Source organism: Methylobacterium brachiatum (assembly GCF_020523825.1).
Taxonomy (GTDB): Bacteria; Pseudomonadota; Alphaproteobacteria; order Rhizobiales; family Beijerinckiaceae; genus Methylobacterium; species Methylobacterium brachiatum.
Map to the genome: position 1 here is coordinate 166,552 of NZ_JAJALK010000002.1, position 109,886 is coordinate 276,437.

Consider the following 109,886-nt stretch of genomic DNA (forward strand, 5'->3'; position numbering starts at 1 on the left):
ACCTGCTCGACCTGATCCGGCTCTCGGGCTTCGGCGACCGCTATCCGTCGCAGCTCTCGGGCGGCCAGCGCCAGCGGGTGGCGCTCGCCCGGGCGCTCGCGGTCGAGCCCCGCGTCCTGCTGCTGGACGAGCCCTTCGGCGCTCTCGACGCGCAGGTGCGCAAGGACCTGCGCCGCTGGCTGCGCGAGATCCACGACCGCACTGGCCAGACCACGATCTTCGTCACCCACGACCAGGACGAGGCCCTGGAGCTGTCGGACCGCGTCGCGGTGCTCGACCGCGGCCGCCTCGAGCAGGTCGGCACCCCGGACGAGGTCCAGGAGCACCCGGCCTCCGCGACCGTGATGAAGTTCCTCGGCGACCACGTCGAGGTCGAGGCGCTGGCCGAGGGCGGCCGCGTGCTGGTGCGCGGCCGGGAGACCCCGGTGGCGGCGCCCGCCGGGATCATCGGCCCGGTCAAGCTCTATGTCCGGCCGTGGCAATTGCAGCTCGCCGAGCCCGAGGCGGCGCATCTCTCCGGCACCGTGCGCAGCTCCTACCGCAGCCAGGGCCGCCAGCGCATCGAGGTGGCCGACGACCAGGGCCGCGTGCTCGCGGTGGAGGATTTCGACGGCGTCCGCTACCCGGCCGGCCATCCGGTCGGCCTGCGGATCAACGGCGGGCATGTGTTCGGGTGAAGCTCGTCAGACACCGCACATCCGCCTAGGCTCCAGCTCATGACGATCCCGAATCGCACCGCCCATCCCGACGTTCTCTCGGCAATCGGCCAGACACCGCTGATCCGCCTGCGCCGGGCCTCCGAGGCGACCGGCTGCGAGATCTTCGGGAAGGCCGAGTTCCTCAATCCCGGCCTGTCGGTGAAGGACCGGGCGGCGCTCGCCATCGTGCAGGATGCCGAGGCGAAGGGCCTGATCCGGCCGGGCGGGACCATCGTGGAGGGCACGGCCGGCAATACCGGTATCGGCCTCGCCCTGGTGGCCTCCGTGCGCGGCTACCGGACGCTGATCGTCATCCCGGTCACCCAGTCCGAGGAGAAGAAGCAGACCCTGCGGCTCGCGGGCGCGCGCCTCGTCGAGGTGCCGGCGGTGCCGTTCGCCAACCCGAACAACTACGTCCACGTCGCCCGGCGGCTGGCCGAAAAACTCGCGGCTACGGAGCCGGCGGGCGCGTTCTTCGCCGATCAGTTCGACAACGTCGCGAACCGTCAGGCGCATGTGGACGGGACCGGCCCGGAGATCTGGGCGCAGACCGGCGGCCGGGTCGACGGCTTCGTCTGCGCGGCCGGGACCGGCGGGACGCTGGCCGGCACCGCGGCGGCCTTGCGGGCCCGGAAGCCGGGCCTGCGCATTGCACTCGCCGACCCGGAGGGCTCGGCTCTCTACGCCCACTACACAAGCGGCACCCTGAAGGCGGAGGGCTCCTCGATCACCGAGGGGATCGGCCAGGGCCGCATCACCCGGAACCTCGACGGCTTCACCCCGGACCACGCCTTCCGGATCCCCGACCGCGAGGCGCTGGACATCGTCTTCGGGCTGATGCGGGAGGAGGGCCTGTCGCTGGGCGGCTCGTCCGGCATCAACGTCGCCGGGGCGATCCGGCTGGCCCGGGAGCTCGGTCCCGGCCACACGGTGGTGACGATCCTGTGCGACGGGGCGGCGCGCTACGCCTCGAAGTTGTTCAATCCGGCCTTCCTGACCGAACGGAACCTGCCGGTCCCGGGCTGGCTGGAGGCGCCGCAGGATGTGTTGCCGGATTGGCACGCCTGAGAACTACCGCCTCATCCGGGCAATATCCTCACAAAAGCGTGGCCCTGTGTTGAACGGAACGGATTGTCGCAGCGTTTGAACGGTCACGCTCGCAACAGCGCGACCGTCCGGAGAGCCCGTTCTATGTCCCTCGTTACCATTCTCCTCATCATCCTGATCATCCTGGCCTTCGGCGGCGGCGGCTTCCTGGGCGGCGGCGCCTATCGCGGCCCGGGCTTCGGCCTCGGCGGCATTCTGCTGATCGTGCTGATCGTCCTGCTGGTCACCGGCCGGCTCTAAGCACCGCACACCCTCTCGGACGCAGGGCCCGCCGGACCGGATTCGGTCCGGCGGGATCGTCCGTGACGGCCGCACCCTACCGGCAGGCGATCGCGACCAGTGCGGGGGCCAGAGCGCCGGGCCCGCCATCCGGGCGTGGCTTCGCTTCGGCGATACCCTGAGCCGCCAGGAAGGCCGCGACCGCCTGGGCCGGCACCAGGGCCAGGCGCGCGGGCGGAACGATCCCGGCGACCCGCCGCGGGGCCGTCGGATAGCGGGCGACGAGCCCGACGAGACGGCCCGACCGGTCGAGAACCGGCGCGCCACCCGCACCCGGCTGCAGCGGCGCGATCACGCCGCCCGTCACCGCGTTGGCTGGCGCCGCCGATCCCCCGTCCGGCCCCGCCGCCAGGGCGATCAGAGCCTCGTCGGCCGCGGGCGCATCCGCCCGCACGGACAGGCGCGCCGGGGCCGGAATGCCCGACGCCTCGAGCAGCGCGAGGCCGGCCGGATCGGTGGCCAGCACCCGAGCCGATGACGGGCCGATGCGGGGCGCGGCGCAGCCCTCCAGCACCGCGGATGCGGTGAGCACACGCCCTGGCGCGACCACGAGCCCGGTTCCGGCTCCCTCGGCGGTTGAAGTGAGCGCCCGTGGCGGCGGCGCCGCGGGGGCCGCGGACAATCCGCTCGCGGCGGGCTTCGGGGGTGCCGACGCGCCGGCCGCCGGGAACGGCTCGAAGGCGTTGGCCACGGCGATCACCAGGCGGCCGACCTCCGCGGCCAGGGCCCGGTCGTAGCCGATCAGGAAGCCGCGCACGCCCTGCGGCCCGGCATCGTAGCGGATGTAGGACAGGCCGGGCCCGGCCTCGGCGGTGACCACCAGCGATTCCGGCCGCCGCAGCTTGTAGGTGACCTTGCGGTTGGGAAGCGGCGCGGTGGCCTGGTCGAACAGGCTGTCCAGGGTCTCGGTCCCGGGCGGGAAGGCCCGGGTCTCCAGGGTCACGCGCCCGTCCGCGCTCTGCCAGCGGGTACCGGATGGCAGGGCGGTGCGCTTCGACAGCAGGCGCTCGGGCACGCCGATCATCGCGCCGCTGGCGGGATCCGCGGCGATCCGGAAGCGGGCCGCGGCCTTGGCCGACTCGCCGGCCGCCAGCAGCGCCGCCCGGCAGCGAGGGTCGAGGGGATCGGCGCCGCCCGTCCGGGTCCGGTAGGCGCTCAGCGCGTCGAAGGTCCGGCGGCCGAACGCCCCCGAGACCACGGCGTTGAAGTCGCCGGTCCAGACCAGCGCGTCCTGGATTGCCTTGCGCTCCGCCTCGGGCAGCGCCTCGAACGCGGCCTTCGTCGCCTCGAAGGCCGGATCGGGCGCAGCGGGCCGGGCAGGGGACGCCGCCCTCGGCGCGGGCTGAACCGGCCGGGCCGGGACCGGACGGTCCTGGGCGAGGGCCGGACCAGGGGCCGTCAGACACCCCAGCAGCAGCGCCGCCAGGAGCGGATGCGTCCGCCGGCCACGCGGCGCAGTCTCACGATCCGGTTCTTGCCCTGCTCGATGCGAATCCATCGCCGTCCCCGACGCTCAACGCGGCAACCTTGGCAGAGGCCTCGGCTGCGCGCCAGATCGAAGGCCCGCGGCCGGTAACGCGCACGGAAATCTGCTCGTCCTGGCGCCGCTCTCCCGTGCACGCGGCCGCGCGATGCGCTAGAGGGCAGGGGTCCGGCCTCGCGGGCCGGCCCGGATATCCGAATCGGGACTCGACTCGGACCTCCTGCCGGCCGCGCGCCGCCGCCATGGTCCGACGCGGAGCCCGGCATGAGCGAGACCAGCAACACCTTCAAGAAGGCGCCGAAGCGCAAGCCCACCAAGGGCAAGAGCGTCAGCGTCTCCCCCGAGATGCGGCAGGCCTATGCCGACCTGATCCGGGAACGCGCCGAGAAGCAGGAGACCTACGGGCGTCACCTGCCGCAGGAAGAGACCAAGCGCCGGTAGAAGAACGGGGTTTCCACAAGGGCTGAGCCCTTCGGCGGGCCATCGGGGCGAGAGCCCCGATGGCATCGCGCTTCGTTCAACCCAGGGCTCTGCCCTGGACCCGCAAAAGGTCCCGGACCTTTTGAAACCCTGAAGTCCTACCGCTTGCGCACGAATTCCGTGCGCAGGACGAGGCCCTTGATGGTGTCGTGGCGGCAATCGATCTCTTCGGGATCGTCCGTGAGCCGGATCGACCGGATGACCGTGCCCTGTTTCAGGGTCTGGTTCGCGCCCTTGACCTTCAGGTCCTTGATCAGGGTGACCGAATCGCCGTCGGCCAGGACGTTGCCGGCCGAATCGCGCACCTCCGCCCGTCCGGGCGCTGCCGCGGCCGCCTGACCGGGCGGAAGCCACTCGCCCGTCGCCTCGTCGTACACGTAAGATTCGTCGTCGCCCGCCAAGACCATACCCCCGGTACCGGGTCCGGGCGCTGCGCCCGTCACCCCGCTTGCCCGCGCCCGTCACGCCGAATCGGTCATCGCCCCGGCTCGGATGCTGGAACAAGCGCGGCCGTTCTCGCTCCCGGCCGGGCCGGGGGCAAGGGGCAGCCTTCAGGATCGCCGATCCGGCCCCCGCACGCGGCGGAGGCCGGGGGCGGCGTCAGCGCTTGAGCGGGCCGGCCTCGATCACGTCCTCGACGGTGCGCAGGCCGGCCCGCGGGGAATTGACCAGGCAGGCCATGTTGCCCGGCGGGTGCTGGTTCCTCCACATCTTGGTGTGAGCCTGGGGGATCTTGTCCCAGGGGAACACCTCGCTCATGCACGGGTCGACCCGGCGGTCCATCACGAACTGGTTCGCCGCCGAGGCCTGCTTGAGATGGGCAAAGTGCGAGCCCTGGATCCGCTTCTGGCGCATCCAGACGTAGCGGGCGTCGAAGGTGATGTTGAAGCCGGTGGTGCCGGCGCAGAACACCACCATGCCGCCGCGCTTCACCACCAGGGCCGAGACCGGGAAGGTCGCCTCGCCCGGATGCTCGAAGACGATGTCGACATCCTGCTTGCCGGTGATGTCCCAGATCGCCTTGCCGAATTTCCGCGCCTCCTTGGTCCAGGCGTGGAACTCAGGCGAGTTCACCGTGGGAAGCTGCCCCCAGCAGTTGAAGTCCTTGCGGTTGATCACACCCTTGGCGCCGAGGCTCATGACGTAGTCGCGCTTCGAATCGTCCGAGATCACCGCGATCGCGTTGGCGCCCGAAGCCGCGCAGAGCTGCACGCCGAACACGCCGAGGCCGCCGGAGGCGCCCCAGATCAGCACGTTCTGGCCCGGCCGGACCGTGTGCGGCGCGTGGCCGAACAGCATGCGGTAGGCGGTGGCCAGCGTCAGCGTGTAGCAGGCGGCCTCCTCCCAGGTGAGGTGCTTGGGCCGGTGCATCAGCTGGCGGGACTGCACCCGGCAGAACTGCGCGAAGGAGCCGTCCCCCGTCTCGTAGCCCCAGATCCGCTGGCTCGGCGAGAACATCGGGTCGCCGCCGTTGCACTCCTCGTCGTCGCCGTCATCCTGGTTGCAGTGGACGATGACCTCGTCGCCGACCTTCCAGCGCTTCACCTTGGCGCCGACCTTCCAGACGATGCCGGAGGCGTCCGAGCCGGCGATATGGTATTCGCCCTTGTGCACGTCGAAGGGCGAGATCGGCTCGCCGAGGCCGGCCCAGACGCCGTTGTAGTTGACGCCCGCGGCCATGACGTAGACCAGCACCTCGTCGTCGCCGATCTCCCAGACCGGCAGCACTTCGAGCTGGTGGGACTGCTCCGGGGGCCCGTGGCGCTCGCGCCGGATCGCCCAGGCGTACATCTTGGCCGGCACGTGACCCAGCGGCGGGATCTCGCCCATCTCGTAGAGGTCCTTGACCTCGCCGCCTGCCGGACTGACCGCAGCGCTCGCCGCCATCTCGCTCTCCTCTCGTCCCGCGTGGTTCTCGAAGGCCGCGGTTCTCATCGCGCTATAGCGGCGATATCCGAAGCGTCCAAGTGGGCCGAAAGTCGAAACCCAAGGGTTTCAGATGTGAAAAAGGCGCCGGCTCAAGGCCGGCGCCTCCGTATTCAAATTCGCCTTTCCGGCAGACCAAGTATTATTCGGCGGCAGCCTGCCGGGTGTCGATCCCGAGACCTTCCGCAACCCCGCGGCCGAAATCCGGGTGGACTTTATACCAGTGGGCGATCATCCGCTCCTGGATGTGACGCGGGGAATCGCCCATCGAGGTGACGATGTTCTTGACGAGCCGTTCGCGCTCCCCGTCGTTCAGCACCTTCGACCAGAGCTGGCGCGGCTGGCCGTAGAGGTCCTCGTCATCGTTCGGCCAGCCGTAGCGCGCCGCATCGCCCCGGATGCGCAGGGGCGGCTCGGCGAAGGCCGGATCCTCCACGGGACCGCCGAAGGAGTTCGGCTGGTAGTCCACCTGAGCGCCGTGGTTGCCGTCGGTCCGCATCGCCCCGTCCCGATGGTAGGTCTGCACCTTGGCGTTCCTGGCCTGGTTCACCGGGATCTGGTGGTAGTTCACGCCGAGCCGGTACCGGTGCGCGTCCGAGTACGACAGGATGCGGTTCTGCAGCATCTTGTCCGGCGAGAAGCCGATGCCCGGCACCACGTTGGACGGCTCGAAGGCCGATTGCTCGATCTCGGCGAAGTAGTTCTCCGGGTTCCGGTTCAGCTCCATCTCGCCGATCTCGATCAGCGGGTAGTCGCCGTGCGGCCAGACCTTGGTCAGGTCGAACGGGTTGATCCGGTAGGTGTCGGCATCGAGCTCCGGCATGATCTGGACGGAGACCTTCCACTTCGGGAAGTCGCCCTGCTCGATCGCCGAGGACAGGTCGGCGGCGGAGTAGTCCGGATCCGTGCCGGCGATCCGATCGGCCTCCTCGGCGGAAAAATTCTGGATGCCCTGCTTCGTGTGGAAGTGGAACTTCACCCAGTGCCGCTCGCCCCGCTCGTTCCACAGCGAGAAGGTGTGCGAGCCGTATCCGTTCATGAACCGGGCCGATTTCGGCGTGCCGCGGTCGCTGTACAGGATCATCACCTGGTGGATCGCCTCGGGCGAGAGGCTCCAGAAGTCCCAGCGGCGCCAATGCGGCTTCAGGTGCGTGCGCGGATCGCGCTTCTGGGTCCGGATGAAGTCGGAGAACTTGATCGCGTCGCGCACGAAGAAGATCGGCGTGTTGTTGCCGACGAGGTCCCAGTTGCCCTCCTCGGTGTAGAACTTCAGCGCGAAGCCGCGGGGATCGCGGGCGGTGTCGGCCGAGCCGGATTCCCCGCCCACCGTGGAGAACCGGGCGACCATCGGCACCTCCTTGCCGACCTCGGTCAGCACCTTGGCGCGGGTGTAGGCGCTGAGCGACTTGGTCAGCCGGAACGTGCCGTAGGCCCCGTAGCCCTTGGCGTGGACCACCCGCTCCGGAATCCGCTCCCGGTTGAAATGGGCCATCTTCTCGATGAGGTGGTAGTCCTGCATCAGCACGGGCCCGCGGGGACCCGCGGTGATCGAATTCTGATTGTCGGAGATGGGGTTGCCGAACGCGGTGGTCAGGCGCGGGCTCTGGTCGGCCATCGCTGTCGCTCCTTGGAGGCGCTCCCCGCCGGCCGATCCATCCGGTCCGGCACGGGAGAGCGCGGTGAGTCACGGATCTGGAATCGGGGGCGACACCGGTCGCGCCCGACTTGGCGGCCGCACGCGTGCGAAACGGTGCCGGTGCGATCGCCGGCGGTCCAACGCACCGGTTCCCGTTTGGAGCCGTTAAATTCTGGCTCGCGCGCGGGCTTGTGAAGGGGGCTTGTGAAGGGGCCTGGACCGGCCCTCAAATCCGGCTGTCCGCTCGGGCAAGTTTTTTAAAGGCCGCCCAAGCAGTACTGGCGCGCGTTGCACTTCTGTCGCGGATGACGCGCCCGGCCGCCTTCGCTACGGTGCGGCCAAGACTGCGCCCCGAGCGCGGATAGTGAAGAAGACCATACGGAGGCCAGGATGGGCGCGCGCGTCGCGGAGACCGGGGGCGACAAGACGCCCCGCGATAAACCCTGGATCATCCGCACCTATGCGGGCCATTCCAACGCTGCGGAGTCGAACGCGCTCTACCGGGGCAACCTCGCCAAGGGCCAGACCGGCCTGTCGGTGGCCTTCGACCTGCCGACCCAGACCGGCTACGACCCGGACCACGAGCTGTCGCGCGGGGAGGTCGGCAAGGTCGGCGTCTCGATCGCGCATCTCGGCGACATGCGGACCCTGTTCCAGGACATCCCGCTCGCCCAGATGAACACCTCGATGACCATCAACGCCACGGCCCCGTGGCTGCTGGCGCTCTACCTGGCGGTGGCCGAGGAGCAGGGCGCGCCGCTCGACGCCCTCCAGGGCACCACCCAGAACGACATCATCAAGGAATACCTGTCGCGCGGGACCTACGTGTTCCCGCCCGCGCCCTCGCTCCGGCTCACCAAGGACGTGATCCTGTTCACGACCAAGAACGTGCCGAAGTGGAACCCGATGAATGTCTGCTCCTACCACCTGCAGGAGGCGGGGGCGACGCCGGTCCAGGAGCTGTCCTACGCGCTGGCCATCGCCATCGCGGTGCTCGACACCGTGCGCGACGACCCCGCATTCGACGCGACGAGCTTCTCCGACGTCTTCGGGCGGATCTCGTTCTTCGTGAATGCCGGGCTGCGCTTCGTCACCGAGATCTGCAAGATGCGGGCGTTTGCCGAGCTCTGGGACGAGATCGCCCAGGAGCGCTACGGCATCGACGACCCGAAGAAGCGGATCTTCCGCTACGGCGTGCAGGTCAACTCGCTCGGCCTGACGGAGCAGCAGCCGGAGAACAACGTCCACCGCATCCTGATCGGGATGCTGGCCGTGACGCTCTCCAAGCGCGCCCGCGCCCGGGCGGTGCAGCTGCCGGCCTGGAACGAGGCGCTCGGCCTGCCGCGGCCCTGGGACCAGCAATGGTCCATGCGCATGCAGCAGATCCTGGCCTTCGAGACCGACCTTTTGGAATATGACGATATCTTCGACGGCTCGACGGTCATCGAGGCCAAGGTCGAGGCGCTGAAGGCCGAGACCCGGGCGGAGCTGGAGCGGATCGGCGGTATCGGCGGCGCGGTCGCCGCGGTGGAGACCGGCGCCCTCAAGCGCGCCCTGGTCGAGTCGAACGCCAAGCGGATCTCGGCGATCGAGGCCGGCGAGCAGATCGTCGTCGGCGTCAACAAGTGGCAGCAGGGCGAGCCCTCGCCGCTCACCGCCGGGGAGGGGGCGATCTTCTCCGTCTCCGAGACGGTGGAGATGGAGGCGCAGGGGCGCATCCGCGACTGGCGCAGCAAGCGCGACGACCGGGCGGTGGGCCAGGCGCTCGACGCCCTGGAGCAGGCCGCGCGCTCGGGCGCCAACATCATGCCGGTCTCGATCGCGGCCGCGAAGGCCGGCGTCACGACCGGCGAGTGGGGCGAGCGCCTGCGGCAGGTCTTCGGCGAGTACCGGGCGCCCACCGGGGTGACGGTCGAGACCGTCTCCTCCGGGGCGGCCGAGGAGGCCAAGCTCCTGATCGCCGATCTCGGCGAGCGGCTCGGCGAGACCCCGCGGCTCGTGGTCGGCAAGCCCGGCCTCGACGGCCACTCGAACGGCGCCGAGCAGATCGCCTTGCGCGCCCGGGATGTCGGCTTCGACGTCACCTATGACGGCATCCGCCAGACGCCGGCCGAGATCGTCGCCAAGGCCAAGGAGACCGGCGCCCACGTGGTCGGCCTGTCGATCCTGTCCGGCAGCCACGTGCCGCTGGTCCGCGAGGTCCGCGCCCAGATGCGCGAGGCCGGGCTCGACCACATCCCCGTCGTGGTCGGCGGCATCATCTCCCCCGAGGACGAGCTGGTCCTGAAGAACATGGGCGTGCGCGCGGTCTACACCCCCAAGGACTACGCCATCGACGCGATCATGATCGGCCTGGCCAAGGTGGTGGAGAAGAGTCTGGACCGGCAGGGCAGCCCGCCGGAGCCGGCGCGGGAGGGCGCGCAGGTCTACTGAGGGGGATCCCACGGGATACGGGCGGCGCGCCTTCCCGAGCGCGCGCGGGATCGCGTAGGACGGCGCCATGCCGTCCGTCCGCGACACGATCCTCCTCCTCGCCGTCCCGCTCGCCGCCGCCCTGTCGGCCGGGCTGATCCTGCGCCTGCGGCCGGTGTTGCAGCGCTACGCCCTGGCCCGGCCGAACGCCCGGTCGAGCCACACGGTGCCGACGCCGCAGGGCGGCGGGATCGCCGTGGTGACGGCGCTGGTGACGATCTCCGGCCTCCTGATCGCGGCGCCGGAGATCGGCGGCCGGCCGGACTGGATCGGGCTCGCGAGCGGCACCCTGGTCCTGGCTTTGCTCGGCGCCGTGGACGACCTTCGGCCGCTGCCCGCCGGGCTGCGGCTCGCCGTGCAGGCGGGCGTCGTCGGCGTGCTGGTCTGGCAGCTCGACGGCCGGCTGCTGCCCGGGGCGCCCCTGTGGCTCGAGCGCGGGCTCGCGCTGCTGGCGGGGGTCTGGTTCGTCAACCTGACGAACTTCATGGACGGGCTCGACTGGATGACGGTGGCCGAGATCGTCCCGGTCTCCGGGGCGCTGCTGCTCCTCGGGCTCACGGGATACCTGCCGGCGCTGCCGGCCCTGGTGGCGGCCTGCCTGCTCGGGGCGATGCTGGGCTTCGCGCCGTTCAACCGGCCGGTGGCGAAGCTTTTCCTCGGGGATGTCGGCTCGCTGCCGATCGGGCTCGTCACCGCTTGGCTGCTCTGCCAGCTCGCCTTGGCGGGGGGGCTCGCCGCCGCCCTGCTGCTGCCGCTGGTCTACCTCGCCGATGCCAGCCTGACGCTCGCCGCCCGGGCGGCACGGCGCGAGCGGGTCTGGGAGGCGCATCGCGGCCATTACTACCAGCGCGCCACCGATCACGGCCTGACCGTCTCGGGCGTCGTGGCGCGGGTGTTTGCGGTCAACCTCGTCCTGGCCGCGCTCGCCGCCGCGACCTTGTTTTGGCCGTCCTGGCCGGTCACGCTCGGGGCTCTCGCGGCCGGGCTCGCCCTGGTCGCCGCCCTGCTCCGCCGCTTCGCCCGCGCCCCCACGCCGGCCCATGCCGAAGGTTCCCCCAGCCCGTGACCGGATTGATCGCGCTCACCGGGGCCACCGGCTTCATCGGCCGCCACCTGCTCGCCGACCTCACCGCCCGCGGCTACAAGGTCCGGGTGCTGCTGCGCCGGCCGACCGCCCTGCCGGAGGGGGCCGCGAGCGCGGTGGTCGGCGACCTGACCCGCCCGATCAACATGGCGGCGGCGCTCAGCGGCGTCGACGCCGTGGTGCATTCGGCGGGCCTGGCGCATGCCATGTCCGGGGCTCCCGAGGACGATTACCGCACCCTCAACACCGAGGCGACGCGCAAGCTCGCGGAGGCTGCCGCCCGGGCGAAGGTGCGCCGCTTCGTGTTCCTGTCCTCGATCCGCGCGCAGGTCGGGGCCAGCGCGCCGGGCGTGATCGGGGAGGGCGACGAACCCCGGCCCACCGACGCCTACGGCCGCTCCAAGCTGGCGGCCGAGCGGGCGCTCGCCGAGACGGGGCTCGACTGGGTCGCGCTCCGCCCCGTCCTGGTCTACGGCGCCGGCGTGAAGGGCAACATGGCCGCGCTCCTGCGGCTCGCCCGCAGCCCCTATCCCCTGCCGCTGGGCGGGCTGGCGGCGCGGCGCTCGCTGATCTCCCTGGAGAGCCTGTCGGGGGCCGTGGACGCGGTGCTGCGGGCGCCGGACCCGATCCGATCCGCCCTGATCGCCGCAGACCCGGACCCGCTCAGCCTGGCCGAGATGCTCACGGCGCTGCGCGCCGGTCTCGGCCGCCAACCCGGGCTCGTCCCGGTGCCGGCCGGCCTCCTCGGGCTAGCCTGCCGGCTGACCGGCCGGGAGGCGCTGTTCGCCCGGGTGGCCGAGGGCCTGGAGGCCCGCGCCGACGGCCTCGCGGCGCTCGGATGGCGGCCGGCCGCACCGACCCGGGACGGGCTCGCCCGGCTGGCACGAGACGAAGCGTGAGTTCAGAGCGGTGATTGGTCTATCCCATCCAACCCCCTCATCCTGAGGTGCCCGCGTCAGCGGGCCTCGAAGGAGTCCTCCAGGAATCGCGCGGCCGGCTGGAGGGCTCCTTCGAGGCCTCCGCTTCGCTCCGTCGCCTCAGGATGAGGGGGTTGGGTGGGACGAAACACGAGGTCGACCCGGGGAGCCGAACGCGTCAGCCGATCGCGGGGCTCGCCGCACCAGCCATCGCCCCTGCCGCGACCGTTGCACCGGCGGAAGCCGGCTCCCGCCCCGCCGGCCGTTGCGCGTGGCGCTCGCGGAAATGCGGCACCGCCGCCTCGAACACGGCTTCCGCGGCGGCCCGGTCGCCCGCCGCGACGGCCGCGCGCAGCTGCGCCACCCAGGCGTCGAGCCGGGCGCGGTCGGCGAAGACCGGGCGGGCCGCCATGACCCCGTCGATGCCCGGCAGGGTGACCCGGGGCTCCTCCCGGGCGAACAGGATTTCGTTGAGCCGCTCGCCGGGCCGGGCGCCGGTATAGGCGATCTCGATCTCAGCCCCCGGCTCGAACCCGGCCAGCCGGATCATCCGCTCGGCGAGTTCGGCGATCCGCACCGGCTGGCCCATCTTGAGCACGTAGACCGCGGCGCGCTCCGCCTCCGGGGCGGTGCGGCCCTCGCCGTCGGCGTGGGAGGCCGCGGTCAGCACGAGGTCGCAGGCCTCGCGCACAGTCATGAAGTAGCGCACCATGTCGGGATGCGTGACGGTGACCGGGCCGCCCCGGGCGATCTGCGCCTTGAACACCGGCACCACCGAGCCAACCGAGCCGAGCACGTTGCCGAAACGCACCGCGATCAGCCGGGTCGGATGGTCCGGCCTGGCCGATTGCTCGGCGTCCAGCGCCTGCGCGACCATCTCGGCGAAGCGCTTGGTGACGCCGAGCTGCGAGACCGGCTCGATCGCCTTGTCGGTGGAGACCATCACCAGCGCCCGGGCGCCCGCCGCCACCGCGGCCTCGGCGACATTGATCGAGCCGAAGACGTTGGTCTTGATGCCCTCCTGCCAGTCGCGCTCCAGATAGGGCACCTGCTTGAGCGCGGCGGCGTGGACCACGCAATCGGGCCGGAACGCCGCGATGACCTGATGGGTCCGGTCCCGGTCGCGGATGTCGGCGAGCACGCCGGTCACCGCCGCCTCCGCGGACAGGATCGCCGGGTGGCTGAGGATGCCGTGCAGGGCCGGCTCGGAGGATTCGAGCACCAGCACCGCGGCGGCCCCGAAGGCCACGGCCCGGAGGCAGATCTCCGAGCCGATCGAGCCGCCGCCGCCGGTCACCACCACCCGGCGGCCGGCCAGGAACGCCTCGAGGCGCGGCCGGTCGATCGCCACGGTGGGGCGCAGGAGCAGGTCCTCGATCTCGAGGGGGGCCAGCTCGGGCCCCTGCGCGCCCTCGCCGAGCCCGACCACCCGGGCCAGCGGCAGGCCCAGCCGACGGGCGCGGGCGATGAGGTCGTCGGGGGCGGCCTCCGGCACCAGGGCGCTGGGGGCGGCCACCAGCCGCCGGACCGGCTCGCCATTCGCCGCCAGCTCCGCCACCACCCGTTCGAGGTCCCGGAAGCCGCCGAGCACCGGCACGCCGCGCATGAACTGCCCGGTCTCGTCCGCCCGGGGCGACAGGATCCCGCGGGGCGCCAGCTTCCTGACCGAGCCGGTCTCGATGGCGCGGATCAGCACGTCGATATCGCCGCCGCGCCCGAGCAACAGCGTCGGCACGGTGGCGGCCCGGGCGCTCGATTGCCGGGAGCGGGTGTCCTTGAGGTACCGGAACGCGAGGCGCGCGCCCCCGAGCAGAAAGATCTGCAGGACCCAGTACAAAAAGATCGCGATCTTGCCGAAGAAGTAGAAGCCGTAGAGGTCGGCCGAGACCAGGACCCAGTCGGTCACCAGCAGGGCAAGGGCCAGGACGCTCGACGCCCGGACGATCCCGGCGAGATCCTGCAGCGAGGCGAAGCGCCACTTGGTCCGGTACAGCCGGAACCGCGCATAGACGAGGCCGGCGAAGAGCAGGAACGGCGGCAGCAGCAGCGGCAGGGCGTGCAGGCGCTCGTCCAGCATGCCGCCCTGGAAGCGGAACAAGAAGGTGAGCACCACGGCGGCGGCGGTCGCCGCGAGGTCGTGGGCCACCATCACCGCGATCTTGTAGAAGCGCTGCTGCATCGGGGGCCGGATGGGGTGCCGCGCGGTATCCGCCGCGGCATTCGCCCTGTCAACGCGGGGCCGGACGCCCCGGGGGCACCCGGCCGGTGGCGTACCCTACTTGACGATCGCGCCGGAGAAGCCGGTCTTAAAATTCTTCTGGTAGGTCCGGCCCTTCAGCGGGTAAATCTTGTCGACGAGCAGGACGCGGACACGCTCGTTGAAGTCTTCCGTCGTTACGGTCTGCGCCTTACCCGTAATCAAAGTCCTGGCCATTATCGTCTCCGCATCGTCGCCCAGGGCACGGGATTGCGCGGAGGGTGAACTCTACATGGGGCACGGGCGACGATTTACAAAGACTTATCTTTCACCGCAGCGCCCGCACGGCCGCCCCGGCCGCGTCGTCCACCCGGTCGATGTCGGGCGCGTCGATGTGCCGGTAGCGGGCCTGGATCAGCCCGAACGCCCCGAAGGCGGCGTGGCCGGCCGCGACCAGCGCGAGCAGGATCCAGCCATAGGGCTGGGCGCGCAGCAGCGCGAAGGCCTCGGCCAGGCCCTTCGCGTCCGACGAGCGCTGATGCCAGGCCGCCGCCACCAGGAAGCCGCCGATGATCAGGAAGGCGATGCCCCGGGCCGCGTAGCCGAAGCGTCCGACCGGCCCGGCCCAGCGGTCGCGGGCCTGGGCATCCAGGGCGAGCCGGTCGGTGACGTCGCCCCGCCAGGCCTTGCCGAGGAACCCGAAGCCGCCGCCGATCACGCCGAGGCCGACGAGCGCCACGAGCCAGCGGCCGAAGGGCTTGGCCAGGAGCCAGGCGGTGCCGTCATGCACGCCGTCGCCGCCGCTCATCCCCAGGCCGAGGCTGAGCGAGGCCGCGCTGACGGCCAGGCCGAGATAGATCACGGCGCTGATGAGATGCGCGCCGCGCACCGCCAGCCCTTTGGCGGACGTGCCCCGGCGGTCGGCATCGGTCACGCCCTCGACCAGGCGCCAGAGCGCGAAGCCGGCGAGCCCCAGGGCGATCAGCCCGACCAGGACCACGCCGAACGGCCCGTTCAGGACGGCGCGCAGAGCATCCTTGCTGTCGCCGGCCCGGCCGCCCTGGCCGATCGCCGCGAGCAGGGCCAGGGCGCCGACCACGACATAGACGACCCCGCGGGCGCCGTAGCCGAAACGGGCGATGCGCTCGATCGTGTTGCGGCCGCCCGGAACGGGCGTCATGCGCGGCACCGGTCGGGGCAGGGGATCAGGTTCGGCACGGGCGGGATCCGATGATGCGGGACCGGTCAACGCCCGGACGCCCGGACCCGATCCGTTGCCAGCTCGATACCGATCGCCCGGATCACATCGGCGTCCGCTCCGAGCGACCGGCCAGGGCGACGTAGAAGCCGAGCCCGTCCTGGGCCGGCAGGGTGTGCAGGCGCTCGATCAGGCCGCGGCGCTTCGCGTCGAGGAGCAGGCGGCCCGCCGGCTGGAACAGGGTCTCGCCGCCGCCCTCCGGGGGCGGGTCCAGGCGGATCGCCACGGTCTTGCCCTTGGCGAAGCGGCTGCGCTCCAGCATGTCCTTGAGGGACGCCTCCGCGGTCGCCCGGTTGGCGCCGCGCAGGTCGAGCACCGATTCCGCGTCCGTCACGCCGAGGGCGCCGCGCAGCTTGGCCGCGTAGAAATCTTCGAAATGGGGCAAGTCGGTTGCCTTGAAGCTCTGCTGGGCCGGGGAGACCGGCGCGTTGCGATCGGGTGCGGGGCTCAGTCGGCGAGGCCGCGGTAGATGTCGGATACCGGCACGGTGCCGTCGAGTTCCGGCAGCGCGACGCTACCGCCGGGGCCCAGCGCCTGCACGGTCCAGTCGGAGGGCCCCCGGCGCCAGACCTCGACCCGCACCTCGTCGGAATAAACGATCAGCAGGACCCTGAGGCTCGGGACCGTGCGGTAGAAGTCGATCTTGCGGCCCCGGTCCAGGCTCATCGTGGACGGCGACAGCACTTCGGCCACCAGCAGCGGGTCCTCCGCGTAGCCGTCCGGCAGCGGCGGTCCGCAGCGCACCACCACGTCGGGGATCGGCACGAAATCGTCCTGCTCGGCGCTGACGATCCCCAGGCCCGGCATGGCGCGGCAGCCCCGCGGCTCGGCGAGGGCATCCAGGCGCCCGGCCAGGTTCATGACGATGCGCTGATGGCGCTCGCGCGGCGGCGACATGAGCACGGGCTCGCCGTCGAGCAACTCCCAGCGCTCCTCGTCCGGGCGATCCTCCGCCCAGCGCCTGAACGCGGCAAATCCCATGCGCGTGTCGCGCTTCGCGGCCAACGCCATCGCCGCCCTCCGATCCGGGCGCGATGGTAGCACCCGCGACGGCGCCCGCAACAGCGCCGGTTCAGAAGGCCACGCGGGCGTAGGCCTCGCCCACCGGCAGGACACCGCCGAGTTCCGGCAGGGCGATAGCCTCGCCCGGCCCGGCAACCCGCATCGTCCACCCGGCATCCCGGCGCCAGACCTCGATCCGGGCCTCGTCCTGATAGACGATCAGCAGGGTCTGGAGGCTCGGGACGGTGGCGTAGAAGGCGAGCTTGCGGCCCCGGTCGTTGGTCATGGTGCCGGGCGAGAGCACCTCGACGATCAGCAGCGGGTCGTCGACGTAGCCGCCGGGCGGCATCGAGCCGCAATGGACCACCACATCCGGATAGGGCGCGTAATCGTCCATCGCGTCGCTGAGGATGGCGAGGCCCGGATAGGCGCCGCAGCCGCGCTCTTTTGCCAACGCATCGAGATGCTGCGCGATGTTGAGGACGATGCGCTGGTGCCGAGCGCTCGGCGGCGCCATCAGCACCGGCTCGCCGTCGAGCAGTTCCCAGCGCTCCTCGTCCGGACGCGGCTCGACCCAGCGCCGGTATTCGGCGACGCTCATGCGGGCGTCGCGCCTCACTGCCAATGCCATGGCGGCCTCCGATCGGAGGCGCCACGATACCATGAGTCTCTGATTCCGGCGACGGCTCAGTCAGTTGCGAGCACCGCCGCGAGATCGCCGCCGGCCTCGAGGAAGCGCTGCGGATCGACCGGCTCGCCGTCGATCCGGGTCTCGTAATGCAGGTGCGCCCCGGTTGAGCGTCCGGTCGAGCCGACGAGGCCGACCACGTCCCCCGCGGCGACGCGCTGGCCGGGCCGGACGAGGATGCGGGCGAGGTGGCCGAATCGGGTGACCACGCCGTGGCCGTGGTCGATCTCGACCATGTTGCCGTAGCCGCCGGCATAATCCGCGGCGCTCACCCGGCCGGGGGCGGTGGCGCGGGCGGGCTCGCCGGATTCGGCCCTGAGGTCGAGGCCGGTATGGAGCGCCAGGCCCCGGGTGAACGGGTCGAGCCGGGTCCCGAACGGGCTCGACACAACCGGCTCGCCGCGGGTCGGCCGCCCGAATGGCAGGGCGGCGACGAGCTGGTGCAGGCGCTCGCCGTCACCGAGCGTCCGACGGGCCAGGTCCAGGTTGCTCGCGAAGCTGTTCGCGATGCCGGCCCCGTCCAGGATGTCGGGACCGAGGGGAACCAGCGGGCCGCCGGTTCCGCCGGCCGCCGCACGGTCGAGGCGGTCGGGGTCGAGGCCGGTACGGCCGATCAGCCCGCGCAGGCGCCGGACGGTGTCGCCGGCCCGCTCGACCACCCGGGCGAGGCGCTCGCCCTGCGCGGCCCGCAGGCCGTCGAGGCGGGCTTCCAGCCGGATCAGACCGGTCTCGGCGTCGATGGCGCTGCGGCGGGGGAGGGCGGGCAAGCGCGACCGCGTGCCCGCCTCGGCCGGGCGCAGGCTGAACCCGTCCGGGTCCGCCTCCGGACGCGGCAGCGCGCCGGTGGTGAGCGGATCGGAGACCTGAGCGCCGAGGGTGGCCAGGGCCGCCTGGCGCCGCTCCAGCTCGGCCTGGCGCTCCAGCGCCGCCGCGACCCGCTCGGCCAGGCTCGTCTCGGCCCCGGCCCGGTCGCGGCCCGCCCGGTCGAGCCGGTCCTGCAGCTCGGCGAGACGGGCCTCGTAGGCGTCCCGCATGGCCCCCTGGCGGGCGACGAACCCGGCCAGCACGTCGTCGTGGAACACGATCAGGTAGGAGGCGCCGAGCGCCCAGATCAGGGCGAGGGCGAAGCCGGCAGCGAGGATTTTCGGAAGCGGCGGGCGATGCATCAAGACGGCCCCGTGGGAGCCGCCATTCAGACCCGCTTAGGGTTAAGGATCCGTCGCGCCGCGCCCGGTCAGGGCAGCGCCCGGGCGGCCTCCAGCACCGCCTCGGCGTGCCCGGGCACCTTCACCTTCGGCCAGATCTTCGCGATGCGCCCCGCGCGATCGACCAGCACGGTGGTGCGCTCCACGCCCATGTACTTGCGCCCGTACATGCTCTTCTCGACCCAGACCCCGTAGGCCTCCAGCACGCCCTTGTCCTCGTCGGAGGCGAGCGGGAAGGCGAGGCCGTACTTGCCGCAGAACTTGTCGTGGCTCTTCACCGGATCCGGCGACAGGCCGATCACTGTTGCGTCGGCCTCCGCGAAGGCCGGCAGCAATCCGTTGAAGTCCTGCGCCTCCAGGGTGCAGCCGCTCGTGTCGTCCTTCGGGTAGAAGTAGAGCACGATCTTGTGACCTTTGAGCGCGGACAGCGCGACCCGTCCTCCGCCCGAGGCGGGGAGGTCGAAATCGGGGGCCGGATCGCCCTCTGACAATGGCATCGTGCCTTCCTTTCGGCCGATTGATGGTGTGCAGTCCCGCCGTGCGCGGCAGCTCCATGAGGTTGCGCCGCGCCGCCCGACCAGAACTCGGAGTCAGGCCCGCTGTAAAGCGCGGCCGCACTTCGATCCACCGGCCGCGGAGTTCCGCGCGCGAAGCACCCGGAACAAGGGTCCCGATGGCGGACGAGACGACCTTGGCAGGCAAGCCTCGGGGGAGGGCACGACGCTGGGGCGGGTTCTGCCTCGTCGGCGCGCTGACCCTGGTGCTGCTCGTCGGCGGCGGGATCGGGCTGGCGGTGCTGCGCCTGTCGAACGGCCCGCTGCAGATCGACGCCCTGTCGCGCCGGGTCGCGGCCGCCGTGGCCGAGCGGATCGGGCCGGGCTGGAGCATCGCGATCCGCGGCAGCAGCCTCGAGCTCGACCGCGAGAACGCCCTGAGCCTGCGCTTCTCCGGCCTCGACATCCGCAACCCGCAGGGCGACCTGGTGGTGCGGGCGCCGCTCGCCCTGGTCAGCCTCGATCCCTGGGGGCTCCTGCATCTCAACCTGCAGCCGCGCTCGATCGAGTTCCGCGAGACCCAGACCACCGCCCTGGTGCACCGGGACGGCTCGATCGCGTTCGCGGCCTCCGAGGCCAACCACCCGGTCGATATCGAGCCGCACACGCTGCCGAGCGTGGACGACGCCCGGGGCAAGGTCTCGCCGCTCTCGGCGACCGTGGCATCGATCTTCGGCGTGGTGCTCGATTCCAGCGGCATCGTCGGCGCCCTCGACCGCGCCCGCCTCACCGATGCGCGCCTGCGGCTGATCGACGATGACGGCCGCGAGCGCGCGGTGTTCGCCCGGGTCAACGGGTTGTTCGGGCGCGATCCGGTGAACGGAACCCGCAACTTCGAGTTGCGGCTCGACGGACCGCACGGCGAGTGGCGCTTCGGTGGCTCCCTGCGGGAGGGCGGGGAGGGGCAAGAGGGCACGGAACACGCGCGCTCGGGCGTGATCACCCTGGACGATTTGCCGGTGCCCGACCTGCTGCTGCTCTCGGGCCAGTCGGGCCTGCCGCTGACCACCGACCTCAAGCTCTCGGCCCGGGCCGACGTGAGCCTGGCGGGCGGGCGCATCAAGACCATGAGCGCCAAGGTCCATACCGGCGACGGCACCTTCCTGATCGAGGAGAAGGACTTCAACCCGGTCACGGTCGAGAGCCTGGACGCCACCCTGAACTGGGACGAGGCCGGCCGGGTCATGTCGCTCACCGGGCTGGATTACCGGGGCGCCGGCAACGCGGTGCACCTGACCGGGGCCTGGACGGGAAGCCCGCCGGACGCCGCCACGGCCTGGACCGCGACGCTGTCGGGCCGCGACGCGACCCTGCGGGGGGCGACCGCGCAGGACGCGCCGGTGAAGATCGACGCGCTGGACGCGCAGCTCACCGGCCGCGACGGCGGCATCGCCATCGACGCGCTCAACGTCTCGGCGCCGGGCGTGCAGGGGGTGATCACCGGCACGATCGGCACGACCGCCGACGAGGGCGGCCTGACCCTGCGCATCCTCGGCCATGACGGCGAGGTCCGGACCGGGCTGCGCCTGTGGCCGGAGCATATCGCGCCGCCGGCCCGCACCTACCTGGTGGACCAGCTGCGCCGAGGCCGGATCGATTCCGTCGACATCCGCGTGAAGATGTCCGGGACGGTGCTGGCCGCCGCGACCAAGGGCGAGCCCGCCCCCGACGACGCGGTGCATATCGATTTCCGGGTCTCGGACGCGGCGCTGGACGTCACCGCGGACGCGCCGCCGGTGGTCAAGGGCAACGTCTCCGGGACCATCACCGGGCGCTCGACCACCGTGCGCAACGTGACCGCCGAGGTCCGCGGCCCGGACGGACGCGGGCTGGCGATCTCGGACGGCAGCTTCGTGATCCCGCAGATCACGCCGGACCGGGTGGTGGCGCAGATCGGCATGCGGCTCTCCGGGGGCGCGGACGGCATGGCCTCCGTGCTCCAGGCGAAGCTGTTCAAGAGCCTGATGAGCGTCGACCTGGACCCGGCCACGATCAAGGGCAACGCCGACCTGCGGGTCGACTTCCCCCTCGACCTCAAGCACGTGCCCGACCTGCCGAACCTGCCCGTGACCCTGTCGGGAACGCTCTCCGACCTCTCGGTCGACAAGGTGATGGGCAAGGACCGCCTGGAATCCGGCAAGTTCTCCCTGCTGTACGACCGCGGCGCCTTCACGCTGAAGGGCGACGGCCGGGTCGCGGGCGCGCCGATCTCGGTGGACCTGCGCCAGCCCAAGGTCGGCCAGCCCGGCGAGGCGGTGGTCAACCTCGCCCTCGACGATGCCTTGCGCGGCAAGAAGGGCCTGCCGACCGCGCCGCAGCTCTCGGGGACGATCCCGGTCCGCGCCGTCGTGCCGATCGGCCGGCCGGGCTCCGGCAAGCCGCCGATCCGGGTCGAGGCGGATCTCGCCAAGGCCGGCATCGACGGGCTGGTGCCTGGGCTGACCAAGCTGGCGGGCAAGCCGGGCCGCGTCAGCTTCACGCTGGTGGATGGCGGCCAGACCTACGAGCTGCGCGACTTCGCCCTCGACGCCGCCCCGGCCGCCGCCCGCGGCAGCCTCACGATCAGCCCCGAGGGCGGCCTCGAGCGCGCCGACCTGACGAGCGTCAAGCTGTCGCCGGGCGACGACATGCGGGTGAGCCTCGACCGCACCGGCAGCGGCTACAAGGTCGTGGTGCGCGGCGCCGTGGTCGATGCCCGGCCGTTCCTCAAGTCGCTGGGCGGCCCGGACGCCAAAGGCGGCAAGGAGACCAAGGATCCCAACCCGAAGGATATCGACGCCGACATCCAGGTGCCGATCGTGGCGGGCTTCAACGACGAGGCCCTGACCAACGCCAACCTGCGGCTGTCGCTGCACGGCCGGACCCTGCGGGCGGCCAACATCACCGGGCGCTTCCGCGCGGCGCCGTTCGCCGCCACGGTCACAAGGGGCGAGCGCGGCGTGCCGATGCTCGCCGTGGAATCGTCCGATGCCGGCGCGACGCTGCGCTTCGTCGACGTCTACCGGCGGATGTATGGCGGCCGCTTAACCGCCGGGATCGGCCTCAATGACGGCCCGCAATCCGGCGTGGTCCAGATTCGCGACTTCTCGCTCCGCAACGAGCCGGCCCTATCGAGCATCATGGCTCAGGGGCCGGAGCCGGCCGAGGCGGAATCGGCCCGCGGCCGCCGCATCGCCCCGGGCCGGGCGGCCGGCGACGTGACCTTCGACCGGATGCGGGCGAATTTCGTGCGCAGCGGCAGCCGGGTCGAGTTCAGCGACGCGGCGATCTCCAACGCCGCCATGGGCTTCACCCTGTCAGGCTGGCTCGATACCGGCCGGGAGCGCACCGACATGAACGGCACCTTCGTGCCGCTCTACGGGCTCAACAACGTCGCCTCGCAGCTGCCGCTGCTCGGGCCGCTGCTGGGCGGCGGGCACAATGAGGGCCTGTTCGCGGTCAATTTCCGCGTCTCCGGCAAGCTCTCCTCCCCGGACGTGAGCGTGAACCCGCTCTCGGCGATCGCCCCCGGCTTCCTGCGCAAGCTGTTCAGCGCCGGCGGCGGCCCCTTCGCGGACGGCGTGCCGGCGGTGCCGCAGGGCGAGCGGTAACGGCATCCCATCACGGGGGCCGTTACCGTGTGCCGCACCGTCATTGCGAACGCCGTCGCGGAAGCACAAAAAAGCCCGGCGCGGCGGACCGCACCGGGCTGAACGCAAAGTCCAGAGCAACTACTTCTCGACGAAGGCCTTCTCGATCACGTAGTGGCCGGCTTCGCCGTGGTTGCCTTCCTCGTAGCCGCCGCTGCTCAGCAGCTCGCGGGTGTCGCGGATCATGTCGGGGCTGCCGCAGAGCATGAAGCGGTCGTTCTCCACCGACATGGCCGGCAGGCCGATATCGGAGAAGAGCTTGCCCGAGACCATCAGGTCGGTGATCCGGCCGCGGTTGCGGAACGGCTCGCGGGTCACGGTCGGGTAGTAGATCAGCTGGCTTGAGATCATCTCGCCCAGGAACTCGTGTTTCGGCAGGGCCTCGGTGATGGTCTCGCCGTAGGCCAGCTCCTGGACCTGGCGGCAGCCATGGACCAGCACGACCTTCTCGAACCGCTCGTAGCTCTCCGGGTCCTTGATGATCGACATGAACGGGGCCAGGCCCGTGCCGGTGCCGAGCAGGTAGAGGTTCCGGCCGGGCAACAGGTTGTCGAGCACCAGGGTGCCGGTGGGCTTCTTGCCGACGATGATCGGGTCGCCGACCTTGAGGTGCTGGAGCTTGGAGGTCAGCGGGCCGTCCTGGACCTTGATGGAGAAGAACTCGAGCTCCTCCTCGTAATTGGCCGAGACCACCGAATAGGCGCGCAGCAGCGGCCGACCCTCGACCTCGAGGCCGATCATGGTGAACTCGCCGTTGCGGAAGCGGAACGCCGGGTCCCGCGTGGTGCGGAACGAGAACAGGTTCTCGGTCCAGTGATGCACCGACAGAACGCGCTCCTCGTAGAACTTGCTCATCGACGGATCAGTCCTCGAATCCTCTGATGCTCGGCCCATGCCCCCGGCGATTCGGGGCGCATGGGGTTCGGCGGATCGTCGCCGTCCCGCGGGGCAGGGTCGGACCCCACGCACACGCGCGCCGGGATCCGGCTGTCAAACCCAAATCGGGTGCTTCTTCTCGGGTGCTTCTTTCGCAGTTGCAGCACGCCCGTCAAGGCGCGCCAGGATCACACCCGCGCAAGAAGTGAATGGCCTGGAATCGTTCGAATATTTTAACCCGCGACGACCGGACGGAGCGGCTTCAACCCCGCCTCGATCTCGGCCCGGCGCGGTTCCAGGAACGGCGGCAGGGCGAGGCGCGCGCCCAGGCTCTCCAGGGGCTCGTCGGCGGTGAAGCCCGGGCCGTCGGTGGCGATCTCGAACAGGATGCCGTTGGGCTCGCGGAAATACAGGCTGCGGAAGTAGTAGCGGTCCACCGGCCCGCTGCTCGGCACCCGGGCGGCCTTCAGCCGGTCGGCCCACGCCTCGTACTCCGCGTCGGGGATGCGGAAGGCGACGTGGTGGACCGCGCCGGCGCCCTGCTGTGCCGGCGCCGCGGCATCGGCCAGGAGCTGGATCTCGGCGGCCGGGCCGCCCGGACCCATGGCGTAGACCGCGACCGGGCCGTCGCCGGTCTCGAAGCTCCGCTCCCGGCGCATGCCGAGCAGATCGGTCAGCACGGCGGCGGTGCGGGCCGGGTCCGGCACGGACAGGCGGATCGGGCCCAGGCCCCGGATCTGGTAGGCCGCCGGCACCGGCGAGGCGTCCCAGGGATGCTCCGGGCCGGTGCCGCCGTCATCGACCAGGGCGAGGCGCTGGCCCTCGGGATCCTCGAAATCGAGGGTGAGGCGGCCGTCGCGCAGGGCGGGCTCGGCCAGCACGATCCCAGCCTCTTGGCCGGCCTCGCGCAGGCGGGCGTGCCACCAGGCCACCGCGCTCTCGCCGGGCACGCGCAGATGGGTGCGGGTGATGCTGTTCGACCCGCGCCGCTCCCGGGGCGCCGGCCAGTCGAAGAAGGTGATGTCGCTGCCGGGGCTCGCCAGCCCGTCCGCGTAGAACAGGTGATAGGCCGAGACATCGTCCTGGTTCACGGTCTTCTTCACCAGCCGCAGGCCGAGCGTGCCGGTGTAGAACACGACGTTCTCGGCCGCGCGGGCGGTCACCGCGGTGAGGTGATGGATGCCGGTGAGCTGCATGGTTTTCCGTGTGGGTCCCCGCTCCGATCCGCGTCACGTGGGGTTCGGGCGACGGCGTTGCGAGCGCACGGCTGGAATGCAGTGGGCGTAAGGGGATTTGAGAGGCTTCATTCCTAGCCCCCCTGAAGCCGTATCATCGACAGATACAAAGCTCTTGACTTGATGTATCTCTCGTTGATACATCGAAGTCAGAGGCGGAGCGATGGCGTGGCGATTCAGAGCTTCGCGGACGACGCGACGGAAGCGGTGTTCCGCGGACGCCATCCCAGAGGCATCCCCTTCGCGATCCTCAAGGTCGCACGGCGCAAACTACGCCAGATCCATGCGGCGGCGTCCCTGAACGATCTGAAGGTGCCGCCGGGCAACAGGCTTCACCCACTGACGCACGATCGCGCTGGGCAGCATGCCATCTGGATCAACGATCAATTCCGGATCTGCCTGCGCTGGACAGAGACAGGTCCGGCCGAGGTCGAGATCGTCGATTACCATTGACCAGGGGCATCGCCCCACTCCGACGGACGGGAGATCCCCGATGGCCATCGCGTACGAGACCGACACCGTCTTGCCGCCGCTGCATCCCGGCGAGGTGCTGCGCGAGGACTTCCTGATTCCCCTCGGCTTGTCGGCCGGCACGGTGGCGCGGGCCTGCCGCGTCCCGCGGACCCGGATCGAGCGGATCGCCTCCGAGCAGATCGGGGTCTCGACCGACACGGCCCTGCGCCTCGGCCGCTATTTCGGCACGAGCGCGGAATTCTGGCTCAACCTCCAGCGCCAGTACGAGGTGGAGACGCTGACGCGCACCCTCGGGCCGGAGATCGAACGGATCGCCCCGCTCGCCCCCGCGGCAGCCTGAGCGTCAGAGCCCGACCGGACGGCCGGCGGCGACCACCAGCATCCGGCCATCCGCGAAGGTCCGGGCGGCGGCCCGGCGGATATCGGCCTGGGTTACGGCCGAGACCAGGGCGTTGCGGCGGGCGATGTAGTCCATGCCCAGTTCCTCGAAGGCGATCTGCACCAGCTGGTGGGCGATCTTGGTCGAGGTGTCGAAACCGAGCGCGTAGGAGCCAGTGAGGTAGTCCTTGGCCTTCTGCAGCTCGTCGTCGTCCGGGCCGTCGGCGATCAGCCGGCCGATCTCGTCGCCGATCACCGACAGGGCCTCGCCGACGCGCTCGTTCTTGGTGGCGGTGTAGCCCCAGGTCATCGCGGCCGAGCGGTGGCTGACCAGCGAGGTGCCGACCGAGTAGGCCAGCCCGCGCTTCTCGCGCACCTCCTGGAACAGGCGCGACGTGAAGGCGCCGCCGCCCAGGATGTGGTTGAGCACGTAGGCCGGGATGAAGTCCGGGTCGCGCCAGGGCACGCCGGCCATGCCGAAGCGAATCACCGATTGCGGCACGTCGAGATCGACCACGATGCGCCGGCCGAGATCCTGCACCTCGGTGCGCGGCACCGCCTTGAGTTCTCCGGCCTCCGGCAGGGAGCCGAAGGCACGGTTCAGGCCCTCGGCCAGTTGCTCGGCCCCGATGGCGCCCACCGCCGCGACCTTCACCCGGCCGCGCCCGATGATGCGGGCATGCATCGCCAGGAGGTCGTCCCGGGTGATCGTGGCGACGCTCTCCACCGTGCCCGAGGAGGGCCGGGCATAGGCGTGGCCGGCGAAGGCCTCCTTGAAGAACCGGCGCGAGGCGAGCACGCCCGGATCGTTCTGCTGGTAGCGCAGGCCGGCGATCACCTGGCCGCGGACGCGCTCGATCGCGTCCGGATCGAGGCGCGGCTTGGCGAGCGCCAGGGCGAGGAGCGCGATGCCCTCATCGGCATGCTTGACCAGCATCTTGAGCGAGCCGCCGATCGCGTCGGGGCCGGCATGGAAGGACAGCTCGATCGCCCGGGCGGCGAGCTGCTCCTGGAACGCGTCGGAGGTCAGGTCGCCGGCGCCCTCGTCGAGGAGCCGGGCCAGCATCTGCGCGCAGCCGGCCTTGCCGGCCGGGTCCTGGGCGGCGCCGCCCTCGAAGGTGAAGGCCAGCGCGATCATCGGCACGACCGGGGATTCGACGTGCCACGCCTCGATGCCGGCGGCGGTCGTCACCGGCAGGGCCGTCGTGGGCGAGCTGGCGGGGGCGGCGGTGTCGACCAAGTTCTCGGCGACGCTCATGGGAACCTCTTCTTATTTCGTCACGGGCGGCGGCGGAGTGGTCTCGCGGCCTGATGCAGGTCCCGACGGGGGTGAAACCGCCCGCCGGGACGCGCCCGAAAACCTATTCCGCGGCCATCGCGACCGGGGCGTCGGGGTCCTGAGCCTTGGTCAGGTAGCCGGTGACCGAGCGGGACGGCGTCAGCCAGCGCTCGGCGGCGGCCTTGAGGCGCTCCTGCGAGACCGCCTCGATATCGGTCGGCCAGCGGCGGACCTCCTCGATGGTCTCGCCGATCGCGAGCGCCGAACCGTAGATCCGGGCGAGCGAGGACTGGCTGTCGGAGGAGTAGACGGTCTCGGCCACGAGCCGTGTCTTGGCGCGCTCGATCGCCTCGGCGCCGAGCGCCTCCGCGGGGGCGCGGCGCAGGATCTTGTCCACGGCCTCCTCCAGCGTCTCCAGGGAGACGCCCTCGGCCGGCACCGCGTAGACGGAGAACCGGGTCTCGTCGATCGCCGAGCCCATGTACCAGGCGCCGGCATTCACCGCGAGGCCGGTCTCCATGACCAGCTTGCGGTAGAGGTAGGAGGTCGAGCCGCCGCCCAGAACCTCGGCGAGCAGCTCGAGGTCGTGGCAGCCGCCGTCGCGGGCGGTGATGCAGGACGGGGTCAGGTAGAGCCGCTGCAGGGTCGGCTGCTCGACCTTCGGGTCGGCGACCGCGACCCGGCGCAGGGCCTTGGGCTCGGGCTCGCGGGCCCGCAGGCGCTCGGGGCGGGCGCCCTGCGGGGCGACGCGGCCGTAGGTCTCGTCGGCCAGGCGCCGGACCTCGTCCGGGGTCACGTCGCCGGCCACCACCAGGATCGCGTTCTCGGGGGTGTAGAAGCGCTTGTAATAAGCCAGCGCGTGCTCGCGGTTCAGGCCCTCGATCTCGTGCATCCAGCCGATGATCGGGATGCCGTAGGGGTGGTGCACGAACAGCGAGGCGGCCATCGCCTCGGAGAGCTGGGCGGAGGGGTCGGTCTCGACCCGCATGCGCCGCTCCTCCAGCACCACGTCGCGCTCGGGCGCGACCACGGCGTCGTCGAGGACGAGGCCGCTCATGCGGTCGGCCTCGAACGCCATCATGGTGCCGAGATGGTCCCGGGCGACCCGCTGGAAATAGGCGGTGTAGTCGTAGCTGGTGAAGGCGTTCTCCTGGCCGCCGAGGCCCGAGACCGCCTTGGAGAAGGCGCCCACCGGGTGCTTCTCGGTGCCCTTGAACATCAGGTGCTCGAGGAAGTGGGCGATGCCCGACTGGCCCAACGGATCATCGGCCGAGCCGTTGCGATACCAGATCATGTGGGTCGCCACGGGGGCCCGGTGATCGGGCACGACCACCACGTCGAGGCCGTTGTCGAGGGTGAAGGCCGTGACCTCGGGCCCGCCCGCCTCGGAGCGCCCGAACGGCGCGGCCTCGCCTCGGCCGGCGCTGCCGCCATACGGCGAGCCCGGACGCGGCGGGAAGAGGGTGGGCGTCGCCTTCCTGAACAGGTGCATTCCGCTTTCCTTTTGCCGGCCCCGGTGCCGCCGACGCCCGCCTGGGACGCTCGGATGGATCGGGGCCGTCCTCGTCTCCGGCCGGCAAGAGCCGTACCGGGACAGACATGTCATGTTGCCATGCCGGGGCGCCGTTGCAACGACGCCACAGCCGGATGGTTACTGCTGGGCGCGCTGGCGCTGATAGGCCCGGGGATCGGCCTCCTCGCGCTCGCGGCTGGCATTGTTGATCGGGTCCCGGGACGGCGGCTGGGCCAGCTTCTTCGGGGATTGCCGGTAGCCGGTCGGCGGGTCGGTCAGAACGTCCCGGGCCGGCTCGACATCGGAGGGCTCGGCATTGGCGCTCTTGCCCTTCAGCAGGTCGAACGGGCTGAGCAGGCTGTCGTCGCGGTTGGTGTCGCCCGGCTTGCGCTCGGCCTCGGTGGTGACGTTCGCCCCGGCGCGGCGACCGCCGCGGATCTCGTCCACCGAGAGCGTGGCGTTGTTGTCGTCGTAGCGGCCGCGGGCCTGGTTGCCGACCGGGCGGCGCCGTTCGGCCGCCGCGCGCTCGCGCTCGACGATCTCGGGATCCTTCGGCCAGGCGGTGCTGGTGGAGCGGGCCCGGGGCTGGGGCAGGGCCTTGCCGTCGAGCTTGGGCGGCATCACCAGCGGCGGGCGCTCGTGATAATCGATCGGGTCCTGGCGCTTCTCCAGGAGGCCGATGCCGGAGAGCGCGTCGCGCATGAACTCGCCCCGCTCCTGGGCCTGCGCGCCGCAGGCCAGCAGCGGCGACAGCGCGACCGCAACGGCGGGGAGGATGAGACGAAGCCTGCGGTGCCCGGTCATGCTGCCTCACGGGTTCCGGCCGGGAGTCCGGCGCGGGGACGGCCGCCACGCGGCCTGATCCGACGGGTCCCGGCCTGAGACCGGTTTCCGGCGATCGTATGGCGCCTTGACCGCATTGCACCAGAGGCTTGGGGCGGGCAGGGCCGATCTGTTGCGGGAATCACGGGCGCGAGGCCCCTTGCGGCGTACCCCGCCCGGCTGGACTCAGGCTGTCGAGAATCAGGCCGATCACCCCGGCGACGATCGCGGCGTCCGCCACGTTGAACACGTACCAGGACCAGCCGCCGGCATGGAGGTGGACGAAGTCGAACACCGCCCCGTAGGCGGCCCGGTCGATGGCGTTGCCGAGGGCGCCGCCGACGATCAGGCCGAGCGCCACCGCCAGAAGCCGCGAGCCGGCCCTGGTCATCCAGACGCCGAGGCCGAGGGCAGCGGCGAGCGACAGGACGACGAGGAACCAGCGCCCGAACCCGCTCTCCTGCTGGAACAGGCCGTAGGAGACGCCGCGATTCCAGACCACCACGAAGTCGGCGAACGGCGCCAGCCGCCACGGCTGGGTCAGCACGAGGTCGGTTCCGAAATAGAGCCCGAGCTTGGAGGCCTGGTCGAGGACCAGGGTGACGAGCAGGGCCAGCAGGCCGGCGCGGGTGGGGGTCATGGGCGGGGACCCGACACGCGCACGCCTCCCTCCCCCCTCTGCGGGGGAGGGTACCCTGCGCAGCAGGGGGGGAAAGGGGAGCGGCGGTGCACAGCGAGGCTGTGCCCGTCATGCCGGCCCCGCCTCGTCCGGAAACGGCGCTCCCCTCTCCCGACCCCCTTCGGGGGCCACCCTCCCCCGCAGAGGGGGGAGGGTGATGTCGCGGGTACGATCACGCCGCGCTGGCCTCCGGATGGGCCGCGTCCCACTCGCGCAGGGCCTGGGCGTCGCGGGGCGTGACGTCCGGGTATTCCGGGTCGCTGCCGACCGCGGGGCTGACGCGCCAGGAGCGGGCGCATTTGCGGCCCTCGGCCGGATTCGGCACCACGGCGACGCCGCGCACCTCGTCGAGCCGGAACGCCTCCGCGGGCCCCTCGCCGGCCACCACCGTGATCGCGGAGGTGATGCAGGTATCGGCGAAGTCGCAGCCCTCCAGGGCGGCGAGCAGCTCCGGATCCGAGACGTAGACGGTCGGGGCCGCCTCCAGGCTCGCGCCGATGCGCTTGGCCGCGCGCTCGATCTCCAGGGCGCCGGTCACGGCCCGACGCACCTTCCGGATCTTCTGCCAGCGCTCCGCGAGGGTGGGGTCGAGCCAGGCGGCCGGGGTTTCCGGCAGGGTCTGGAGATGGACCGAGCCGTCCGGCGACGGATAGCGGTCGAGCCAGGCCTCTTCCGCCGTGAAGGCCAGCACCGGCGCCAGCCAGACCACCACCCGGCGGAAGGTCTCGTCGATCACCTGCAGGGCCGCCCGGCGGGTCACCGACGAGATCGGGTCGCAGTAGAGCGCGTCCTTGCGCACGTCGAAGTAGAACGACGACAGGTCGCCGGTCATGAAGCCGTTGAGCAGGGCCACGACCCGCTTGGTGTCGTAGGTCGCGTAGGCCTCGCGGATCTCGCCGTCGAGCTCGGCCAGCCGGTGCAGGATCAGCCGCTCCAGCTCCGGCATTTTTTTCGGATCCACATCGTCGCCTTCGACGCGGTGGGCGAGGGAGCCCAGCATCCAGCGGAGCGAATTGCGCAGCTTGCGGTAGGTTTCAGCAAACGTCTTGATGATCTCCGGGCCGATCCGCAGGTCGTCGGTATAGTCCGAGGCCGCGACCCACAGGCGCAGGATGTCGGCGCCCGAATCCTTGATGATGCTCTGCGGCGCGACGACGTTGCCCTTCGACTTCGACATCTTCAGGCCCTTGCCGTCGAGCACGAAGCCGTGGGTCAGGACGATGTCGTAGGGCGCCCGGCCGCGGGTGCCGGAGGATTCGAGCAGCGAGGACTGGAACCAGCCCCGGTGCTGGTCCGAGCCCTCCAGGTACATCACCCGGTCCTGGCCGCCGTCGCGGACGCGCCGCGCCCCGGACAGCGCCGGGAACGCCTCCGGATCGTCCAGCACGAAGGCGTGGGTGGAGCCGGAATCGAACCAGACGTCGAGGACGTCGGTCACCTTCTCGTAGGCGGCCGGGTCGTGGTCCGGCGCCAGGAAGCGCTGCGCCGCGTCGTCCCGGAACCAGGCATCGGCCCCCTCGGCCTTGAAGGCGTCGCGGATCCGGGCGTTGACGGCAGCGTCCTTGAGGATCTCGCCGCTCTCCCGGTGGACGAACACGGTGATCGGCACGCCCCAGGCGCGCTGGCGCGAGACCACCCAATCCGGCCGGTTGCCGACCATGCCGTTGATGCGGTTCTTGCCCTGGGGCGGGACCCACTGGGTCTCCTCAATGCCCTGGAGCGCGACCTCGCGCAGGGACCGGTTGCCCAGGCTGTCCACCGGCCGGTCCATGGCGATGAACCATTGCGGGGTGTTGCGGAAGATCACCGGCTTCTTGGAGCGCCAGGAATGCGGGTACTGGTGGCGCAGAACCCCGCGGGCGACCAGCGCCCCGACCTCGGTGAGCGCGGCGATGACCGCCTTGTTGGCGTCGCCCTTCTCGCCCTTGTCGGTGAGCACCCGGGTGCCCTCGAAGCCCGGCGCGGCCTTGGTCAGGGCGCCGTCGGCGTCCACCGTGTAGGGGATCGCGGTGTCGATGCCGCGCTCCTGCAGCAGCCGGCCGCTGGACATCCAGAGATCGAAATCCTCGCGGCCGTGGCTCGGCGCGGTGTGGACGAAGCCGGTGCCGGATTCGTCGGTGACGTGGTCGCCGTCGAGCATCGGCACCGCGAAGTCGTAGCCGCGGCCCTTGAGCGGGTGCGCCAGGGTCAGGCCGGCCAGCGTCTCGGGACGCACGTCGCCGACGCGCTCGAACGCCTCGACCCGGGCGGCCTTGAACACGGTGGCGGCCAGGCTGTCGGCCAGCACGTAGGTCTGGCCGGGGGTCGCCCAGTTCTCGGCCGGGGCCTGCGTGACCCGGTAGAGCCCGTAGGCGATTTTTTTGGAGTAGGCGACGGCGCGGTTGCCGGGGATCGTCCAAGGTGTGGTCGTCCAGATCACCACCCGGGCATTCTTGAGCGCGTTGTTGTTCGGATCGGTTGGCGCGGGACCTGGGACTATGTCTTCAGCCAGAACTGCGCCGCCCAGATCGCGGATCGGAAACGCACAAAAAATCGTGTCGCTGACATGCTCCTCGTACTCGACCTCGGCCTCGGCCAAAGCGGTCTTCTCGACCACCGACCACATCACCGGCTTGGAGCCGCGATAGAGCTGGCCGCTCATCGAGAACTTCATCAGCTCGTCGGCGATCACCGCCTCGGCCGGATAGGCCATGGTGGCGTAGGGATGGTCCCAGTCGCCGGTGACGCCCAGCCGCTTGAACTCGCCCCGCTGCACGTCGAGCCAGTGGGCCGCGAAGGTCCGGCATTCCTGTCGGAACTCGATCACCGGCACGTCGTCCTTGTTGCGGCCCTTGGCGCGGTACTGCTCCTCGATCTTCCACTCGATCGGCAGGCCGTGGCAGTCCCAGCCGGGGACGTAGTTGGCGTCGAGGCCGAGCGCGCTGGCCGAGCGCACCACCACGTCCTTGAGGATCTTGTTGAGCGCCGTGCCGATATGGATGTTGCCGTTGGCGTAGGGCGGGCCGTCATGCAGCACGAAGCGCGGCCGGCCCGCGGCGGCGGCGCGGATCTTCCCGTAGAGGTCGATCGCGGCCCAGCGCTCCAGCAGCAGCGGCTCCCGGGTCGGCAGACCGGCGCGCATCGGGAACTCGGTGCGCGGCAGGAACAGGGTCTTGGAATAGTCGCGGGCAGCCGCGGTCTCGGGGGTGGTCATCGGATCTCGCATCGGCGGTCGGGCCGGCGGCAAGGGGCCGGCCGGATACAGGAATCTGGGCAGGGCGAGCGGCATCAGGATCCCGGACTTCCGCGCGGCCTCGCCGAAGCGGGCGCTCATCTACGCGAAGGCCGGGCCCATAATTCGAAGCCTGCGGCCCAGGCCGCAAAGAGCATGCGAAGCGAACATGACCCGTTCTCTAGCAGCGGCCCCTTCCCGATGCCAGCGGGCGGCCCCGCGATGCCGGATGAGACCTTTCGGCACCTGAACCGTTGACCGGTACGCCCTCCGCGACCCGCGGGCCGCGGAGCCCATCCCGATCGAAGACCAGGAGTTGACCATGAAGAAGCTGATGATCGCCGCCCTCGCCCTCGCCCCGCTGGCCTTCGCGTCCGGCGCCGAGGCCCAGGGCACGGCCCGGGGCGCCCAGCGCGGCGTCGAGGACGGCTCGGCCGCGGCCGGCCCGGTGGGCGGTGTCGTGGGCGGCGCGGTGGGTGCGGCTACCGGCACCGTCGGCGGCGTGCTCGGCACCGATACGGATCCGGTCCGCCGCGCCCGCGAGGACCGGCGCGAGGAGCGTCTGGACCGCCAGGAGCGCATGGGCCGCTAAGCGAGCCTGAAACCGGCCGGTCGCCTCAGGCGGCCGGCCTGTCCCGCCGGATCGTCTCCTGCGCCAGGAGATAGAGGCCGGAGCCGACCACGATCATGGCGCCGGCGACCGTCCAGCGGCTCGGCACGTCGCCGAACAGCAGGAAGCCCAGCGTCACGGACCACAGCAGCTGCGTATAGATGAACGGCGCCAGCACGTTGGCCGGCGCGCGGGCATGCGCCATGACCAGCAGCCAGTGCCCGATCGTCCCGAACAGCGCGACCGCGATCAGCAGCGCCCAGTGGCCGAGATTGGCCGGGCTGGTCCAGATCCAGGGCAGCAGCGGGGCCATCAGCGCCAGGCCCGCGAGACCGGTATAGAACATGGTCGTGGCGGTGGAATCGTAGGCTGCGAGCTTGCGCGTGATGATCGCGTAGAAGGCGTAGACCACGACGTTGGCCACGCAGAGCAGGGCGGCCGGATGCATCCCGCCGAAGCCCGGCCGCACGATCACCAGAACGCCGATGAAGCCGACGCCGATCGCCACCATCCGGCCCCGCGACGACCATTCGCCGAGCAGCGGCCCCGCCAGCAGCGCCACCGTGAGCGGAGCGGCGAACTGGATCGAGATCGTCTCGGCGAGCTGCAGGTAGCGCAACGCCAGGAAGTTCAGGGCCGTGGATGCGAAGAGCAGCAGCGAGCGCACGATCTGCAGCGTCAGCCGCCGGCTCTTCACCACCCCGGGGGTGCGCACCGGGTTGATGAACAGCGAGATCATCGCGACGCTGGCGGCGTAGCGCATGAAGGTGGTGACCAGCGGGTCGACGCCGCCCCGCGCCAGGGTCTTGGCGCTGGCGTCGAGGCCCGCGAAGAACGCGACGGCGCCGCACATCAGGGCGATGCCGACGATCCGCCTTCGGCGCGCGAGGTCAGGTGACGGGGCCGCCCGGGCGGGGTCCCTGTCTTGGGCGACGGATGTCGCGACCTGCGTGCTCATGCCTGCCAAATCCGATGGAGGCCTGTATTCCTGCCACGCTGACCTGCGCGGCGGCACCCGTCGCGGCGCAGGGGAAGTATGCAGCCGGCACGGTGCGCCGGCTCAGCGCTTGGCCACCACCTTCTCGGCGGCGGCGGTCTTGGTCGCCGCCTTGGCGACCTTGGCCTTGGCCGGGGTCGCGCCGGCGATCAAAGCGGCCAGGTGGCCCTGGTCGAGGCCCGCGGCCGGGGCGGGCACGGCGGCCGGCACGATCGGTGCCGCGCTCACCGGTCGGCGCGGCTCGATGGAGCCGGTCGCGACCGGATCGGGGGTGCTGGCGAAGGCCGCGATCGGACTCGCGGAAGCGGATTCGCGCTGTACGCGCAGGGTCCAATGGGCGGCGGTGGAGATGGCGGCAATCCCGAGGATCGCCTTGATGCCGCCGGTGAGCAGGGCTCTCATGGTCGTCAGGCCCGAAAGAACGCGGTTACGCCGGACCGGATCCCCGGCCTCGTCGTATCATCGCGCCGGAGCGTGAACGAAGCTGCAACCGTGCCCGACCGGGCTGTCCCGGATCGGGGCAGGGCGCCGGATCGGCGCCGCCAGTCCCGGATCGCAGTAATTCTATGTGGGCCTTGCGCCGAGCCCGCGGTTCCTGTTCCCCGCGCTCCCGACACTCCTGCAGCGACTCGGCCCACTGAGCCTCACAGGATTGGCCCAGAGAACTGGTCCGGACCACCCCGTCACTGCCGGCCCCGCTACCATGCAGGCCCGAGCGGGCTCGCGAAACCTTCAGGCGCATCGGCCGCGGGGACCGTCCGTGTAGAGGGTGGCAGCCGAGCCGGCAACAGAGCGGCGGCCGATTCGGCCCACCCGCGGCGATCAGCGCTCCGCGGCGGCCGCGGCGAAGCGTATCAGCGCTTCGATCTCGGGCTCTCCCGTCTCGGCGGCGAGGCGCCCGTAGAGCTCGGCATAGCCCGAGAAGACCTGCCGCCCGGCCGCGTCCGGCCCGAGGAAATCGGCGATCTCACCCATCTCGGGGGCCCAGCGATAAGCCTTGGGCGCCATGTCGGGGAAAGCCTTGGCGAGGCGGGCGAGCAGCACCGGCTCGTTCTCAGCGAGCTCGTCCCGCAGCGCCGCCCCGGCTCCGGCGCGCTCGGCGGCCAGGATCATGATCGCGGCGAGCGCGGTGAGCCCCTTGTTGAGGCCGGCATAGCTCATCTTGAGGCTGGAGGCCGCGCCGACACCGCCGGGGCAGACGCGCAGGTCGAGGCCCAGATCGCGCAGGAGCATCACCGGGCCGGTGTCGTCGCCCGAGACGTAGACGCGCGGCCCCTTGCTGCCGGGCTTGGGCGGCAGACCCAGGATCGCCCCATCGAGGAAGGGAGAGCCCGTTTCAGCGACGATCGCGGCGATCCGCGCGATCGTGCCCGGGCTGACGGCGTTGGCGTCGACATAGACCGGCTTGCGCGGGGCCGCCGCCAGCGCGGGGGCGAGATGCTGGGCCAGGGCCTCCGCGTCGGCGAGCGGCACGATCGACAGCAGGATGTCGGCGGCTGCGAGGTCGTCGAGGCCGGCATCGGCCATGCCGGCCGCCGCGGCCCGCGCCCGACTCGCCGCTCCGCGCCCTTCGAGGACGGTCAGCACCCGCGCGCCGTGCCCGACCAGCCGCGCCCCGATGGCGCTGCCCATGGCCCCGGGGGCGATCACCGCGATGGTGGGCATGGGAGGCTCACGAGAGTTCAGAGATCGGAGGATGGTAGTCACGAACGCGGCCGAGGCCTAGTATGGCGCGCGATCGGACCCGCCATTCCATGCCGCAGATCAGACCCCGGGAAGGACAGTCGAAGGCCCAGCGCTATCGTCAGGCGCCGCGGCGCGACGGTATGAAGCTCCTGCGCATCTGGGTTCCAGACCCGTCGGCGCCGGGCTTCAAGGAGGAGGCGGCTCGGCAGGCCGCCCTCTTGAAGGGCGCACCCGAGGAGGCTGAAGCCCTGGACTTCATCGCGGCGGCTTTCGACTGGCCCGAAAAGTGACGCGCGGTGACATCGTTACTGTCTCACCGCCCGGATCCTACGGCAAGCCGCGTCCTGCCCTCGTCATTCAGTCCGATTGGCTCGTCGAGACCGACAGTATCCTCGTCTGCCTCCTCACCAGCACTTTGCGCGACGCACCGCTCTTCCGGCTGACTGTCGAACCAACGCCGGCAAACGGGTTGCGCAGCATCTCGCAGGTCATGATCGACAAGATCATCGCCATGCCGCGCGCGAAATGCAGCCCGCCCATCGGTCGCCTGGAGCGCGATACGCTCGCCACCCTGAACCGGATGCTCGCCCTGGTCCTCGGGATCGCCGACTGATCCGGCGATTCCGTCCCACGGGTGGTTTACAAACTCCGAAGCACGGCCCCGCCACGGACGAGCCCGTCCAGGGGACCTACCGCAGCGAGCCGCAGAAGCGCTGGATGCGCCGGCAGGCTTCCTCCAGCACGGCGTTCGAGGTCGCGTAGGAGATGCGCAGGTTCGGGCCGAGCCCGAAGGCCGAGCCGTGCACGGCGGCCACGCCCTCGGCCTGGAGCAGCTCGGTGACGAAATCCTCGTCGGTCTCGATGGTCTTGCCGGCCTCGGTCGTCTTGCCGATCAGCGCCGCGCAGGACGGGTAGACGTAGAAGGCGCCTTCCGGGGTCGGGCAGGTCAGGCCGTTGGTCTGGTTGAGCATCGACACGACCAGGTCGCGCCGGCCCTGGAACGCCGCCCGGAACTTCGCGAGGTGGTCCTGCGGGCCGTCGAGGGCGGCCACCGCGGCCCATTGCGCGATGGTGCTCGCCCCGGAGGTCTGCTGGCCCTGGACGAAGTCCATCGCCTTGATCAGCTTCTCCGGCCCGGCCGCGTAGCCGATCCGCCAGCCGGTCATGGCGTAGCCCTTCGAGACGCCGTTCATGGTCAGCGTCCGCTCGATCAGCTGGGGCTCGACCTGGGCCGGGGTGACGAAGGCGAAGTCGCCGTAGGTCAGGTGCTCGTAGATGTCGTCGGTCAGGATGTGCACGTCGGGATAGCGCAGCAGCACATCGGTGAGCGCCTTCATCTCGTCGCGCGTATAGGCGGCCCCGGACGGGTTCGAGGGCGAGTTGAGCACGATCCACTTGGTCTTCGGGGTCAGCACCCGGTCGAGCTCCTCGGCCTGGAGCTTGAAGCCGTGCTCCATGTCGGTGTCGGCGAAGACCGGCGTGCCGCCGCACAGCCCGACCATCTCCGGATACGACACCCAGTAGGGGCGGGGGATCACCACCTCGTCGCCGGGGTTCAGGGTCGCCAGGAAGGCGTTGTAGAGCACCTGCTTGCCGCCGGTGCCCACGATGGTCTGCGAGAGCTTGTAGTCGAGCCCGTTCTCGCGCTTGAACTTGCGCACGATCGCTTCGCGCAGGGGGACGATGCCCGAGACCGGCGGGTAGCGGGTCTCGTTGCGGTGGATCGCCTCGATCGCGGCCTGCTTGATGTGGTCCGGCGTGTCGAAATCCGGCTCGCCCACCGACAGGCTGATGACGTCGACGCCGGACGCCTTCAGGTCCCGGGCCTTCTGGGTCATCACGATGGTCGCGGACGGCTTCACCCGCGAGAGGACGTCGGCGAGGAGAGCCATGGCGTTTCGATCTCCGTGAGGGGCGCGGCGGTCTCGGGCGCCCGCGATGCGGCCGGGACCCTAGGCCGACGGTGCGGTGCGGACAAGGCTGCGCGGCCCGCCCGATTCCATGCTAGTCTCGTGCCGATCCGAAGAGGACGATTGACGAGGGCAATTCATGCCGCCGGCCGAGACGATCAGCGTCACGCTGCCCCCCGAGACGGTCCGCGCCCTGCGCGAGCGCGTGGAGGCCGGCGAATACGCCTCGCTCGGCGACGCCCTGGAGGATGCGGTGCAGGCCTGGCAGAGCCGGCGCCGGGAGGATGCGGAACGCCTCGACGCGATCCGCGCCCGCATCCGCCGCTCTCTGGACGACCCCAGCCCCGATCTGAGTCCCGACGAGGTCGAGGCGCAGATGGAAGTTCTGTTCGCCCAGGCCCGGGACGATCGCCGCCGTGCGTAGGCTGCCCGTCGCGTTCCGGCGTGACGCCAGGATCGATCTCGCGGACATCTTCGGTGTCGTACTTCACGCAAGCCGCGACAACGACATCGCCGAGGGCTTTATCCGTCGGATCATCGCGCGTTGCCGGCGCATCGGCGATGCGCCCCATGGCGGTCGTCCGCGCGATGACCTGGAACCCGGCTTGCGGACGGTGCCGTTCGAGCGATCCGCAATCATCGCCTATCGGGTCCAAGCCGCGCGGGTGATGATCACCAACGTGTTCTACGGCGGCCGGGATTTCGAGGCCCTGTACCGGGGCGACCGGTCGGACGACGAGCCGGCGCCTTGACTGCGCCGAGGCGGATCGTCTTGCCCTCGCACCGGCCCACACGCCTCCCCATCTCCTGTCGATGACACCGCTCTCCGTCCTCGACCTCTCCTTCGTCAGCGCCGATTCGACCCCGGCGCGGGCGCTGCACGACACGCTGGCGCTGGCGCGCCACGTCGACGGTCTCGGCTACCGGCGCTACTGGCTGGCCGAGCACCACGCGCTGCCCAACGTGGCGAGCCCGGCCCCCGAGATCATGATCGGCCAGATCGCCGCCGCGACCCGGTCGATCCGGGTCGGCTCGGGGGGCATCATGCTGCCAAACCACGCGCCGCTCATGGTGGCCGAGCGGTTCCGGGTGCTGGAAGCCCTGTTCCCGGGCCGGATCGATCTCGGCCTCGGGCGCGCGCCCGGCACCGACGGGCTCACCGCCCGGGCGCTGCGCCGCCGGGAGGCGCCCGGCCAGGGCGGCAACGACGATTTCCTCGACCGCCTGCAGGAATTGCTGTTCTGGGACGGCGGCTTCCCGGACGGGCATCCCTTCGCCAAGATCCAGGCGAGCCCCGCCGGGGTGCCGCTGCCGCCGATCTTTCTGCTCGGCTCGTCCGATTACAGCGCCCAGCTCGCCGGCGAGATCGGCTGCGGCTTCGGCTTCGCGCAGCACTTCTCCGGAATGCCGGCCGAGGCGCCGATGCTGGCCTATCGCCGCCTGTTCCGGCCGACCCGCCTGGGCGAGCGGCCCCATGCGATCCTGGCCGTTGCGGCGATCTGCGGCGCCACCGATGCGGAGGCCGAGCGTCTGGCGGCGAGCGCGCGGCTGTCGACACTGCGGCGGGAGCGCGGCGAGTACCGCCCTCTGCCGAGCCTGGAGGAAGCGCTGGCTTATCCGTATTCCGATGCGGAGCAGGCCCAGATCGAGCGCGGCCGCGACAAGCTGCATGTCGGCGGCCCGGAGACCCTGCGGGCGACGCTCACGGATCTCGTCGCGCGGACGCAGGCCGACGAGCTGATGATCGTCACGGCGATCCCCGATCAGGCGGCCCGGCACGACTCCTATACGCGGCTGGCCCAGGCCTGGGGCCTCGGCGCGGTCTCGGAAGCAGCTTAGGGGGATTCCAAAGGGCAAGCCCTCTGGTGGGGTCCGGGGCGAAGCCCCGATGAACCGGGGCTCCGCCCCGGACCCGCACAAGGTCCCGGACCTTGTGGATCCGGGACCTTTTCCCGCCTCAGCGACCGAACAGGCGGCCGAGGCGCCCGAGCAGGCCGGGAGCCTTCTCGCCAGCGGCCGACGCGGCGGCGGCTGCCGGGGCGGCCTCGCCCTTCGGCGCCAGGACCAGCCCGAGGGCGGCCGTGTCGGTAGTCTCCCGGTCGATTAGGATCAGGCTGCCGGTCTCGCGGTTGGCCGCGTAGGCATCCACCGCCACCGGCCGGTCGAGGCGCAGGGCCACGTCGGCGATGTCGTTGGCGGCGAGGCGCTCGGCCGGACCCGGATTGCCGGTCTCGGGATCGATCCGCGAGACGATCCCCTCCACCGTGGCGTTGACCGTGGCGGTGCCGATCTTGGCGAGCAGGCTCGCCCCCGGCGCAAGCTCGGTCTCGGCCGCCCAGAACAGGCGGGCCTCGAACTGCTCCGCCACCCGCAGCGGCGCGCCGGACGCCGCGATCACCTGCCCGCGGGAGGCGTCGATCTGGTCGGCCAGCACGAGGGTCACGGATTCGTCCTCGCCGGCCTCGGGCAGGTCGCCGTCGGCGGTGTAGATCCGCGCCACCGTCGAGGTCCGGCCGGAAGGCTGGATCGTGATCGCATCGCCGGGGCGGACCCGGCCGCTGGCGATCCGCCCGCTATAGCCGCGGAACTCGGAATTCGGCCGGTTGACCCACTGGATCGCCATGCGGAACGGGGCGTTGAGCGCCTCCGCGTGCACCGGCACGGTCTCCAGGTATTCGAGCAGGGTGCCGCCGGTGTGCCAGGGGGCGGCGATGCCCGGCTCCACGACGTTGTCGCCGTTCTTGGCCGAGAGCGGGATCGCCTTCACCTCGGTGAAGTTCAGCCCGCGGGCGAAGTCGGTGAAGCCCGCCCGGATCGCGTCGAACTTGTCCTGCGACCAGCCGACCAGATCCATCTTGTTCACCGCCAGCACCACCCGGCGGATGCCCACCATCGAGACCAGCAGGGCGTGGCGCCGGGTCTGGCGGATCAGGCCCTGGCGGGCATCCACCAGGATCACCGCCACGTCCGCGGTCGAGGCGCCGGTGGCCATGTTGCGGGTGTACTGCTCGTGGCCGGGGGTGTCGGCGACGATGAACGAGCGCTTGTCGGTGGAGAAGAACCGGTAGGCGACGTCGATGGTGATGCCCTGCTCGCGCTCGGCCTGGAGGCCGTCGACCAGCAGCGCCAGGTCCATCTCCTGCCCCTGCGTCCCGTGGCGGCGGGAATCGCGCTGGAGCGCCGAGATCTGGTCGTCGAAGATCTGCTTGGTGTCGTGCAGGAGCCGGCCGATCAGGGTCGACTTGCCGTCATCCACCGAGCCGCAGGCGATGAAGCGCAGCACGGCCTTGTTCTGGTGGGCGGCCAGGAACGCCTGATAGGTGGCGGCACGGTCGCTGAACGCGGTGGGAGCCTGGTGCACCGTCATCAGAAATAGCCTTCCTGCTTCTTGCGCTCCATGGCGCCCGCGCCGTCCTTGTCGATCACCCGGCCCTGGCGCTCCGAGGTGCGCGCCGCCAGCGTCTCGCCGACGATCTCGGGCAACGTGGCCGCGTCGCTCTCCACCGCGCCGGTGAGCGGGTAGCAGCCGAGCGTCCGGAAGCGGACGAGGCGCTGCTGCGGAACCTCCCCGGGCTCCAGCGGCAGGCGGTCGTCGTCGACCATGATCAGCTGGCCGTCGCGCTCCACCACCGGGCGTTCGGCGGCGAAGTAGAGCGGCACGATCGGAATGTTTTCCTGCTCGATGTAGAGCCAGATATCGAGCTCGGTCCAGTTCGACAGCGGGAACACCCGGAGGGACTCGCCGCGCTTCTTCTTCAGGTTGTAGAGGTGCCAGGGCTCGGCGCGCTGGCGCTTGGGATCCCAGCGGTGCTGCGCGGTGCGCAAGGAGACGATCCGCTCCTTGGCGCGGCTCGCCTCCTCGTCCCGGCGGGCGCCGCCGAAGGCCGCGTCGAACTTGTGCTTGTCGAGCGCCTGGCGCAGCGCCTGGGTCTTCATCACGTCGGTATGGACCTCGGAGCCGTGGCTCACCGGCCCGATGCCGCGGGCGAGCCCGTCCGGGTTGGTGTGGACCAGGAGGTCGAGGCCGAGCTCCTTCACCCGGGCGTCGCGGAAGGCGATCATCTCCCGGAACTTCCAGGTCGTGTCGACGTGGAGCAGCGGGAACGGCAGGGTGCCGGGCGCGAAGGCCTTGAGCGCCAGGTGCAGCAGCACCGAGGAATCCTTGCCGATCGAGTAGAGCATCACCGGGTTCTCGGTCTCGGCGACCGTCTCCCGGAAGATGTGGATGCTCTCGGCCTCGAGCCGCTTCAGGTGGCTGAGGCGGTCGGCGGAGGCGGGGGCGCCCGGAGGCACGGGGGCGAGGGCGGCGCTCATCGGGCGAATTCCGGCTGGCGGGTCTTCACGTCTGGATTGCTCTCGAAAATCGCGGGCTCCTGGCCCGGCTGGATCGACGCGGCGGGGCGGCCGACATGCAGGCCGCACTCCTTCTTCTCTTCCTGCTCCCACCACCAGCGCCCGGCGCGTTCCGGCTCGCCGAGCTTCACGGCGCGCGTGCAGGGGGCGCAGCCGATCGACGGGAAGCCGCGATCGTGCAGCACGTTGTAGGGAATGAAGTTCTCGCGCACGAAGCTGTCAACCTGAGCCCGGGACCAGTCGGCCAGGGGGTTGAGCTTGATCAGGCCGCGGGCGGGATCGAACGCGGCGAGCGGCGTCTCGGCGCGGTTGGCCGACTGGCCGGCGCGCAGGCCGGTGAGCCAGCCGCTCGCCCCGTCGAGGGCGCGGCCAAGCGGCTCGACCTTGCGGAAGCCGCAGCAGGCCTGCCGGGCCGCGACCGAGCGCCGGAATCCGTTGATGCCCTCCTGGCGGACGAACGCCTCCACGGCTCCCCGTTCCGGCGCGTAGGCCGCGATCCGGATGCCGTAGGCCGACTCGGTCTCGGCCCAGGTGTCGTAGGCCTCCGGGAACAGCCGGCCGGTATCGAGGGTGACGATCTCCACGCGGCCCTTCGCCAGCCCGGCCATCGCCAGCCCGTGCGTCAGCGCCTGGTCCTCGACGCCGAGGCTCGTGGTGAAGACGAGGCGGCCGGGGATCTCGGCGGCGATCAGGTGGAGCCGGCCTGGCAGGTCGAGCCCGGACAACCTTTCCGCGAGGGAGTCGGCCATCGTTCGGTCCGGACGGGTCATCGCGACATGTCCTGAGGTTGGATCGTGGGAAAGGGCGCAGACCGCGCCGCACCCTGTTGTCGAAGGGTCGAAATGTTCGCTATAACGAACGAAGTCAAGGCGCCGCGGGTTGCTTGTCGGGCATATCCGGGCGCCCTGGCGTGCGGTGGCGCACCCCGTTCCTCCGCACCCGAGACCCCGCACGACAAAAGATTCTTCTCGGCGGCCCTGTAAAACGCCTACACTTCCCGCGCGCGGCCCAGCGTGGATGGATCCCACGGAGACGACTTTGGACGCCATTGATCTGAAGATTCTGGCCCTGCTGCAGGCGGACGCGACCCTCTCCATCGCGGCGATCGGCGAGCGCGTCGGCCTGTCTCAGACCCCGTGCTGGAAGCGCATCCAGAAGCTGGAGGCCGACGGCGTGATCGACCGGCGGGTCGCGGTGCTCGACCCGGTCAAGCTCGGCCTCGGGCTCACGGTGTTCGTCTCGATCGAGACCGCCGACCACTCCCAGGAATGGCTCCAGCGCTTCGCTGCGACCATCTCGGCCATGCCGGAGGTGCTGGAATTCTACCGGATGGCCGGCGACGTGGATTATATGTTGCGCGTCGTGGTTGCCGACATGCAGGCCTATGACAGCTTCTACAAGCAGCTTATCGCGGTGCTGCCGTTGAAGAACGTCACCTCGCGATTCGCCATGGAGAAGGTCAAGTCCACCACAGCCCTGCCGCTTCCGGCCCCACCCAAGACCGGGCGCCATCTCCCCGGCACCGCCCCGGTCCTCGCCGTCGTTGGAGAATGATCTTCTCTTTTATTGCGGCGCAACGAATGCAATATCCTAGTTCAGGCGCGTTCTGCAAAAAGAACGTTTTCGATTGACACCGGCCCCGTAGGCCACGACATGGTCCCCTGATGGCACGCCAGAATCTCCTTCCGCGCACCGCCCCGTTCGGCGACGGCGAGCGCGCCAGCCTCGATGCCGTGCTCGGCAGCGCGACCCCCGTGCAGCGCGCGTGGCTCGCGGGCTTCCTGGCGGGCCTTGACGCCGCCGGGGGCCAGCCGGCCGCCGTCCCGGCCGCCCCGCCCAAGGCCGCCGAGCCGCTGACGATCGTCTATGCCAGCGAATCGGGGAATTCCGAGGCGCTGGCCGGCAACGTCGCCAAGCTGGCGCGCAAGCAGGGCTTCAAGCCGAAGGTCGTGGATTTCTCCGATCTCGACGTCGCGACCCTGCCCAAGGCGGGCAAGCTCGTCGCCATCGCGGCCACCTGGGGCGAGGGCGAGCCGCCGGCCCGGGCCGTGCGCGCCTATGGCGAGCTGATGGGGGAGGGCGCCCCGCGCATCGACGGCGTGGAATTCGCCGTCCTGTCCCTGGGTGACACCTCCTACGCGGAGTTCTGCGCCATCGGGAAGGCGCTCGACGCGCGCTTCGAGGCCCTGGGCGGCAAGCGCGCCGCCGAGCGCGCCGACCTGGATCTCGATTTCGAGAAGCCGGCCGCCGACTGGATCAAGAACACCCTCAAGGCCCTCGCGCCGGCCGAGACGCCCGACAACGTCGTGGCGGTGGATTTCGCCCGCGCCGCCGCGGGCGAGGACGACGATGCCGAGCCGAGCCGCGAGCCGCTGGTGGTCGAGGTCGTCGAGCACGTGAACCTCAACTCTTCGCGCTCGGACAAGGAGACGATCCACCTGGCGCTCGCCTTCGAGGACGGGGCGCCCGCCTACGAGCCCGGCGATTCGCTAGAGATCTTCCCCGAGAACGACCCGCAGCTCGTGGACGAGATCCTGGGCGCCGCGGGCCTGTCGGGCGACGAGGCCCTGCGCAAGGCGCTGCTGGCCGAGCGCGACATCACCACCCTGTCGGCCGCCACGGTCGAGCGCTTCGTCAAGGCGACCGGCCACGCGGACGCGCAGAAGCTGATCGACAGCGGCGAGGCCCGGGCCTGGATCGAGGGGCGGCACCTGATCGACCTGCTCGCGACCTTCCCGGCCACGCTGACGCCTGAGCACCTCAACACCATCACCCGGCCGCTGCCGCCGCGCGCCTACTCGATCGCGTCCTCGCGCAAGGAAGTGGGCGACGAGGTCCACCTCGCCATCGTGGCGGTGCGCTACGAGACCCATGGGCGGGCCCGCTCGGGCGTCGCCTCCGTGCATGTCGCCGACCGGATCCGGGACGGCGCCAAGCTGCGGGTGCGGCTGAAGCCGAACCGGCATTTCCGCCTGCCGCAGGATCCGGCCACCGACATCATCATGGTCGGCCCCGGCACCGGCGTCGCCCCGTTCCGTGCCTTCGTGCAGGAGCGCCGCGCCATCGAGGCGCCCGGCCGCTCGTGGCTGTTCTTCGGCGACCGCCACTTCCTGCACGACTTCCTGTACCAGCTCGAATGGCAGGAGGCCCTGGAGGACGGGTCGCTGACGAAGATCGACGTGGCCTTCTCCCGGGACCAGCCGGAGAAGGTCTACGTGCAGGACCGAATCACCCACAACGCCAAGGAGCTGGTCTCCTGGCTGGAGGGCGGCGCCCATTTCTACGTCTGCGGCGATGCCAAGCACATGGCCAAGGACGTGCGCGCCGCGGTGGTGCGGGCCTACGAGACCGCCAAATCCTTGAGCCCGGCCGATGCCGAGGCGCAGGTTGCGGCTCTGGAGCGCAGCCACCGCTACCAGCAGGACGTTTACTAGACCGTAGGCCGGCGCAGCACGGGTCGGTCCGGGTTTCCAAAGGGCGTGTCGCCCTTTGGCGGGTTGTCAGGGCGGAGCCCCGATGCATCGGGGGGAGCCCGACGGCGGGGCTCGGCCTCGCACCCGCAGACGCTCCCGGACCTTTGAGACCAGGATGTGTGACGATCCCGCCCGCCCAGGGGGCGGGGACGCAGTCAAGACTTTGGAAGTGATCCCATGGACGACCACAGCCCCCGCGACGACGCCCCGGCCCTGGCTCCGACCCCGGCTCCCCGCGTCTACGAGACGCCGCCCAAGGACCGGCCGATCACCGATGCCGAGGCGGCCCGCGCCGCCCAGCTCGCCGCCAACGAGCACATCAAGATCGCCAGCGGCTATCTGCGCGGCGGCCTGGCCGACGGCCTGCTGAAGCACGCCACCGGGGCGATCTCCGAGGATGACGGGCAGCTCGTGAAGTTCCACGGGATGTACATGCAGGACGACCGCGACCTGCGCCCGGAGCGGACCAAGAAGAAGCTCGACAAGGCCTACAGCTTCATGATCCGCCTGCGCATCGCCGGCGGCGTGATCAGCCCCAAGCAGTGGCTGGCGCTCGACGACATCGCGGTCACCTATGCCGGCGGCGCCCTGCGGGCGACCACGCGCCAGACCTTCCAGTATCACGGCGTGATCAAGTCGAACCTCAAGCGCACGATGGCGGCTATCGACGCGGCCCTGCTCGACACGATCGCGGCCTGCGGCGACGTGAACCGCAATGTCATGGCGGCCACCAACCCGGCCCAGGTCGGCGCCCACAAGGCCGCCCACCGGCTCGCCAAGGACATCTCGGACAGCCTGCTGCCGAAGACCAGCGCCTGGCGCGAGATCTGGCTCGACGGCGAGCGCGTGGTCGGCGGCGAGGAGGAAGAGGTCGAGCCGGTCTACGGCCGCACCTACCTGCCGCGGAAGTTCAAGATCGTCGTGGCGGTGCCGCCCTCCAACGAGGTCGACATCTTCGCCCACGATCTCGGCTTCATCGCCATTCTGGACAAGAAGAACCAGGTGACCGGCTGGAACGTCACCGTGGGCGGCGGCATGGGCATGACCCATGGCGAGCCCGACACCTTCCCGCGGACCGCCGACGTGATGGGCTTCGTGGCGCCCGAGGACGCCATCAAGGTCGCCGAGGCGGTGATGACCGTCCAGCGCGACTGGGGCAACCGCAAGAACCGCAAGAACGCCCGGTTGAAGTACACGATCGAGCGCTACGGCTTGGACGCCTTCCGGGCCGAGGTGGAGACCCGGATCGGCAAGACGCTCGGCGCGCCGAAGCCCTTCACCTTCACCAACAACGGCGACCGCTTCGGCTGGACCGAAGGCGATGACGGCCGCCACCACCTGACGCTCTACATCCCCTCCGGCCGGATCAAGGATTACGAGGACGGCCCGCAATTCCTCACCGGCCTGCGCAAGATCGCCGAGGTGCACGAGGGCGATTTCCGCCTCACCGCCAACCAGAACGTGATCATCGCCAACGTCCCCGGGGCCAAGCGCGCCGCGATCGAGGCCCTGGTCGACCAGTACGGCATCACCAAGGGCGCGGGCGCGCTGCGGCGCAACTCCATCGCCTGCGTGGCGCTGCCGACCTGCGGCCTCGCCTTGGCCGAGAGCGAGCGCTACCTGCCGAGCCTGATGACCGAGCTGGAGGAGAGCCTCGCCACGCACGGGCTCGCCGAGGAGGAGATCACGATCCGCTCCACCGGCTGCCCCAACGGCTGCGCCCGCCCGTTCATCGCCGAGATCGGCCTCGTCGGCCGCGGCCCCGAGCGCTATCACCTCTATCTCGGCGCCGCCTTCGACGGCTCGCGCCTGGGCAAGCTCTACAAGGAAGACGTCGCGGCCTCCGACATCCGCGACACGTTGGATCCGCTCTTTGCCGACTTCGCCAAGGGCCGGAAGCCCGGCGAGCATTTCGGCGACTACCTGATCCGGGCCGGCCACGTCGCCCGCACGGTGAACGGGCCGGATTTCCACGACCGGACCGGCGCCCTCAAGCCGGCCGGCCACGCCTGAGCCGACACGGCTCCGGAGCCGGGGCGGCGCCCTCGGCTCCGAACGAGCGGCCTTCTTAAGGTCGGCCGGCCGCTCCGGGGCAGGGGCGGGGTGGTCCCGAGCGACGCCTCGAACCGGACGCCTGCGCTTCATCTGCGTTGACGCGGCGACCGCGAAGCCAGGATTCGGAAACCATATCGGCTCACGGCCGCCTCCTGAGAACGAACGTTCATTGACGTGAGAATGAGCGTTCATTACGACGGAGAGGCAAGCAGGAGTGAGCCATGGCTCTGTCGCTCGAAGGCCGTTGGTCCGATCTGGATGAGGACCGGTTCGATCCGTCCGGGACGGGGGCCACGCGTCTCCTCACCACCCTTCGGGCGTTCTGCACCCCGGCGAACCTCACCTTCGCGGCCGTGCTGGTCCTCGCCTGGATGGCGCTGATCAGCTGGACCGGGGCGGGCCCGAAAGGCTGGCAGGCGCGCCTCTGCGCGGATCTGAGCCAGACGGCCCAGGCCTGCGCCGCCACCGGCTCCGCGAAGGACCAGAGCCGCGTCGCCGCGGTCGCGCAGTTCGCCCCGTGACCGTCACGGCGAGCGCCGAGGCGCGGCGGGAGCACATCCTCGACGCCGCCGAAGCCTGCTTCGTGCGCAACGGCTTCCACCGCGCCACCATGCAGGACCTCGCCCGCGAGGCCGCGATGAGCCCGGGCAACTTCTACCGCTACTTCGAATCCAAGGAGGCCCTGGTCGTCGGCCTGGTCGAGCGCGAATGCGCGCGCGGTGCCGAGCGCGTCGCCGAGATGGAGCGCAGCGGCGACCGGCGCGGCGCCCTGCTCGACATCATCGCGCGGTACTTCGTGTCGGTCACCCGCGAGGCCGCGGTGCTGCGCATGGAGATCTGGTCCGAGGCCACCCGCAACCCGGCCATCGCCGACCTGACCGCGCGGACCGAGGCGGAGACCCGCGACTGGTTCACCGCGACCTTCGCGGCGCTGGCCACCAGCCCGGATTGCGACCCGGACCATCTCTACGCGCTGCTCGCCCCGCTGATGAAGGGGATCCTGGTCAGCCGCGCGATCCTGCCCGATTACGACCCGGCCCCCGCGGTGGCCCAGCTCCACACCCTGCTGGAGACCGGCCTCGACGGCCGCCTGCCGCGCGCCACCCGCGCCGGGCCGCGGATCACCGCGCTCGCCTGAGCGGCCCCGGGCCCGATCGCCCCACCATCGGGCCCGGCCCGGACGCTCCCCGAGATCGCGCGCCCGGACGCGGCGCGCGGTAGGCCGGCCGGCCTGCAATCCCCCCTCATGCAGGCCGGCCGGCTGCATCCAGCCACGGCGGCCAGGACCCGCACCTTCGGTGACAGGCCTTCGGCATTGATTCGAACAGCGCAGCTGTTCCGGAAGATCCCGGATCGCAGTTGCGACCACATCAACGCCTGGATGTGTATTTTCCGCAGATATGCCCGCTAAAGTTGGCAAAACAGGGCGTATTTAAATTTATTCCAATGGGAATGTGTGACGCGGCGGACACGCCCGGTGAGTTACCGCGCCTCTGATCGCACGCTTTGCAATCGACCATTGAAACGGGCCGGCAATCGTACTCAAGGATCAAAGCGCCCCGTGGCGACGATCTTCTTGAGAACGACTAAAAACTATGCCGCAGGGCTACAAAGATCACCTTATCTCCGCAAAAATTGACCGCTTAACCTGGAACAACACGCGGAAGGGACTTGCTCTCAGCGTTTTCCTGGCATCGACGACTGCCATTCATGCGCAATCCGATGCGGCTCCCAACGAAGTTACACTTTCGGAACTGAGCGTCACCGGCAATGGCCCCGCAGTGGAACGGGCCGGCGGCCCGGTCATCGGCTACCGCGCCACGCGCTCGGCGACGGCGACCCGCACCGACACGCCGGTGCGCGACACACCGCAATCGGTCCAGGTCGTGCCCCGGGACGTGCTGGTCGACCAGCAGGATATCCGCCTGACCGATGCCCTGCAGAACGTAAGCAGCGTGCTGCCCGGGGGCACGCTCCAGGGGAGAAGCGACACCTTCATCATCCGCGGCTTCCGGACTCAGATCTACGCCATCGACGGCGTGCTCGTCAGCCCGACGAACACCTTCTCCTCGGTCAGCCGCGACCTGGCCGACGTGGAACGAGTCGAAGTCCTGAAAGGTCCGGCCTCCGTGTTGTACGGCCGCGGCGACCCCGGCGGCTTGATTCACATCGTCACCCGCCAGCCGACGCTCGAACCATCCGGCGATATCAACCTGCAGGCGGGTAGCTTCGGATTCCGCCGGGTCCAGGGCTCGGTCTCGAGTGCGATCGAGGGCGTGGACGGTCTGGCTGGACGCATCAGCTTTGCCGGCCAGTCCGACCCGACCTTCCGCAACCTCGGCGGCCGGGACAATTCCCGTACCTTCGTGGCACCGGCCTTCACATGGAACCCGAGCCCGGACACGCGTGTCTCGTTCCTCGGCGAGTTCTCACGGGCCGACACCCAGTACGACGAGGGGCTGGTCGCCCGGAACGGCCGCGTGCCGCTGGACAACATTGCGCGGTACTACGGAGAGCCCTTCGCCCGCTATAACAGCAACTCGAATTTCAGCTTGCTGCGCGTCGAGCACGACCTCAACGAGAACATCACGCTCCGGCAAGTCCTCAACGTGCAATGGGGCGAATTCGACCTGTTGACGACACGGGCTACCGGGCTGGCCAACCGCAACACACTCGTGAATCGGCGCGAGGCCACGGTCAATTCGACCTATGCAACCGTCGACAGCCAGTCCGAGATGGTGGCGAAGTTCGATCTGCTGGGCTTCAAGCATACCGTTCTCGCCGGGATCGAATACACCAACGGATACCGGCACGCCTACCAGACCGAGAGCCGAAACTACCCACCGGTGAGCTTCCAGAACCCCGCCTTCGGCGCCGGCCTCGTCGGCCTCCAGTTCCAATCCGAGCTCAAGCAGAAGAACGAGCTGAACGGCCTCTACGTGCAGGATCAGATCGACCTCGGCCTCGGCTTTCAGCTGTTGCTGGGCGTCCGCTACGACACCGGGACGCAGTACTATTTCAACCGCCTGCCGGCCTCGCGCACGATCCCGCCGGACCAGCAGCTTTCGGGCACCACGCCACGCGTCGGCTTGATCTACCGGCCGTTCGAGCCGTTGACGCTCTATGCGAGCTACTCGACCTCGTTCAAGCCGCAGATCGCCAACGTTCTCAACGTCGTGAGCCCGGCTCCGGAGACCGGCGACCAATACGAGATCGGCAGCCGGCTCGATCTCACCCCCGACCTGACCCTGTCCGCCGCGGCCTTCCGCATCACCCGCAACAACGTGGCGGCCACGGACCCGAACAACAACACCTACTCAGTGATCACCGGCCAGCAACGCTCCGAAGGCGTCGAGGCCGATCTCGCCGGCCAGATCCTGCCGGGCTGGAAAGTCATCGGCGGGATCAGCTTCATCGATGCGCGGATCACCAAGGATCAGGTCTACCCGGTCGGGAACCGCCTCGTGGGCGTCCCGACCTTCAGCAGCAGCATCTGGTCGACCTACCAGTTCCAGGAGGGCTTTCTGCTCGGCTGGAACATCGGAGCCGGAATCACCTATGTCGGCCGGCGCACCGGCGACCTGAACAACAGCTACTCGGTCGGCGGCTACGCCCGGCTCGATGCCGCCGTGTTCTACGATTTCAACGAGCATGCCCGGTTCTCGATCAATGCCCGCAACCTGACCGACCGGCGCTACATCGAGCAGCCGTTCAACCAGTGGAACAATACCCCCGGCGCACCGCTCTCGATCCTGGCGACGATCACCGCGCGGATGTGAGCCGCGCGGCCGGGCCGGCCAAAGTCGCGGTTCCACAAGGTTTCGGACCTTGTGCGGGTCCAGAGCGGAATCTTGGCATCTCGGGGTCCGCCCCCGAACCCCGCCAAAGGGCTGAGCCCTTTGGGAACCCGGTCTTCCCCGTGCTCCTATCGGCCGGTGCCGCCGACGGGCTCGCGGTGGGGGTTTGCCGCGCGCACGGGCGGCGCGGGGCGGCGCCGCCGGGCGGCGCGGCGGCGCAGGATGTAGAGGGTCAGGCCGGTGGCGGCGAAGCCCGGCAGGGACAGCGCCGCCAGGCAGAACAGCAGCGCGATCAGGCTGCCGAAGAACCGGCCGCGATGCACTTCCAGGACGTTCTCGACGATGCGCCGCCCCAGCGGCGTGTCGGCGGCGTGCTCGGTGGCGAGCAGCGCCCCCGTGGCGGCGTCGTAGCGCGCCTCGTTGCGGGCGCTCAGGGCGTCGACGCCCCGAGGCAGCCACCGGATGCGGATCGCCTTCGTGTCGGCCCCCGGCAGGGTGAGGATCACGAGGCCGGCCTCCTGCCCCTCGCCGGCCCGGAACGCCGCCCAGGCCCGGTCGAGGGCGGGCTCGGACCTGGCCTCCGGCGCCGGGGACACCTCCCAGTTTCCGGCCCTTCGGGTAAGTTTCGTTCGCTCCGGCGTCCCGGCGAGCAGCCAGGTCACCCCGTCCTTGAACGACGGGTAGGACCAGGTCAGGCCGGTCAGCGCGATGACCAGGTAGACCGGCGTCAGCCAGGTCCCGGCCACGGCGTGCAGGGACCACCAGCGCGGCCGGCCGGGCCGCGACAGGCTCGGCTTGAGCCAGATCCGCCAGCGATGGACTTTGGGCCAGCGCAGGTAGAGGCCGGTGGCCAGGAACACGATCAGCGCCAGGGTGCAGGCGCCCGTGATGGTCCGGCCCCAGCCCTTGGACCCGCCGGGGAGCAGCAGCCAGCGGTGCAGGTCCCGCACCGTCGTGAACGCCGCCTCGAGCCGCACCGGCCCGAGCACCGCGCCGTCATAGGGGTCGGCATAGACCGAGGGCGGCCGCGCGCGGGTCTCGGGATCCCGGGCGAAGCGTACGAACACGCTGGCCTGCGGGTCGTCCGACAGGGTGAGGACGTTCACCCGGCGGCCGTCCGCCTGGGCATCGATCCGGGCGGCGAGGGCCGTGGGGGCGAGCGGCACCCGGTCCCCCGCCTCGACCCGCGCCCGGTCGCGGTTGGCGAAGGCGGTGATCGCCTCCTCGTAGCTCATCAGCGCCCCGGTCACGCCCATGAGGGCGAGCACGAAGCCGGCGGTGAGGCCGAGCGCCCAGTGCAGGCGGAAGAGAACGGTCCGGGGGGCGGGAATCGGCAGCGTCATGGCAGTGCCGGATGCCTAGCAGAGTCCGGCCGTGCATGCGACGCCCCGCCGCATGCACCCGGGCTTCAGGTGATCGGCGCCGGGTTGAACAGGGTCAGGTCGTTGAACAGGCCCCAGCGGTCGGACCAGGGCTGCTTGCGCCCGCTCGCCACGTCGAGGATCAGGTGGAACAGCTCCCAGCCGACCTGCTCGATCGTGGCTTGGCCGGTGGCGATGCGGCCGGCATCGAGGTCGATCAGGTCGGACCAGCGCTCGGCGAGCTCCGTGCGGGCCGCGACCTTGATCACCGGGGCCTGACTGAGACCGTAGGGCGTGCCGCGGCCGGTAGAGAACACCTGCAGGGTGATCCCCGAGGCGAGCTGGAGCGTGCCGCAGACGAAGTCGCTCGCCGGGGTCGCGGCGAAGATCAGCCCCTTCTCGCGCACCCGCTCGCCCGGCGCCAGGACGCCCGAGATCGCGCCGGTGCCGGATTTGGCGACCGAGCCCAGGGCCTTCTCGACGATGTTGTTGAGGCCGCCCTTCTTGTTGCCGGGCGACGGATTGGCCCTCCGGTCGGCCTCGCCCTTGGCGAGATAGGCATCGTACCAGGCCATCTCGCGGATCAGGGCCTGGGCGACCTCCGGATTTTTGGCCCGCGGGGTCAGGAGATGGATCGCGTCGCGCACCTCCGTGACCTCGGAGAACAGCACGGTGCCGCCGCAGCGCACCAGGAGGTCGGCCGCGAAGCCGAGCGCCGGGTTGGCGGTGACGCCCGAGAAGGCGTCGCTGCCGCCGCATTGCAGGCCGACCACGAGCTCGGAGGCCGGGCAGGTCTCGCGCCGGCGCCGGTTCAGCACTTCCAGGCGGGCTTCCGCCATGGCCAGGATGCTGTCGAGCATCGCGGAGAAACCCTGGTGGCGCTCGTCCTGGAGGCGGACCACCCCGTCCCCGGCCGCGCCGCCATCGGGCAGCAGCCGCTCCGAGACGAGCTTCTCGCAGCCCAGCCCCACGACCATGACCTCGCCGCCGAAATTCGGGTTCTGGGCCAGGCTCTGCAGGGTCCGGATCGGCACCACCGCCTCGGGGGCGTTGATCGCCACGCCGCAGCCATAGGCGTGGGTGAGGCCGACCACGTCGTCGACGTTGGGAAAGCGCGGCAGCAGCTCCTGCTTGATCCGGCGGATCGCCACGTCGAGGGTGCCGGCGACGCATTGCACGCTGATCGAGATCGCCAGGATGTTCTTGGTGCCCACCGACCCGTCCGGGTTGCGGTAGCCCTCAAAGGTGTAGCCCTCGAGCGGCGCTAAGGGGGCCGGCACCCGGGTGGCGAGCTCCAGCGCGTCGAGGGCGGGGGCGACCGGGGTCGCGACCCGGGATTCCTCGACCCAGGCGCCCCGCGGGATGTCCTGCGTGGCGATGCCGACCACCTCGCCGTAGCGGCGCACTTCCCCACCCTCCGGGATGTCACTGAGCGCCACCTTGTGACCCTGCGGCACGAACTCGGTGAGCCGCAGCCCGTCCGGGAAGGTCGTGCCGGCGGGCAGCCCGAAGGCGTTGACCACGATCGCGACATTGTCGCGCGCGCTCAGCCGGATCGTGCGCGGCACGTCCCCGGCCGGGCGCTCGCGGATCGCGCTGTCGGTCTCGGCCTGCATCGGGGGTTCCTCGCTCAGCCTTCGGTGCGGAAGCGGCCGGCCAGCGCCTCGGCGTTGCGCGCGAGCAGCCCCAGATCCGAGCCGACCGCGGTGAACCGGGTGCCGGCCGCGATATAGCGCTTGGCCAGCTCCTCGCTCGGCGTGAGGATGCCGGCATGCTTGCCGGCCTGCACGATCCGGCCGACCGCGTCCTCGATGGTGCGGACCACCTCGGGATGGCCCTGCTGGCCGAGATAGCCGAGGCTGGTGGAGAGGTCGCCGGGCCCGATGAACACGCCGTCCACGCCCTCGACGGCGGCGATCGCGTCCAGATTGTCGAGCGCGCGGCGCGACTCGACCTGCACGATCACGTAGATCTCGGCCTCGCAGCGCGTGTGGTAGTCCGGGATGCGGCCGAACCGGGCGGCCCGGGGGGCCTGCGAGAAGCCGCGGATGCCGCGGGGCGCGTAGCGCGTCGCCGCCACGACCCGCTCGGCCTGCGCGGCATCGTCGATATTGGGGATCATCAGCGATTGCGCGCCGGCATCCAGGATGCGCTTGATGGTGATCGGATCGTCGCTCGGCACCCGCACCACCGGGTTGGTGGCGTTCTCCATCATCGCCTGAAGCTGGACGTAGATATCCCGCAGGTCGTTGGCCGAGTGCTCCATGTCGAGGAGCAGCCAGTCGAACCCGGCGCCGGCGACGATCTCGGTGGAGATCGGGCTGGCGAGGCTGCACCACAAGCCGATCTGCTGGCGCCCCTCGCCGAGGGCGGCCTTGAAGCGGTTGGTGAGTCTGTCCATCGCGATCCCTCCGGGCGGCTCCGGGCGTCTGCGCGCCGTCTTGCCGTATCAGGCGCAGCCTTTCGGCCGCGCGTCAAAGCCAAAGGCTGGATCGATCGATGCCGGAAGCGCATGGATCAGGGCGCGGGCAGCTCCGCCAGGATCGCGACCAGCCGGGCGATCAGCGGCTCGTCCGCGTCGCGCCGCCAGGCCAGGACGAGCTCGGCGGGGCGGGGGGCGGGCAGCAGCAGCGGCCGGAACACCACGCCCTCGAAGCGCAGCCGCTCGGCCGCCGCCGGCACCAGGGCGATGCCGAGATCGGCCCGGACCAGGGCCAGGATCGAGTGAATCTGGGTGAGCCGCTGCACGATCCGGGGCTCCACCGCGGCCTCGGCGAGCAGGGCCTGAACCAGGTCGTGGAAGTAGCGGGCCTCGTTCGGCGCGTAGGCCACGAGCGGCTCGCCGCCGAGCTCGCCCGGGGTGAGATGCGCGCGCACGGCCAAAGCATTTCCGGCCGGCAGCGCCGCCAGCATGGGCTCGGCCAGCGCGCGGACGGCGATCAGGTCCGGATGGGTGACCGGCGGGCGCACCAGCGCGGCGTCGATACGGCCGGCGAGCAGCTCCTCGAGCTGATCCCGGCTGACCATCTCGCGCAGGGCGAGCGTGACGTCCGGCAAGGCCCGCCGGAGCGCGGTGACGAGGCGGGGCAGGAAGTCGTAGGCCGAGGCCGCGGTGAAGCCGAGCTTCAGCACCCCCGCGCGCCCGGCCGCCACCTGGCGGGTGACGTGGGTCGCGGTCTCGGCCAGCCGCAGGATGCGCTGCGCCTCCGGGAGGAAGCTGCGCCCGGCCGCGGTCAGCCGGACGGAGCGGCTGGTGCGCTCCAGGAGCTGCACGTCGAGGATCCGCTCCAGCACCTGGATCTGCCGCGACAGGGGCGGCTGGGTCATGTTCAGCCGGGCGGCCGCGCGCCCGAAATGCAGCTCCTCCGCCACGGCGGCGAAGCACCGGAGCTGGCTGAAATCGAACATCGGTTCTCCCCTGCGCGTCGCGACGCGGAGCGGGATCATAAGGCCTCGGCGCCCCACGGTCGTTCGACCGATAGAGGTACCCGCCTCCGCCGGATCGACGCACGGGTCCCGGGATTCCAAAGGGCCCGCGGCCCTGTGGCGGGGTTCGGGGCGCGCAGCCCCGAAATTCGCAGGGCAGCGCCCTTACGGCGTCAGCTCGTGGCCGGAATAGTCGATCTTGCCGTCCGGGCCCTTCGTCCAGACGTGCATGACGTAGTCGAGCCGGGTGATGTCGCCCTTCGTGTCGTAGGCGATCGGGCCGATGACGGTCTCCACCGGCTTGCCCTGGTGCAACCAGTCGGCCAGCGCCTTGCCGTCGGCGGAGCCGGTCTCGGCCACCGCCTTGGCCAGCACCTGCACCGCCGCGTAGGCGTAGAGGGTGAAGGCCTCGGGATCGATGTTCTTGGCCTTGAACGCGGCCACCGCCGCCTGGGCGTTCGGGTTCTTGCGCGGGTCGGCCGGGAAGGTCATCAGCGTGCCCTCGGCGGCCGGGCCGGCGATCTGGGCGAATTCCTTGTCGGCCACGGCATCGCCGCCCGCCACGATCGCCTTGAGGCCCTGGTCGTGCATCTGCCGGAGGATCAGCCCGGCCTCGGTGTGGTAGCCGCCGTAATAGACGAGATCGACATTGGCGGATTTCAGCTTGGAGACCAGCGCCGAGTAATCCTTCTCGCCCGGGTTGATGCCCTCGACCATCACGGTCTTGCCGCCCTTGGCCTTGAACGCCTTCTGGGTCTCGTCGGCCAAGCCCTTGCCGTAGGGGGTCTTGTCGTGGACGAAGGCGATGCGCTTGTCCTTGAAGTGATCGGCCAGATACGCGCCGGCGACCGCGCCCTGCTGGTCGTCCCGTCCGCAGGTGCGGAAGGTGTTCCACATCCCGCGGTCGGTGAACTTCACGTTCGTGGAGGCCGGGGTGATCTGGATGATGCCGGCGTCGAGATAGACGTCGGAGGCCGGGATCGACACGCCGGAATTGTAGGTGCCGACCACCATCTTGACCCCGGCGCCGGCGAACTTGTTGGCGACCGAGACGCCCTGCTTCGGGTCGGAGGCGTCGTCGCCGACCACGCTCTCGAAGGTCCGGCCCTTGATGCCGCCGGCCTTGTTGATGTCCTCGATCGCCTGGCTGGCGCCGTTCTTCACCTGCGCCCCGAAGGCCGCGTAGGGGCCGGTCAGCGGTGCGGCGATGCCGATCTTCACCGGGCCGCCCTTGTCCTGCGCCTGCACGGCGCCCGCCGTCAGGAGCCCAAGGAGACAAAACGCCAGGGTTGCTCTCACGATACGCTCCCAGATCGAACAGGGCGCCCCCGGGGCAGGGCGGGGCGGTTACCCGGAACGCGCCGCCGATCCGGCGGCGCGCGCGTCACGGCGCGGCGCCGGTCCTACGGCGCGACCTCGTTGCCGGCGTAGTCGATCCGGCCGTCCGGGCCCTTCTTCCAGGCATAGATGACGTAGTCGGGCCGGGTGAGGTCGCCCTTCTTGTCGTAGGCGATCGGGCCGACCACGGTGTCGATCGTCTGGCCCTGGTGCAGCCAGTCGGCCAGCACCTTGCCCTCGCTCGAGCCGGTCTCGGCCACGGCGCGGGCGAGCACCTGCACGGCCGCGTAGGCGTAGAGCGTGTAGGCGTCGGGATCGATGTTCTTGGCCTTGAACGCGGCGACCGCCGCCTGGGCGTTCGGGTTCTTGCGGGCATCCGGCGAGAAGGTCATCAGCGTGCCCTCGGCGCCGTCGCCGGCGATCTGCACGAATTCCTTCGGGGCGAGGCCGTCACCGCCGACCATCGTCGCCTTCAGGCCCTGGTCGCGCATCTGGCGCAGGATCAGCCCGGCTTCCGTATGGAAGCCGCCGTAATAGACCACGTCGACATTGGCCGATTTCAGCTTGGAGACCAGCGCCGAGTAATCCTTCTCGCCCGGGTTGACGCCCTCGAACAGCACCTCCTTGCCGCCCTTGGACTTGAGCGTCATCTGCGTCTCCTGAGCCAGGCCCTTGCCGTAGGCCGACTTGTCGTGGACGAAGGCGATGCGCTTGTCCTTCAGGTGCGCGGCCAGATACGTGCCGGCCACGACGCCCTGCTGGTCGTCGCGGCCGCAGGTGCGGAAGGTGTTCCACATCCCGCGCTCGGTGAACTTCACGTTCGTGGAGGCCGGGGTGACCTGGACAATGCCGGCATCGAGATAGACGTCGGAGGCTGGGATCGACACGCTCGAGGCGAAGGCGCCGACCACCATCTTGACCCCCTCCGCGGCGAGCTTGTTGGCCACCGAGACGCCCTGCTTCGGGTCGGAGGCGTCGTCGCCGACCACGCTCTCGAAGGTCCGGCCCTTGATGCCGCCGGCCTTGTTGATGTCCTCGATCGCCTGGCTGGCGCCGTTCTTCACCTGCACGCCGAAGGCCGCGTAGGGCCCGGTCACGCCGGCGGAGATACCGATCTTCAGCGGGCCGCTCTTCTCCTGGGCCTGCACGGCACCGATCGTCAGAAGACCAGCAATGGCCATCGACAGTATTGTTCTCACGCCCGCCCCCGCGCTCAAAGATGAAGCCGCGCCTGCAGCCTGAGGCAACAGCGCGACCAGACTCGTGGGTCGCCCACCGATCTGCAGCGACACAGGCTTGAGCTTGTTTTCAACCTGACCCGCCGTCAAGGCCGCAAGCATTCGGGATGCCGCGCGCGGGTTTCATCTGACGCGGTTCCAGGGCCGAAGCCGCGACGCGGGCGGGCCTGGCTCGCGGAATGAGGGTGTGGGGTGGCGAGCACCGCTCGGCGGCGGCACGGCCCGGGAACGCCCCCGAGGCCGGGGTTTCAGCGCGCGAAAACGCCTCCCCGGCACGTGGCGCCGAGGAGGCCCTGTCATGTCCCGTCGTCTGCGAAAGCGAGACCGATCGCGGCCTCAGCCCCGCGTGCCGGCGGTCCGGTCAGCAGCTCAGGCGGCGGCCCTCGCGACGCCCGAAGGTCCGGTAATGCGCCGCGCCGGATTCCATCTGGCCGTTCGACACCGCCCGGCGGACGTCCGGGTTGCAGCGCAGGTACTCGCGCTCGTCGAACCCGCCATAGGCGCGCTCGCCGTAGCCGCGATCCCCCCGATAGCCGCGGTCACGACCCCGGTAATCGTCGTCGCGATCCCGGCCGCCGTAATCCCGATCCCCGTAGCCGTAATCGGGGCCGCGCTGCGCCTGAGCCGGACCGAGTGCGGACATCACGCCGAAGCCGACGGCGACCGCTGCCAAAAACGCTTTCATCGTACCTGTCTCCTATCGGAGGCTTGAAACGCGGTGCGCCGCAGATGGTTCGATCGGCCTCCGGAGCCGTCTCGGGCGCGCCGGATCCGGCCGCGGCGCGGCGCATGAAAAAGGCCCGGCCGCGGTCTCCGCCACGGCCGGGCCTGCGATGGGCGACCCGGGACGCGGCCCGGGCGGCGTCCCGCCTTACATGCGGTGCATCATCTCGCGGCGCATCATGCGGTGACGCATCTCCCGGTGCATCATGCGACGCTCCATGTGCCGGCGCATCATCCGGCGCTCCATGTGGCGACGCTCCATCCGGCGCTCCATGCGGTCCATCTGGACGGTCGAGACGATGTCGGCCGGGGCGGCGACGGCGCCGGGCGCGAGCGGGGCGGCGGAAGCGGGGGTCGCGACGGCGGCGCCGAGGGCGGCCAGCAGGGCCGCGGTGAGGATCGTGGTGCGCAAAGGATGTTTCCTCTCGTGCCGCCATCGGGGGGCGGTGGTTTCTCTAGGAACCGTGAGCGGAGCAAATCCTTCCCGGGTCCAGCCCAGCAAGCCGCAGGCTGCCGAGATGGTTCCGTGGCGGCCCGGACCGGGCGCGACGCCGCGCGCCTGATCGCGAGGTCGTGACGGGCGCGGATCCCCGGCGGCCGCCGGGCCGCGGCCGGAGAGGCGGGTCAGGCCGATCAGGCTTCCAGGCGCGGCACCGCGCCGGGGGTCGGCAGCGGGTGGCTCACGCTCGTCGTACCCAGATCGCCACGGGGCTGGCCGTTCAGCTCCGACGGGGCGGGGCGCGGCAGTTCCAGGGCCGGCAGCGTGATGCTTTTCGAGTCGTTGCGCAGCGTGATCTGCTTGACCGCAACGGCTTGCCGGCCCCGCATCAGCGGGTTTTGGCGCACGTAGCTGATGAATTCCTCGGCCGCCCGCAGCTTAGACTTGTTCTGCTCGGCCTCTTCCGCCCGGATCCGCTCGGCCTCGGCTTCCCGGATCTTGGCCTCCTGGGCCTGGTGCTGCAGTTCGAGCGACGCGAAAGCAAGCCCCGTCGCTGCACGATCGAAGACAGAGCTCACGCGCAATGTCGGGCTGGAGAATAAAAGATAAATGCTGTTGGCGACCAGAAACGTCGTCACCAAAAACACGCCCAGATCGGCCACGTGCCCGCTGACGGTCCAGAAGACCAGCACGACCGCCAACGATAGGACGGAGAGTCCGAGAAGAATATACCGCAACGCTGACATGATCTAGCCTAAGTTCATTTTTTTGAACCGAATTGATGGATTTTATAAAGGTTTCGGCCCTGAAAGGCAAATCTAGCGGTACCTTCTGCGATCCACAGCCTTCGTTCCCGGCCTCGGCTGCGCGCCCTCGCACGCCCCGCTTCGGTGCGCCGCAGCCCTGCAACGGCCGGTCCTCCGGGACCGGGACGCCGCCCCATCCGTCGATGCGGACGGCGTCCCGGTCCGATGGCGCGCCGCGCCCGAGCCAAGCGCGGCTGTTGCCGACGCGCTCTATTCGCCCGGCGATTTCTGTTACATCCGGCTCATAAGCCCGCGCAGGTTCAGTAACCGGCAATGCGCGGGCGTACGATACCGATATCGGGGGATATCCTGTTGGACCATTCAGACGATGTCGTCTCCGAGGCGGCCCTGATCGCGGCGCTCGACGCCTCCGGCGGCGTCGGGTTCTGGATGTGGGACATCGTCAACGACGACGCGCGCGCCGATCCGGTCACGGCGCTGCTGTTCAACATCAGCCCGGCCCGGTCGAGGGCCGGGGTGAGCCTGGCCGAGATCCTGAGGGCGGTCTATCACGAGGACCAGGCGCACATCTCGCAGGTCATCCTGGATTGCGTGCAATCCGGCGGCTCCTACACGGCGGAATACCGGGTGCAGTCCCCGGAAGGCCGCCTGCGCTGGCTCTTCACCCGCGGGCATTTCTACCTGGACGAGGCCGGCCATCCCACGACCGGCCGGGGCGTCGTCGTCGAGATCTCGGACAGCAAGCCCACCAGAACCGCCTTCGCGACCCGGGACGGGCGCACGATCGAGGACGCGCTGAACAAGACCGCCGATTTGTGCCTGTCCCTGCACAACGCCGTATCGGAATTCGGTGACCCGCGCATCGTGGCCCTGACCGAGACCCTGCTGCTCGAGATCGGCAAGCACTTGGCCGACCGGCAGCGCTCCGGGCCGAACCCGTCCCTGCATTGACCGCGACGGGCGCGGGCCGGGGCGGCGCTCAGACCGCGTTACGCTGCTTCAGCCACAAGCCGAATTCCTGGACGACGGCCACGACCTTCTTCAGGCGCAGGCCGTCCTCGGTCAGCGCGTAATCCACCTTGACCGGCGTCGTCGGATACACGGTGCGCTTGATCAGGCCGGCGGCTTCGAGGGCGCGCAGATCCAGGGTGAGCATCCGCTGCGAGATGCCCGGCATGTCGCGCCGGAGCTCGTTGAAGCGCTTCGGCCCGTCGATCAGGTAGGACACCAGGAGCAGCCGCCAGCGGCCGCCGAGCAGGTGCATCGCGTGCTCTACGGAGCAGCCCGTCACGGTCTCCCTCATCGGCCTGGACCCCGGCCGGGCACAGTATAATTCTTGTGCCCAACGCTCAAACTCTTGCGTTCTTCCGCCATTATCTCGTCTGCGCTAGGCATAACTCAGGAAACCACGGTTTCCGACATCGCCGCAACAGCGCGTTTTCCGAGTCTATCCATGAAGCTGTACTACATCCCCGCGAGCTGCTCGCTCGCGCCGCACATCGTCGCCCACGAGCTCGGGCTCGACCTTACCGTCTGCCGCGTCGATCACGCCACGCACAGGACGGAGGCGGGGGAGGATTACGGCGCCATCAACCCGCACGGCTACGTCCCGGCGCTGGCCCTCGACGACGGCTCGGTCCTGCGGGAGGGCCCAGCGATCCTGCAATACCTGGCCGACCTGAAGCCGGAGGCGCGCCTGGCCCCGGAAAACGGGAGCCTCGCCCGCTACCGCCTCCAGGAGATGCTCGGATTCCTCAATTCCGAGATCCACAAGGGCTTCATTCCGCTGCTCTACGCCCGGCTGGCGGGGCGCTGGGTCGAGACCGCCAAGCCCAGGCTCGCGGCGCGCTATGCCTGGATCGACGCCCAGCTCGCCGGGCGGGACTTCCTGATGGGCGGCCCCTTCACGGTCGCCGACGCCGACCTGTTCGCGCTCACCGGCTGGGGCCAGGCCCCGTGGCTGACCTCGTATGACCGGGCCGACATCCAGTTCGACGACCTGCACAACCTCCGGGCCTGGTACGGCCGGGTGCGCGGGCGCCCCGCGGTGCGGCAGGCCCTGCAGGCGGAGGGGCTGCGCTAAGCCCCGGCCGGGCCCTCAGAACGGATAGTAGCGCAGCGAGGCCAACCCGGTGACGAGGTGGGCGGAGGGCTGGGTTCCGGAAGCGCCCCGGAAGGCGTCGCGCTCCGTGTAGGAAGCCTGCGCGCCCGCCACGAGCCGCCCATACGCACCCTTGTACAGGTCGTGCCAGAAGCCCCCGGTGATCTGCCGGATGTCGCGGCTCTCCGCCTGGCAGGTCCCGCTCGCCGCCCCCTCGACGGCGCAGCCCGTGACCACCAGGGTGGGCGCGCCGTAGCCGGTGACGTTGCGGGCCCCGGCCCGCGACGCGTGCTCCCAGCCGGCATAGAGGTAGACGTCGGTGCCGGGCTGGATATGGGCGACCGCGCCGGTCAGCAGCTGGAAGGCCGGGATCGGGGCGATCGACCCGTCGGCCTTGAGGGCGAAGTCCGGCAGCTGCGCGGAGCCGTAGCGGCCGATGCCTTCGCCGACGAGGCCGCTGACCTGGACGTCGAGGACCTTGTCGATCACCGGCAGGGTCGTGGCGCCGCCGATGCCGTAGCCGAGGGCGCTGTCCGAGCGGCCGGGGAGGCGGGTCGCGGCGGTGATGTTCGTCGCGCTCAGGCGGTCGTCGAAGAAGCGCACCAGCCCCTTGACCTCGTAATGGCCGAAGCCCGGCTCGACCGCGAGCTTGCCGACGATGTCGGGGGCGCTGTTGTTCGAGTAGGTGGTCGCGGTGTTGAGCAGGCCGGCACCGTCGCCGGTGTTGTTGAGGTTGACCAGGCCGGGAGCGGCGAACGGGCTCGGCGGCAGGACGCTCTGGGGCGATTCCGCCGACAGGCCGGCCCAGAGCCCCGGCGCCAGATCCTTGACCACCCGCACCTGCGGATTGCGGGTCCAGTTGAAGCCCGGCACGTATTGCGCATCGATCGTGAGTGGGACCTGCTCCTTGAGCGCCGTGATCCCGGCGAGATCCGTGGTGATCAGGCTCCAGGCCTGGCCCGCCAGGACGTGCCAGCCGGAATCCAGGGCGTCGACCGTGGCGAAGATCTGCCGGACCCGCGGCACGTAGCTGTTGCTCTCGCGCGAGTTCGAGGTGGTCCCGGCCGCCAGGAAGTCGATCTCGTAATAGCCCGAGATCTGGAGCGTCGGCTCGACCTTGGCGGTGAACAGGCCGCTCAGCCGGCTCTGCCGGGCGGAGAACCGGAATTCGCTCTCGCGCGATTGCGGGCTGTTGCGGAACGGGATGCCGTTGAAGTCGCTCGCGACGTCCGAGACGAGGTTGGGATTGCGGAACACGCCCGCCAGCTCGACGAAGCCCCCCGGAGTGAAGCAGATCGCCGGCCCGAGCGCGTAGCTGCCGGCGTTGCAGACCAGGTCGTTGGCGAGGATCACCGGCGTATGCTCGGAGGCGGCCGGCCGCGCCCCGCCGGGGCCGCCCACCTGCGCCACCCGCTGCTGACGCTCGGTCCGTGCGGCGAGGCGCTCCTGCTCGTGCGACAGGGCCCGGCGGGCGCGGGTCTCGCCGGCGAGCGCGCTGCGCTGCGCGCCTGCCTGCCGGCGCAGGGCCGCGAGCTCCTGCTGCAGGGCCTGCATCTGCCGCTGCATCGCGTCCATCCGGGCCGCCATCGCGGCGGCGTCCTGGGCGCGGGCGGGGAGGGCGGTGAGGCCGGCGGCGAGGGCCAGGGCCCCGGAAAGACGGACGCGGGACATCGATCGTCACCCCGTGCAGGCGCGGTCCGGCAGGCGGACCGGAGGTGGGTTTCCGGCCTTGTCGGGCTGGTTCTGCGACGCGGGCGTGACGGCACCACCTTTAATCCCCACGCCCGGCCGGAAAGCCATCTTCTGCGCGCGGTGACCGGGTCGCTGTGACCCGGAGGCCACGCGCTCGGCAGGCGCGCCCGGGGCCGCTCGGGGCGGAGGCTGCGACCTTCCGACCGGAACTTGGCCGTGACGCCGCGGCGTTGTCCCCGAGATCGGATCGTCACGATCCACAACCATCGCGAGACAGCAGCATGACCTCTGACATACGCTCGATCTACGTCACGGCCCTCAAGAACACCCATGCCGTCGAGATGCAGGCCCTGCAGATCATGGAGCGGCAGGTCGAGCGCCTGGAGCGCTATCCGGAGATGGAGCAGGCCCTGCGCCGGCACATCCAGGAGACGCACGGCCAGCGCCAGCGCCTCGAGGAAGCCCTGCAGAGCCTGGGCGACGGCCCTTCGGCGCTGAAGGAAGGGTTCTTGGGCTTCGTCGGCAACATGATGGCGCTCGGCCACGCGCCCGCCCAGGACGAGATCCTGAAGAACACCTACGCCAACCACGCCTTCGAGAATTTCGAGATCGCGGCCTACGAGTCGCTGCTCACGATCGCCGACGCGGCCGGCCAGCAGGCCCACCGGACCGGCTTCCAGCAATCGCTGAAGGAGGAGCAGGGCATGGCCGAGGCGGTGCGGTCGCTGATCAAGCCGACCACCGAGCGCTACCTCGCGCTGACCACGGCCGGCGAGAAGGCCGATCGCTGACGCGACCGATCCCGGCCGGCCCGCTCCGGGCCGGCCGCCCATATCCCCCGCAGGAACATCGCCGCCCATGCGCGTGAGCGCGGACGCACGGACCGAGACCGGGTCATCGCCCGACGCGCATGCGGACGACAGCAGAGGATCCGCGGCCGAGCCCCTCGGCCGGTCCTGCATGCATCTCTGCGTCGACATGCAGCGCATGTTCGCCGAGCCCACCGACTGGCAGACCCCGTGGATGGCGCGCGTGCTGCCGCAGGTGCGCCGGCTGGCCGAGGCCCATCCCGACCGGACCGTCTTCACCCGCTTCATCCCGGCCGCCCGGCCCGGCGAGGGGCGCGGCACCTGGGCGACCTATTCGGAGCGGTGGTCGGGCATGACCCGCGCCGAACTCGATCCGGGACTGATCGAACTGGTCCCGGATCTGGCCCGCCTGGTCCCGCCCGCCGCGGTGATCGACAAGACCGTCTACTCGCCCTGGCTCGAATCCGACCTCGACGCGCGCCTCCAGGCGCAGGGCGTCGACACCCTGATCGTCACCGGGGCGGAGACCGATGTCTGCGTGCTGGCCGCCGTGCTCGGCGGCGTCGATTTCGGCTACCGCATCGTGCTGGCCACGGACGGCCTGTGCAGCTCCTGCGACGAGGCCCACGACGCCCTCATGGTGATGTACCGGATGCGCTACGGGCACCAAGTCCTGACCCTCACCACCGACGAGATCCTGGAACGCTGGCCGTAAGCGCGCTGCACTGCACTGTTATAGTCAAGCTCTGACGAGATCAGGCCGGACAGGCCCCGAGGGACGAATACGCGATTCACGCCGCTTGCCGCGCGAAAAACAGTCGCGGACGGCGAACCGAATGGCAGCGTGACCGTTATGTCATCGAACACTATTTCGGAGGGAAGGACATGGCCAAGCACGAGATCCTCGGGTACTTCGAGCACCGCCGCGACGGGGCCTGGGTGTGCGTCCGGCCGTTCACCCTCACCACGCGCGACGCCAGCGTCGATATCCGCCAGGGCATGCGCTTCGATTACGGCAAGCGCGTCGGCGGCCTCGACCTCGCCGAGTACCTGGAGCAGCTCGGCTCCCAGTTCGGCTCGTAGGAAGCGTCCCGCCCGGCCAGGCGCCGGCGGGCCCTCTTCGGACATCCCGTCTCTCGCGAGGGGCGCCGGGTCGACAGACCCGGCGCCCCTCGCCGTTTCAGGCCCCGCCCCACTGCATCGTGAGACCGCCATCGACCACCAGCGTGTGGCCGGTGACGTAATCGGATGCGCCCGAGGCGAGATACAGGATCGCCTTGGCGATCTCCTCCGGCTGGCCGGCGCGATGAAACGGGATCCGCTCCAGGGACTGGTCGAGCACCTCGGTCTTCTCGAAGCGGTCGGCGGTCATGGGCGTCTCGATCAGGCCGGGGGCGACGTTGTTGACGTTGATCCGGTCCTCGGCGAGCTCCCGCGACAGGCTGCGGCACAGGGAGCCGAGCCCGGCCTTGGACATGCCATAGGGCGCGCTCTCGGGCGTCGGCAGGTGCTGGGCCACCGAGGAGACGAACACGATCTTGCCGGCGCCGCCCTGCGACCGGCGCATCCCGATGAACGGGCGCGCGCAGAACAGCGGGCCCATCAGGTTCACGCGCAGGATCCGCTCCAGCACCGTGTCGTCCATCTCGGCGACCGGCATGCCGCTCATCGCCTGGCCGGCATTGGCCACCAGGATGTCGAGCGTGCCCAGCTCGCTGCCGATGCGGTCGTAGGCGGCGTTCACCGCGGCGGGATCGCCGACATCCAGCTGCAGCACCACGGCGCGGCGGCCGGCGGCCTCGACCCGGGCCGCGGTCTCGCGGATGCCGGCCTCGTCGGTGTGGTAGGTGATCGCCACGTCCGCGCCCTCCCGGGCGAACAGCTCCGCGGTCGCCTGCCCGATGCCGGAATCGGCTCCGGTGATCAGGGCTCGTTTGTCCGTCAGCATCATGATGCGCGCCTCGTTCGCTGGCCGCCCTGAAAGCGGCCGGATGCCGGGGCAATGGGTCGGGCCGGGGAGGGTTCCGAACGCGCCGACCCGCCGCAGATAATCGTCAGCCGGGGGTGGCCGGGGGTCTTTGACGCCCGGCGCGCCCGTGCCCTAGTGAGGAGCGTATGTCCCTGGAAGCCCCGACCCCTCTGCTGGCGGAGGAGAGCGCGCCCACCACCCGCTGCCGCATCCTGGCGACGGCGGCGGGCTACTTTCGCGAGATCGGCTACCAGAAGACCACCGTGGCGGACATCGCCCGGACGCTGAAGATGAGCCCGGCCAACGTCTACCGGTTCTTCGATTCGAAGAAGGCGATCAACGAGGCGGTGCTGGAGCGGCTGATCGGCGAGATCGAGGCCCTGGTCTCGGAGATTGCGGCCCGGCCGGGCCTGACCGCCACCGAGCGCCTCGTGGCGGCGATCGACCTCCTGCACCGCGACTGCACGCGGCGCTGCGAGGAATTTCCCCGGCTGCACGAGATGGTCGAGGCGGCCATGGGCGAGAGCTGGGAGGTCTGCCGCCACCACATCGCCCGGATCACCGCCGGGTTCGAGCGCATCGTCCGCGAGGGCGTGGAGCGGGGCGAGTTCGAGGCCGCCGACCCGGCGGAAGCGGCCGCCTGCATCCATGCCGGCATCGTCCGCTACACGCATCCGCTGCTGGTCGGGCAGGCGGCCCTGCAGCCGGTGCCGTCCCTCGAGGCCATGACCGCATTCCTGTTGCGGGGCCTCGCGCAGAGGGGACGATAGTCCGGCACGCGGGCCGCCGACGGAGGGATCTCTTAGATCGCGGGACGCGCCGACCGATCGAACGGCCGTCACCTCACGTCCCGGGCATTCCGTTCGGCGCCTTGACGGCCCCTCGCGCGGCGTGCCGGATCCGGCCGGGATGATCCTCCACCATCCGGATCACGTGGAGGCAATCGGCCTCGTGATCGGTGCCGCCATGATCGCGGGCTAGCAGGGCCTTCAGGGTCGGCGTGTCGAAGCGGCCGGCCCCCGCCCCGATCCACCAATGCAGCCCGGCCTTGCTCTGGACCGCCGTTGCCCAGGACGACCCCTTGCCCCAGGGGCCGACCACCAGGAACCAATCCGTGGCGCCGATGCGGACGCGATGGTCGATGCGGAAATGGTCGCCGATGCGAACATCGCTGCCGATCATGGCCTGCCAGCCGATTGTCGTACCGTCGCCGATGAAGGCGCGGGAGCCGATCCTGGCGCGAACGCCGATCCGCGCGTCGACGCCGATATAGGCGCTGGACCCGATCGTGGCGCCGGTTCCGATATCGGCGTCGTTGCGGACGGTGGCACCGTCGCCGATCCGCGCCCTGTCGCCGATCCGGACGCGGGCCTCGATCTCAGCCTTCTCGCCGATGCCGGCGCAGAAACCCACGACGGCGCCGGACCGGATCCTGGCGCCGTCGCCGATGACCGCCTCGCCCAGGCAGGCCTCGTCGTTCACGATGACGTCGGCCCCGATGACGGCGCCGGGCCACACGGTGGCGCGTGCGTCCAGATAGGCGGTCGGATGAACGCGGGCCGAGCACCCGACGATTGCGCCGGGCGACCCGTCCGGGTTGGGCCGGCGGACGGCGTCGGCCTCGTGAAAGCCACCGAAGCGGTGGCGGAAAGACTCGGGCATGGGGAGCACTGAGGACGATGCGACCGGATCCGGCGGAACACCGGATCGAATCACAGTCCGTCCGGCGCCCGCGACGAGCCGGGCCGGTTACGCGACCGCGGGGCCGCAGCCAAGCCGGCATCGCATGTGGATGTCGACGGCCTGACCAGGCATCTCCTGCACGCGACGTGCCCAGGCAGGCGCGGGCATGCGGCGCACGACCGCGACCCGATCTTCGAGGCCGTCGCCACCGCGCTTCAGGGCCTGTCGATCCCGCACCCGGCCCGTGATGGATAGGCCGCCCCTGAGATGTGAAGCCTATTCCGAGGCCCGCCCGGCCTCCGGCGCCGGCTCGGAGGTGCTCGGCTGCGGGCCGTCATAGCCCTCGATCACCAGGATCTCGGCCTCGACGCCGCCGCGCTGCTTGGCCTTGGCCGCCTGGTAGAGATCCGAGTTCCAGCAGGCGCGGGCGTCGGCGTAGCTCGGGAACTCGATCACCACGTTGCGGGACCGGGGCTGCCCCATCACCGCCTCGAAGGCGCCGCCGCGCACCAGGAAGCGCCCGCCATGCTTGGCGAAGGCGGCGCCGTTGGCGGCCACGTAATCCTTGTAGGCCTCCGCGTCGCGGACATCGACCCGCGCGATCCAGTAGCCCTTCGCCATCCTGCGCCTCATCGGTTGCGGAGGTGAGATGGATTCCGGTTGCCGGAAGGCAATGCCGGGATTCAGGCGAGTTCGGCGACGATCGCCTGCGCGACCGCGCGGGGATCGGCGGCGCCGGTGATCGGGCGCCCGACCACCACGTGGTCGATCCCGACCTTGCGGGCATCCCCGGGGGTCATCACCCGCTTCTGGTCGCCGGCCTCCGCGCCCGCCGGGCGGATGCCCGGGGTGACGATCAGCCGGTCCGGCCCGACGATGCGCCGGACCGAGGCCGCCTCGGCCGCCGAGCAGACCAGGCCGTCGACGCCGATCTCCGCGGCCTGGGCGGCGCGCTTGGCCACCAGCTCGGCCACCGGCAGGCCGTAGCCGGCCTCCGCGGCGTCGGCATCGTCGTAGGAGGTGAGCACCGTCACGGCCAGGATCTTCAGATCCGCCCCCCGCCCGCGCACGGCCGCCCGCATGGTCTGGGGATAGGCGTGCACGGTGAGGAAGGTGGCGCCCAGGCCCGAGGCCGAGCGCACGCCCTCCTCGACGGTGTTGCCGATGTCGTGCAGCTTCAGGTCGAGGAACACCTTGAGGCCGCGCGCCGCCAGCCGCTCGGCGAGCGCCAGGCCGCCCGCATAGCCCAGCCGGTAGCCGATCTTGTAGAAGGTCGCGGCATCCCCGATCCGGTCGATCAGCGCCTCGGCCTCGGCCACGCTCGGGAGATCGAGGGCCACGATCAGGCGGTCGCGGGGGTCTGCACGCACGGTCATCGGGGCGTCCTTCGGGCTGGCGGCACGGATCACGCCGCGGCGATCCCTGTCAATCCGGCCCGGGCGCGTCAGCCGCGCTTGACGGCCCTGGATCGCCGCCTGCCGCGGGCGATCCCCGCGGCCAAAGCCTCGTTCATGCGCGCCTGCCAGCCGGGACCGCCGGCCTTGTAGGCGGCGAGCACGTCGGGATCGACGCTCAAGGTGAGCTGTACGCGCCCGCTCTCAGCCTGCGAGGGGCTCCCCTGGGTCAGCGCGGCGTAGACGGTGGGCGGAAGCACGTCGCGGGCCGGGCGCAGACGCGCAAGTTCCGCATCGGTCAGTTCCTCCGAATCGGGATTGTTGGCGATGGCCGCCTGCAGGAGCGCCTCCTCGGCATCGCTGAGGGGAGGCGCCCTTCGCTTGGTCGTGTCACGCGTCGTCATAGGCCATCCGCTCCTTCCGGCTCGCCGGGCGCAGGCTGATCGCCGAAACCGCCTCGGTTCCGAGCACCGCGAAGGTGAGGGTCACGAGCTGCGAGTCCAGGAAACCGACGGCCTTGAAGCGGCGCCCGCCAGTCTTGCTCGCGTGGGTCTCGCTGACCAGGGCGGTGTCCCATTCGAAACGGGCCTGTGCATCGGCAAAATCCAGGCCATGCCCCTCGGGCGGCGGCCTGAGGTTCCTCTGACGCTTCGGCTCGTCCCAGACCATCCGCACACGATTTTGTAGCGCCCGGATGGCGGCGCCGTCGAGCCTGTTCAACCCCCGCTCCGAGACGTCTCACCGGCCCAGCACCCGCGCCACCTCTGCCTTCAGCACCGGCAGCAGCTCCGCCTCGAACCAGGGCTCGCGCTTGAGCCAGCCGTTGTTGCGCCAGGACGGGTGCGGCAGGGGCAGGACCCGGGGGCGGCGGGGCTCGGCCAGGATCGCGCGCCAGCGCCGCACGGTGCCGGTCAGGCCGTCCTCCATCCGGCCCAGATGCCAGGCCTGCGCGTACTGGCCGATCACCAGGATGAGATCGAGGTTCGGCAGGCCGGAGAACAGCTCCGCCCGCCAGCGCTCGGCGCATTCCCGGCGCGGCGGCCGGTCGCCGCCCTTGGCGTCGAGGCCGGGGAAGCAGGAGCCCATCGGCACGATCGCCACCTGCGCGGGGTCGTAGAACCGCGCCTCGTCGAGGCCGAGCCAGCTCCGCAGCCGTACCCCGGACGGGTCGGTGAAGGGCAGGCCGGTGCGGTGGGCTCGGGTGCCGGGGGCCTGGCTCGCCACGCAGAGCCGCGCGCCGGTGCTGCCCTGCACGATCGGCCGCGGCTCCTGGGGCAGGGGCGGCCCGTAGAGCGGGCTGTCCCGGCACAGGCGGCAGGCGCGCAGGCGGGCGGCAATGTCTTCGAACGGGGCGGGGGACGGCATCCGCCCAAGATGGCGAGCGGCCGCGCGGAAACCAAAAAAACGGCGCCCCCAAAAAAAACGGCGCGGTGTCGCGCCGCGCCGTCGTCAGTCGGGTCTCTTGCCTTGGGGGGAAGGCCCCTCTTTCCTACGCCGGGCCGGACAGGCGCGCCGTGCGATTCGTCACGCGCCCTTCACGCCGGAGAGGTCGAGGGGCAGGGCGCGCAGGCGCCGGCCGGTGGCGGAGAACACCGCGTTGGCGATGGCCGGCGCCAGCACGGGCACGCCCGGCTCGCCGATGCCGGTGGGGGCGGCCTGGCTCGGCACGATATGCACCTCGACCTGCGGCATCTCGCTCATCCGGGTCGGCTCGTAGGCGTCGAAATTGTGCTCCTGCACCTGCCCGTCCTTGAGGGTGATGCGGTTGCGCAGCACCGCCGACAGGGCGAAGCCGACCGCGCCCTCGACCTGGGCGCGGATCACGTCCGGGTTGACCGGGACGCCGACATCCACCGCCGCCACGATCCGGTTCACCCGGATCCCGGCCTCCTGCGCAGAGACGTCGGCCACCATGGCGACGTAGGAGCCGAAGGATTCATGGACCGCGACCCCGAGGCCGCGGCCCTTCTCTTGCGGCTTACCCGTCCAGCCGGCCTTGTCGGCGGCGAGCTTCAGCACGCCGGAGAGGCGCGGCGCCTGCGCGAGCAGCGACAGCCGGTAGGCCACGGGATCGACGGCGGCGGCATGGGCCAGCTCGTCGATCATCACCTCCATCACATGCGCCGTGTGGGTGTGGCCGACCGAGCGCCACCACAGGACCGGCACGCCCTCGCGGCCGTTATGGACGCCGAAGCGGTAGGCCGGCAGCGCGTAGGGCGTGTCGGAGGCGCCCTCGACGGTGGTCGAGTCGATGCCGTTCTTGACGATCATCGCCTCGAAGGGCGAGCCGATCATGATCGACTTGCCGACCATGACGTGGTCCCAGCCGACCACCGCGCCCTTGGCGTCGATGCCGGCCCGGACCTTGTGCAGCACGGTCGGGCGGTAATAGCCGCCGGCCATGTCGTCCTCGCGGGTCCAGACCAGGTGCACGGGCGCCTTCTCGCCGGTGGCCTTGAGCACGGTGGCGGCCTCCGCGAGGTAGTCGGCGGTGGGGGTCGCCCGGCGGCCGAAGGAGCCGCCGGCCCAGTTGCTGTGGAGCCGGACCCGGTCGGGGGTCACCCCGAGGATCGCCGCCATGGTCGCCTGCTCCACGGTCTGGAACTGGAAGCCGGCATAGACGTCGTAGCCGCCGTCGGCCGCCCGCTCGATCGTGGCGTTCAGGGGCTCCATCGCCGCGTGGGCGAGGTACGGGAAGGTGAACTCGGCCTCGATCACCTTGGCGGCGCCCTTAAGCGCGGCCTGCGGGTCGCCGCGCTCCGAGGCGGTGAGGCCGGGGCTCTTGGCCCGCTCCCGGTACTCGGCCAGGATCGCCTCGGACGAGCGGGTCTCGGCGGTGCTGTCGTCCCAGGTGACGGTCAGCGCCTCGCGGCCCTTCATGGCCGCCCAGGTGTCCCGGGCGATCACGGCCACGCCGGTGGGGACCTGAACCACGTCGAGCACGCCGGCGACCTTCCGGGCCGCGGCGGCGTCGAAACCCTTCACGGTGGCGCCGAAGCGCGGCGCGCGGGCGACGACGGCGGTGACCTGGTTCGGGCGGCGGATGTCCAGGGAATAGATCGCCGAGCCGTTGGTCTTGGCCACGGAATCGAGGCGCGGCACCTTCTGGCCGATGAGTTTCCACTCGCTCGGGTCCTTAAGCCGCGGCTCGGACGGCACCGGCAGGGAGGCGGCCGAGGCCGCGAGCTCACCGAACCGGGCCTGCCGGCCCGAGGCGGCGTGGCGCACCACGCCGTCCGCGACGGTGATCTGCGAGACCGGGACCTTCCAGCGGAAGGCCGCCTCGGCCATCAGCATCTCCCGGGCGGCGGCCCCGGCCTTGCGCAGCTGGAACCAGGAATTGGCCACCGCGGTGGAGCCGCCGGTGCCCTGGATCGGGCCCATCAGGCTGTTGTTGTAGAGCGTCGCGTCCGCGGGGGCGAACTCGGTGCGGACCGTCTTCCAGTCGGCGCCGAGCTCGTCGGCCAGGATCGTGGCCAGCCCGGTCGTGTTGCCCTGGCCCATATCCAGGTGCTTAATCACCACCGTGACGGTGTCGTCCGGGGCGATCCGCACGAAGGCGTTGGGCTGGGCCTTGACGCCCGCGAGGTCCGGGCCGGCAGCGGCCCGGGCGGGTTTCGCGTCCAGCCGGAAGGCGACCACGATGGCGCCGGCGCCGGCCAGGAAGCCCCGGCGGCTGGTCCGGACGGGGGGCGGGACTCGGTTCGGTCGACGGGCGTTCAGCATGGCGGCGATGCTCCGGTCAGGACCGCGGGGAGGGGCAGGGACTTCACGCGAGGTCGCGCGCGGCCTCGTGGATCGCGGCGCGGATGCGCTGGTAGGTGCCGCAGCGGCAGATGTTGCCGTCCATGGCGCCGTCGATGTCGCCGTCGCTGGGCTTGGCGTTGCCGGACAGGAGCCCGATCGCCGACATGATCTGCCCGGACTGGCAGTAGCCGCACTGCACGACGTCGAGCTTGCGCCAGGCGGCCTGGACGGCCTCGGCCACGCGGCCCGAGACGCCCTCGATGGTGGTCACCTGGGCGGTGCCGACATCGCCGAGCTTCGTCTGGCAGGACCGCACCGGCTGCCCGTCGAGATGGACCGTGCAGGCGCCGCATTGCGCGATGCCGCAGCCATACTTGGTGCCGGTGGCGTCGAGGCGGTCGCGCAGGACCCAGAGCAGCGGCATGTCCGGGTCGGCGTCGACCTCGTGGGTGACGCCGTTGACGGTGAGCTTCGGCATGGTCGGCGGCCCTCGGTCGACACGCGGAATCCGGCGCGCACCGGATCGCGGCACTCGGCCCGCCACGCGTGTGGTTTACCGTAATCCGCCCCGGCCCGGCAACGATGTGTGGCAGCGCACGGACACCCGGAGCGCCTCGCGCCGGGATGAGCCCGATCCCTAAGATCCGACCGATCTCGGCAGCCGCTTCTTAAGACATCCGCCCCATCCTGGCGCGATCACCACCCCGCCCAGCTGCCTCGCCGCCGCGTTCGAGCCGAGTTTCAAGAGACCCATGTCCGATCTCACCGTCGAGATGGTGCAGCGCGGTCGCGGCCCCTCGACGGAGGAAGCGGCGCGACGCCTCGGTGTCGCCCGCGAGATCCGCTCGGCCCGCGAGAAGCTGACCTCGCAGACCGGCCTGGAGCGGGCCTTCGACCACGAGCTGCTGCGGCATTACGCTCAGTACCGGGCCGGCGCCGGCATCCCCCTCGTCCTGTTCGCCGCGGCGCTGGCCACGGCGGCGACCTTCTGGATCGCGCCCGTCGTCGCCGCCCTCTGGGCGCTCGGCGTGTTCGTGATGATCACGCTCAACACCACGCTGAGCCGGGCCTTCCTGCGGGCCGACGCGGCGACGATCCCGCTCGCCCGCTGGCGCCGCCGGTTCCTGATCGGCGAGGTGCTGCAGAGCCTGTCGTGGTCGGCGATGATCGGGCTGGGCGCCACCGGCGGCTGGACCTTCGCGCTGTTCGGCTTGGTGATCGCGGCGGCCGTCACCACCATGCTGGCCGCCACCGTGCCGGCGGCGGCGGTGACCGCCCTGGTGCCGCTGGGCCTCGCCACCGCGTCGCTGGCCGCCTTCTCCACGGGCATGGACGCGCTGCTGCTGCTGGCGATGGCCGGAGGCGCGCAGATCTTCTTCCTGGGCCTGTCGCGCCGCCTCTACGCCTCGACGGTGGGCGCCCTGCGCTCGCGGGCCGAGAAGGACGCGGTGTTCGGCGAGCTGGAGCAGGCCAAGGCCAATTCCGACGAGGCGCGCCGCCGGGCCGAGGAGGCGAACCTCGCCAAATCCCGCTTCCTCGCCACCATGAGCCACGAGCTGCGCACGCCGCTCAACGCCATCCTCGGCTTCTCGGAGGTGATGAAGAACGAGGTGTTCGGCATCCACACGGCGCCGTCCTACCGCGAGTACTCGAACGACATCCACGACAGCGGGATGCACCTCCTCAACCTGATCAACGAGATCCTCGACCTGTCGCGGATCGAGGCCGGCCGCTACGAGCTCAACGAGGAGGCGGTGCAGCTCGCCCACATCGTGGAGGAGTGCCGCCACATGATGGGCCTGCGCGCCAAGGCGAAGAACCAGACCTTCCACGACCTCGTCGACGGCTCCCTGCCGCGGCTCTGGGCGGACGAGCGGGCCCTGCGCCAGATCGTGCTCAACCTCCTGTCGAACGCCGTGAAGTTCACGCCGCCCGGCGGCGAGATCTGGCTGAAGGTCGGCTGGACCGCCTCGGGCGGGCAATACGTCTCGGTGAAGGACAGCGGCCCCGGCATCCCCGAGGACGAGCTCGGCACCGTGATGTCCTCGTTCGGCCGCGGCTCCCTGGCGATCAAGACCGCCGAGCAGGGCTCGGGCCTCGGCCTGCCGATCGTGAAGGGGCTGGTGGAGCTCCACGGCGGCCAGTTCCAGCTGTCCTCGCGGCCGCGGGAGGGCACCGAGGTGATCGTCACCCTGCCGGCCTCCCGGGTGATGGACACGCTGCCCCCGGTCGATGTCGGCGCCGACGCCTTCATGCCGGCCCGCAACGCCTTCAACCGCGCCGCCTGAGACACCAGGGCTCCGCCCTGGACCCGCAAAAGGTCTCGGACCTTTTGAAACCGGGACCTTACGGGGCCTCGGCCAGGGCGCGGATGCGGTTCCACTCGGCCTCGGTCACAGGCTGCACCGACAGGCGCGAATTGTTCACCAGCACCATGTCGGCGAGCGCCGGATCGGCCTTGATCGCGTCCAGCGTCACCGGCCGGGGCAGGGCCTCGACGGCCTTCACGTCGACCATGCCGAAGCGGCCGGTCTCGTCGGTGTGGTCGGGGTAATAGGGCCGGATCACCTCGACGATGCCGACCACCGCCTTGCCCTCGTTCGAGTGGTAGAAGAAGCCCCGGTCGCCGACCTGCATGGCCATCAGGTGCTTCTTGGCCAGGTGGTTGCGCACGCCGTTCCAGTGCGTCCCGGCCGCGCCGGCCTCGACCTGCTGGTCCCACGACCAGGTCGCGGGCTCGGATTTGAACAGCCAGTACGCCATCACGCCGTCTCTCGAGGGCCGCCCCGTCGCGGCGGCACGGCCCCCATAGCGCAGCTCTCCCCGGGGCGCACAGGCCCCTCCGGCGGCGGTTCACCGCCCGTTGCGGCCGAGCACGAGCCGGCTCGCCCCCGCGAAGGCCCAGGCGCAGAGCCCGCCATAGAGCATCACCCGGTCGAAGCCCCGGACCAGCGCCTGCCGGGCGCCCGATTCGGTGAGATCTGCGACCCCGGCCACCGCGAGGTTGCCGGCGGCGACCGCCTCCGCGAGGGCGTCGAGCGCCGTCCCCTGCAGAAGCGGTTCGAGGCCGGATCGGACGCCCTGGAGCAGGAGGAAGCCCATCAGGGCGATGTTGACGGCGAGCGAAATCATCCGCGCGCTCATATCCATGCCCGAGGCCATCCCGGCGCGCTCCGGGGGCAGGGCGCCCGTGGCGGTGTTGGTGACCGGCGTGTTGGTGAGGCCGAGCCCGATGCCGGCCAGGAGGCAGCCGGGCAGCAGCGTCGGCCAGCCCGCCTGCGTGCCAATGACGGCCAGCCGCATCAGCAGGAAGCCGGCGCCGATGGTGAACAGGCCGAGCGGGATAACCAGGCCCGGGCCGTCGCGCAGGAGAAGCCGCTCTGCCAGGGGCGGCACCACCAGGGTCGGCAGCGTATAGGCCAGGAGCGCGAGGCCGGCGCCCAGGCTGTCGTAGCCCAGCACCGCCTGGAAGTAGATCGGCAGGTAGATGACGAACGGCCAGAAGCTGAAATTCATCGCGCTCGATCCGAGCAGGGCGCCCGCGAAGCGGCGGTTCCGGAAAGCCGCGAAGTCGAACATCGGCCGGGCCGCCCGGGTCTCGACGACGACGAACGCCACGAGGCTCACGGCGCCGGCGAGCGCCAGCAGGCTCGCCGGATCGTCCCAGCGGAGCGGCTGCCCGCGGGTGATCAGGTAGACCAGGCTGAACACCGCGAGCGACAGCGTCGCGATGCCGGCACCGTCGACGCGCCTGGCCTGGGGATCGGAGGATTCGACGATGCCGGCCCGCGCCAGGCCGATTGTCACCAGCGCCAGCAGGACGTGGATCAGGAACACCCATTCCCAGCTCACGGCCGCAACGGTGACGCCGCCGATCAGCGGGCCGAAGCCGAGGCCGAAGCCGAACACGATCCCCCACCAGCCGAAGGCCGTCCCGCGCTCGGGCCCGTCCCGGAACTGGTGCGACAGGACCGCGGTCTGGCAGGCCAGCATCGCGGCGGCGCTCGCCCCCTGGAGGAACCGGGCCGCGATCAGCACCGGGGCGCTCGGCGCCAGGCCGCAGGCCAGGGAGGCCGCCCCGAACGCCGCCACGCCGATCAGGAAGACGCGCCGGCGCCCGAACCGGTCGGCCAGGGTCCCCATGGCCATCAGGCAGGTGGTCATGGCCACCGTGTAGGCGTTCATGATCCACTGGAGCTGCCGGAAATCCGCCCCCAGGACCCGCTCCAGGGTCGGCAGGATCGACGGGATGCTGGAGATCTCCAGCCCCAGCATCAGGGCGGACAGGCATAGGGCCGCCAGCGCCAGGCTGTTTTCGGTCTTGCGATCGACCCGAACGGGATCCGGCCCGGCCCCGCACAGGGAATCGCGAACGTCTTGAAGGTCACTGAGCTTGCTCGTCATGATCCGCACCGTCGCCGGAGATACGAGGACGCGGCGGAGCCTGGCGCGCGGTTGATCACAACACAATCGAATGCCAATCTATTTCAGTGATGACGAAACTGGATGGTTCCGGTGCTCACCCTCGACGTCGACGCGGTCCGGACCTTCGTGACGGTGGCGGACCACAGGAGCTTCACCCGGGCCGCCGAGGCGCTCGGGGTGACGCAGGGCGCGGTCAGCGTGAAGCTGCGGCGGCTGGAGGACCGGCTCGGCCACCGGCTGATCGAGCGCACGCCCCGTCAGGTCCGGCTCTCGGCACAGGGCGAGATCTTCATCGGCGCGGCGCGGGAGTTTTTGGCCGCGCATGAGCGGGCTTTGGCGGGCCTCGCGGAGCCGCGCCGCCGGTTCCGGCTCGGGATCGCCGCCCACGTCATGGGCCCGGAGGTGCCAAGCCTGCTCGCCCGGCTGAAATCCCTCGACCCGGCGCTGGCGATCGAGGTGCTGCTCGACAATGCCCGCCCCCTGCTCGACGGCTTCGAGGCCGGCACGATCGACGCGGCGATCATCCGCAGCGACGACGACCGGCGCGACGGCGAGATCCTGGGGCCGGAGCATTTCGGCTGGTTCGCGGCGCCGCATTTCGAGCACCGGCCCGGCGATGCGTTGCGCCTGGCCGCGACCTCGCCCTGCTGCTCCATCCGGGACGTCGCCACCCAGCTCCTGGACCGGGCCGGCATCCCCTGGACGGAGGTGTTCCTCGGGGGCACCGCGGCGATCAGCGCCGCCCTGTCAGCTGGGCTGGCGGTCTCGGCCTTCCCGCGCCGGCTCGCCCCGGCCGACGCGATCGATGTCGGCGACGCGCTGGGCCTGCCGCCGATCCCCTCCCTCGCCCTCGTGCTGCACTCGTCCCTGACCGACCCGCGCAGCAAGGACGCGCTCCGGGCGATCACGGCGGCGTTCCGGGAGCACCGGAAGGGATAGCGGCCGGAGCCTTCCCGCTTGAGGTGCGCGATCCACCGGACCCTGAGAACCCAGAGCCTTAACCCAATCAGCTTGGCCGTAATGAAGTCTGCGGAGGGTGGATTTGCGACTGTCTGCTTATGAGTAGCGCAAACTCATAAGCAGACGCTGCTCAGGAACTCGCAGTCCGTCAAGCCATACCTGTACGTGTATGCCGGATCGGCAGGCTTGAGCTGCCCCCGATCCTATGGCGACGGTACCGTCAAAACCAATGGACCATTGCGGGTCGCGATAACCGTGTGCTCGTATTGCACGGTTGGTGCTCTAGGCTGGCTATAGAGAGTCCATCCATCGTCACCATCCTCGGCGAAGTTCGCGCCGAGAGACAAGAATGGCTCGACGGTGAAGACGAGCCCGTCCGTCATGACCCGGCGCTCGGAGGCGTCGGGCCAAGTTGCGATCTCAGTTGGCTCCTCATGCAGCGACAAACCGACCCCGTGGCTGGCAAGGTTGCGCACGAGCGTGTAGCCGTTCTGCCGAGCGAAGGTGCCGACCGCTCGACCGATGCCAGCGAACGGCTTGCCGGTGCTGACCTGACGCAACCCAGTCCACATCGCGCGTCGCCCGTCCCGGCAGAGCCGTTCAACCGCACGCGCCACCGGCGGCACAGCGAACGACGCGCCCGTATCCGCGAAGTAGCCGTCCTTCTCAGCAGAGACGTCGATGTTGACGAGGTCGCTTGCCCGGACACGACGATCGCCGGGTATTCCATGCGCGATCTTCTCGTTGACGCTGATGCAGGTCGCGCCCGGGAAGCCGTAGACCAGTTCGGGAGCCGGACGGGCACCGGCCGCACTCAGGTAATCCCTGCCGATTTGATCCAGCTCTCGTTCGGTGATGCCAGGCTCGATGGCTCGGCCCATCACCTCAAGCGTTTCGGCGACAATGCGTCCGATCTTCTTGAGCCCCACGAGGTCATCGTCACTCGATACGGTCATGCGGTATCTCTGTACAGCCCAGAAGAGGCTGTAGCGGAACGAACCTCGAAAGTCTGCGATCTGACACGATGCTGCTGCGCGACCGCCGCGCAGAGCCTACAGAAAGCGCTCATCCTAGATGACCGCTTCGGGGAACCGCTGGCGTCCGTCCACATGGCTGTTGTGGGTCGAAAGCAGCAACCTCATGGTCAAGCTGCGTAAACTCAGACCCTAATCCGTCTCGCCGCGGAGCGGCCGGGCCAGCAGGCCGGCGATCACGTCCTCGACGCCGGCCTGGCCGGCCACGATCGCGGCCACGGCCTGGGCCACCGGCATCTCGATGCCCCGGGCTGCCGCCAAGCCGGCGAGGGCTGCGGCCGTGAAGGCGCCTTCGGCGAGCTTGCCGCCGGCGGCCGCCTCCGGGGTCGCCCCGGCGCCGAGGCGCTGGCCGAAGGCGAAGTTGCGCGATTGCGGCGAGGAGGCGGTGAGCACGAGATCGCCGAGGCCCGACAGGCCCATCAGGGTCTCGGGCCGGCCCCCGAAGGCGCGGGCGAAGCGCATCAGCTCGGCGAAGGCGCGGGCGATCAGCGCCGCCCGGGCGCTCTCGCCCAGCCCCCGGCCGGCCACGATCCCGCAGGCGATGGCCAGCACGTTCTTGCCGGCGCCGCCGATCTCGACGCCGCGCACGTCATCGGTGTGGTAGAGCCGGAAGCTCGGGCCCGAGAGCAGCGTGCTCAAGGCGGCGGCGAGCCCGGGATCGGCCGCCGCCAGGGTCACGGCGGTGGGCAGGCCGCGGGCGACGTCGGCCGCGAAGCTCGGGCCGGACAGGACCGCCACCGGCGTTCCCGGGGGCAGGACCTGCGCGGCCACCGCGCTCAGGAAGCTGTCGGTGCCGCGCTCGATCCCCTTGGCGCAGAGGATCACCGGCCCGGCCGAGGCCAGGGGATCGCGCAAGGCCTCCAGCACGCCGCGCACGGTCTGGGCCGGCACGACCAGCAGGGTCGCCCGGGCGCCGGCGAGCTGTTCGGGGAGCGCCGTCGCGGCGATCCGGGCATGAAGCGGCACCCCCGGCAGGTAGCGCGGGTTCTCCCGCTCGGCCTCGAGCCGGGCGGCGGCCTCCGGGTCGCGCAGCCAGAGGGAGACCGGGTGCCCGGCGGCCGCGGCGGCGTTGGCCAGCGCCGTCCCCCAGGCGCCGCCGCCGACGACGTTGATCGGTGCGCTCATGCCGAAACCCCCGCTTGGTCGAGCCGATAGAGCACGTGGCTGCGCAGCGGCCCCTCGGGCACCCCCGGATGCGCGAACGTTTCCGCCCGCACCATGCCGAGGCGCTCCATCACCGCCTGCGAGCGGCGATTGCCGGACGCGGCATAGGCCACGACCGTCCGGATGCCGCAGCGCCCGGCGAGGTCGGCCAGCGTCAGCCGCGCGGCCCGGGTGGCCAGCCCGTGGCCCCAGGCATCCCGGGCGAGGCGCCAGCCCAGCTCGATCGTCGCGCCGATCCGCTCGCCCCCCGGGAACGGCATGGACCGCATGATCCGGAAGGCGCCGACGAAGCCGACGAACCGCCCGTCCCATTCCAGAGCCCAGGGGCCGAATCCGTCCGCGACGAAGCGCCGGTCATAGCTGCCCGCCTCGGCGGCGCTCTGCGGCTCCGTCCGCAGCCGCGCGAAGAATTCCATCACCACCGGGTCGGCGTTGAGCGCCGCGAAGGGGGCCGTGTCCGCCGGGCGCCAGCGGCGCAGGAGCAGGTCGCCGTCGTCGAAATGGTCCGGCACCGGGGCGGTGGCGATCTTGCCGCGCCAAATCTTGCCGCGCCAAGCCAGGGAGCGGCGGTTGAGCAGGGCGAGGTCGGCGCGGCCGTCGGCCGGCATGTTGGCATGGGCGGGCGCGGCCACGCTGTCGCGCCAGGGGCCGCCGCAGGCATTGTCGAGGAGGATGCGGGCGAAGCAATGGTCGAGATGGACCGGCCAGCCGGGCCGGGCGGCCTCGGGCAGGCGGCGCGCGACGAGATCCCGCCAATGCGCGCGCCGATCCGCGGCCGCGCTCATCCGGCCGGGACCGCGTCCCGGGCCGGGTCGGCGGCGAGCGGCCAGCGGGGGCGGGCCGGGGCGGTCAGGTCGTCCACGAGCCCGAGGCGCAGCCGCTCCAGCCCGGCCCAGGCGATCATGGCGCCGTTGTCGCCGCAGAGCGGCAGGGGCGGGGCGACGAAGCCGAGGCCGGCCTCGCCGGCCAGCGCCGCGAGCGCCCGCCGGATCGCGCCGTTGGCCGAGACGCCGCCCGCCGCCACCAGGGCGGTGGGCCGGCCGGCGACCCCCGAGAAGGCGCGCAGGGCCACCCGGGCGCGGTCCACCACCACGTCGACCACGGCGGCCTGGAAGCTCGCGCACAGGTCGGCGACGTCGCGCTCGGCCAGCGGCGCGATCCGCTCGGCCTCGATCCGCAGGGCGGTCTTGAGGCCCGACAGGGAGAAATCGGCCTCGCGCCGGCCCAGCATCGGCCGGGGCAGGGCGAAGCGCTCGGGATCACCGGATTCGGCCATGCGCTCGACCTCGGGGCCGCCGGGATAGCCGAGGCCCAGCAGCTTGGCCGCCTTGTCGAAGGCCTCGCCGATGGCGTCGTCCACCGTCGAGCCGAGGCGCACGTAATCGCCGACCCCGCGCACGGCGACGAGCTGGGTGTGGCCGCCCGAAGCCAGCAGCAGGAGGTACGGAAAGGGCAGGTTGTCGGTGAGCCGCGCGGTCAGCGCGTGGGCCTCGAGGTGGTTCACGGCGAGCAGCGGCTTGCGGGTCACCAGCGCCAGGGTCTTGGCGGTGACGAGGCCGACCAGCACGCCGCCGATCAGCCCGGGCCCAGCCGCCACCGCGATCCCGTCGAGGCCGGAGAAGCCGATCCCGGCCCGGTCGAGGGCGCGGGCGATCAGCCGGTCGAGCACCTCGACATGGGCGCGGGCGGCGATCTCGGGCACGACGCCGCCATAGGCGGCATGCTCGGCGATCTGGCTCAGGACCTCGTTGGCGCGGATCTGCCCGGCGCCGTCCTCATCGACGGACACCACGGCGGCGGCGGTCTCGTCGCAGGTGGTCTCGATGCCGAGCACGGTCTTCACGGGCCACTCCCTCGATCAACGGACCTGCAGGCCCCCGCCCGGAAGCCTGCCGGGCGGGCGTAATCCGGGCGCCGGGCGGGCGCAATGACCGCCCGGGCGCCGAACGGCCGCTCAGTCGACCGCGATCATCACGTCGGAGGCCTTCACCACCGCGTAGGCCGGGCCGCCGGCCACGAGCTTGAGCGAATCGACCGCCTCGTTGGTGATCGAGGCGGTGATCACCTGGCCGGGGCTGATCTCGATCTTGACGTGGGCGGTGGTCGAGCCCTTGTCGACCGACACCACCGTGCCCTTGATGACGTTGCGCGCGCTGATCTTCATGCTGTGCCGCAAAGCTCCCTGGAAAGCCCCCTGGCCGCACCGGGCGGCGTCCGGGGCGTCTCCTACAACATGGCGCGGGTCGGCGCGACCACCCCGGGGCGGCGGCGCCGGGCCGAGGCCAGCCCGGGGCAAGCCCGCGCCGAGCGGCATCAGCCCTGCAGGGCGGCGGCCTGTGTCTCGAAGCTCGCCAGGTCGAAATAGTCCCGCCATTCCGTGATCGCGCCGCCGACGACGCGCAGGCTGCCCATGGTCGGCAGCGCGATCCGGCCGCCCTGCGCGTCGGTGAACAGATCGAATCGCTCGGTCAGCACGGTATCGCCGTCCTGGGCCAGGCGCAGGAGCCGCCACTCGACCCGGATGCGGCTGCCGATCCCGAAATCCTTATGGAAGCGCCGGGCGTTCTCCCGCCCCCGGATCTCCGGCAGCGGGATGTTGTGGTAGAGGACATCCTCGGCCAGGAGGTCGATCGCCTCGTCGAACCGGTCGGCGTTGATCCGGTCGAAGAAGCGCCGCACCAGGGCGGCTTCGGGCATGTCCGTGGGCATCGGCGGTCTCGTGTCCTGGGTCCGGGATCGGGGGCGGGGGCGGGGGCGGGCGGCCTAGTCCCGGATGAAGGCGAGGATGTCGGGGTTCAGCGTCTCGGCCGCGACGGTCAGCATGCCGTGGCTGAAGCCCGGATAGGTCTTCAGGGTCCCGTTCGGCAGCAGCTTGATCGCCGCGCGGGCGGCGGCGTCGATCGGCACGATCTGGTCGTCCTCGCCGTGCAGGACCAGCGTCGGCACGGTGATCGCCCGGAGGTCCGTGGTCTGGTCGGTCTCCGAGAAGGCCTTGATGCCGTCGTAATGCGCCTTGGCGCTGCCCATCATGGCCTGGCGCCACCAGTTCAGGATCACGCCCTGGTGGATCGTCGCGCCGGCGCGGTTGAAGCCGTAGAACGGGCCGGTCGGCACATCGAGGAAGAACTGCGCCCGGTTGGCCGCGAGCCCCTGGCGGAACCCGTCGAACACCGCGACCGGCAGGCCGCCCGGATTGTCGGCGGTCTGGAGCATGAGCGGCGTCACGGCGCTGACCAGCACGAGCTTGGCGACCCGGCCCTCCGGCTGGCCGTACCGGGCGACGTAGCGCGCCGCTTCGCCGCCGCCGGTGGAATGGCCGATATGGATGGCCGCGCGCAGGTCGAGATGCCGGACGACGGCGGCCGCGTCGGCGGCGTAATCGTCCATCGTGTGGCCCTCGGAGACCTGGGCCGACCGGCCGTGACCCCGCCGGTCATGCGCGACCACGCGGAAGCCCTGCGCCGCGAAGAACAGCATCTGCGCGTCCCAATCGTCGGCGGAGAGCGGCCAGCCGTGGTGGAAGACGATCGGCTGCGCGTCCCGCGGGCCCCAGTCCTTGAAGAAGATCTCGACGCCATCGGGGGTGGATACGAAGGGCATGCGGGTACTCCTTGCCGCTTTCCGGATCGACGCGGGCTGATGACCAGTAGAGCGCCGATCGTTTCAGGACGATGATGCTGCGGGCACCGAGGGCGGGGGATCCACAATCGATGCCGGGATGCCGGGATCAGGCGGATTGGCCGCCATCGACGTTCAGCGTGGCGCCGGTCACGTAACCGGCATCGGGACCGGCCAGGAACGCCACCGCGGCCGCGATGTCCTCCGGCTGGCCGTAGCGGCCGAGCGCGGCGAGCCCCTTCAGCGTCTCGGCGAAGGGCCCGTCCTCCGGGTTCATCTCGGTGTTGATCGCCCCCGGCTGCACGAGGTTGACCGTGATGTTGCGGGGACCGAGATCCCGCGCCCAGCCCCGCGTATAGGCCGCCACGGCGGCCTTGGTGGCGATGTAATCGGCCGCCCCCGCGAACGGGACGTGGTCGGCGCCCGTGGTGCCGATCGAGACGATCCGGCCGCCCGCCGTCATCAGGGGCGCGGCGGCCCGGACCGCGGTGGCGACGCCCGTCACGTTGATGGCGAGCTGCCGGTCGAAGGCGGCGCGGTCGGCGTTCGGGTCGTCGACCAGGCCGGTGACGAAGACGCCGGCCGAGTTGACCAGGATGTCGAGCCGCCCGAACGCGGCGTGAACCTGCCGGACCAAGCCGGCGACCGCGGCGATGTCGGCCTGGTCGGCCTGGATGGCGAGCGCCCGGCGCCCGAGCGCCGCGAGTTCCCCGGCGATCCCGTCGGCCCGCCCCCGCGAGGCGGCGTAGCTGAAGGCCACGTCGGCGCCGTCCCGGGCCAGGCGGCGCACGATGGCGGCGCCGATGCCGCGCGATCCGCCGGTGACCAGGGCCACCTTGCCCGCGAGGGGTCGAGAATCCTGGCCCACGGCGTCACTCCTGCTGCTCCGGTGACGCGGGTATGGCCGATGCATTCCCCCGTGGTGTAGCCGGAATACACTTGGTACACCTTCAACCAACGATTGAAGGTGTCATCGTGGAAACCCTCGCCAACCTGGAATCCTTCATCCGCAGCGCCGAGCACGGCAGCTTCTCGGAGGCCGCCCGGCGCCTGTCGCTGACGCCGGCCGCGGTCAGCCGGAACGTCGCCATGCTGGAGCGGAATCTGGGCGTGCGGCTGTTCCACCGCTCGACGCGAAAGCTCAGCCTGACGGAAGCGGGCGAGACCTTCCGCCTCGCGATCGCCGACAACCTGGAGGGCCTCCAGGCGGCGATCGCCGGGCTCGCCACCCTGGGCGGCGAGCCGGCCGGGACCCTGAAGGTCAGCATGGCGCCGACCTTCGGCACGATGCATCTCCTGCCGCTGCTGCCCGGCTTCCTCGCCCGCCATCCGCGGATCCGCCCGGAATGGCACTTCGAGAACCGGCGGGTCGATCTCGTCACCGAGGGCTACGACGCCGCGATCGGGGCCGGGTTCGACCTGTCCCCTGGCCTCATCGCCCATACCCTGGCCCCGGCCCACGTCATCGCGGTCGCCGCGCCCGCCTACATGGCCGGTCGGGCGCTCCCCGCCGACCCGACCGGGCTTCAGGCGCTGCAGGGCATCGTCATGCGCTCGCTCCGGACCGGCCGCCTCCAGCGCTGGACCATGCGCAACGCCGCGGGCGCGGAGAGGCCGGCGCCGCTGCCGGCCTCGATCATCGTCAACGACCCGGACGCCATGCAGCAGGCCGCCCTGCTCGGGCTCGGCGTCGCCATGGTGGCGGTGCCCGACGTCGTGGAGACGCTCAAGAGCGGCCGCCTGCTCCGGCTCGCGCCGGACTGGTACGCCGATGCGGGGGTGATCTCGCTCTACTACGCCAGCCGGACGCTGCTGCCGGCCAAGACCCGGGCCTTCGTGGACTGGGTCACCGAGGCCTTCCGGGAGCAGCGCCTGGCCGAGCGCTTCTCGGGGCTTTCGGCGTCTTGAGCCGGCCCTGAAAGGTCAGGCCGCCCGGGCCTTGGCGACGAGGTCGTCCAGGATGCCGAGGATCGCGGCCGGCGTGTCGATCGCCGCCATGTCCGCCCCGATCGCCCGCGCCCGCGCGCCGTAGGACGGCTCGGACAGGATCCGCTCGACCGCCGCGCGCAGATCCCCGGCCCCGGGCCGCTGCGCGGGGATCTCGAGCCCCACGCCCGACCAGGCCACCCGCGCGCCGACCTCGGCCTTGTCCTCGGTGCGCCCCGCCGCCACGATCGGCACCCCGGCCCGCAGGGCGAGCTGGACCGTCCCGTAGCCGCCGTTGGTGACCAGCACGTCGACCTTCGGCAGCAGCGCCGCGAAATCGAGGAACTCGGCGAGCCGGGCGTTCTTCGGGATCGGTCCGCGCACGTTCTCGATCGGCCGGCGGCCGGTGGTGACCAGCACCAGCAGGTCGTCGCGCCCGGCCAAAGCCGCGAGGGTCGGCTCGACGAGCTCACTGAGATCGACGTTGGCGACGGTGCCCTGGGTCACGAGCACGACCTTCTTCGATCCGTCGAGCTCGCCCCACCAATCCGGCCGCGCGGCATCCCGCTGCGGCGGGGGCGGGGGCAGGGCGCCCACGAACCGGACATGGCCGGCCAGCGACCCGAAATCGTACTCGAAGGCCGGGACGGTGGTCTGCAGGAACGCGTCGGCCATGAGATGGCGCGAGTGCAGCACCGAGCAGGGCAGCGGCGGCAGCCCCATCGCGGCGAGCTTGGCATCCGCGTAGGCGCGGACCGGCGCACCGAACACGGCCTCGGCGCCGGCCGCCATGGCCGCGTAGGTCTTCCGCGTGGCCGCGTCGCGCGCCGGCGGCAGCCCGATCATGCTCGGGGCGCCGTCCGGCCTGTCCGCCACCATGATCGTGATGCTGCAGGCGACGATCGGTGGCCGGGGCCTCGCGCGATCCAGGAACAGGGGCGTCGTGCCGAAGAACAGATCGTCGACCACGACGAGGTCGGGGCGGTCCGTCGCGATGATCCGGCGCAGCGTCTCGGCCTGCGCCGGCATCGGATCGAGGAAGAGGCGCTCGAAATTGTAGCGCAGCTGCTCCGGCCCCGGGGGCAGGCTGGCGCGCTCGGGCAGCACGTCCTCGATCCGGGTGAGGTCGAGATCCGCGCCGGGATCGAACGGCAGGAAGCGGGCGCCCGAGGCCTCGACGGCGGGCCGGAGATACGTGGCCGTGGCGACCACCGCCTCGTCGCCGCGCGCCAGGACCATGCGCGCGATGGCGAGCAGCGGGTTCAGGTGGCCGGCGACCGGTGTGGCGGCGAACAGGATCTTCATGCGGTACCCGCTGCTGTGACGGAGCGGGCGATGACGAGGCCACGCGTAGCGCCGGCCTGCGCGCGGCGCCGGGCGACCGGTCCCGCTCCTGTCCGGGGTCTGCGCCGCGCAGGCTACGGCAGCGTTTCGCCCGCGTAGGATCCGGTTACAGGCGTAACGCCGGGCTAATCCGGGTCCCCCTCGGGATCGGCCTCGGCCTCCGCCTCCGGGATGGGGGCGGCGCCCCAGGCGATCAGGGCCGCGTTGAGGTCGTCGAGGACGAAGTGCCGGGCGCTGTCGCGGTCGTAGCCCTCGCCCAGGAGCTCGTCGTAATCGGTGAAGACGTGGCGGGCATAGGTCACCAGGGCCAGGCGGGCGGCCGTCTCGGGGGCGGCGCCGCGCAGGCCCGGGCTCGCCAGCGCCCGGTCGAGGGTGGCGTCGGCCTCGAAGGCGGGCAGGCGCGGGGCGATGCGGGCGAGCGCCTCGGCCACGGCCTCGCGGCGGTTCCGGGGCGGGGGCAGGGGGGCGCTCACCGGGCGGCCTCCGGCCCGGGCACCATGATTTCGCCGCCGCGGGCGGCTACAGCGCGCGCCGTCCCAGCGGATGTCGCTTCGGCACGCGCCAGCGCATCACGACAAAGGCTTAGCGCCGCATCCAATTGCAACGCGCTCTGATGCGGCACTAATGTCATCGGCAGTTGAGGCGGGGCAGGCAGACAACCCGCCGTCGGGGAGATCAGGTCCATGGCAACGATCCGTCACGCGGTGATCCTGGGCGTCCTGCTCGGGGCGGCGCCGGCCCTGGCCCAGAGCTCGGCCAATCCGGACGGCGCCCGGGTCGGCCGCCGGATCACCGCGACGGGCCAGACCAAGCCGCCGAGCCCGGCCGTCACGGGCACGTCCCGGCCGGTCAACGAGGTCGCGATGATCAAGGCGCAGAAGGCCGCGGAAGCCCGCTCCAAGGCGTGGGACAGCAAGATGCGCCACACGATGGGGACGATCTGCAACGGCTGCTGAGCCCGCATACGACAAGGGGCCGCCCCTGCGGGCAGCCCCTTTTTGTTCGTCGACGTTCCGAAACACACCCCGCCACCGGCTCGGCGCCGGGGTGTGATCCCAAATATCAGCGGGAGTAGAACTCGATGACGAGGTTCGGCTCCATCTGCACCGGGTAGGGCACCTCGGACAGGCTGGGGATGCGGGTGACGCGGGCGGTCATCTTGGCGTGATCGGCCTCGATGTAGTCCGGCACGTCGCGCTCGGGCAGCTGGGTCGCCACGATGACGATCTCGAGCTGGCGGGACGACTCCTTGACCTCGATGAGGTCGCCGGCCTTCACCTGGTAGCTCGGGATGTTGACCCGGACGCCGTTGACCTTGACGTGGCCGTGGTTGACGAACTGGCGCGCCGCGAACGGGGTCGCCACGAACTTCGCCCGGTACACCACGGCGTCGAGGCGCCGCTCGAGCAGGCCGACCAGGTTCTCGCCGGAATCGCCGCGCAGGCGGATCGCCTCGGCGTAGTAGCGGCGGAACTGCTTCTCGGTGATGTTGCCGTAATAGCCCTTGAGCTTCTGCTTGGCGCGCAGCTGCGTGCCGAAGTCGCTCATCTTGCCCTTGCGGCGCTGGCCGTGCTGGCCGGGACCGTATTCGCGGCGGTTGACGGGGCTCTTCGGGCGGCCCCAGATGTTCTGGCCCATGCGGCGGTCGAGCTTGTGCTTCGCCTGAATCCGCTTCGACATTTCTTCGCGTCCTCTCGAGACCGAGATTGAGGAACGCGCCCTCCTTTTCCCGGACATTCAGGTCGGGGACGACAGGGCGGGAGGATCCCGCCCACGGGTGCGCGTGAAAACGCGACGGGGCCCCGTGCGGAGCCCCATCGACGGCCGGGTCTTTAGGGTAAGGACCGGCCGGGGTCAACCACAGGAGGTTTTTTGCGGGTGGCCGAGACTTTCGGAATTCGGCGCGGGGCGCCAACCGACGCGGCGGCGATCCGGGCGCTGGTGGATGCGGCCTACGCCAAGTGGATCCCGCTGATCGGCCGTCTGCCGACCCCGATGCAGGCCGATTACGCGCAGGCCGTGCGGCACCATCGGTTCGACCTGCTCCGATCCGGCGAAGGGTTGGCGGCGCTGATCGAGACCCTGCGCAGAGACGACGATCTGCTGATCGTCAACGTCGCGGTCCATCCGGATTGTCAGGGCCGCGGCTTCGGCACCGCGCTCCTGACCCACGCCGAGTCGATCGCCGCCGAGGCCGGGCTCCCGCGGCTGCGCCTCTACACGAATAAAAAATACACGGCGAACCTGCGCCTCTACGCGGCCCTCGGCTACCGGGTGGAGCGGGAGGCGCTGTATGCCGGCCCGGGCCGGACGCTGGACGACGACATCACCGTGTACATGGTCAAGGACTTGGCGACAGAGCGCCAAGCCCCCTGAGAGGTCCCGGTCAAGTCACCACGCTCGGCTCGGCCCGGCCGGTGCGGGGCTCGATCTCCGCGAGGGCGCGGGCCGCCGCCACCACCGGGGCCAGCACCTCGGCGACGGGCAGATCGAGCCGGGCCGGATCGGCCTCGTAGCGCTCCAGATAGACCCGGAGCGTCGCCCCGGCGGTGCCGGTGCCCGACAGGCGGAAGACCACGCGGGCATCCTCGGCGAAGCCGATCCGGATGCCCTGGCGCTCGGTGAGCGAGCCGTCCACTGGGTCGCGATAGGCGAACTCGTCCGCCGTCGAGACCGTGAGCTCGCCGAGCCGCGTGCCGGGCAGCCCGGCGAGCTTTTCGCGCAGCGCCTCCATCAGGCCGTTGGCGGCGTCGGACTCGACCTCCTCGTAATCGTGGCGGGCGTAGTAGTCGCGGCCATGGGTCCGCCAATGCGCCCGCACCAGCGCGTCGGCGCGCTCGCCCGTGGCGGCCAGGATATTGAGCCAGAGCAGCACCGCCCAGAGCCCGTCCTTCTCGCGCACGTGGTTCGAGCCGGTGCCGGCGCTCTCCTCACCGCACAGGGTGATCAGCCCGGCATCGAGCAAATTCCCAAAAAATTTCCAGCCGGTCGGCGTTTCGTAGGCCTTGATGCCGAGGGCGGCCGCGACCCGGTCGGCGGCGCGGCTCGTGGGCATCGACCGGGCGATGCCGGCCAGCCCACCCGCATAGCCCGGGGCCCGGTGGGCATGGGCGGCGAGGAGGGCGAGGCTGTCGCTCGGGGTCACGAACAGGCCCGGGGCCACGATCATGTTGCGGTCGCCGTCGCCGTCCGACGCCGCGCCGAAATCGGGGGCGTCCGGCCCCTGCATCAGGTCGAACAGGTCGTGGCAATGGACCGGGTTCGGATCCGGGTGATGGCCGCCGAAATCCTCTTTCGGGATCGCGTTGACCACCGTGCCGGCGGGCGCGCCGAGCATCCCTTCCAAGATCGCGGTGGCGTAGGGGCCGGTGACCGCGCTCATCGCGTCGAAGCGCATGCGGAAGCCCGAGGCGAACAGGCGCGACACCGCGTCGAAATCGATCAGCGTCCGCATCAGTTCGGCGTAATCGGCCACCGGGTCGATGACCGCGACCGTCATGGCGCCGAGCCGGGTCTCGCCCAGGGTGTCGAGGTCGAGATCCGGGGCCTCGACCAGGCTGTAGCGGGTGAGCGCCTTGGCCCGCTCGAAGATCGCGTTGGTCACCGTCTCGGGCGCCGGGCCGCCATTGGCGGCGTTGAACTTGATGCCGAAATCGCCGTCCGGCCCGCCCGGATTGTGGCTCGCCGACAGGACGATGCCGCCGATCGCCCCGGACTTGCGGATCACGCAGGAGGCCGCCGGGGTCGAGAGCAAGCCGCCGCGCCCGACCAGCACCCGGCCGAAGCCGTTGCCGGCGGCGAGCCGGAGGGTCTTCTGCACCACCTCGCGGTTGAGGAACCGTCCGTCGCCGCCCAGAACCAGGGTCGCGCCCGCCTTGTCCGGCAGGGTGTCGAAGATCGCCTGGACGAAATTCTCGACGTAGTTCGGCTGCCGGAACACCGGCACCTTCTTGCGCAGCCCGGAGGTGCCCGGCTTCTGGTCGGGGAAGGGCGTGGTGTCGACGGTCGTCGGAGTCGTCATGGACGGGCGTCTCCCTGAATCTTCCGCCTCAATGCCCGCCCGGGGGCCCGGCGTCACCCGTGCGGCGCGGGATCGGGAGGGCTTTGTCACAGCGGTTTGAGCGGATCGCGCGACGAAACCGGTTCCTCGTGTGTCGATCCGGTTCACCAGCGGTTGCGCCCGCTAGGTCCCGGCGGTTGTATCGCCCGATCCGCCAGATAAGGCGGCCGGGAGGATACATGTCGGACGGACCATCGCAGCCTCGCCCGCGCCAGGGCAGGACACAATTGGAGACCGGATTGCCGCGGCGACAGATGTTCGGAGCGCTCGCCGCGGCGGGCCTCGCCGCGACCCTGCCCCCCTCCGCCGCGACGGCCGCACCGTCCGCGCGGCTGCAGACGGAGGAATTCCGGCTGCCGTGGAGCGAGCCGGGCATCGACATCTACGTGCGCAACAAGCACCCGGCCGGGACAGACCGGTTCCCGGGCGACAGGATCCTGCTGTTCGTGCACGGCTCGACCTACCCGGCCTCCACGGCCTTCGACCTGCCGCTCGGCGGGATGTCGGCGATGGACTACTTCGCCGGCCAGGGTTTCGACGTCTACCTCGTGGACCTGCCGGGCTACGGGCAATCCGGGCGCCCGGCGCCGATGAGCGCGCCGGCCGCCGACAACCCGCCGTTCATGCGCACGCCGGACGCGGCCAAGGTGGTGGGGCAGGTCGTCGACTTCATCCTGAAGCGGCGCAACGTCGACAAGATCGACCTGATGGGCTGGTCCTGGGGGACCTCGACCATGGGGCTCTACACCAGCACCCACAACGACCGGGTCAACCGGCTGGTCCTGTACGCGCCGCAATGGCTGGCGCGTACGCCGTCGCTGATGGGCGGCGGCTCCGGGCCGCTCGGTGCCTATCGCAGCGTCAGCCGCGACAGCGCCAAGGCGCGCTGGCTCACCGGCGTGCCCGAGGAGAAGAAGGCCGACCTGATCCCGCCGGGCTGGTTCGACCAATGGGCCGACGCGACCTTCGCCAGCGATCCGGTCGGCGCCGGGCAAACGCCGCCGGTGCTGCGCGCACCGAACGGCACCGTAGCCGACAAGGATGCGTACTGGGCGGCGGGCAAGCCGCTCTACGATCCGGGCGACATCCGCGTGCCCGTGCTGCTCATCCACGCCGAATGGGACGCGGACCTGCCGAGCTACCAGGCCCAGGAATACTTCACCAGGCTCACGCACGCCCCCTACAAGCGCTTCATCGAGCTCGGGGAGGGCACGCATACGGTGATGATGGAGAAGAACCGCATGCAGTTCCTCCACGCGGTCGCGGCCTTCCTCACGGAGGCAGACCCGCAGGCGTTGAACTGAGCCTAACCCCGTCTCCCCGCCATCGGGGAGACGGAACCCGATCCTACTCTGCCGCCTGGCGCGCCGTGTAGCCCAGCCGCTCGTTCAGCGCGCGGATCAGCTTGACCGCGGCCTCGGCGATCACCGTGCCGGGCGGGAAGATCGCCGAGGCGCCGGCCGCCACCAGGGCGTCGTAGTCGCCCGGCGGGATCACGCCGCCGATGGCGATCATCACGTCGTCGCGGCCCTGCTCGGTGAGCGCGGCCTTCAGCTCCGGCACCAGGGTGAGGTGGCCGGCCGCCAGCGACGAGACGCCGACGATGTGCACGTCGTTCTCCACCGCCTGCCGGGCGGCCTCGGCCGGGGTGGCGAAGAGCGGTCCGATATCCACGTCGAAGCCGAGATCGGCAAACGCCGAGGCGATGACCTTCTGGCCACGGTCGTGCCCGTCCTGGCCCATCTTGGCGACCAGGATGCGCGGCCGGCGGCCATCGTTCTCCTCGAACGCCTCGACCAGCGCCCGGACTTCCTCGACCACTGGCGACATGCCCCCCACCTCGCGCTTGTAGACGCCGGAGATCGAGCGGATCTCGGCGCGGTGCCGGCCCCAGGCCTTCTCCAGGGCCTCGGAAATCTCGCCGACCGTGGCCTTGGCCCGGGCCGCGTCGACGGCCAGCGCCAGCAGGTTCTCGTTCGTGTCGGCGGCCTTGGTCAGCGCCTCGAGCCGCGCCGTGACGGCGGCCTCGTCGCGCTCGGAGCGCAGGCGCTTGAGCTTGTCGATCTGCAGGCGGCGGACATTGCCGTTGTCGACCCGCAGGAGGTCGATGGCCATGTCGTCGTCGGCCTTGAACTTGTTGATGCCCACGATGGTCTGGCGGCCGGAATCGATCCGGGCCTGGGCCCGGGCGGCGGCCTCCTCGATCCGCAGCTTGGGGATGCCGGCCTCGATCGCCTTGGCCATGCCGCCGAGCTGGTCGACCTCGCGGATATGCTCCCAGGCCCGGGCCACGATGTCGGCGGTGAGCTTCTCCACGTAGTAGGAGCCGCCCCACGGGTCGACGATCCGGGTGGTGCCGCTCTCCTGCTGCAGGAACAGCTGGGTGTTGCGGGCGATCCGGGCGGAGAAGTCGGTGGGGAGCGCCAGCGCCTCATCGAGGGCGTTGGTGTGCAGGGATTGCGTGCCGCCCTGCGTCGCCGCCATAGCCTCGATATTGGTGCGGGTGACGTTGTTGAACACGTCCTGGGCGGTGAGCGACCAGCCCGACGTCTGGGAGTGGGTGCGCAGCGCCAGGGACTTGTCGGACTTCGGATCGAACCCCTTCACCAGCTTCGCCCAGATCAGGCGCGCGGCCCGCATCTTGGCGATCTCCATGAAGAAGTTGGTCGAGATCGCCCAGAAGAACGACAGGCGCGGGGCGAACTGGTCGATGGTCAGGCCGGCGGCGAGGCCAGCCTTGATGTACTCGACGCCGTCGGCGAGCGTATAGGCGAGCTCCAGGTCGTTCGTGGCGCCTGCCTCCTGCATATGGTAGCCGGAGATCGAGATCGAGTTGAACTTCGGCATGTTCTTCGACGTATAGGCGAAGATATCGGAAATGATCCGCATCGATCCCTTGGGGGGATAGATGTAGGTGTTGCGGACCATGAACTCCTTGAGAATATCGTTCTGGATCGTGCCGGCGAGCTTCTGCGGCGGCACGCCCTGCTCCTCGGCGGCGACGATGTAGAGGGCGAGGATCGGCAGCACCGCGCCGTTCATCGTCATCGACACGGTCATCTCGTCGAGCGGGATGCCGGAGAACAGCGTCCGCATGTCGTAGATCGAGTCGATCGCCACGCCGGCCATGCCGACATCGCCCGAGACGCGGGGGTGGTCGGAATCGTAGCCGCGGTGGGTGGCGAGGTCGAAGGCCACCGACAGGCCCTTCTGGCCGGCCGCGAGGTTGCGCCGGTAGAAGGCGTTCGAATCCTCGGCCGTGGAGAAGCCGGCATATTGCCGGATCGTCCAGGGCTGGGTGACGTACATGGTCGGGTAGGGGCCGCGCAGGAACGGCGCGATGCCGGGATAGGTGTCGAGGAACTCGATGCCCTCCCGGTCCTCCGGCCCGTAGCGACCCTTCACCGGAATCCCCTCCGGGGTCATCCAGGGCTCGCCGAGGGCCGGCGACGCCACCGCCAGCGGCTCGCCGACCAGAGGGATCTCGGCGAAGTTCGGGATGCGGGTGGTCATGGCGGTGACTCGTTGTGGCGTTTGTCACCTCATTATAGACGGCCCCGGAAACCGGGCTACTCCCCCACAGGTCTAGAGGTCCGGCGGCCGCGCAGGATGATGTAGATCACCGCGCCCGCCAGCATCAGCGCCATCCCGTACCAGGTCAGGGCGTAGACGAGGTGGCTGTTCGGGAAGGCGATCACCGTGAGCCCGCCCACCGGCAGGCCGCCGGGATTGGGCGTCGCGTCGGCATCGACGAAGTAGGGGGCGACGTCGGTCAGGCCCCGGGCGGCCGCGATGGCGGCGACGTCCCGCGAGTACCAGCGCCCGTCCCCGGGGTCGTTCGCCCGCAGGAAGGCGCCGCCGGGCTCGGTCGGCCGCAGGAGGCCGGTCACCCGCGCCTCGCCCGCCACCTGCCCGGCCTGACGGGTCGCGGGATCGCGGTTCGCCCCCGGCACGAAGCCGCGATTGACCAGGACGATCGTGCCGTCGGGCCGGCGGAGCGGCGTCAGCACCCAGAACCCGCCGCCGCGCTCGGTGACGGCCTGCACCAGGGTCTCGCGATCGTGCAGGAAGGTGCCGGACAGCCAGACATGCCGGTAGGCGTCGTCGGGGCCGATGTGCGGCCATTCGGCGGGGCCGGGGGCCGGCACGGCCGGGGCGTGGACCCGGGCATCGACCCGGGCGATCAGGTCGAGCTTCCAGGCCCGGCGCTGGACCTGCCAGGTCCCGAGGCCCAGCAGGACAACGAACACGACGCCCACGGCCACGCCGAACAGGACGCGCCTCAGCAACGAGAGCGGGGCCGGGGAGGGGGCCGATCCCGGCTCAGCCCCCTCTCCCGACCCCGCGGGCCTCATCTCCGGACGCGCGCTCAGCGGGCGTTGTTCATGACGTCGTGGGCATCCATCGGCATCATGTTGTGATTGAGGTGGTACATCACCCACACCGAGCCCGCGAGCATGATCACCACCACCATGATGGTGAAGATCAGCGCCAGGAAGGTCCAGCCGCCCTCCGACTTCGTGTTCATGTGCAGGAAGTAGATGATGTGCACGACCATCTGCACACCGCCCAAGGCCAGGATCACCAGGGTGGTGACGAGGCTGTTGTCGAGCACGTTGCCCATCACCAGCCAGAACGGGATCACCGTCAGGATCACCGACAGGACGAAGCCGGTGATGTAGCTGCCGAAGGAGCCGTGCCCGCCCTCGCTGTGGGCGTGGGCGTCGTGGGTGTCCTGACCGTGACCGGTCAGGTGGTGCGCGTCGGCGCTCATTCGAGCACTCCCATCAGGTAGACGACGGTGAACACCCCGATCCAGATCAGATCGAGGAAGTGCCAGAACATCGACAGGCACATCAGCCGGCGCTTGTTCTCGACGATCAGGCCGTGCTTGCGCAGCTGCACCAGCAGCACGACCAGCCAGAGGATGCCCACCGAGACGTGCAGGCCGTGCGTCGCCACCAGGGTGTAGAACGACGACAGGAAGGCGCTGCGCCAGGGCGGGGCGCCCTCATGGAACAGGTGGACGAATTCCCGGATCTCCAGGGCCACGAAGGCCACGCCGAACAGGCCGGTGATCGCGAGCCAGATCTGGGTCTGCTTGATCCGGTCCCGGTCCATCTCCAGCATGGCGAAGCCGTAGGTGATGGACGAGAACAGCAGCATCGCGGTGTTCACCGCGATGCCCGTCAGGTCGAACAGGTCCTTGGGGGTCGGCCCGGCCGCGTAGCTGCGGCCGAGCACGCCATAGGTCGCGAACAGGGTCGCGAAGATGAGGCAATCGCTCATCAGGTAGAGCCAGAACCCGAGCATCGTCGAGCCCTCGGAATGATGGCCCTCCTCGTCGGTCTGGTAGAAGACCGGCGCCGCGGCGCCGGGGGGTGCAGTTTCCGCGTGCATCATCGGATCACGCCATCTCCAGCTCGCGCGTCCTCTGACCTTCCGTCCGACTGACCGTGTCGGCAGGAATGTAGTAGTCGCGATTGTAATTAAAGGTGTGAAGGATCGCGACGAGGATGATCGCCACGAAGCTGAGCGCCGCCAGCCACCAGACGTACCAGACCATGGCCAGGCCGAAGGTGAAGTTCAGACCGGCCAGGATGGCGCCGGCGGCGGTGTTCTTGGGCATGTGGATCGGCTTGTAGCCGGTCATCGGCCGGGCGAAGCCGCGGTTCTTCATGTCCCACCACGCGTCGGAATCGTGCACCACCGGGGTGAAGGCGAAGTTGTAGTCCGGCGGCGGCGAGGAGGTGGACCATTCCAGGGTCCGGCCGCCCCACGGATCGCCGGTCAGGTCGCGCAGCTTCTCGCGGTTGCGGATCGAGACCACGAACATCACGATCTGCGAGGCGATACCCAGGGCGATGAGCCCCGCGCCGCAGGCCGCGATGACGAACCAGATCTGCAGCGACGGGTCGTCGAAGTGCTGCATGCGCCGGGTCACGCCCATCAGGCCGAGCACGTAGAGCGGCATGAAGGCGACGTAGAACCCGCTCACCCAGAACACGAGGGCCATCTTCCCCCAGAACTCGTCGAGCTTGAACCCGAAGGCCTTGGGGAACCAGAAGGTGACGCCGGCGAACATGCCGAACAGCACGCCGCCGATGATCACGTTGTGGAAGTGCGCGATCAGGAACAGCGAGTTGTGGAGCACGAAGTCGGCCGGGGGCACCGCCAGCAGGACGCCGGTCATGCCGCCGATCACGAAGGTGACGATGAACGCCACCACCCACATCATCGGCACCTCGAACCGGATCCGGCCGCGGTACATCGTGAACATCCAGTTGAAGATCTTCGCGCCCGTGGGGATCGAGATGATCATCGTCGTGATCCCGAAGAACGAGTTCACGTCGGCGCCCGAGCCCATGGTGAAGAAGTGGTGCAACCAGACCAGGTAGGCGAGGATGGTGATCACCACCAGCGCGTAGACCATCGAGGTGTAGCCGAACAACCGCTTGCCGCAGAAGGTCGAGGTGATCTCGGAGAACACCCCGAAGGCCGGCAGGATCAGGATGTAGACCTCCGGGTGACCCCAGATCCAGATCAGGTTGAAGTACAGCATGGCGTTGCCGCCAAGGTCGTTCGTGAAGAAGTGCGTGCCGACGTAGCGGTCGAGCGACAGCATCGCGAGAACGGCCGTCAGGATCGGGAAGGCGGCCACGATCAGGATGTTGGTGCACAGCGACGACCAGACGAAGATCGGCAGCTTCATCATGGTCATGCCGGGCGCGCGCATCTTCACGATGGTCGCGATCAGGTTGATGCCCGAGAGCAAGGTCCCGATACCCGCGATCTGCAGCGCCCAGATGTAGTAGTCGACGCCGACGCCGGGGCTCATCGCGGCTCCGGAGAGCGGCGGGTAGGCGAGCCAGGTGGCGCGCGAGAACTCGCCGACGAACAGCGAGACCATCACGAGGATGCCGCCGGCCACCGTCATCCAGAAGCTGAAGTTGTTCAGGAACGGGAAGGCCACGTCGCGCGCGCCGATCTGCAGCGGCACCGCGAAGTTCATCATGCCCGTGACGAACGGCATCGCCACGAAGAAGATCATGATCATACCGTGGGCGGTGAAGATCTGATCGTAGTGGTGCGGCGGCAGGAAGCCCTGCTCCGAGCCGAACGCGATCGCCTGCTGCGAGCGCATGAGCAGCGCGTCGGCAAAGCCGCGCAGCAGCATGATCAGCGCGAAGATGCAGTACATGATACCGATCTTCTTGTGGTCGATGGACGTGACCCAGTCACGCCACAGCGGCCCCCAGAAGCGGAAATACGTGATCACGCCGAGGACGGCGAGGCCGACCACGGCCACGCCGGCGAAGGTCGCCTGCAGGATGGGCTCGTGATACGGGATCTGCTCGATCGTAAATCGGCCGAGGATCAACTGTTGTAGGTCCAGGTTTGCGAACATGGGATCGGCCCGTTCAATGGGTTCGACGGCGACCGCCGGTTTTGGGTGTGGGGCCCGCGTTCACGCGAGCGGTCTTACTGGTTGAGCTGCTTGGGCGCGATCTGCCCGCCCTCTTTCTGGCCCTGGCTGTCCGGCGCCTTGACCTCGGGCGCCTTCTCCTGCCCGGGCAGCGCGCTCTCGCCCTGACCCCGCGAGTCCGGGTTGCCCATGTCGGGCCGGGGCTTCATGCCCTGCGGCTGCGTCTGCCCGTGCGGGCCGGTCCCGGATGCCGGCCCCGTCGCGCCCGGGGCCTCGTTGCCGCGATCGGCCATGCGGTTGTCATACTGCAGCCGGTCGTAGTTGGCCTGGGCCTCCGCCCCCGAGGCACCGCCCCGGGCGTCGATCTTCACCATCTCGCCGACGCACATCTGCTCCGGCCGCGGGCACATGCCGATGATCCGGTCGAACAGGCCCTTCGCGTAGGACTTGTAGAACCGCGCCGGCTCGGACTCGCTCGGCTTCTCCAGCTCGAGATAGGCTTCCTGGGTCAGCTCGCCGCCCTGGGCCTTGGTCTTGGCGACCCACTGGTCGAAGGCCTGGTCGGTCACGCCGTTGAACTTGAAGAACATGTTCGAGAAGCCGGCGCCGCTGTAATGCGCCGAGCGGCCCTCGTAGGAGCCCTCGCGGTTGATCACCGCGTGGAGCTGGGTCTGCATGCCCGGCATCGCGTAGACCATGCCGGCCAGCGTCGGGACGTAGAACGTGTTCATCACGTCGGTGGCGGTGATCTTGAACTGGATCGGCCGGTCCACCGGGGCGGCGAGCTCGTTCACCGTGGCGATCCCGTATTGCGGGTAGAGGAACAGCCACTTCCAATCCATGGCCACCGCCTCGACCTGGAGCGGCTCGACGCCGGCCGGGATGTCGCGCTTCGCGTCGATCTTGCTGAGCGGCCGGAACGGATCCAGGGTGTGGGTGCCGATCCAGGTGAGCGCGCCCAGCGCGATGATGATCATCAGCGGCGCCGTCCAGATCAGCACCTCGAGCTGGGTCGAGTGGTGCCATTCGGGATCGTAGACCGCGTCCTCGTTGGTGGCGCGGTAGCGCCAGGCGAAGAACAGGGTGAAGAAGATGACCGGGATGATGATCAGGAGCATCAGCCCGGTGGCGGCGAGCACGAGGTTGCGCTGCTGCTCGGCGACGTAGCCGGCCGGGCTCATGACCACGAGGTTGCAGCCGCCCAGCATCGCCAGGACCGGCGGCAGGGCGAGGAGCGGCAAGAGGCGCCGCGCAGGGCCGCCCCGGCTCTTGGCGGGCTCGATCCTGTCCGGGAGAGGGGTCGAAGAGGTCACAGCACTCGTCTCTTTATCCCAAGCCGCAGGCGCGGCGTCCCTGCCGTGCCGCGCGTGACGCGGCAGTCCCGGCAGATTCTGGAAGGAGGCCGCGCAGCCTTCGCCGCGCGGCGGCCGACTACATCTGGCGCATTTCCGAGCGGTCGAAGAACAACGCCGCGAGGGTGCAGGCTGCGCCCGACAGGAGGTAGACCCCGACCATGGCCAGGCCGTAGCGCTGCGACAGGAACAGCGCCACCAGCGGGGCGAAGCCGGCGCCGACCAGCCAGGCGAAGTCGGAGGTCAGCGCGGCGCCGGTGTAGCGGTAGTGGTTGCCGAGCCGGGCGGTGACCGCGCCGGCGGTCTGGCCGTAGGCGAGGCCGAGCAGCATGAAGCCGATCGTCACGTAGATCGTCTGGCCGATCGCGCTCTCGCCGAACAGGAGCGGGGCGATGATGCTGCCGACCGCGAAGAAGGCGATCAGCGAGGCGCTCATGATCAGGCAGTTGCGGCGGCCGATCTGGTCGGCGATCAACCCGGAGGCCGCGATCGCGCCGGCGCAGACGATGGCCCCGGAGAACTGCACGATCAGGAACTCGCCGGGCGAGCGGTGGGTGTTGTTGAGCGCCAGCCAGGCGATCGGGAAGATCGTCACGAGATGGAACAGCGCGAAGCCGGCCAGCGGCACGAAGGCCCCGCGGATCACGTCGCCCGCATGGTGCCGGAACAGCTCCAGCGCCGGGACCGGCCGGAGCCGATCGAGATCCATCATCCGGGCGAACTCGTCGGTGGCCACCAGGCGCAGCCGGGCGAACAGGGCGACGACGTTGATGGTGAAGGCGCAGTAGAACGGGAAGCGCCAGCCCCAGTCGATGAAGTCGGCCTCGTCGAGGTTGACCAGGAAGAACGCGAACAGCGCGCTCGCCACCATGAAGCCCAGGGGCGCACCGAGCTGCGGGATCATCGCGTACCAGCCGCGGCGCTCCCGGGGTGCGTTCATGGCCAGCAGCGAGGCCAGCCCGTCCCAGGCGCCGCCGAGCGCCAGGCCCTGCAGCACCCGCAGCACCGCCAGGATGTAGACGGCCGAGATGCCGATGCTATCGTAGCGCGGCAGGAAGCTGACCGCGGCGGTGGCACCGCCCAGGAGGAACAGCGCGATGGTGAGCTTGACGCTGCGGCCGTGCCGACGGTCGATCGCCATGAAGATCACCGACCCGATCGGGCGGGCGATGAAGGCGAGGGCGAAGATCGAGAAGGCGTAGAGTGTTCCGGTCAGCGGATCGACGAACGGAAAGAACACCTTCGGGAACACCAGCACGCATGCGATGCCGAAGACGAAGAAGTCGAAGTATTCGGACGCGCGGCCGATGACCACGCCGATGGCGATCTCGTTCGGGTGGACCTTGTGGTCTCCCATCGCCTGCTGAGCGTCGCGCTCAAGGACTGTGGCCGAGGCCATTGGGGTGTTCGCACTCATTGTTGACTGCCGCCCTCGCCGTGCGCCCGTTCGGGCGCCATGGCCGGAACCGCCTCATGCGGCATGTCCAGAGGTATCGCAACCGGCTTCCGACGCAAGTTCACCCACTGACGCATGCATGGCACCCCCATGCCAGCCCTGCTGTCGACACATGCGGGGCGGCCTGCCGCGGCGAGCGGACCCCGTCTCGGCGCGGCCGGCCTGGTCCACCTTCCTAGACGCGGTAATGCGCCGAGTTCCGTGACAGGTTGATGTTGTAGTAGGGGTCGGCCCGGAGTTCCGGGCCCCACCGGTCGAGCATGGTCAGCACCTCGCCCTCGAAGCGCTTGCGCTTCTCCGGCGTGTCCTCGGCGCCGCGGCTCTTCGATTCGTGGTGGATCAGCTTGGCGAACGGCGTCCAGATGATGCGGTAGCCGGCCCGGCGGATCTTCAGGCACAGGTCCACGTCGTTGAAGGCCACCTTCAGGGCCTCGGCATCGAAGCCGCCGACCGATTCGAACACGTCGGCGCGCATGGCCAGGCAGGCGCCCGTGACCGCCGAGACCTCGTGGGCGATGACCATGCGGCAGAAATAGCCGGGATCCTCGTCCGGCACGCCGAGATGGCTGTGCCCGGCGACGCCCCCGATCCCCAGCACGATGCCGCCGTGCTGGATCGTGCGGTCGGGATAGAGCAGCTTCGCGCCGACGGCGCCGATCTCGGGCCGCACCGCGTGCCGGACCAGCTCCCCGAGCCAGCCGGGCTCCAGCACCTCGACGTCGTTGTTGAGGAACAGCAGCACCGGGCCAGTGGCGGCGGCGGCCCCGCGATTCGACAGGTCCGAGAAGTTGAAGGCCCCGGGGACCGGCACGACGCGCACCCGCGGGTCGTCGCGATACCGGGCGAACAGGGAAGCGGTCTCGGGCTCCCGGCTGTCGTTGTCGACGATCACCACCTCGATATCCGGGTAGTCGGTGCCGGCGAGGAGACCGTCGAGGGTGACCGACAGGATCTCGGCGCGATCCCGGGTCGGGATGATCGCCGAGACCCGGGGGGCCGGCTCCGGAAGCGGGCGGACCAGGCGGTTGAAGCCCGAGGGGCCGCGCTCGGCCCGGCCGCCCCAGGGCGCCACGACCTCGTCGAGGGCGCGCAGGCGCGCCGCCTCGGCCTTGGCCAGGGCCCGGTCCGAGAAGGTCCCGGAGCCCTGCGCGGCGCGCCAGTGGTAGAGCACCCGCGGGATGTGGCGGATGCGGGCCGGGTCGAGCCCGTCGGTGAGCCGCAGCAGCAGGTCGTGGTCCTGGCTGCCCTCGAAGCCCGGACGCAGGCCGCCGACCGCCCGCAGCGCGTCGGTCCGCACCACGGTCAGGTGGTTGATGTAGTTCTGGGCGTAGAGCAGCTCGCGGTCGAAGCCCGACTTGAAATGCGGGTCGAACCGGCGGCCGCGCCCGTCGATCTTGTCCTCGTCGCTGTAGATCAGCACCAGATCCGGATCGAGGCGGAGCGCGCGGGCGACCTCGTAGAGGGCGTCCTCGGTGAGCACGTCGTCGTGGTCCATGAAGGCGCAGGCGACGCCGCGGGCGAGGCCCAGCGCGTCGTTGGTCGCCCGGGCGATGTGGCCGTTCTCGGACCGGGCGAGCACCCGGATGCGCGGGTCGGCCTCGGCGGCGCGCTGCAGGATCTTCGGGATCGCGGGCCGGGTCGAGGCGTCGTCGACGACGCACAGCTCCCAATGGGGGTAGAGCTGCGCGCGCAGGGAGGCGAGGGCGGCCTGCAGCACCTTCGGATCCGGGTCGTGCACCGGCATCAGCACCGAGATCAGGGGCGGGTCGGCCCAGGCGGCGATCTCGGCGGCGATCCCGTCCCGCTCCGCCCGGCGGTAGCCATGGGCGCGGATCCAGGCCTCGTATCCGGTCACCCGCCGGTGGGCCAGCGCCCGGCCGAGGAAGCCCCGGGCCCGCACCTTCTTGCCGAGGATCCGCCAGTACAGCGCCTGCAGGGCCAGCGCCGGCTCGCGCAGGAGCGCGCGGGGGACGAGGACCGGCCGGTCGAGACGGCGCACCGTGACCCGGCGCAGCCGCGCCGGGATCCGGCCGGCGGGATCGGCCACGCGCAGCGCGACGATTCCCTCGGGGAGGCGGCCGATCCAGGTGAAGGCGCCGCCGCCGGTCGCTTCCTGGGGCAGCAGCGGCCCGGGACGCCCCTCCGGGCCCGCGAAGGCCATGCCCGGGACCGTGTCGAGCCCCTCGGTCGGGTCGTTGGACAGGGTGATCTCGAGCCAGCGACCGGAAAGGCCCGCGAGGTCGATCCGCATCCCGTCCGCCGCCGCCCGCACCGGCAGGGGGCGCCGCTTGCGCCCGGCTCCGGTCAGGTGCGCCGGCGGCAGGCGCGTCCCGGGCGCCCCCGTCTCGCTCGACCGCACCATCAGCTCCAGCTCTTGTCGATCGAGTCCTTCACGGCATCCGACATGGCGACGTCGAAGACCAGCATCTCCTCCACCGCCTTGACCGTGCGCAGGCGCTCGGCCAGCGCCTGGGTCTCGGCCGGGATCGGCGGCGGCACCGGCACCGGGGCGTTGATGCCCAGCTGATCGAACAGGGTCGACGCGAAGGCGTGGTAGCGCGTCCGGTGGCCGACGATGCCGACCCGGGCCAGGATCTCGATCGCGGCGATCGAATTGCCCGGATGCAGGCGATCCTCCGGCATGCGGGTGCCGAGCTGGCGGGTCAGCGGGTTGTAGAGCAGCCGGTAGGCCGGCTCCGGCAGCATGCGGAAGTAGCGCTTCAGGCTCTTCACGTCGGTGAAGTCGTACTCATCCGAGAAGGAAGCGGCCTCGGCGAGCGGCCCGAGCCGCCAGCCGCGCGTGGGGTCCAGGGCGTCGCCGGCGCGCGCCTTCAGCCAGCGCATCCGGGTCGCCATCTCGGTGTAGGGGTCCTGCACCAGGATCGCGGTGATCATCAGGTCCGGCGTCATGAAGTTCTCATAGCGCGGAACCGTCACAGCCCCCGACAGGAAGGCCGAGGGCGCGGCCGGCCCGGTCAGGACGCAGGTCAGGATCTCGTCCGGCAGCTTGTGGACGCCGAAGTAGCAGTGCTGGAAATGCGGGAACAGCGCCGCCTGCAGGGCGGTCTCGGGCTCGATGCTGGTGTTGATGAGCATGGTCCGCAGCCGCACCAGCCCCTCCTGGGGCATGCGGCGGTAGATCAGGACGTTGGTGTCGGCGTCGTAGAGTTCGAGGCGCGGGATGTCGGGCAGCCCCGGCACCTCGGCCGCCGTCAGCACGAAGGTGCATTGGCCGGTGGCGTGCCAGCCGTTGCGCTTGAACGCCTCGTCGATGACGCTGGCCGGAACCTCGGCCACGCGCTGGCCGGCGACGGAGACCATCACCCGGCTGATCGCGAGGGGGTTGTCCGGAACGATCCAGCCGCGGATCGAATCGCCGTGATCGTGATCGATGAAGTAGCGCATGTCCCGAAGCTTGAGGCGGCGGAATGTCGGAACCGCCTCGGCGGCCCGGTCGGATGCCGGCCGGCAGGCCCATAGCGCATTTTCTGCCCCGCGTGCACCATCGCGGCCCCGGACCGTGGGCCGGGCACCGCAACGTTCCGCTTGCGCCCCCGCCAGGCACCGGCTATAGGCCCGGCCCACCGGTGCTCGACCAGCACCGGCCCGGGCGCGTAGCTCAGCGGGAGAGCACTACCTTGACATGGTAGGGGTCACAGGTTCGATCCCTGTCGCGCCCACCATCCTACCTTCTGGGATGGATCGACGAATTCGAGGCCCCGGGAACGGGGCCTTTTTCTTTGGTTCGTAAACCGGGTCGGAAATCCTGTGCGCGACGTGACGGACCCGTTCGAGACGGGGCCTGATTTGGGCGTCGTGGATCGGCCGTCCCAGCCTGCTGCGGGGGTACGAAGCCCCACGGGGTGCGCGCGCGAAACGTACAGGCCCGATTTTTTTCCCACAGCGAACGGCGGACTCGTCACGGCATATGGGATCGCCGGCTCGCATCCCGTGGCGGGGAAGCCGCCGGTCCGTCCGCATCGGCTTGAGGCTTGGGTCATCGGGGATGCTGGGCCACCGGGGATGCGTTGAGGGCCGACCCCGCTCGGCCCGTTATCCCCTGGAAACCGCCGCGCACGTCGCGGATTTTCGTGCAGAGCAGCGCCGGCCATGCGGATCCGGTGACGGGGGTTGGCGATGGCGCAGACGATCGATCGCGGGACGTTGGACCGGCTGATCGCGCTCGGTCGCGCGCGCGGGGAACTCACGGCGGGCGATCTCCAGGCTGCGCTTCCGGTCGACCACATGGATGTCGACGCCCTGGTGCTGGTGATGCTGGAGCTCGAGGCCGCGGGGGTCAGCGTCGAGCCGGAGGCCTTTGGGCCCCCCATCGACCGGCCGCTGCCCGGCGCGCTCACGCTTCCGGAGGCGGGCCCCGGGGCGCCGCCGCCAATCCTGCCCACGGGCGGGACGGGAGCCCCGGCGGTCGCGGCGGAGCGCGGGCCGGGCCCGGCCGCCGCCCCGCCCGAGGGGGATCCGGACGGAAGCCGGGCGGTCACCCGCGCGGTCGTCCTGGCGGGCCTCGCGACGGTGCTCATCCTCGGCGCCGTGCTGTTGATGCTGTGAGACCCGGCCGGAACGCTTCCGCGGCCGGCCCCGTTGGCCCCCGGCCTGACGGACCACGAGGATAGACCCCGAACCATGCGTCAACGAGCCGACGGTACACTGGGCCTGCTGGTCACGGCCCTGCGCGAGAGCGCGGTGCATTTCGGCGCCCTGCTGACGCTGGCGCGGACCGAGATCGACGGCAACCTCCGGGCGATCGTGTCGCTGGTCGCGATCGTCGGCACGATTCCCGTGCTGCTGATCGTCACCTTCTTCCTCGGGCTCGACGCGGTGGTGAAGCTGCTCGCCGTGCCGTTCGGCTCCGAGGCCCCGGCGGCGCTGATCGTCGCGGCGCCGTTCCTGGTCGTGGCCCTCGTGCTCGGCTGGTTCGGCCTGCGCCGGATGGCGCTGTCGAACCTCGAGCCGTGGCGGACCTGGCGGCAGGTGAAGCAGGATGCTCGCGAGGTCGTGCGGCCCCGGGCCTGACGGCCGTGACGCGCGGGGCCGTCTACTGCGTCGGCGTGAGGATCGCGCTGAGGCCGGGCGCGAGCGGGACGTCGAGATAGCAGCGCAGGCCCTCGGCCTCGAAGGCGAGGTCGACGATTCCGTCGAGCTCGCGCCGCACGCCGCCGGAGATCAGCCGTGTCCCGAAACCGGCCCGGGCCGGCGGGTGGACCGGCGGGCCGCCGCTCTCCTGCCAGGTGAGCCGCAGGCGCAGCATGCCGGCCTCCGTCGTGACGAGAGACCACGAGACCCGCACGCGTCCGCCCGGTGCCGAGAGCGCGCCGTATTTGGCGGCGTTCGTGGTCAGTTCGTGGATCGTCATGCCCAAAGCCAGGACATGGCGCGGGGATAGCGCGACGTCCGGCCCGTCGAGGCCGATCTGGTCGCCGCCGGTGCGGTAGGGGCTCAGCTCGCTCTCCAGCACCTCGCTCAGGGAGGCGCCGCTCCAATCCTCGCGGGTCAGGAGGTCGTGGGTCTTCGACAGGGCCAAGATCCGCGCCTCGAGGACGCCTTCGGCGCCGCGGGACTGGCGAGCCAGGGCCTGCACGGTGGCCAGCGTGTTCTTCACCCGGTGGTTCAGCTCGTGCAGCATCGTGACCTGCTGCTCCTGCAGGGCGCGGCCGCGGCGGATCTCGGCATGCAGCTCGTCGGTGTTGCGCTGGAGCGTGGAGGCCATCGTGTCGAGCTTGCGCCCGAGGCGGCCGAACTCCGTCATGCCGCGCAGGCCCGTGCGGGCGGAGAGGTCGCCGTCCTGCCAGGCCGCCGCGACCCGGAGCAGGCGATCGATCGGGCGGCGGATGAACATCCGTCCGGCCAGGAGCGCCGCGGCCAGCGCCAGGACCGCGCCGAGGGCGATCAGCACCAGGCCACGGCGGGTGGCGGCATCGATATCCGCGAAGGCCGCCGCGCTGTCGCGCCCGACCATGAGGCGCACCCCGGCAAGCGCCCCGTCCGGCATCGCGGTGGCGATGATCCGGGTTCGGCCGTCGATATCCTCGGCGATGCGCACCGCGCCGTCCCGGGCCGTCCGCAGCGCGACGCGCTCCGGCGGGATCGGCTTGCCGATCCAGTCCGCTCCGTCCGGGCGGCGCGCGATGATCAGGCCGTCGCGGTCCGTCACCGTGATGGCCGTCTCGGCCTGGTGCAGGGTCTGCTCCAGATGGTCGGACAGCCAGTCGAGATCCACGGCGGCCAGGAGGACCCCGGTGGCGGGGCCGTCGCTCTCGTCCCGGCCGGCCACCACCCGGGCGAAGTGGATCGAGGGCAGCTTCGACACGGTGCCCAGCGCGTAACCGCCGACCGCGAAGCCGCCCGCCTCCAGGGCGCGGCGGTGATAGGCGCGGGCGCCGGTCGAATAGGCCCCCGGCACCGAGCCGGCGCTGTCGCAGATCACGGTGCCGTCGGGATCCGTGAGCGCGAGCA

General features: G+C 70.7%; 107 protein-coding genes and 1 tRNA gene (2 of these 108 only partly in view). 37 read left to right on the forward strand and 71 right to left on the reverse strand.

Features of this window, described 5'->3' with window-relative positions; genetic code table 11:
* The 3 genes from LGR69_RS04500 to LGR69_RS04510 form a co-directional block, all read left to right on the forward strand.
* Positions 1-677: the 3' portion of a sulfate/molybdate ABC transporter ATP-binding protein gene (locus LGR69_RS04500; RefSeq protein ID WP_050733640.1), read on the forward strand. 307 nt of this gene lie to the left of the window's left edge; the window shows 677 of its 984 coding nt (coding positions 308-984); the start codon falls outside the window, past its left edge; its stop codon occupies positions 675-677.
* Between the two features lie 39 nt (positions 678-716).
* The gene (locus tag LGR69_RS04505) at positions 717-1,766 is read left to right on the forward strand and encodes a cysteine synthase A (RefSeq protein ID WP_230365303.1); all 1,050 of its coding nucleotides are present in this window, start codon (positions 717-719) and stop codon (positions 1,764-1,766) included.
* A gap of 123 nt (positions 1,767-1,889) precedes the next feature.
* On the forward strand, positions 1,890-2,045 hold the full coding sequence (locus LGR69_RS04510) for a hypothetical protein (RefSeq protein ID WP_007563230.1): 156 nt from the start codon (positions 1,890-1,892) through the stop codon (positions 2,043-2,045).
* Between the two features lie 76 nt (positions 2,046-2,121).
* On the opposite strand, the gene LGR69_RS04515 is transcribed toward LGR69_RS04510, so the two are convergent.
* On the reverse strand, positions 2,122-3,582 hold the full coding sequence (locus tag LGR69_RS04515; RefSeq protein WP_230365304.1) for a S1 family peptidase: 1,461 nt from the start codon (positions 3,580-3,582) through the stop codon (positions 2,122-2,124).
* 249 nt (positions 3,583-3,831) lie between these two features.
* On the opposite strand from LGR69_RS04515, the gene LGR69_RS04520 reads away from it, so the two are divergent.
* Complete coding sequence (locus LGR69_RS04520) at positions 3,832-4,008, forward strand: hypothetical protein (protein ID WP_007563234.1); 177 nt, start codon at positions 3,832-3,834, stop codon at positions 4,006-4,008.
* A gap of 137 nt (positions 4,009-4,145) precedes the next feature.
* Here the strand turns inward: LGR69_RS04520 and LGR69_RS04525 are convergent, their stop codons facing one another.
* From LGR69_RS04525 to LGR69_RS04535, 3 genes are all read right to left on the reverse strand, one after another.
* Positions 4,146-4,454, reverse strand: a complete 309-nt coding sequence (locus tag LGR69_RS04525; RefSeq protein WP_007563236.1) for an alkylphosphonate utilization protein — start codon at positions 4,452-4,454, stop codon at positions 4,146-4,148.
* Between the two features lie 193 nt (positions 4,455-4,647).
* Positions 4,648-5,934, reverse strand: a complete 1,287-nt coding sequence (ccrA, locus tag LGR69_RS04530) for a crotonyl-CoA carboxylase/reductase (RefSeq protein ID WP_230365305.1) — start codon at positions 5,932-5,934, stop codon at positions 4,648-4,650.
* A gap of 181 nt (positions 5,935-6,115) precedes the next feature.
* Complete coding sequence (locus tag LGR69_RS04535; RefSeq protein ID WP_230365306.1) at positions 6,116-7,588, reverse strand: catalase; 1,473 nt, start codon at positions 7,586-7,588, stop codon at positions 6,116-6,118.
* A 411-nt stretch (positions 7,589-7,999) separates the two neighbouring features.
* Between LGR69_RS04535 and LGR69_RS04540 the strand changes: the two genes are divergently transcribed.
* The 3 genes from LGR69_RS04540 to LGR69_RS04550 all read left to right on the forward strand — a co-directional run bounded on the left by LGR69_RS04540 (position 8,000) and on the right by LGR69_RS04550 (position 12,064).
* Positions 8,000-10,042, forward strand: a complete 2,043-nt coding sequence (locus LGR69_RS04540) for a protein meaA (RefSeq protein WP_230365307.1) — start codon at positions 8,000-8,002, stop codon at positions 10,040-10,042.
* A gap of 67 nt (positions 10,043-10,109) precedes the next feature.
* A complete protein-coding gene (locus tag LGR69_RS04545) occupies positions 10,110-11,147 on the forward strand; it encodes an MraY family glycosyltransferase (protein WP_230365308.1) in 1,038 nt (345 codons plus the stop codon).
* Positions 11,144-12,064, forward strand: coding sequence for an NAD-dependent epimerase/dehydratase family protein (locus LGR69_RS04550; protein ID WP_230365309.1), 921 nt, complete (start codon positions 11,144-11,146; stop codon positions 12,062-12,064). The genes LGR69_RS04545 and LGR69_RS04550 overlap by 4 nt, the downstream gene beginning before the upstream one ends.
* 196 nt (positions 12,065-12,260) lie before the next feature.
* Here the strand turns inward: LGR69_RS04550 and LGR69_RS04555 are convergent, their stop codons facing one another.
* The 8 genes from LGR69_RS04555 to LGR69_RS04590 form a co-directional block, all read right to left on the reverse strand.
* Positions 12,261-14,261: an SDR family NAD(P)-dependent oxidoreductase gene (locus LGR69_RS04555; protein WP_230365310.1), complete on the reverse strand. Its 2,001-nt coding sequence runs from the start codon at positions 14,259-14,261 to the stop codon at positions 12,261-12,263.
* 96 nt (positions 14,262-14,357) lie between these two features.
* On the reverse strand, positions 14,358-14,516 hold the full coding sequence (locus LGR69_RS04560; RefSeq protein ID WP_007563251.1) for a hypothetical protein: 159 nt from the start codon (positions 14,514-14,516) through the stop codon (positions 14,358-14,360).
* A gap of 91 nt (positions 14,517-14,607) precedes the next feature.
* Positions 14,608-15,459, reverse strand: a complete 852-nt coding sequence (locus LGR69_RS04565) for a DUF1206 domain-containing protein (RefSeq protein WP_230365311.1) — start codon at positions 15,457-15,459, stop codon at positions 14,608-14,610.
* Between the two features lie 121 nt (positions 15,460-15,580).
* Positions 15,581-15,922: a hypothetical protein gene (locus tag LGR69_RS04570; protein ID WP_007563255.1), complete on the reverse strand. Its 342-nt coding sequence runs from the start codon at positions 15,920-15,922 to the stop codon at positions 15,581-15,583.
* A 62-nt stretch (positions 15,923-15,984) separates the two neighbouring features.
* A complete protein-coding gene (locus LGR69_RS04575) occupies positions 15,985-16,548 on the reverse strand; it encodes a Uma2 family endonuclease (protein WP_230365312.1) in 564 nt (187 codons plus the stop codon).
* Between the two features lie 61 nt (positions 16,549-16,609).
* Positions 16,610-17,170 carry a Uma2 family endonuclease gene (locus LGR69_RS04580; RefSeq protein WP_091863402.1) on the reverse strand — a complete coding sequence of 187 codons (561 nt, stop codon included), beginning with the start codon at positions 17,168-17,170 and terminating at the stop codon, positions 16,610-16,612.
* A 56-nt stretch (positions 17,171-17,226) separates the two neighbouring features.
* The gene (locus LGR69_RS04585; protein WP_230365313.1) at positions 17,227-18,393 is read right to left on the reverse strand and encodes a M23 family metallopeptidase; all 1,167 of its coding nucleotides are present in this window, start codon (positions 18,391-18,393) and stop codon (positions 17,227-17,229) included.
* Between the two features lie 68 nt (positions 18,394-18,461).
* Positions 18,462-18,929 carry a peroxiredoxin gene (locus LGR69_RS04590; protein WP_007563263.1) on the reverse strand — a complete coding sequence of 156 codons (468 nt, stop codon included), beginning with the start codon at positions 18,927-18,929 and terminating at the stop codon, positions 18,462-18,464.
* 176 nt (positions 18,930-19,105) lie between these two features.
* Between LGR69_RS04590 and LGR69_RS04595 the strand changes: the two genes are divergently transcribed.
* Positions 19,106-22,576, forward strand: a complete 3,471-nt coding sequence (locus LGR69_RS04595; RefSeq protein WP_230365314.1) for a DUF3971 domain-containing protein — start codon at positions 19,106-19,108, stop codon at positions 22,574-22,576.
* 120 nt (positions 22,577-22,696) lie between these two features.
* Here LGR69_RS04595 and LGR69_RS04600 read toward each other — a convergent pair whose 3' ends face one another.
* Together LGR69_RS04600 and LGR69_RS04605 are read right to left on the reverse strand one after the other, a co-directional pair.
* A complete protein-coding gene (locus LGR69_RS04600; RefSeq protein WP_007563268.1) occupies positions 22,697-23,470 on the reverse strand; it encodes a ferredoxin--NADP reductase in 774 nt (257 codons plus the stop codon).
* Positions 23,471-23,724: 254 nt separating this feature from the next.
* Entirely contained in the window at positions 23,725-24,687 is a 963-nt protein-coding gene (locus LGR69_RS04605) for a ring-cleaving dioxygenase (protein WP_230365315.1), read from the reverse strand.
* 207 nt (positions 24,688-24,894) lie between these two features.
* Here LGR69_RS04605 and LGR69_RS04610 point away from each other — a divergent pair, with 207 nt between their 5' ends.
* Positions 24,895-25,179 carry a type II toxin-antitoxin system RelE/ParE family toxin gene (locus tag LGR69_RS04610; RefSeq protein ID WP_245451003.1) on the forward strand — a complete coding sequence of 95 codons (285 nt, stop codon included), beginning with the start codon at positions 24,895-24,897 and terminating at the stop codon, positions 25,177-25,179.
* 40 nt (positions 25,180-25,219) lie between these two features.
* On the forward strand, positions 25,220-25,540 hold the full coding sequence (locus LGR69_RS04615; RefSeq protein WP_122160238.1) for a HigA family addiction module antitoxin: 321 nt from the start codon (positions 25,220-25,222) through the stop codon (positions 25,538-25,540).
* A 3-nt stretch (positions 25,541-25,543) separates the two neighbouring features.
* Here LGR69_RS04615 and LGR69_RS04620 read toward each other — a convergent pair whose 3' ends face one another.
* The 5 genes from LGR69_RS04620 to ileS form a co-directional block, all read right to left on the reverse strand.
* On the reverse strand, positions 25,544-26,836 hold the full coding sequence (locus tag LGR69_RS04620) for a M16 family metallopeptidase (RefSeq protein ID WP_091863395.1): 1,293 nt from the start codon (positions 26,834-26,836) through the stop codon (positions 25,544-25,546).
* A gap of 103 nt (positions 26,837-26,939) precedes the next feature.
* Positions 26,940-28,349 carry a M16 family metallopeptidase gene (locus LGR69_RS04625; RefSeq protein ID WP_007563276.1) on the reverse strand — a complete coding sequence of 470 codons (1,410 nt, stop codon included), beginning with the start codon at positions 28,347-28,349 and terminating at the stop codon, positions 26,940-26,942.
* 159 nt (positions 28,350-28,508) lie between these two features.
* The gene (locus LGR69_RS04630) at positions 28,509-29,174 is read right to left on the reverse strand and encodes a hypothetical protein (protein ID WP_050735743.1); all 666 of its coding nucleotides are present in this window, start codon (positions 29,172-29,174) and stop codon (positions 28,509-28,511) included.
* 160 nt (positions 29,175-29,334) lie between these two features.
* The gene (gene lspA, locus LGR69_RS04635) at positions 29,335-29,832 is read right to left on the reverse strand and encodes a signal peptidase II (protein WP_091863394.1); all 498 of its coding nucleotides are present in this window, start codon (positions 29,830-29,832) and stop codon (positions 29,335-29,337) included.
* A gap of 211 nt (positions 29,833-30,043) precedes the next feature.
* The gene (gene ileS, locus LGR69_RS04640; protein ID WP_230365316.1) at positions 30,044-33,064 is read right to left on the reverse strand and encodes an isoleucine--tRNA ligase; all 3,021 of its coding nucleotides are present in this window, start codon (positions 33,062-33,064) and stop codon (positions 30,044-30,046) included.
* 340 nt (positions 33,065-33,404) lie between these two features.
* Between ileS and LGR69_RS04645 the strand changes: the two genes are divergently transcribed.
* Complete coding sequence (locus LGR69_RS04645) at positions 33,405-33,674, forward strand: hypothetical protein (protein WP_230365317.1); 270 nt, start codon at positions 33,405-33,407, stop codon at positions 33,672-33,674.
* A gap of 25 nt (positions 33,675-33,699) precedes the next feature.
* Here LGR69_RS04645 and LGR69_RS04650 read toward each other — a convergent pair whose 3' ends face one another.
* From LGR69_RS04650 to LGR69_RS04660, 3 genes are all read right to left on the reverse strand, one after another.
* Positions 33,700-34,650, reverse strand: a complete 951-nt coding sequence (locus tag LGR69_RS04650; protein ID WP_230365318.1) for a DMT family transporter — start codon at positions 34,648-34,650, stop codon at positions 33,700-33,702.
* 102 nt (positions 34,651-34,752) lie between these two features.
* The gene (locus tag LGR69_RS04655; RefSeq protein ID WP_007563288.1) at positions 34,753-35,091 is read right to left on the reverse strand and encodes a hypothetical protein; all 339 of its coding nucleotides are present in this window, start codon (positions 35,089-35,091) and stop codon (positions 34,753-34,755) included.
* A 420-nt stretch (positions 35,092-35,511) separates the two neighbouring features.
* Positions 35,512-36,354, reverse strand: coding sequence for an NAD(P)-dependent oxidoreductase (locus LGR69_RS04660; protein WP_230365319.1), 843 nt, complete (start codon positions 36,352-36,354; stop codon positions 35,512-35,514).
* An 89-nt stretch (positions 36,355-36,443) separates the two neighbouring features.
* On the opposite strand from LGR69_RS04660, the gene LGR69_RS04665 reads away from it, so the two are divergent.
* A complete protein-coding gene (locus tag LGR69_RS04665) occupies positions 36,444-36,665 on the forward strand; it encodes an antitoxin MazE family protein (RefSeq protein WP_122162753.1) in 222 nt (73 codons plus the stop codon).
* A complete protein-coding gene (locus LGR69_RS04670; protein WP_230365320.1) occupies positions 36,662-36,988 on the forward strand; it encodes a type II toxin-antitoxin system PemK/MazF family toxin in 327 nt (108 codons plus the stop codon). The genes LGR69_RS04665 and LGR69_RS04670 overlap by 4 nt, the downstream gene beginning before the upstream one ends.
* A gap of 76 nt (positions 36,989-37,064) precedes the next feature.
* Here LGR69_RS04670 and LGR69_RS04675 read toward each other — a convergent pair whose 3' ends face one another.
* Complete coding sequence (locus LGR69_RS04675) at positions 37,065-38,267, reverse strand: pyridoxal phosphate-dependent aminotransferase (RefSeq protein WP_050735749.1); 1,203 nt, start codon at positions 38,265-38,267, stop codon at positions 37,065-37,067.
* 157 nt (positions 38,268-38,424) lie between these two features.
* Here LGR69_RS04675 and LGR69_RS04680 point away from each other — a divergent pair, with 157 nt between their 5' ends.
* The 3 genes from LGR69_RS04680 to LGR69_RS04690 all read left to right on the forward strand — a co-directional run bounded on the left by LGR69_RS04680 (position 38,425) and on the right by LGR69_RS04690 (position 40,124).
* A complete protein-coding gene (locus tag LGR69_RS04680) occupies positions 38,425-38,709 on the forward strand; it encodes a ribbon-helix-helix domain-containing protein (protein WP_007563297.1) in 285 nt (94 codons plus the stop codon).
* A complete protein-coding gene (locus LGR69_RS04685) occupies positions 38,702-39,037 on the forward strand; it encodes a type II toxin-antitoxin system RelE/ParE family toxin (protein WP_230365321.1) in 336 nt (111 codons plus the stop codon). Before LGR69_RS04680 ends, LGR69_RS04685 begins: the two co-directional genes overlap by 8 nt.
* Before the next feature lie 61 nt (positions 39,038-39,098).
* Complete coding sequence (locus LGR69_RS04690) at positions 39,099-40,124, forward strand: LLM class flavin-dependent oxidoreductase (protein ID WP_039902924.1); 1,026 nt, start codon at positions 39,099-39,101, stop codon at positions 40,122-40,124.
* Between the two features lie 118 nt (positions 40,125-40,242).
* Here LGR69_RS04690 and cysN read toward each other — a convergent pair whose 3' ends face one another.
* The 3 genes from cysN to LGR69_RS04705 are packed head-to-tail and all read right to left on the reverse strand — an operon-like array spanning position 40,243 to position 43,408.
* Positions 40,243-41,652, reverse strand: coding sequence for a sulfate adenylyltransferase subunit CysN (gene cysN, locus LGR69_RS04695; protein ID WP_230365322.1), 1,410 nt, complete (start codon positions 41,650-41,652; stop codon positions 40,243-40,245).
* Complete coding sequence (gene cysD / locus LGR69_RS04700; protein ID WP_007563304.1) at positions 41,652-42,599, reverse strand: sulfate adenylyltransferase subunit CysD; 948 nt, start codon at positions 42,597-42,599, stop codon at positions 41,652-41,654. Before cysD ends, cysN begins: the two co-directional genes overlap by 1 nt.
* Positions 42,596-43,408: a phosphoadenylyl-sulfate reductase gene (locus tag LGR69_RS04705; RefSeq protein ID WP_050735753.1), complete on the reverse strand. Its 813-nt coding sequence runs from the start codon at positions 43,406-43,408 to the stop codon at positions 42,596-42,598. The genes cysD and LGR69_RS04705 overlap by 4 nt, the downstream gene beginning before the upstream one ends.
* Before the next feature lie 268 nt (positions 43,409-43,676).
* Here LGR69_RS04705 and LGR69_RS04710 point away from each other — a divergent pair, with 268 nt between their 5' ends.
* The 6 genes from LGR69_RS04710 (at position 43,677) to LGR69_RS04735 (ending at position 51,945) form a co-directional block, all read left to right on the forward strand.
* Positions 43,677-44,192 (forward strand): Lrp/AsnC family transcriptional regulator, encoded by a 516-nt coding sequence (locus tag LGR69_RS04710; protein ID WP_039902897.1) that lies wholly within the window; start codon positions 43,677-43,679, stop codon positions 44,190-44,192.
* Between the two features lie 110 nt (positions 44,193-44,302).
* Positions 44,303-46,072, forward strand: coding sequence for a diflavin oxidoreductase (locus tag LGR69_RS04715; RefSeq protein ID WP_230365323.1), 1,770 nt, complete (start codon positions 44,303-44,305; stop codon positions 46,070-46,072).
* A 216-nt stretch (positions 46,073-46,288) separates the two neighbouring features.
* On the forward strand, positions 46,289-48,124 hold the full coding sequence (locus tag LGR69_RS04720; protein ID WP_091863382.1) for an NADPH-dependent assimilatory sulfite reductase hemoprotein subunit: 1,836 nt from the start codon (positions 46,289-46,291) through the stop codon (positions 48,122-48,124).
* 263 nt (positions 48,125-48,387) lie between these two features.
* Positions 48,388-48,687, forward strand: coding sequence for a hypothetical protein (locus LGR69_RS04725; protein WP_091863381.1), 300 nt, complete (start codon positions 48,388-48,390; stop codon positions 48,685-48,687).
* Positions 48,684-49,304, forward strand: a complete 621-nt coding sequence (locus LGR69_RS04730) for a TetR/AcrR family transcriptional regulator (RefSeq protein ID WP_230365324.1) — start codon at positions 48,684-48,686, stop codon at positions 49,302-49,304. The genes LGR69_RS04725 and LGR69_RS04730 overlap by 4 nt, the downstream gene beginning before the upstream one ends.
* Positions 49,305-49,761: 457 nt before the next feature.
* Positions 49,762-51,945: a TonB-dependent siderophore receptor gene (locus tag LGR69_RS04735; RefSeq protein ID WP_230365325.1), complete on the forward strand. Its 2,184-nt coding sequence runs from the start codon at positions 49,762-49,764 to the stop codon at positions 51,943-51,945.
* A gap of 146 nt (positions 51,946-52,091) precedes the next feature.
* Here LGR69_RS04735 and LGR69_RS04740 read toward each other — a convergent pair whose 3' ends face one another.
* The 9 genes from LGR69_RS04740 to LGR69_RS04780 form a co-directional block, all read right to left on the reverse strand.
* Entirely contained in the window at positions 52,092-53,306 is a 1,215-nt protein-coding gene (locus LGR69_RS04740; protein ID WP_230365326.1) for a PepSY-associated TM helix domain-containing protein, read from the reverse strand.
* A gap of 65 nt (positions 53,307-53,371) precedes the next feature.
* Positions 53,372-54,940, reverse strand: a complete 1,569-nt coding sequence (gene garD / locus LGR69_RS04745; protein ID WP_230365327.1) for a galactarate dehydratase — start codon at positions 54,938-54,940, stop codon at positions 53,372-53,374.
* A 14-nt stretch (positions 54,941-54,954) separates the two neighbouring features.
* Positions 54,955-55,725 (reverse strand): HpcH/HpaI aldolase family protein, encoded by a 771-nt coding sequence (locus LGR69_RS04750; RefSeq protein ID WP_091863376.1) that lies wholly within the window; start codon positions 55,723-55,725, stop codon positions 54,955-54,957.
* A 116-nt stretch (positions 55,726-55,841) separates the two neighbouring features.
* Positions 55,842-56,732 carry a LysR family transcriptional regulator gene (locus LGR69_RS04755; RefSeq protein ID WP_230365328.1) on the reverse strand — a complete coding sequence of 297 codons (891 nt, stop codon included), beginning with the start codon at positions 56,730-56,732 and terminating at the stop codon, positions 55,842-55,844.
* 183 nt (positions 56,733-56,915) lie between these two features.
* Positions 56,916-58,049, reverse strand: coding sequence for a branched-chain amino acid ABC transporter substrate-binding protein (locus tag LGR69_RS04760; RefSeq protein WP_370881371.1), 1,134 nt, complete (start codon positions 58,047-58,049; stop codon positions 56,916-56,918).
* Positions 58,050-58,153: 104 nt separating this feature from the next.
* On the reverse strand, positions 58,154-59,269 hold the full coding sequence (locus tag LGR69_RS04765; RefSeq protein ID WP_230365329.1) for a branched-chain amino acid ABC transporter substrate-binding protein: 1,116 nt from the start codon (positions 59,267-59,269) through the stop codon (positions 58,154-58,156).
* 418 nt (positions 59,270-59,687) lie between these two features.
* Positions 59,688-60,011, reverse strand: a complete 324-nt coding sequence (locus LGR69_RS04770) for a hypothetical protein (RefSeq protein ID WP_007563333.1) — start codon at positions 60,009-60,011, stop codon at positions 59,688-59,690.
* A 186-nt stretch (positions 60,012-60,197) separates the two neighbouring features.
* Positions 60,198-60,461 (reverse strand): hypothetical protein, encoded by a 264-nt coding sequence (locus LGR69_RS04775; protein WP_007563335.1) that lies wholly within the window; start codon positions 60,459-60,461, stop codon positions 60,198-60,200.
* Positions 60,462-60,682: 221 nt separating this feature from the next.
* Entirely contained in the window at positions 60,683-61,189 is a 507-nt protein-coding gene (locus LGR69_RS04780; RefSeq protein ID WP_230365330.1) for a hypothetical protein, read from the reverse strand.
* Between the two features lie 417 nt (positions 61,190-61,606).
* Between LGR69_RS04780 and LGR69_RS04785 the strand changes: the two genes are divergently transcribed.
* Positions 61,607-62,206 (forward strand): PAS domain-containing protein, encoded by a 600-nt coding sequence (locus LGR69_RS04785; protein ID WP_007563339.1) that lies wholly within the window; start codon positions 61,607-61,609, stop codon positions 62,204-62,206.
* A gap of 28 nt (positions 62,207-62,234) precedes the next feature.
* Here LGR69_RS04785 and LGR69_RS04790 read toward each other — a convergent pair whose 3' ends face one another.
* On the reverse strand, positions 62,235-62,558 hold the full coding sequence (locus LGR69_RS04790; RefSeq protein ID WP_039902901.1) for a winged helix-turn-helix transcriptional regulator: 324 nt from the start codon (positions 62,556-62,558) through the stop codon (positions 62,235-62,237).
* Positions 62,559-62,708: 150 nt separating this feature from the next.
* On the opposite strand from LGR69_RS04790, the gene LGR69_RS04795 reads away from it, so the two are divergent.
* On the forward strand, positions 62,709-63,338 hold the full coding sequence (locus LGR69_RS04795; protein WP_230365331.1) for a glutathione S-transferase N-terminal domain-containing protein: 630 nt from the start codon (positions 62,709-62,711) through the stop codon (positions 63,336-63,338).
* A 15-nt stretch (positions 63,339-63,353) separates the two neighbouring features.
* On the opposite strand, the gene LGR69_RS04800 is transcribed toward LGR69_RS04795, so the two are convergent.
* Positions 63,354-65,027 (reverse strand): hypothetical protein, encoded by a 1,674-nt coding sequence (locus tag LGR69_RS04800; RefSeq protein ID WP_230365332.1) that lies wholly within the window; start codon positions 65,025-65,027, stop codon positions 63,354-63,356.
* A gap of 302 nt (positions 65,028-65,329) precedes the next feature.
* On the opposite strand from LGR69_RS04800, the gene LGR69_RS04805 reads away from it, so the two are divergent.
* From LGR69_RS04805 to LGR69_RS04815, 3 genes are all read left to right on the forward strand, one after another.
* Complete coding sequence (locus LGR69_RS04805) at positions 65,330-65,839, forward strand: ferritin-like domain-containing protein (protein WP_007563347.1); 510 nt, start codon at positions 65,330-65,332, stop codon at positions 65,837-65,839.
* Positions 65,840-66,008: 169 nt separating this feature from the next.
* The gene (locus LGR69_RS04810) at positions 66,009-66,572 is read left to right on the forward strand and encodes a cysteine hydrolase family protein (RefSeq protein WP_047170821.1); all 564 of its coding nucleotides are present in this window, start codon (positions 66,009-66,011) and stop codon (positions 66,570-66,572) included.
* Between the two features lie 170 nt (positions 66,573-66,742).
* Positions 66,743-66,940 carry a hypothetical protein gene (locus tag LGR69_RS04815; protein WP_007563351.1) on the forward strand — a complete coding sequence of 66 codons (198 nt, stop codon included), beginning with the start codon at positions 66,743-66,745 and terminating at the stop codon, positions 66,938-66,940.
* Between the two features lie 97 nt (positions 66,941-67,037).
* Here the strand turns inward: LGR69_RS04815 and LGR69_RS04820 are convergent, their stop codons facing one another.
* The gene (locus LGR69_RS04820; protein ID WP_230365333.1) at positions 67,038-67,808 is read right to left on the reverse strand and encodes an SDR family NAD(P)-dependent oxidoreductase; all 771 of its coding nucleotides are present in this window, start codon (positions 67,806-67,808) and stop codon (positions 67,038-67,040) included.
* A 164-nt stretch (positions 67,809-67,972) separates the two neighbouring features.
* Between LGR69_RS04820 and LGR69_RS04825 the strand changes: the two genes are divergently transcribed.
* Positions 67,973-68,596, forward strand: a complete 624-nt coding sequence (locus LGR69_RS04825) for a TetR/AcrR family transcriptional regulator (protein ID WP_230365334.1) — start codon at positions 67,973-67,975, stop codon at positions 68,594-68,596.
* Positions 68,597-68,669: 73 nt separating this feature from the next.
* Here the strand turns inward: LGR69_RS04825 and LGR69_RS04830 are convergent, their stop codons facing one another.
* The 8 genes from LGR69_RS04830 to LGR69_RS04865 form a co-directional block, all read right to left on the reverse strand.
* Entirely contained in the window at positions 68,670-69,488 is an 819-nt protein-coding gene (locus LGR69_RS04830; RefSeq protein WP_230365335.1) for a hypothetical protein, read from the reverse strand.
* 297 nt (positions 69,489-69,785) lie between these two features.
* On the reverse strand, positions 69,786-70,130 hold the full coding sequence (locus LGR69_RS04835) for a DUF1330 domain-containing protein (protein WP_230365336.1): 345 nt from the start codon (positions 70,128-70,130) through the stop codon (positions 69,786-69,788).
* Positions 70,131-70,192: 62 nt separating this feature from the next.
* Positions 70,193-70,885, reverse strand: a complete 693-nt coding sequence (gene pyrF / locus LGR69_RS04840; RefSeq protein ID WP_007563364.1) for an orotidine-5'-phosphate decarboxylase — start codon at positions 70,883-70,885, stop codon at positions 70,193-70,195.
* Between the two features lie 68 nt (positions 70,886-70,953).
* Positions 70,954-71,307, reverse strand: coding sequence for a BrnA antitoxin family protein (locus LGR69_RS04845; RefSeq protein ID WP_230365337.1), 354 nt, complete (start codon positions 71,305-71,307; stop codon positions 70,954-70,956).
* Entirely contained in the window at positions 71,294-71,623 is a 330-nt protein-coding gene (locus LGR69_RS04850) for a BrnT family toxin (protein ID WP_268868377.1), read from the reverse strand. Before LGR69_RS04850 ends, LGR69_RS04845 begins: the two co-directional genes overlap by 14 nt.
* Before the next feature lie 18 nt (positions 71,624-71,641).
* Positions 71,642-72,268, reverse strand: a complete 627-nt coding sequence (locus LGR69_RS04855) for a uracil-DNA glycosylase family protein (protein WP_230365338.1) — start codon at positions 72,266-72,268, stop codon at positions 71,642-71,644.
* A 159-nt stretch (positions 72,269-72,427) separates the two neighbouring features.
* A complete protein-coding gene (locus LGR69_RS04860) occupies positions 72,428-74,629 on the reverse strand; it encodes a xanthine dehydrogenase family protein molybdopterin-binding subunit (protein ID WP_230365339.1) in 2,202 nt (733 codons plus the stop codon).
* A 43-nt stretch (positions 74,630-74,672) separates the two neighbouring features.
* The gene (locus tag LGR69_RS04865) at positions 74,673-75,128 is read right to left on the reverse strand and encodes a (2Fe-2S)-binding protein (RefSeq protein ID WP_007563374.1); all 456 of its coding nucleotides are present in this window, start codon (positions 75,126-75,128) and stop codon (positions 74,673-74,675) included.
* A 274-nt stretch (positions 75,129-75,402) separates the two neighbouring features.
* Between LGR69_RS04865 and LGR69_RS04870 the strand changes: the two genes are divergently transcribed.
* On the forward strand, positions 75,403-76,938 hold the full coding sequence (locus LGR69_RS04870; RefSeq protein WP_230365340.1) for a sensor histidine kinase: 1,536 nt from the start codon (positions 75,403-75,405) through the stop codon (positions 76,936-76,938).
* 58 nt (positions 76,939-76,996) lie between these two features.
* Here the strand turns inward: LGR69_RS04870 and LGR69_RS04875 are convergent, their stop codons facing one another.
* On the reverse strand, positions 76,997-77,413 hold the full coding sequence (locus LGR69_RS04875) for an EVE domain-containing protein (protein ID WP_007563378.1): 417 nt from the start codon (positions 77,411-77,413) through the stop codon (positions 76,997-76,999).
* Between the two features lie 90 nt (positions 77,414-77,503).
* On the reverse strand, positions 77,504-79,054 hold the full coding sequence (locus tag LGR69_RS04880; protein WP_230365341.1) for an MFS transporter: 1,551 nt from the start codon (positions 79,052-79,054) through the stop codon (positions 77,504-77,506).
* Between the two features lie 102 nt (positions 79,055-79,156).
* Between LGR69_RS04880 and LGR69_RS04885 the strand changes: the two genes are divergently transcribed.
* Complete coding sequence (locus LGR69_RS04885; protein ID WP_230365342.1) at positions 79,157-80,014, forward strand: LysR family transcriptional regulator; 858 nt, start codon at positions 79,157-79,159, stop codon at positions 80,012-80,014.
* Positions 80,015-80,238: 224 nt separating this feature from the next.
* Here LGR69_RS04885 and map read toward each other — a convergent pair whose 3' ends face one another.
* From map to LGR69_RS04925, 8 genes are all read right to left on the reverse strand, one after another.
* Positions 80,239-80,991, reverse strand: a complete 753-nt coding sequence (map, locus tag LGR69_RS04890; protein ID WP_007559409.1) for a type I methionyl aminopeptidase — start codon at positions 80,989-80,991, stop codon at positions 80,239-80,241.
* A gap of 210 nt (positions 80,992-81,201) precedes the next feature.
* A complete protein-coding gene (locus tag LGR69_RS04895; RefSeq protein WP_007558478.1) occupies positions 81,202-82,194 on the reverse strand; it encodes an NAD(P)H-dependent glycerol-3-phosphate dehydrogenase in 993 nt (330 codons plus the stop codon).
* Positions 82,191-83,018: a GNAT family N-acetyltransferase gene (locus LGR69_RS04900; RefSeq protein WP_230365343.1), complete on the reverse strand. Its 828-nt coding sequence runs from the start codon at positions 83,016-83,018 to the stop codon at positions 82,191-82,193. Before LGR69_RS04900 ends, LGR69_RS04895 begins: the two co-directional genes overlap by 4 nt.
* Positions 83,015-84,076 (reverse strand): tRNA (adenosine(37)-N6)-threonylcarbamoyltransferase complex transferase subunit TsaD, encoded by a 1,062-nt coding sequence (gene tsaD, locus LGR69_RS04905; protein WP_122160210.1) that lies wholly within the window; start codon positions 84,074-84,076, stop codon positions 83,015-83,017. Before tsaD ends, LGR69_RS04900 begins: the two co-directional genes overlap by 4 nt.
* Positions 84,077-84,187: 111 nt before the next feature.
* Positions 84,188-84,397 (reverse strand): TOBE domain-containing protein, encoded by a 210-nt coding sequence (locus LGR69_RS04910; protein ID WP_007558473.1) that lies wholly within the window; start codon positions 84,395-84,397, stop codon positions 84,188-84,190.
* 149 nt (positions 84,398-84,546) lie between these two features.
* Complete coding sequence (locus LGR69_RS04915; protein WP_050736319.1) at positions 84,547-84,942, reverse strand: limonene-1,2-epoxide hydrolase family protein; 396 nt, start codon at positions 84,940-84,942, stop codon at positions 84,547-84,549.
* A 54-nt stretch (positions 84,943-84,996) separates the two neighbouring features.
* Complete coding sequence (locus tag LGR69_RS04920; RefSeq protein ID WP_122160209.1) at positions 84,997-85,833, reverse strand: alpha/beta fold hydrolase; 837 nt, start codon at positions 85,831-85,833, stop codon at positions 84,997-84,999.
* Between the two features lie 127 nt (positions 85,834-85,960).
* Positions 85,961-86,719 carry an SDR family oxidoreductase gene (locus tag LGR69_RS04925; RefSeq protein ID WP_230365344.1) on the reverse strand — a complete coding sequence of 253 codons (759 nt, stop codon included), beginning with the start codon at positions 86,717-86,719 and terminating at the stop codon, positions 85,961-85,963.
* A 107-nt stretch (positions 86,720-86,826) separates the two neighbouring features.
* Between LGR69_RS04925 and LGR69_RS04930 the strand changes: the two genes are divergently transcribed.
* Positions 86,827-87,759, forward strand: a complete 933-nt coding sequence (locus LGR69_RS04930) for a LysR family transcriptional regulator (protein ID WP_230365345.1) — start codon at positions 86,827-86,829, stop codon at positions 87,757-87,759.
* A gap of 15 nt (positions 87,760-87,774) precedes the next feature.
* Here LGR69_RS04930 and LGR69_RS04935 read toward each other — a convergent pair whose 3' ends face one another.
* From LGR69_RS04935 to LGR69_RS04945, 3 genes are all read right to left on the reverse strand, one after another.
* A complete protein-coding gene (locus LGR69_RS04935; protein WP_230365346.1) occupies positions 87,775-89,082 on the reverse strand; it encodes a glycosyltransferase in 1,308 nt (435 codons plus the stop codon).
* Between the two features lie 164 nt (positions 89,083-89,246).
* Positions 89,247-89,594 carry a DUF2293 domain-containing protein gene (locus LGR69_RS04940; RefSeq protein WP_007558462.1) on the reverse strand — a complete coding sequence of 116 codons (348 nt, stop codon included), beginning with the start codon at positions 89,592-89,594 and terminating at the stop codon, positions 89,247-89,249.
* Positions 89,591-89,806 (reverse strand): hypothetical protein, encoded by a 216-nt coding sequence (locus tag LGR69_RS04945; RefSeq protein WP_128754916.1) that lies wholly within the window; start codon positions 89,804-89,806, stop codon positions 89,591-89,593. Before LGR69_RS04945 ends, LGR69_RS04940 begins: the two co-directional genes overlap by 4 nt.
* Here LGR69_RS04945 and LGR69_RS04950 point away from each other — a divergent pair.
* Positions 89,805-90,077, forward strand: coding sequence for a hypothetical protein (locus tag LGR69_RS04950; protein ID WP_230365347.1), 273 nt, complete (start codon positions 89,805-89,807; stop codon positions 90,075-90,077). The two genes, LGR69_RS04945 and LGR69_RS04950, sit on opposite strands and share 2 nt — an antisense overlap.
* A gap of 106 nt (positions 90,078-90,183) precedes the next feature.
* Here LGR69_RS04950 and rpsD read toward each other — a convergent pair whose 3' ends face one another.
* Positions 90,184-90,801, reverse strand: a complete 618-nt coding sequence (rpsD, locus tag LGR69_RS04955; protein WP_007558459.1) for a 30S ribosomal protein S4 — start codon at positions 90,799-90,801, stop codon at positions 90,184-90,186.
* Positions 90,802-90,999: 198 nt separating this feature from the next.
* Between rpsD and LGR69_RS04960 the strand changes: the two genes are divergently transcribed.
* Complete coding sequence (locus tag LGR69_RS04960) at positions 91,000-91,497, forward strand: GNAT family N-acetyltransferase (protein ID WP_230365348.1); 498 nt, start codon at positions 91,000-91,002, stop codon at positions 91,495-91,497.
* Positions 91,498-91,507: 10 nt separating this feature from the next.
* On the opposite strand, the gene LGR69_RS04965 is transcribed toward LGR69_RS04960, so the two are convergent.
* The gene (locus LGR69_RS04965; RefSeq protein WP_230365349.1) at positions 91,508-93,142 is read right to left on the reverse strand and encodes an alpha-D-glucose phosphate-specific phosphoglucomutase; all 1,635 of its coding nucleotides are present in this window, start codon (positions 93,140-93,142) and stop codon (positions 91,508-91,510) included.
* A gap of 218 nt (positions 93,143-93,360) precedes the next feature.
* On the opposite strand from LGR69_RS04965, the gene LGR69_RS04970 reads away from it, so the two are divergent.
* Positions 93,361-94,485: an alpha/beta hydrolase gene (locus LGR69_RS04970; RefSeq protein ID WP_370881370.1), complete on the forward strand. Its 1,125-nt coding sequence runs from the start codon at positions 93,361-93,363 to the stop codon at positions 94,483-94,485.
* 43 nt (positions 94,486-94,528) lie between these two features.
* On the opposite strand, the gene scpA is transcribed toward LGR69_RS04970, so the two are convergent.
* The 9 genes from scpA to LGR69_RS05015 all read right to left on the reverse strand — a co-directional run bounded on the left by scpA (position 94,529) and on the right by LGR69_RS05015 (position 106,820).
* Positions 94,529-96,694, reverse strand: coding sequence for a methylmalonyl-CoA mutase (gene scpA, locus LGR69_RS04975; RefSeq protein ID WP_007558450.1), 2,166 nt, complete (start codon positions 96,692-96,694; stop codon positions 94,529-94,531).
* A 56-nt stretch (positions 96,695-96,750) separates the two neighbouring features.
* On the reverse strand, positions 96,751-97,470 hold the full coding sequence (locus LGR69_RS04980) for an SURF1 family protein (RefSeq protein WP_230365350.1): 720 nt from the start codon (positions 97,468-97,470) through the stop codon (positions 96,751-96,753).
* A gap of 80 nt (positions 97,471-97,550) precedes the next feature.
* Entirely contained in the window at positions 97,551-97,955 is a 405-nt protein-coding gene (gene cyoD / locus LGR69_RS04985) for a cytochrome o ubiquinol oxidase subunit IV (RefSeq protein ID WP_007558446.1), read from the reverse strand.
* Positions 97,952-98,584, reverse strand: coding sequence for a cytochrome o ubiquinol oxidase subunit III (gene cyoC / locus LGR69_RS04990; RefSeq protein ID WP_007558445.1), 633 nt, complete (start codon positions 98,582-98,584; stop codon positions 97,952-97,954). The genes cyoD and cyoC overlap by 4 nt, the downstream gene beginning before the upstream one ends.
* Positions 98,585-98,588: 4 nt before the next feature.
* Positions 98,589-100,589: a cytochrome o ubiquinol oxidase subunit I gene (cyoB, locus tag LGR69_RS04995; RefSeq protein ID WP_007558443.1), complete on the reverse strand. Its 2,001-nt coding sequence runs from the start codon at positions 100,587-100,589 to the stop codon at positions 98,589-98,591.
* Between the two features lie 74 nt (positions 100,590-100,663).
* A complete protein-coding gene (cyoA, locus tag LGR69_RS05000) occupies positions 100,664-101,920 on the reverse strand; it encodes a ubiquinol oxidase subunit II (RefSeq protein ID WP_007558441.1) in 1,257 nt (418 codons plus the stop codon).
* Between the two features lie 118 nt (positions 101,921-102,038).
* Positions 102,039-103,376, reverse strand: coding sequence for an MFS transporter (locus LGR69_RS05005; protein WP_007558438.1), 1,338 nt, complete (start codon positions 103,374-103,376; stop codon positions 102,039-102,041).
* A gap of 214 nt (positions 103,377-103,590) precedes the next feature.
* A complete protein-coding gene (locus LGR69_RS05010) occupies positions 103,591-105,777 on the reverse strand; it encodes a glycosyltransferase family 2 protein (RefSeq protein WP_230365351.1) in 2,187 nt (728 codons plus the stop codon).
* Positions 105,777-106,820 (reverse strand): hypothetical protein, encoded by a 1,044-nt coding sequence (locus LGR69_RS05015; RefSeq protein ID WP_007558434.1) that lies wholly within the window; start codon positions 106,818-106,820, stop codon positions 105,777-105,779. The genes LGR69_RS05010 and LGR69_RS05015 overlap by 1 nt, the downstream gene beginning before the upstream one ends.
* Positions 106,821-107,023: 203 nt before the next feature.
* On the opposite strand from LGR69_RS05015, the gene LGR69_RS05020 reads away from it, so the two are divergent.
* The 3 genes from LGR69_RS05020 (at position 107,024) to LGR69_RS05030 (ending at position 108,446) form a co-directional block, all read left to right on the forward strand.
* Positions 107,024-107,098: transfer RNA gene (locus LGR69_RS05020), tRNA-Val, on the forward strand.
* A gap of 454 nt (positions 107,099-107,552) precedes the next feature.
* A complete protein-coding gene (locus tag LGR69_RS05025) occupies positions 107,553-107,981 on the forward strand; it encodes an RNA polymerase sigma factor region1.1 domain-containing protein (RefSeq protein WP_230365352.1) in 429 nt (142 codons plus the stop codon).
* 75 nt (positions 107,982-108,056) lie between these two features.
* On the forward strand, positions 108,057-108,446 hold the full coding sequence (locus LGR69_RS05030) for a phage holin family protein (protein WP_230365353.1): 390 nt from the start codon (positions 108,057-108,059) through the stop codon (positions 108,444-108,446).
* Between the two features lie 22 nt (positions 108,447-108,468).
* Here the strand turns inward: LGR69_RS05030 and LGR69_RS05035 are convergent, their stop codons facing one another.
* Positions 108,469-109,886, reverse strand: the 3' portion of a protein-coding gene (locus LGR69_RS05035; RefSeq protein ID WP_230365354.1) for a sensor histidine kinase. It continues 286 nt past the right edge of the window; the window shows 1,418 of its 1,704 coding nt (coding positions 287-1,704); its start codon lies off the right edge, out of view; it ends in the stop codon at positions 108,469-108,471.

What these genes read in the sequence shown, in the direction of transcription:
- LGR69_RS04505 (WP_230365303.1), top strand. Translation starts at nt 717, where the DNA reads ATGACGATCCCGAATCGCACCGCCCATCCCGACGTTCTCTCGGCAATC.
- LGR69_RS04510 (WP_007563230.1), top strand. Translation starts at nt 1,890, where the DNA reads ATGTCCCTCGTTACCATTCTCCTCATCATCCTGATCATCCTGGCCTTC.
- LGR69_RS04515 (WP_230365304.1), bottom strand. Translation starts at nt 3,582, where the DNA reads ATGGATTCGCATCGAGCAGGGCAAGAACCGGATCGTGAGACTGCGCCG.
- LGR69_RS04520 (WP_007563234.1), top strand. Translation starts at nt 3,832, where the DNA reads ATGAGCGAGACCAGCAACACCTTCAAGAAGGCGCCGAAGCGCAAGCCC.
- LGR69_RS04525 (WP_007563236.1), bottom strand. Translation starts at nt 4,454, where the DNA reads ATGGTCTTGGCGGGCGACGACGAATCTTACGTGTACGACGAGGCGACG.
- ccrA (WP_230365305.1), bottom strand. Translation starts at nt 5,934, where the DNA reads ATGGCGGCGAGCGCTGCGGTCAGTCCGGCAGGCGGCGAGGTCAAGGAC.
- LGR69_RS04535 (WP_230365306.1), bottom strand. Translation starts at nt 7,588, where the DNA reads ATGGCCGACCAGAGCCCGCGCCTGACCACCGCGTTCGGCAACCCCATC.
- LGR69_RS04540 (WP_230365307.1), top strand. Translation starts at nt 8,000, where the DNA reads ATGGGCGCGCGCGTCGCGGAGACCGGGGGCGACAAGACGCCCCGCGAT.
- LGR69_RS04545 (WP_230365308.1), top strand. Translation starts at nt 10,110, where the DNA reads ATGCCGTCCGTCCGCGACACGATCCTCCTCCTCGCCGTCCCGCTCGCC.
- LGR69_RS04555 (WP_230365310.1), bottom strand. Translation starts at nt 14,261, where the DNA reads ATGCAGCAGCGCTTCTACAAGATCGCGGTGATGGTGGCCCACGACCTC.
- LGR69_RS04560 (WP_007563251.1), bottom strand. Translation starts at nt 14,516, where the DNA reads ATGGCCAGGACTTTGATTACGGGTAAGGCGCAGACCGTAACGACGGAA.
- LGR69_RS04565 (WP_230365311.1), bottom strand. Translation starts at nt 15,459, where the DNA reads ATGACGCCCGTTCCGGGCGGCCGCAACACGATCGAGCGCATCGCCCGT.
- LGR69_RS04575 (WP_230365312.1), bottom strand. Translation starts at nt 16,548, where the DNA reads ATGGCGTTGGCCGCGAAGCGCGACACGCGCATGGGATTTGCCGCGTTC.
- LGR69_RS04580 (WP_091863402.1), bottom strand. Translation starts at nt 17,170, where the DNA reads ATGGCATTGGCAGTGAGGCGCGACGCCCGCATGAGCGTCGCCGAATAC.
- LGR69_RS04585 (WP_230365313.1), bottom strand. Translation starts at nt 18,393, where the DNA reads ATGCATCGCCCGCCGCTTCCGAAAATCCTCGCTGCCGGCTTCGCCCTC.
- LGR69_RS04590 (WP_007563263.1), bottom strand. Translation starts at nt 18,929, where the DNA reads ATGCCATTGTCAGAGGGCGATCCGGCCCCCGATTTCGACCTCCCCGCC.
- LGR69_RS04595 (WP_230365314.1), top strand. Translation starts at nt 19,106, where the DNA reads ATGGCGGACGAGACGACCTTGGCAGGCAAGCCTCGGGGGAGGGCACGA.
- LGR69_RS04600 (WP_007563268.1), bottom strand. Translation starts at nt 23,470, where the DNA reads ATGAGCAAGTTCTACGAGGAGCGCGTTCTGTCGGTGCATCACTGGACC.
- LGR69_RS04605 (WP_230365315.1), bottom strand. Translation starts at nt 24,687, where the DNA reads ATGCAGCTCACCGGCATCCATCACCTCACCGCGGTGACCGCCCGCGCG.
- LGR69_RS04615 (WP_122160238.1), top strand. Translation starts at nt 25,220, where the DNA reads ATGGCCATCGCGTACGAGACCGACACCGTCTTGCCGCCGCTGCATCCC.
- LGR69_RS04620 (WP_091863395.1), bottom strand. Translation starts at nt 26,836, where the DNA reads ATGAGCGTCGCCGAGAACTTGGTCGACACCGCCGCCCCCGCCAGCTCG.
- LGR69_RS04625 (WP_007563276.1), bottom strand. Translation starts at nt 28,349, where the DNA reads ATGCACCTGTTCAGGAAGGCGACGCCCACCCTCTTCCCGCCGCGTCCG.
- LGR69_RS04630 (WP_050735743.1), bottom strand. Translation starts at nt 29,174, where the DNA reads ATGACCGGGCACCGCAGGCTTCGTCTCATCCTCCCCGCCGTTGCGGTC.
- lspA (WP_091863394.1), bottom strand. Translation starts at nt 29,832, where the DNA reads ATGACCCCCACCCGCGCCGGCCTGCTGGCCCTGCTCGTCACCCTGGTC.
- ileS (WP_230365316.1), bottom strand. Translation starts at nt 33,064, where the DNA reads ATGACCACCCCCGAGACCGCGGCTGCCCGCGACTATTCCAAGACCCTG.
- LGR69_RS04645 (WP_230365317.1), top strand. Translation starts at nt 33,405, where the DNA reads ATGAAGAAGCTGATGATCGCCGCCCTCGCCCTCGCCCCGCTGGCCTTC.
- LGR69_RS04650 (WP_230365318.1), bottom strand. Translation starts at nt 34,650, where the DNA reads ATGAGCACGCAGGTCGCGACATCCGTCGCCCAAGACAGGGACCCCGCC.
- LGR69_RS04655 (WP_007563288.1), bottom strand. Translation starts at nt 35,091, where the DNA reads ATGAGAGCCCTGCTCACCGGCGGCATCAAGGCGATCCTCGGGATTGCC.
- LGR69_RS04660 (WP_230365319.1), bottom strand. Translation starts at nt 36,354, where the DNA reads ATGCCCACCATCGCGGTGATCGCCCCCGGGGCCATGGGCAGCGCCATC.
- LGR69_RS04665 (WP_122162753.1), top strand. Translation starts at nt 36,444, where the DNA reads ATGCCGCAGATCAGACCCCGGGAAGGACAGTCGAAGGCCCAGCGCTAT.
- LGR69_RS04675 (WP_050735749.1), bottom strand. Translation starts at nt 38,267, where the DNA reads ATGGCTCTCCTCGCCGACGTCCTCTCGCGGGTGAAGCCGTCCGCGACC.
- LGR69_RS04680 (WP_007563297.1), top strand. Translation starts at nt 38,425, where the DNA reads ATGCCGCCGGCCGAGACGATCAGCGTCACGCTGCCCCCCGAGACGGTC.
- LGR69_RS04690 (WP_039902924.1), top strand. Translation starts at nt 39,099, where the DNA reads ATGACACCGCTCTCCGTCCTCGACCTCTCCTTCGTCAGCGCCGATTCG.
- cysN (WP_230365322.1), bottom strand. Translation starts at nt 41,652, where the DNA reads ATGACGGTGCACCAGGCTCCCACCGCGTTCAGCGACCGTGCCGCCACC.
- cysD (WP_007563304.1), bottom strand. Translation starts at nt 42,599, where the DNA reads ATGAGCGCCGCCCTCGCCCCCGTGCCTCCGGGCGCCCCCGCCTCCGCC.
- LGR69_RS04705 (WP_050735753.1), bottom strand. Translation starts at nt 43,408, where the DNA reads ATGACCCGTCCGGACCGAACGATGGCCGACTCCCTCGCGGAAAGGTTG.
- LGR69_RS04715 (WP_230365323.1), top strand. Translation starts at nt 44,303, where the DNA reads ATGGCACGCCAGAATCTCCTTCCGCGCACCGCCCCGTTCGGCGACGGC.
- LGR69_RS04720 (WP_091863382.1), top strand. Translation starts at nt 46,289, where the DNA reads ATGGACGACCACAGCCCCCGCGACGACGCCCCGGCCCTGGCTCCGACC.
- LGR69_RS04725 (WP_091863381.1), top strand. Translation starts at nt 48,388, where the DNA reads ATGGCTCTGTCGCTCGAAGGCCGTTGGTCCGATCTGGATGAGGACCGG.
- LGR69_RS04735 (WP_230365325.1), top strand. Translation starts at nt 49,762, where the DNA reads ATGCCGCAGGGCTACAAAGATCACCTTATCTCCGCAAAAATTGACCGC.
- LGR69_RS04740 (WP_230365326.1), bottom strand. Translation starts at nt 53,306, where the DNA reads ATGACGCTGCCGATTCCCGCCCCCCGGACCGTTCTCTTCCGCCTGCAC.
- garD (WP_230365327.1), bottom strand. Translation starts at nt 54,940, where the DNA reads ATGCAGGCCGAGACCGACAGCGCGATCCGCGAGCGCCCGGCCGGGGAC.
- LGR69_RS04750 (WP_091863376.1), bottom strand. Translation starts at nt 55,725, where the DNA reads ATGGACAGACTCACCAACCGCTTCAAGGCCGCCCTCGGCGAGGGGCGC.
- LGR69_RS04755 (WP_230365328.1), bottom strand. Translation starts at nt 56,732, where the DNA reads ATGTTCGATTTCAGCCAGCTCCGGTGCTTCGCCGCCGTGGCGGAGGAG.
- LGR69_RS04765 (WP_230365329.1), bottom strand. Translation starts at nt 59,269, where the DNA reads ATGGCCATTGCTGGTCTTCTGACGATCGGTGCCGTGCAGGCCCAGGAG.
- LGR69_RS04770 (WP_007563333.1), bottom strand. Translation starts at nt 60,011, where the DNA reads ATGAAAGCGTTTTTGGCAGCGGTCGCCGTCGGCTTCGGCGTGATGTCC.
- LGR69_RS04790 (WP_039902901.1), bottom strand. Translation starts at nt 62,558, where the DNA reads ATGAGGGAGACCGTGACGGGCTGCTCCGTAGAGCACGCGATGCACCTG.
- LGR69_RS04795 (WP_230365331.1), top strand. Translation starts at nt 62,709, where the DNA reads ATGAAGCTGTACTACATCCCCGCGAGCTGCTCGCTCGCGCCGCACATC.
- LGR69_RS04800 (WP_230365332.1), bottom strand. Translation starts at nt 65,027, where the DNA reads ATGTCCCGCGTCCGTCTTTCCGGGGCCCTGGCCCTCGCCGCCGGCCTC.
- LGR69_RS04805 (WP_007563347.1), top strand. Translation starts at nt 65,330, where the DNA reads ATGACCTCTGACATACGCTCGATCTACGTCACGGCCCTCAAGAACACC.
- LGR69_RS04810 (WP_047170821.1), top strand. Translation starts at nt 66,009, where the DNA reads ATGCATCTCTGCGTCGACATGCAGCGCATGTTCGCCGAGCCCACCGAC.
- LGR69_RS04815 (WP_007563351.1), top strand. Translation starts at nt 66,743, where the DNA reads ATGGCCAAGCACGAGATCCTCGGGTACTTCGAGCACCGCCGCGACGGG.
- LGR69_RS04820 (WP_230365333.1), bottom strand. Translation starts at nt 67,808, where the DNA reads ATGATGCTGACGGACAAACGAGCCCTGATCACCGGAGCCGATTCCGGC.
- LGR69_RS04825 (WP_230365334.1), top strand. Translation starts at nt 67,973, where the DNA reads ATGTCCCTGGAAGCCCCGACCCCTCTGCTGGCGGAGGAGAGCGCGCCC.
- LGR69_RS04830 (WP_230365335.1), bottom strand. Translation starts at nt 69,488, where the DNA reads ATGCCCGAGTCTTTCCGCCACCGCTTCGGTGGCTTTCACGAGGCCGAC.
- LGR69_RS04835 (WP_230365336.1), bottom strand. Translation starts at nt 70,130, where the DNA reads ATGGCGAAGGGCTACTGGATCGCGCGGGTCGATGTCCGCGACGCGGAG.
- pyrF (WP_007563364.1), bottom strand. Translation starts at nt 70,885, where the DNA reads ATGACCGTGCGTGCAGACCCCCGCGACCGCCTGATCGTGGCCCTCGAT.
- LGR69_RS04845 (WP_230365337.1), bottom strand. Translation starts at nt 71,307, where the DNA reads ATGACGACGCGTGACACGACCAAGCGAAGGGCGCCTCCCCTCAGCGAT.
- LGR69_RS04855 (WP_230365338.1), bottom strand. Translation starts at nt 72,268, where the DNA reads ATGCCGTCCCCCGCCCCGTTCGAAGACATTGCCGCCCGCCTGCGCGCC.
- LGR69_RS04860 (WP_230365339.1), bottom strand. Translation starts at nt 74,629, where the DNA reads ATGCTGAACGCCCGTCGACCGAACCGAGTCCCGCCCCCCGTCCGGACC.
- LGR69_RS04865 (WP_007563374.1), bottom strand. Translation starts at nt 75,128, where the DNA reads ATGCCGAAGCTCACCGTCAACGGCGTCACCCACGAGGTCGACGCCGAC.
- LGR69_RS04870 (WP_230365340.1), top strand. Translation starts at nt 75,403, where the DNA reads ATGTCCGATCTCACCGTCGAGATGGTGCAGCGCGGTCGCGGCCCCTCG.
- LGR69_RS04875 (WP_007563378.1), bottom strand. Translation starts at nt 77,413, where the DNA reads ATGGCGTACTGGCTGTTCAAATCCGAGCCCGCGACCTGGTCGTGGGAC.
- LGR69_RS04880 (WP_230365341.1), bottom strand. Translation starts at nt 79,054, where the DNA reads ATGACGAGCAAGCTCAGTGACCTTCAAGACGTTCGCGATTCCCTGTGC.
- LGR69_RS04885 (WP_230365342.1), top strand. Translation starts at nt 79,157, where the DNA reads ATGGTTCCGGTGCTCACCCTCGACGTCGACGCGGTCCGGACCTTCGTG.
- map (WP_007559409.1), bottom strand. Translation starts at nt 80,991, where the DNA reads ATGACCGTATCGAGTGACGATGACCTCGTGGGGCTCAAGAAGATCGGA.
- LGR69_RS04895 (WP_007558478.1), bottom strand. Translation starts at nt 82,194, where the DNA reads ATGAGCGCACCGATCAACGTCGTCGGCGGCGGCGCCTGGGGGACGGCG.
- LGR69_RS04900 (WP_230365343.1), bottom strand. Translation starts at nt 83,018, where the DNA reads ATGAGCGCGGCCGCGGATCGGCGCGCGCATTGGCGGGATCTCGTCGCG.
- LGR69_RS04910 (WP_007558473.1), bottom strand. Translation starts at nt 84,397, where the DNA reads ATGAAGATCAGCGCGCGCAACGTCATCAAGGGCACGGTGGTGTCGGTC.
- LGR69_RS04915 (WP_050736319.1), bottom strand. Translation starts at nt 84,942, where the DNA reads ATGCCCACGGACATGCCCGAAGCCGCCCTGGTGCGGCGCTTCTTCGAC.
- LGR69_RS04920 (WP_122160209.1), bottom strand. Translation starts at nt 85,833, where the DNA reads ATGCCCTTCGTATCCACCCCCGATGGCGTCGAGATCTTCTTCAAGGAC.
- LGR69_RS04935 (WP_230365346.1), bottom strand. Translation starts at nt 89,082, where the DNA reads ATGAAGATCCTGTTCGCCGCCACACCGGTCGCCGGCCACCTGAACCCG.
- LGR69_RS04950 (WP_230365347.1), top strand. Translation starts at nt 89,805, where the DNA reads ATGGCAACGATCCGTCACGCGGTGATCCTGGGCGTCCTGCTCGGGGCG.
- LGR69_RS04945 (WP_128754916.1), bottom strand. Translation starts at nt 89,806, where the DNA reads ATGGACCTGATCTCCCCGACGGCGGGTTGTCTGCCTGCCCCGCCTCAA.
- rpsD (WP_007558459.1), bottom strand. Translation starts at nt 90,801, where the DNA reads ATGTCGAAGCGGATTCAGGCGAAGCACAAGCTCGACCGCCGCATGGGC.
- LGR69_RS04965 (WP_230365349.1), bottom strand. Translation starts at nt 93,142, where the DNA reads ATGACGACTCCGACGACCGTCGACACCACGCCCTTCCCCGACCAGAAG.
- LGR69_RS04970 (WP_370881370.1), top strand. Translation starts at nt 93,361, where the DNA reads ATGTCGGACGGACCATCGCAGCCTCGCCCGCGCCAGGGCAGGACACAA.
- scpA (WP_007558450.1), bottom strand. Translation starts at nt 96,694, where the DNA reads ATGACCACCCGCATCCCGAACTTCGCCGAGATCCCTCTGGTCGGCGAG.
- cyoD (WP_007558446.1), bottom strand. Translation starts at nt 97,955, where the DNA reads ATGAGCGCCGACGCGCACCACCTGACCGGTCACGGTCAGGACACCCAC.
- cyoC (WP_007558445.1), bottom strand. Translation starts at nt 98,584, where the DNA reads ATGATGCACGCGGAAACTGCACCCCCCGGCGCCGCGGCGCCGGTCTTC.
- cyoB (WP_007558443.1), bottom strand. Translation starts at nt 100,589, where the DNA reads ATGTTCGCAAACCTGGACCTACAACAGTTGATCCTCGGCCGATTTACG.
- LGR69_RS05005 (WP_007558438.1), bottom strand. Translation starts at nt 103,376, where the DNA reads ATGAGTGCGAACACCCCAATGGCCTCGGCCACAGTCCTTGAGCGCGAC.
- LGR69_RS05010 (WP_230365351.1), bottom strand. Translation starts at nt 105,777, where the DNA reads ATGGTGCGGTCGAGCGAGACGGGGGCGCCCGGGACGCGCCTGCCGCCG.
- LGR69_RS05015 (WP_007558434.1), bottom strand. Translation starts at nt 106,820, where the DNA reads ATGCGCTACTTCATCGATCACGATCACGGCGATTCGATCCGCGGCTGG.
- LGR69_RS05025 (WP_230365352.1), top strand. Translation starts at nt 107,553, where the DNA reads ATGGCGCAGACGATCGATCGCGGGACGTTGGACCGGCTGATCGCGCTC.
- LGR69_RS05030 (WP_230365353.1), top strand. Translation starts at nt 108,057, where the DNA reads ATGCGTCAACGAGCCGACGGTACACTGGGCCTGCTGGTCACGGCCCTG.